This window comes from Variovorax sp. OAS795, assembly GCF_040546685.1.
In the GTDB taxonomy this organism is placed as follows: Bacteria; Pseudomonadota; Gammaproteobacteria; order Burkholderiales; family Burkholderiaceae_C; genus Variovorax.
In genome coordinates this window covers 5028637-5143979 of the sequence record NZ_JBEPOH010000001.1, presented here as the reverse complement: position 1 = coordinate 5143979, position 115343 = coordinate 5028637, and the positions used below count along the sequence as shown (strand labels likewise).

Below are 115343 nucleotides of genomic sequence, written 5' to 3'. Positions count from 1 at the left end.
AGCAGCGGGCATGAGCAACAGCGGCAACGAAAACACGCCAGGGTCCGAGGGCGGCGACGGTGCGCTGCGCGACCCTGTGCTGCGCCGCGCGCTGGACCATGCGCCGGACCGCGAAGCGCTGCCCGATCCGCGCACCCGCGATGCCATCCGGAAGATGGCCCACAACCTCGCGCCTGCTTCCGCACCGGCGCCCGCGGTGGCCGCGCCGTGGTGGCGCCGGCTGTTCGGTAGCGGCGACACGCGGTCCCGCAGGCCGTGGAATGCGGCCTTTGCCACCGTGCTCGTCGCCACCTTCGTGACCGTGCTCTGGCACCGCGAACCGGTGCCCGATGCGCGGCTCGATGGCGAAGCCGGCGTTGCGTCCGCGCCGACGCCGGCCCCGGTTCCTCCTGCGGCGGCGCCTGCTGTGCCCGCGCCCGCCTCGACGCCAGCACCAGCACCAGCGCCAGCACCAGAGCAGCCTGCGACCGAAGCAGCGCGAGAGGCGGCGAGCGGAGGATCGCCCCAGCGAAGAGAGGACGCGGTGCGCCGAACGGCACCGCCACCAGGGCTCGCCGACAAACCGAGCGCACCGGCGCCTGTGATTGCGGTAGCGCCTCCGCCCGCGCCGGCCCCAGCCCCAGCCCCAGCCCCAGCGACTGCGTCTCCGACTCCATCGCAGGGAACGGTGGCCGAGCCATCCGCACCTGTGCCGCAGGCCTTCCCGCGTACCCAGGAGCGGCGCGAAGCCGAAACCGAAAAGCTGCAGCGGAGCCGCGATGCCGCAGGCGCACCGCCCGCCGCAAGCATGGCGCCTGCCGCCCCGCCGGCCCCCCTTCGCGAGTCGGCCGACAGCGGCGCTGCGCCGGCGCTGTCAGCCGCCCCGGGCGGTCAGAGTTCGAACGTGCAGATCTCCGGCAGCGTGCGCCAGGCACCCGCGCTCCGGGCGCCCGCGCCCGCTGCGGCCAAGGCCCGCGGGGAAGACGCTTCGGCTTTTTCCGCGCTGGACCAATGGACCTCGCTGAACGTGGTGCGCGCCGGACAGGGCGTGCGCCAGGCGCGCGGCGATACGGAAGGGCTGGCCGCGCTGGTCAATGCGGTGGCGCGATCGGCCACGGTACCGGGTGCCGATCTGGCTGCGCCGGTCGAGGCGCGGCTGGAGCTCTACAGCGGCGCCACCTTGCTCGCGGTGCTCGAGATCGCGGGCGACCAGGTGCGCTGGACGCCGCAATCCGGCGCAGCGGGCGGTGCCTCGGTCGGCACGCCGCCCGCGGGGACGCTCGCCGCCCTGAAGGCGCTGTTCTTGCGCCGGTAGCTTCCGGATCGGGCCTGGATCAGGCCCGGATCAGGCGTTCTTGAAGTCTGGCGGGCGCTTGGCCAGGAAGGCGTCCATGCCTTCCTTCTGGTCGGCCGTGGCAAACAGCGCATGGAACAGCCGGCGCTCGAACATCACACCGTCGGAGAGGCCGCTCTCGAAGGCGCGGTTGACCGATTCCTTGGCCGCCATCGCGGCGATCTGCGAATAGCCCGCAATCACCAGCGCCGCACCCAGCGCTTCGTCGGCCAGCTTCTCGAAAGGCACCACGCGGCTGACGAGGCCCGCGCGCTCGGCTTCGGCCGCGTCCATCATGCGGGCGGTGAGCGCCATGTCCATGGCCTTGCTCTTGCCCACTGCGCGCGGCAGGCGCTGCGTGCCGCCGGCGCCGGGAATCACGCCGATCTTGATCTCGGGCTGGCCGAACTTGGCGTTGTCGGCCGCGATGATGAAGTCGCACATCATCGCGAGCTCGCAGCCGCCGCCCAGCGCAAAGCCGCTCACCGCCGCGATCACCGGCTTGCGGATCGAGCGGATGGTTTCCCAGTTGCGCGTGATGTAGTCGCCCTTGTAGGTGTCGATGAAGCTGTACTTCGCCATCGCGGCAATGTCGGCACCGGCCGCAAAGGCGCGCTCGCTGCCCGTGAGGATGATGCAGCCGATCGCGTCGTCGGCATCGAAGGCCTTGAGCGCGGTGCCCAGCTCGGTCATGAGCGCGTCGTTCAGCGCGTTGAGCGCCTTGGGCCGGTTGAGGGTGATGATGCCGACCTTGCCTGCTTCGGTCCGCACTTCGATGTTTTCGTAGCTCATGGTGTCTCCGGGAAGAAAAAAACGCGTTTCACTATACCCAGCGCAAGGAGGCCCCGCGGCCGCCATTGCGGTCAGCGCTGAGCCCCCGGCATGAGCCAGTCCGCGACCTTCGCCGCATCGTGCAGGAACAGCCGCCAGGTGGTCGCGCCTTCGGGCCGCACCAGCGGCAGCTTCAGCAGCTTGCGGTCGCGCGCCACCAGCGCGGTGCAGCGCGTGGCGTCGCCGAGGTACAGCGCCAGGTCGTCGAGCTTGGCGATTCGCCAGGCCTGCGCGGGCCGTTGCTGGCCTTTCTTGCCGGCGGCCGGCAGCTCCACGCCGATCCATTCGTCGTGCGCCGAGAAGCCCGCTTTCTCGGCCGCGCCGCCGCGCAGCACCACCTTGACCTGGACGCTGCCGTTGGCCTCGGCCACGCGCAAGCCCAAGGCCTGCGCCGGCTGCGAGGGGTCCTCGAGCGCCGCCACGCCGTGCGCGCGCAGCAGTTCGGAGAGCGGCAGTTCGTCGGTCGAGTGGACCCATTGCGCAAGTTCCGCCGCATAGGAGCGGCCACCCACCGCCTCGAGCGCGACCGCCACGTCGGCTTCGGTGATCGGACCGCCGCCGCTGTGCGTCCACAGCTGGCGCATCACGTCGTCGAGAGTGCCCTGGCCTTCGCGGCGCAGCGTGAGGTCGAAGCACAGCGCCACCAGGGCACCCTTGGTGTAGTAGCTGACGGTGCTGTTGGGCGTCTGCTCGTCCTGGCGGTAGTACTTGACCCAGGCATCGAAGCTCGCGTCGGCCACCGGCTGCACCAGCCGGCCCGGTGTCTGCAGCACCTGGTTGATGGTCTTGTTGAGCAGGCGCAGGTAGCCCGCGTCGTCGATGCGTCCGGCGCGGCGCAGCAGCAGGTCGTCGTAGTAGCTGGTGAAGCCTTCGAAGAACCACAGGAGCTGCGTGTAGTTCTCGCAGCCGTAGTCGTAGCTCGCAAATTCCGCCGGCCGCATGCGCTTGACGTTCCAGGTGTGGAAGTACTCGTGGCTGATGAGGCCCATCAGCGTGGTGTAGCCCTCGGGCTGCTTCTTTGCGCCGCGCTGCGGCAGGTCGCGCCGGTTGCAGATGAGCGCGGTGGAGTGCCGGTGCTCGAGCCCGCCGTAGCCGTCGTCCACCGCGTTCAGCATGAACACGTAGCGGTCGATCGGCAGCTTGGGCCCGCCGCGCTTGCCAGCCTTGTCGCCATGCCAGAAGCGGATCTCGGCTTCGCAGATGGCCTGCGTGTCGGCGATCAGGCGCTCGCCGTCGAAAGAGGCCGTGGCGCCCGCGATGACGAAGCGGTGCGGCACGCCGCAGGCTTCGAACTCGGCGCTCCAGAACGCGCCCATCTCGACCGGGCTGTCGGCCAGCTCGTCGTAGCCCGCGGCCAGGTAGCCGCCGAAGCCGTGCTTGTCGTTCTTCGACGGCACGAGCGCGGTGGCGCACGACCAGCGCGCGCCTTCGGCCGAAGGCGAGGGCGCGACGATCTCGAGCGCGTGCGGCGCGTCCGTCTGTCCCTCGACCCGGAGGCACAGGCTGGTGCCGTTGAAGAAACCGCGCTCGGCATCGAGCCAGGCGGTGCGCACCGAGTTGTCGTAGGCGCAGACCTGGTAGTGCAGCACCAGCGGCTGGCCCGGCACGCAATCGACCTGCCAGCTGCATTTGTCGAGCTGCGTCAGCACCGGCTTGCGGCGCCCTTGCGTGGCGCGCAGGCCCTGCAGGTTCTTGGCGAACTCGCGCACCAGGTAGCTGCCCGGGATCCACACCGGCAGTGTCACGCGCTGCTGCGCGGCGGGCGCCTCGATGGTCAGGGTGACGCCGAAGAGGTGCGCGTGCAGGTCCGCGCATTCGACGCGGTAGCGCACTGCGGCGGCCGGCGCAGGCACTGCGCGCCGCGAGACGGCTGGCGCAGCCATCAGTTGGTGGAAGCGGTGAGTTGCTTCTCGACCTGCTCCGCGGGAATGGCGCCCGGCGCGCGGGTGCCGTTGCTGAAGATCAGCGTGGGCGTGCCGGTGATGTTGTACTTGCGGCCGAACTCCACGTTGCGCTGCAGCGCGGTCACGTCGCAGCTGCTGGCTGCGGTGGCGGGCTTGGTGCTGGCTTCCATCCAGTCGCCCCAGGCCTTGCCCTTGTCCTTGCTGCACCAGATGTCGCGCGACTTCACGGCCGAGTCGGGCCCGAGCACCGGGTACAGGAACAGGTACACAGTGACGTTGTCGACCGTCTTCATGTCTTTTTCGAAGCGCTTGCAGTAGCCGCAGTTCGGGTCTTCGAACACCGCGAGCTTGCGCTTGCCGTTGCCGCGCACGATCTTGATCGCGTCGTTCACGGGCAGCTTGTCGAACGAGACTTCGCTGAGCTTCTCGATGCGCTCCTCGGTCAGGTTCTTGCGCGCCTTCACGTCGATCAGGTTGCCCTGCAGCAGGTAGTTGCCCTGCTCGTCGGTGTAGTAGATCTGGAAGCCGTTCACGCGCACCTCGTAGAGGCCGGGCAGCGGCGACTTGGTGACCTCGTCGATGGCCGGGAACTGCGGAATGCGCGCCGGAAGATTCTTGCGGATCTCGGCCTCGCCGGCCAGGGCCGTGACGGCCGCACCCAGCGTGCAGGCGGCGAGAAGAAGGTTGCGTGCGAGTGTCATGGAAAGTCCGGTCGATGGATTCAAGCCTTCAAGCCCATCGCCTGGCCGGCGATCCAGTGCTTGAGGAGGCGCGTGCGGTCGAAGCCGCGCATGCCCCAGTTGCGCAGCGCGGGCAGCGGACCCATGCTGTGCGAGAAAAGCTGCTGCAGGCCGTCGGTGGCAAGGCTCATCTGCAGCACGTCGGCGCGGCGCGCGCGCTCGTAGCGGCGCAGCAGCCGCGGATCTCCCACGCTGCGCCAGTATTCGCGCTCTTTGATCACGTCGGCCAGCATGGCGGCATCGGCCAGGCCGAGATTGAGGCCCTGGCCCGCGAGCGGGTGCACCGTGTGGGCGGCGTCGCCGGCCAGCGCCCACGTTTGCGATGCCGCTTGCGATGCGCCCCGGGCCCCGGGCATGGTGCCCGTCCAGCGGTCGGCAATGGCGCGCGACAGCGGCCAGGCCGCGCGCTCGCTCGTGAGCTGGAGCGCGCCCAGCACGCCGTGGCTGGCTTCGCTCACCGCGGCGTTGAACTCGTCGGCACCCTGCGCCAGCAGCGCGGGTGCGCGAAGCTGGTCGACCGACCACACCAGCGCGACCGAACGGCTGTGCACGCCGCCCATCGGCAGCAGTGCGAGCACTTCGCCCTTGTCGTTGAACCACTGGTGCGCCGCGCCGTCGTGCGGCTGCGCCGCTTCGAGCCGGGCTGCGATCGCGTGCTGCGCATAGCGCGTGACGGCGTAGCTCACGCCCAGCGCGTCGCGCGTGGCGCTGGCCTTGCCCTCGCACACCACCGTGAGCGGGGCGGCCACGGGCTCCGTCACGAGCTCGACCTGGGGCTGGAAGCGCACCGCATCGGCGAGCTGCCGCTCGAGCGCGGGCACGTCGACGATCCAGGCCAGCGCATCGACCTTTTGCCGCACGGCGCTGAACTGCACCCGGCCGCCTTCGTCGCCATTCACGCGCATTTCGCGCACCGGCGTGGCATGCGCCGCATCGGGCCAGGCGCGCAACGATTCGAGCAGGGTGCGCGAGGCGGCGTTGAGCGCATAGGCCCGGATGTCTTCCTTGGCGGCCGCGGCGGGGGGAACCACCAGCGCCACGCGCACGCGCTCGCGCGCCAGCAGCAGGGCCAGCGTGCGGCCGACGATGCCGGCGCCGCGTATGCAAACTTCAGGGGAAAGGGCCATCGGGCCATTGTAAGAACTATGACCCCGGCCGGGACGATGCGGGACAATCGCTGCCGAATTCCAAGGAACCCCACGTGCCACAGCCAGATTTCGACCTCCAAGCGACCATTGCGCGCCTGTTCGTCTACCCCGTCAAATCGTGCGCGGGGGTGGAGCTTCCGGAGGTGCTGCTGACCGAGACCGGGCTGGAATTCGACCGCGCCTGGATGGTGGTGGACGCCCAGGGCGAGTTCGTCACCCAGCGCGAGCTGCCGCGCATGGCGCTCATCCGGCCGCAGATGAAGCACACGGAAGTGGTGCTGCGCGCGCCGGGCATGCTGGCCCTGCACCTGGCCTTCGACCGGGTCGAGAAGCCGGTGCGCGTGCGCGTCTGGAAAGACGAAGTGGCCGCCTACGACATGGGCGACATCGCGGCCCAGTGGTTCAGCGACTTCCTCTCCGAACCGGGCAAGCCGCAGGCCTTGCGCCTGGTGCGCTTCGACCCCGAACACAAGCGCCTGTCGAGCCTGGAATGGACCGGTGGCATCGAGGCCGAGAACCAGTTCGCCGACGGCTATCCGCTGCTGGTGGCCAGCGAAGGGTCGCTGGCCGAACTCAACGAGCGGCTGGCGGCCGCCGGCCACGATGCAGTCGGCATCGAGCGCTTCCGGCCGAACATCGTGCTGGCCGGCATCGAGTCGCACGACGAGGATCGGGTCGATGGGCTGCACATCTCGACGGGCGAAGGCGAGGCCGAACTCAAACCGGTCAAGCCCTGCACCCGCTGCCCCATTCCCGACATCGACCCCGCCACCGCCGCCAGCAGCCCCGAGGTCGGCGACATGCTGCGCACCTACCGCGCCGACGCGCGCGTCGACGGACGCATCACCTTCGGCATGAACTGCATCGTGCTGCAGGGCGTGGAGCACATGCTCAAGGTCGGGCAGCCCGTGGGCGCGAACTACCGGTTCGAATAAGAACGGTGCGCCTCAGAAGCTCACGCCGGCGATGAGCATGATGTTGGCGTAGGGCGTGCACTCGCCCGTGCGCACGATGGCGCGCGCCGTGGCGCTGCGGCGCTTGAACTCCTCGTGCGACACGGCCTGGGGCGCGATGCCGAGCGACTGTGGGTACCACGCGGGCAGGGCGTTGTCGCCGTCCAGCGCCTCGCTCGCGACCACCACGCCCTCGACCTGCATCTCGGACAGCACCGCCTGCAACACGTCGGTGAGCAGCGGAACGCCGCGCATCACGGCCAGGTCGATCCGGCGCGGACCCTCGGGAATCGGCAGGCCGGCGTCGCCGATCACCAGCATGTCGCCGTGGCCCATCGAGGCGATCACATGGGAGAGTTCGGCGTTGAGCAGTGCGGTACGTTTCACAGCGCGATCCAGTCGGGAGGCAGGGGGCTATGCAGCACGGCATCGCGCCGCGGAATGGAAGGTTGTGCGCCGGGCTGCTGGATGCACAGCGCCGCGGCGCGAATGCCAAGGCGCACCGCTTCGTCGAACGACTGGCCTTCGCCCAGTGCAACCGCCAGCGCGCCCAGGAAAGTGTCACCGGCGGCGGTGGTGTCGACCGCTTTCACCTTCGGCGCAGGATGGTGGTGCGCCCCATCGGCATCGACGGCCACGGCCCCGCGCGCGCCGAGCGTGACGACCACGCGCGCAATGCCCTTGGCGCGCAGGGCCCGGCCGGCCGCCGCGGCCTCGTGCGGGCTGTCGACGGCCTGGCCGCACAGGGCATGCGCTTCGATCTCGTTGACGACCAGCGTGTCGATGCAGGGCCACAGCGGCCCGGCGATCGGCTGCACCGGCGACGGGTTGAGCAGCACCTTGCAGCCTGCGCCGTGCGCCGCCGTGATGGCCAGCGTGACCTGGTCCATGGGCGACTCGAACTGCGCGACCAGGAAGGCCGCGCCTTGCAGCTGATGCTGCAGCGCCGCCTCGTCGATCTCGACCTTCGCGTTGGCGCCGGGAATCATCACGATGCGGTTCTGGCCGCTGTCTTCCACCAGGATCAGCGCCGTGCCGGTGGGCTCGGCATCGTCGGTGCGCAGCGCGGCGGTGTCGATGCCGTCCTGCGCGAGGGCATCGCGCAGCGCCTGGCCGTTCGCATCGTTCCCCACACAGCCGATCATGTGGACCCGGCCGCCTTCGCGCGCGCAGCTCACCGCCTGGTTCGCGCCCTTGCCGCCGGGAATGTGGGCGATCGAGCGGCCCAGCAGGGTTTCGCCCGCGGACGGCGCCTGCGGCACGCGCAGCACGATGTCCATGTTCAGGCTGCCGAGCACCACGATGCGCGGCGGCTGCTGCGCGACGCTGGAAGAAGAGGGCTGCGAACTCACGGGGCGCGGGACTTTCGTTTTTCTGTGGAAGAAGAAGGAGCAGGGGCCAGCGCGGCGGCTTCGCGGAAACTCGCATGCCGCGCCGTGGAAGCGCGCACGCGCAGCTCGGGCTGCAGCACCACCTTGCGCGCGTCGCGCCGCTTGCCGCCGACACGCTCCAGCAGCATGTCGACCGCCAGGGCGCCAATGCGCTCCTTGGGCTGCGCCACGGTGGTGAGCGCCGGGCTGGTGTAGGCCGAGAGTTCGATGTCGTCGAAGCCGACGATCGACATATCGTCCGGCACATGCACGCCGCTTTCATGCGCGGCGCGCAGGGCGCCAATGGCCATGAGGTCGTTGCAGACGAACACGGCCGAGGGGGCCTGCGGGGTCCGCAGGATGGCGTGCATCGCCTCGTAGCCGCCCTGGCTCGTGAAGCCGCCGCGCCACAGCAGCGCATCGGTGTTCCCGATGTCGGGCGTGGCGCCGGCTTCGGCCAGCGCCATGCGCCAGCCCTCGATGCGCTGCTCGCTGGGCATCACGCCCACCGGCCCGCCGATGCAGGCAATGCGCTTGTGGCCGAGCGACAGCAGGTGCCGCACCGCGAGCAGCCCGCCTTGCATGTGGGCCGTTTCGACCAGGTCGCAGGCCGGGTCCGCAATCTCGCGGTCGACCAGCACCGTGGGGATGCGCAGTCCGTGAAGCTGGGTGACCAGCGAGTCGTCGTCTCCCGCGCCCGTCGACACCACGATCAATCCGTCGATGCGGCGCTCGGCCAGCACCTGCAGGTACACGCTCTGGCGGCGGGGCTCGTCGTCGGTGTTGCACAGCACCAGCGTGTAGCCGGCGCCGAAGCAGCGGTCTTCCACGATGCGCACGATCTCGGCGAAGTAGGGATTCGAGCTGTTCGGAATCAGCATGCCGAGCGTCGACGTGGTGTTGCTCTTGAGGCTGCGCGCCATCGCGTTGGGCACGTAGCCCAGTTCGCGGATCGCCTCTTCCACGCGCTCGCGCCCCTTGGCGCTCACGTGGCGCGTGTCGTTCACCACGTGCGAGACCGTGGTGACCGAGACTCCCGCGCGCAGCGCGACGTCCTTGATGGTGGCCATGGCGTGTGTCCCTTGGGTTGCGGCGTCAGGCCAGGCGCCGGTCGGCCCGGCGCTGGCGCAAGGTGTCGATGATCACCGCAACGACGATCACCGCGCCGGTGATGATGCGCTTGCTCGGCTCGCTGGCGCCCACCTGGGCCAGCCCCGCCTCCAGCACCGCGATGATCAGCACGCCGAAGAAGGTGTTGACCACCGAACCGCGCCCGCCCATGAGGCTGGTGCCGCCGATCACCACCGCCGCGATCACCTGCAGCTCGATGCCGACGCCGGCGTTGGGGTCGGCCGCCTCGAGCCGCGCCGACTGCATCAGCCCCGCCAGCCCGGCCAGGAGGCCCGTGGCCGCGAACACGATGATCCGGATCGGCCGCGGGTCGATGCCCGCGAGCCGCATCGCTTCTTCATTGGTGCCGATGCCCACCACGTGCCGGCCGAACACCGTGCGCGTGAGCACCAGCTGGCCCACGGCCACCAGCACCACCGCGAGCACGAAGGCCGCGGAGATACCTCCGACCCACGGCGCCGCAAGGCCCGAGATGGCGTCGCCCACGTACTGCGTGCGCGAATCGGTCACCAGGTAGGCACCGCCGCGCACCGCTTCGAGCATGCCCAGCGAGACGATGAAGCTCGGCAGCCGCCATGCGACCGACACGGCGCCGGTCACGGTGCCGCACACCAGGCCGGTGGCAAGGCCCAGTGCGGCCGCCGCGGGCACCGAGAGCTTCCACTGGAGGATGGCGGCGGCCGTCACCGCCGCGCTGAGCGCGAGCACCGAGCCGACCGAAAGATCGATGCCGGCGATGATCAGCACGAAGGTCATGCCCACGGCCATCACCGCCAGCGCGGGGATCTCGTTGGCAATGGAGATGAAGGTCTCGCGCGTGAAGAAGTATTCGCTCAGCGCGCCGAACAGCGCGACCATGCCCAGGAGCACGACGGTCAGGCCGAGGTAGGTGCCCAGCTGGCCCTTGAGGGCGGACGGCGGGGCAGATGTCGTGGCGGTTGTAGCAGCGGCTGCGTTCATGGTGTCTCGGCGGTGGCCGGCTGGGCCGGATTCGGATCGGAAATGGCGGAGCCCGCCCTCGGGTTGGCGGCACGCCCGGCCGCATCGCTGAATGCGGCGGCGAGCAGCGATTGCTCGCTCCACTGGCCGCGCTCGAACACCGCGACCAGGCGGCCTGCGCTCATCACGCCGATGCGGTCGCACATGGCCATGAGTTCGCGCAGGTCGCTCGACACCATGAGGAGCGCCTTGCCGGCATCGGTCATGCGGTCGAGCTCGGCATAGAGGTCGGCGCGCGCGCCCACGTCGACGCCGCGCGTGGGCTCGTCGAGCAGCAGCACCTTGCATTCGCGGTGCAGCCAGCGCGCGAACACCACTTTCTGCTGGTTGCCGCCGCTCAGCGTGGCAACCGGCTGCTCGATGCTGCGCGAACGGATGCGCAGCACGTCGACCAGCCGCTTCGCGATGCCGCGCTCCCGGGCGCGCTGCAGCCAGCCTGCGCGCGAGATCGCGCCGAGGTCGCTCAAGGTGGCGTTGACGCGGATCGATTGCGTGAGCAGCAGGCCTTGCGACTTGCGGTCCTCGGTCACGAGGCCGATGCCCGCGCGGATGGCCTGCATCGGCGAGCGCCAGCCCTTGCGTGCGCGCTGCACGGGCGCCGAACCGGGCGTGCCGTCATGAAGAAGAATTTCACCTCGGTCGGCACGGTCCGCACCGAACAGCAGCCGCACGAGTTCGGTCCGGCCCGACCCGACGAGGCCCGCCAGGCCCATGACTTCGCCCGCATGCAGGTCGATGTCGACGTCTTTCACGACCTCGGCGCGGCCGATGCCGCGTGCGCTCAGCAGCACCGGTCCGGCCACCCGGCGGCCGCGGCCTTCGTGCTCGTGCACCGCGCGGCCCACCATGCGCTGCACCAGCTCGGATTCGCGCACGCCGGCCATGGCGCGCACGTCCACCAGCCGCCCGTCGCGCAGCACCGCCACGCGGTCGGCGATGCGCTGCAATTCTTCCAGCCGGTGCGACACATAGACGATCGCCACGCCGCGGGCCTTGAGCAGTTCGATCTGCTCGAAAAGGTGAGAAGTTTCGCGCGGCGTGAGCATGGCGGTGGGCTCGTCGAGCACCAGCACGCGCGTGTCGTCCTGCAGGTTGCGCGCGATCTCGACCATCTGCTGCTGGCCGATGCCCAGCCGCGCGACCGGCGTGGCCGGGTCGATGTTCTGCATGCCGATCTTCGCGAGCTGGCGCGCCGCCAGTTCGTGCAGCGTGCCGCGGCGAATCCAGCCGGCCTGGTTGGGCAGCCGGTCGAGCAGGAGGTTCTCGGCCACCGACAGCGTGGTGACCAGTCCGAGTTCCTGCATGACCATGCGCACGCCCAGGCGTTCGGCATCGCGGCGCGATGCGGGCTGGAACGGCGCGCCGCCCAGCACCATCTGGCCACGCGTCGGCTGCACCAGGCCGCAGACGATTTTCGAGAGCGTGCTCTTGCCCGCGCCGTTCTCGCCCGTGAGCGCGAGCACCTCGCCGGCGTTCAGCATCAGCGAGACATCGTCGAGCACCGGCGCCGCATAGTCCTTGCCGAGTGCGTCCAGCGCGAGCACGGGCGCGGCAAGGCTGGCGTTCAGGGCGGCGGCGGGTGCGTTCAACGTCGGCTCTTCTTTTCGTGGCTTACTTGGCCGAAGACTTGGTGACCAGCACCACGTCGGTCTTCACTTCGGCGGGCATGCTCGATTGCGGCTTCTTCTCGGCCAGCGCCTTGAGCGCGGTCTCGATGCCGAACACGGCCTGCTTGGCCGCGAACTGGTCGGCGGTGGCGAGCACCCGGCCGTCATTCAGCATCGGCTTGATGGCGCCGATGTTGTCGTAACCCACCACCAGCACCTTGCCGGTCTTGCCTGCGGCCTTGACCGCAGCCACCGCGCCGAGCGCCATGCTGTCGTTGCCCGCGAGCAGCGCCTTCAGGTCGGGATGCTCGCGCATCATGCCGGCGGCCACCGTGTTGCCCTTGTCGATTTCCCACTGGCCCGACTGCACGCCCACCACCGTCACACCGGCGGCCTTCATCGCGTCCTGGTAGCCGAGGGTGCGCTGCTGCGCATTGAAGGTGGTCGAGACGCCTTCGATGATGCCGACCTTGTCGCCCGACTTCAGGCTCTTGGCCAGCTCGTCGCCCACCAGCTTGGCACCGGCGCGGTTGTCGGGGCCGACGAACGGCACCTGGATGGCTTTTTCCTTCAGTGCCGCGGCGTCGAACTGGTTGTCGATGTTGACCACCAGGATGCCACGGTCGATGGCGGCCTTGATCACCGGCACCAGGGCCTTCGAATCGGCCGGCGCGATGACCAGCGCATTGATCTTCTGAGCCATCATCTGCTCGACCATCTTGATCTGGGCCGCCGTGTCGGTCTCGTCCTTGATGCCGTTGGCCACCAGCGTGTACTCGGCGGCGTGCGCCTTCTGGTGCGCCTTGGCGCCGTCTTCCATGGTGCGGAAGAATTCGTTGGCGAGCGACTTCATGACCAGGGCGACCTTGGGCTTGTCCTGCGCGAGGACGGGGGTGGCGGCCAAGGCGCCCAGCAATGTCAGGGCGGCTGCACTTTGCAGCGTACGGCGGGTGAACTTCATGGGTGTTGTCTCCTGAGGGTTGAGCGGTGCGCCGGTCCAAGGCCGGGGGTGCCGATAATAACGAACGAAAACGTTTGCGCAAACGTTTGCTAATCGGGTTTAACCCTGATCCCCGCCTGCCTTGACCTCGGCACCCCGGGGCGGAACAGCGCTGGCGAACCGCCTCCCTTAAAATCGCCGGTTACCCAAGAGGACCCCCCAATGAGTTTGCAATGCGGCATCGTCGGCCTGCCCAACGTCGGTAAATCCACCCTTTTCAATGCGTTGACCAAGGCCGGCATCGCGGCGGAGAACTATCCGTTCTGCACCATCGAGCCCAATGTGGGCGTGGTGGAAGTGCCCGACCCGCGGCTCGCGCAGCTCAGCGACATCGTGAAGCCCGAGCGCGTGGTGCCGGCCATCGTCGAGTTCGTCGACATCGCCGGCCTGGTGGCTGGCGCCAGCACGGGCGAGGGCCTCGGCAACAAGTTTCTCGCGCACATCCGCGAAACCGACGCCACGGTGAACGTGGTGCGCTGCTTCGACGATGACAACGTGATCCACGTGGCCGGCAAGATCGATCCGATCTCCGACATCGAAGTGATCCAGACCGAACTCTGCCTGGCCGACCTGGCCACGGTCGAGAAGGCGCTGCATCGCCACACCAAGGTGGCTCGTTCGGGCGACAAGGACGCGCAGAAGCTCGTCGGCCTGCTGGAGCGCTGCCAGGCCGCGCTGAACGAGAACACGCCGGTGCGCGCGCTCCAGTTCACGAAGGAAGAACTGCCGCTGGTGAAGTCGTTCACGCTCATCACCGCCAAGCCCGCGATGTTCGTCGGCAACGTGGCGGAAGACGGCTTCGAGAACAACCCGTACCTCGACCGCCTGCATGAATATGCCGCCAGGCAGGGCGCCCCCGTGGTCGCCATCTGCGCCAAGATCGAAGCCGAACTCGCCGAGATGGACGACGAGGACAAGAAGATGTTCCTCGCGGAAATCGGCCAGGACGAGCCGGGCCTGAACCGCCTGATCCGCGCAGCCTACAAGCTGCTGGGCCTGCAGACCTACTTCACCGCCGGCGTGAAGGAAGTGCGCGCCTGGACCATCCACATCGGCGACACCGGCCCGCAGGCGGCCGGCGTGATCCACGGCGATTTCGAGAAGGGCTACATCCGCGCCCAGACCATCGCGTTCGAGGACTACATCGCCTACAAGGGCGAGCAGGGCGCCAAGGACGCGGGCAAGATGCGTTCGGAAGGCAAGGAATACGTCGTCAAGGATGGCGACGTGATGAACTTCCTGTTCAGCTCCTGAAGACCGCCGCATGCTCACCGTCCACCACCTCAACAACTCGCGCTCCCAGCGCGTGCTGTGGCTGCTCGAAGAACTCGGGCTGCCCTACGAAATCGTTCACTACCAGCGCGATCCCAAAACCATGTTGGCGCCCGCTTCGCTGCGGGCCGTTCATCCGCTTGGCAAGTCGCCGGTGGTGACGACCGACGACGGCCTTGTGCTGGCGGAATCGGGCGCGGTGGTCGAGACACTGATCGAGCGCCACGGCAATGGCCGGCTGGCGCCCGCGCCGGGCACGCCCGAGGCGGTGCGCTACCGCTACTGGCTGCATTTCGCGGAAGGCTCGGCGATGTCGCCGCTGCTGCTCAAGCTGGTGTTCGACAAGATCGAGAACAGCAAGATGCCCTTCTTCATCAAGCCGGTCGCCAGGATGATCTCGGGCAAGGCCAAGGCGGCCTTCATCGTTCCGAACATCGAGAACCACCTGAACTTCATGGAGGCCGAACTCGGCAAGAGCGAGTGGTTCGCCGGCAATGAATTCACGGGCGCCGACATCCAGATGAGCTTTCCGGTCGAAGCCTCGCAGGCGCGCGGCGGCCTCGATGCGAAGCGGCCCAGGCTGATGGCGTACCTCGAGCGCATCCACGCGCGCCCGGCCTACCAGCGCGCATTGGAACGCGGCGGTCCCTACGGTCTCCTGAGCTGAAGCCCAAGCGGCTTCATGACGGAAACACGTAGAGAAGCGCGACCGTCATGCTGACGTAGCGCAGGAACTTGCCGATGGCCATGTAGCCGAGGCAAGGCCAGAACGGCAGCTTGAGCCAACCCGCCACCGCGCACAGCGGATCGCCGACGATCGGCAACCAGCTCAGGAGGCAGGCCTTCGGGCCGAGCCGCTCCAGCCACCCCAATACGCGCACATGATGTTTCGAGTGCGAGTATTTGTCGGCCACCTTGTGCGCGCCGTACCCTATCCACCAGTCGACCGCGCCGCCCAGCGTGTTGCCCACCGTGGCCACCGCAATGGCCGACCAGAACATGTCGGGGTTGAGCTTGAGCAAGCCGAAAAGTATCGGCTCCGAGCCCACCGGCAACAGCGTCGCCGAGACGAAAGCCGCAAGGAACAGCGTGGAGAGTCCGTACTGCGGCAGCGCGAGCAGTGCGAAGAGAGCGTCGAGCCAGGCTTGCATAAAGTGAAATGAGTCGGGGCAGTATAGGCAGCGCACTTTCGATCCGCGGTCGGAAAAGACGCCGTGCACAAGAGTGTTTGCGCCGGTACCCCGGGCGCAAATCGTTTCAGTCGCCGAAACCGCGCGTGGCTACAATCGTGCCTCATTTTTCAGCAGCCGAACGCGCGACACCTTCCCTCCCATGACCTTGCAGATCGGCAATCACGCACTGGAAAACCGGCTGTTCGTCGCGCCCATGGCCGGCGTGACGGACCGGCCCTTCCGCATGCTGTGCCGCGCGCTGGGCGCGGGCTATGCGGTGAGCGAAATGGTGACCTCGCGCAAGGAGCTCTGGAACACGCTCAAGACTTCGCGCCGTGCCAACCACGACGGCGAGCCCGGCCCGATCTCGGTGCAGATCGCCGGTACCGATGCCGCCATGATGGCCGAGGCCGCGGTCTACAACATCGAACGCGGCGCGCAGATCATCGACATCAACATGGGTTGTCCGGCCAAGAAGGTCTGCAACAAGTGGGCCGGTTCCGCGCTGATGCGCGACGAGCCGCTGGCGCTCGAGATCGTGCAGGCCGTGGTGAATGCGGCGCAGCCCTTCAACGTGCCGGTCACGCTCAAGATGCGCACCGGCTGGAGCGAAGAGCACCGCAACGCGGTGAAGCTCGCGCGCAACTTCGAATCGGCCGGCGTGCAGATGCTGACCGTGCACGGCCGCACCCGCGAGCAGGGCTACAAGGGCAGTGCCGAGTACGACACCATCGCGGCCGTGAAGGCCGCCGTGCGCGTGCCCGTGGTGGCCAACGGCGACATCCGCTCGCCCGAGAAGGCGCGCGACGTGCTCGCGGCCACCGGCGCCGACGCGGTGATGATCGGCCGCGCGGCGCAGGGGCGGCCCTGGATCTTTCGCGAGATCGCGCATTTCCTGGACACCGGCACGCACCTGGCGCCTCCGCTGGTCGCCGAGGTACGCCGCCTGCTGCTCGACCATCTCGTGGAGCACTACGCGCTCTACGGCGAGTTCAGCGGCGTGCGCACCGCGCGCAAGCACATCGGCTGGTATGTGCGTACGCTGCCCGATGGCGAGGCCTTTCGCGCGCGCATGAACACCATCGAGGACTCGGCGGCGCAACTGCGCGCGGTCGGCGATTATTTCGACGGGCTCGCGGACCGCATGGACCGCATGCCCGCACACCAGGCGGCCGAAGAGCCCTCAGGTGAAGAGGAGGCGGCTTGCGCCGCTGATTGAGAGAGAGAAGAAGAGAAGAAAAAGCATGAGCAAGAAACACATCGAGGACTGTGTGCGCACCAGTCTGGACAGCTACTTTCGCGATTTGCGCGGCACCGAGCCCGACGGCATGTACGAGATGCTGGTGCGGGTGGTCGAGAAGCCCCTGCTCGACGTCGTGATGACGCGCGCCGAGGGCAACCAGTCGAAGGCCGCGCAATGGTTGGGCCTGAATCGCAACACGCTTCGCAAGAAGCTGGTTGAACACAAACTTTTGAAATAACTCCACGGCATATTCCATGGCCCAGACCGCACTCATCTCCGTCTCCGACAAAACCGGCATCCTCGAATTCGCACAGGCACTGCACGGCCTGGGCATCAAGCTGCTGTCGACCGGCGGCACCGCCAGGCTGCTGGCGGATGCCGGCCTGCCCGTCACCGAAGTGGCCGATCACACCGGCTTTCCCGAAATGCTCGACGGCCGCGTGAAGACGCTGCATCCCAAGATCCATGGCGGCCTGCTCGCGCGGCGCGACCTGCCCGCGCACGTCGCGGCCATCAAGGAACACGGCATCGACACCATCGACCTGCTGGTGGTCAATCTCTATCCGTTCGAGGCCACGGTGGCCAAGGCCGGCTGCACGCTCGAAGACGCGATCGAGAACATCGACATCGGCGGCCCCGCCATGGTGCGCAGCGCCGCCAAGAACTGGAAGGACGTCGGCGTGCTGACCGACGCTTCGCAATACCCTGTGGCGCTGGCCGAGCTGCAGGCCGTCGGCAAGCTCAGCGACAAGACCAGGTTCGCCTTCTCGGTGGCTGCGTTCAACCGCATCGCCGACTACGACGGCGCCATCAGCGACTATCTCTCGGCCATCGATTTCGACGCCAGCATCGGCCAGCCTTCGCCCACGCGTGCGCTGTTCCCGGCGCAAAGCAACGGCCGCTTCGTGAAGGTGCAAGACCTGCGCTACGGCGAGAACCCCCACCAGCAGGCCGCGTTCTACCGCGACCTGTATCCGGCGCCGGGCTCGCTCGTGTCCGCGAAGCAGCTGCAGGGCAAGGAGCTGAGCTACAACAACATCGCCGATGCCGACGCCGCATGGGAATGCGTGAAGAGCTTCGACGTGCCGGCCTGCGTGATCGTGAAGCATGCCAACCCCTGCGGCGTGGCCGTGGGCAAGGATGCCGGGGAAGCCTATGCCAAGGCCTTCAAGACCGACCCGACCTCGGCCTTCGGCGGCATCATCGCCTTCAACCGGCCGGTGGACCTTGCCACCGCGCAGGCCGTCAACAAGCAGTTCGTCGAAGTGCTGATGGCACCGGGCTACACGCCCGAGGCGCTGGAAGTGTTCCAGGCCACCAAGGCCAAGCTCAACGTGCGCGTGCTCGAGATTGCGCTGCCCAAGGGCGGCGCCACCGACTGGGACAACGGCCGCAACGCGATCGACGTCAAGCGCGTCGGCTCGGGCCTCCTGATGCAGACCGCCGACAACCACGAGCTGTCGGCCAGCGACCTCAAGGTGGTGAGCAAGAAGCAACCCACGCCCGAGCAGCTGCAAGACCTGCTGTTCGCCTGGAAGGTCGCCAAGTATGTAAAGAGCAACGCCATCGTGTTCTGCGCCGGCGGCATGACCATGGGCGTGGGCGCGGGCCAGATGAGCCGCCTCGATTCGGCGCGCATCGCGAGCATCAAGGCCGAGCATGCGGGCCTGTCGCTCGAGGGCACGGCGGTGGCGAGCGATGCATTCTTCCCGTTCCGCGACGGCCTCGACGTGGTGGTCGATGCCGGCGCGAGCTGCGTCATCCAGCCCGGCGGCTCGATGCGCGATCAGGAAGTGATCGATGCCGCCGACGAGCGCGGCGTGGTCATGGTGCTGTCGGGCGTGCGCCACTTCCGGCACTGAGCCGCGCGCCCGCAGGCGGCCGGATCAACGGGGCGGCAAGGCCTTGAAGATCTGCCGCGCGGCCTCGATGGTCGCGGCAATGTCGTCGTCGCTGTGCGCGGCGCTCACAAAGCCCGCTTCGTAGAGTGCCGGCGCAATGTACACGCCGCGGTCCAGCAGGCCGTGGAACAGCGCGTTGAACTTCGCGTTGTCGGTCGTCATCACCGTGGTGTAGTTCTGCGGCAGTTCGTCCATCAGGAAGAAGCCGAACATGCCGCCTTCGCTGTCGGCGTTGAACGGTTGCCCTTCGGCCGCGGCGGCGGCCTTGAGGCCTTCGACCAGCGTGCGCGTCTTCTTCGACAAGGCCTCATAGAAGCCGGGACGCGCAATTTCCTTCAGCGTTGCGAGGCCGCAGGCGGTGGCGACCGGGTTGCCCGACAGCGTGCCCGCCTGGTAGACCGGCCCGAGCGGCGCGAGCTGCTCCATGATGGCGCGCGGACCGCCGAAGGCCGCGAGCGGCATGCCGCCGCCGATGACCTTGCCCAGCACGGTGAGGTCGGGCGTGATGCCCAGCACGCCCTGCGCGCCGTGCAGGCCGACGCGAAAGCCGCTCATCACTTCGTCGAACACCAGCAGTGCGCCGTGCTGCGTACAGAGCGCGCGGCAGCGGGCCGCGAATTCGGGCGTGGCGCGCACGAAGTTCATGTTGCCGGCAATCGCCTCGATCATCAGGCAGGCGATGTCGTTGCCGTGCAGCGCAAAGGCTTCTTCCAGTTGCGCGATGTTGTTGTACTCGAGCACCAGCGTGTGCTGCGTGACCTCGGGCGGCACGCCGGCCGAGGTCGGGTGGCCAAAGGTGGCGAGGCCGGACCCGGCCTTCACCAGCAGCGCGTCGGCATGGCCGTGGTAGCAGCCCTCGAACTTGATGATGTGCTTGCGCCCGGTGGCGCCGCGCGCCAGGCGCAGTGCGCTCATGGCGGCCTCGGTGCCCGAGCTCACCAGCCGCACCATCTCCATCGACGGCACCAGCGCGAGGATGGCTTCCGCCAGTTCGATCTCGCGTTCGGTCGGCGCGCCGTAGGAGAAGCCCTCCAGCACCGCCTTCTGCACCGCCTCCACCACGGCCGGGTGGCCATGGCCCAGGATCATCGGGCCCCAGGAGCCGATGTAGTCGATGTAGCGCTTGTCGTTGGCGTCCCAGAAATAGGCGCCCTCGGCGCGGCGGATGAAGCGGGGCGTTCCGCCCACGGCCTTGAAGGCGCGCACGGGCGAATTGACGCCGCCGGGAATGACGGCGCGGGCGCGTTCGAAAAGAATCTCGTTGTGGTCAGCGTTTGGCATCAATGTCGGGTGTCGTGAGGGGGCAGGGCAAAGTCGGGCGGGGCGCCGGGGTCTTCATCGTCGTCGTCGTCTTCCGGCTCGGCCCAGAACAGGCGGTCCGGAAGCACATGGCGCCATGCCGGGCCGAAAGCCCGCGTCCAGGCAGCGGTCCATATAGGCCAGGGCCTCGGTGGTGGCGGCCACCAGGTCGGTGCCGCTTGCCAGCAAGGCGGCCAGCGCGGCCGAGAGCGTATCGCCGGCGCCGGCGAAGACGGCCTCCAGGCGCTCGTATTTTTCGTTGGCGAGCACTGACTGCGGAGAGGCCAGCACGTTGTCGATGAACTGGTCGGGCAGCACCATGCCGGTCACCAGCGTGTACGGCACGCCGAACTCGCCCGCGGCCTTGGCAATGTCGCGCGCGCTGGGCGGACGCTCGCCGCTCCAGTCGGGCAGGAGCCATCGCCAGAGCGTGCTGTGGTTTCCAACCAACACTGTGGCCTGGGGCAGCAGCAGCTCGCGGAAGGCGTCGAGATACGGCTCGATCAGGTTCTCGTCCCACCACGAAAGGTTGGGCATGTAGGCCACCAGCGGCACCTCGGGATAGTCGGACGCGGTCTCCGCGATGGTGCTCAGGGCGTCGGGGCTGCCGACGAAGCCCACCTTGATGAGCTGGACCTCCACGTCTTCGAGGATGGCGCGCGCCTGCTCGGCGATGGCTTCCTCGTCGAAGGCGAAGTGGTCGAATATCTCGGCCGTGTCGCGGGCGTAGGCGCCCGTGACCACCGGCAGCATGTGGGCGCCCACCGACGCCATGGCCAGCGCGTCGGCGCCCAGCCCGCCTGCGCCGCTCGGATCGCTGGCATTGAAGACCAGCACGCAGGGCGGATTCAGGTCCCGTTCGGCCAATTCTTCGGCGTCGTCCGGGGGGTCGTTAAGATTGCCCGGTTTGCGGGTGTCGTCTGCGGAATGTAAGTAAATGGTCATACGCCGGGCAAAATCCCCTGGATGGTGGCATAGGCGCGACGTTTACCGCCTGCCGATGTGATACGCATAGATACACTCGTTGCATTTAATGAACAAGGACTTTAAGCTCCGATGAATACGAAAACTTGGATGTGCCTGATTTGTGGGTGGATCTATGACGAAGCGGTGGGTGTACCGGAAGACGGGATCGCGGCAGGCACGGCCTGGGCGGATGTTCCGATGAACTGGACCTGTCCCGAGTGCGGTGCGCGCAAGGAAGACTTCGAAATGGTTGAAATCTGAAGCATGGCATAGGGCTACGCGATCTGCGCCGATGTACGGTGCGGCGGGCATCCAAGTCTCATCTCAGCAGGAGTGTGTGCAATGGGGCCGAATGGATCAGGTTACAAGGTGCTGGTCATCGATGACAGCAATACGATCCGGCGCAGTGCCGAAATATTTCTGAAGCAGGGCGGACACGAAGTTCTCCTTGCCGAAGACGGCTTCGACGCGCTCTCGAAGGTCAACGACCACAAGCCGCATCTGATTTTCTGCGACATCCTCATGCCGCGCCTGGATGGCTACCAGACCTGCGCCATCATCAAGCGCAACGCCCAATTCTCCAATGTTCCGGTGGTGATGCTTTCCTCGAAAGACGGCGTCTTCGACAAGGCCCGCGGCCGCATGGTCGGATCGCAAGACTACCTGACCAAACCTTTCACCAAGGACCAGCTGCTGCAGGCCGTGCAGCAGTTTGGCATCGTTCAACAGGAAGCGCAGTAATGCCCATTCGAAAAATCCTCGTCGTCGACGACTCCAAGACGGAACTGATGTTCCTGTCCGACCTGCTCCACAAGAACGGCTTTGCCGTCAAGACCGCTGAAAACGCCGAAGACGCCATGCGCCGTCTCGAGGAAGAGCAGCCCGACCTGATCCTCATGGACGTCGTGATGCCCGGCCAGAACGGTTTCCAGCTCACGCGCGCCATCGCCCGCGACCCGCAGTACGCCGCCATCCCGATCATCCTGTGCACCAGCAAGAACCAGGAAACCGATCGCGTCTGGGGCATGCGCCAGGGCGCCCGCGACTACATCGTGAAGCCGGTCAACGCGGCCGAGCTGATGTCCAAGATCAGCGCGCTGGCCTGAACGCAAGACAGCCGAGTCCATGGCGAATCGCGACGCTCTCAGAGCCTTCCAGTCCCGGCTTGCAAGCCGCCTGCAAGCTGCGCGCACGACGGGCGTGTCCGCCGCGTGGCTCGCGGTCGAGGCCGGCGAGGGCAAGTACCTCTTTCCACTCGGCCACGCGGGCGAGATCTTCCCCTGGACACCCCCGCAGCCCGTGCCCTACACCGAGCCCTGGTTCCTGGGCGTGGCCAACCTTCGCGGCGGCCTCTATGGCGTGGTGCAGCTGTCGGCATTCGCCTCGGGCACGCCCGAGGGCCTGGCCGCCACGGAAGCGGCCCGCATGCAGTCGCGGCTCGTTGCCCTCAACGAGCTGCTCGAAGTCAACTGCGCCCTGCTGGTCGACCGACTGGCGGGGTTGCGGGGGACCGAAGCCTTCACCGGCGCCGAACCGCCCGCCGCGGACGCCGCCGCCTGGCTCGGGCATGTGTACACCGACGCGGCGGGTGAGCGCTGGCAGGAAATCAACCTGCAGGCCCTCTCGCAGCAACCCCAGTTTTTAAGTATTGGCGCCTAGTGCATCCGCACTGCCAGAAGATAACCACCTGAAGGACCGACCGTGAGCTCGATCGCCGACAAGTTCAAGAAATTACTGCCCCCGACCAGCGGCAACGACAAGGCCCGTGTCGACGGCTCCGGTTCCACCCTGTCGCTCGACGATGTCGACACGGTCCAGGTGCCGGACGAAAAGACCGTCCGGCTGGCCCGAAAACAGGACGACGCGCCCGCGCCCGCCGGCTTTGCCGATGGCGCTCCGCTGGTCGGCGAGGCCGCCAACGAGGCCGATGCCGCATCCGCCGACGCCGTCCAGACCCAGGCTTCCACCGGGCGAGCGGGCTCCAGCCCGGCGCGCCAGCAGCGGATCCTGGCGATCATGCTGGCCTTGGTGGTGCTGCTGCTGTTGCTGGTGGCCGGCTCCGCCATTCTTCGCGCCGAACGCCTCGCGCAGCAGGTGGCCGCCACCGGCCAGTCGCTGATGCAGTCGCAGCGCCTGGCAAAGTCGATCTCGCAGGCCCTCGTCGGCAGCGCGCCCGCGTTCCTCGAAGTGAAGGACAGCGCCGACGACCTGTCGCGCCGCGTGCAGGGTTTGACCAACGGCGACGATGCCTTGCGCCTCGAACGCGTGGGCAACCAGTACGACGACGACATGGCCAAGATCAACCCGCTGGTCGCCCGTGCCGACGCCAGCGCCAAGGCCGTGCTGGCCCAGCGCCAGATCCTGACCCAGGTGGGTGCCGCCTTGCGCGACATCAACCAGCAATCGTCCGCTCTGCTCGAAATGACGGAAACCGTGGCGTCGCTCAAGATGCAGCAGAACGCCACGCTGCCTGAAATCTCGGCCGCCGGCCAGCTCGTGATGCTGACCCAGCGCATCGGCAAGTCGACCAACGAATTCTTCACGGTCGAAGGCGTGAACCCCGACGCCGTGTTCCTGCTTGGCAAGGACCTGAACACCTTCCAGGAAACCACCCGCGGCCTGCTCGACGGCAATGCGCAGCAGCGTTTCCCCGGCTCGAAAGACCCGCAGACGCGCCAGCAGCTCGAGGCCATTCTCAAGACCTACGAGCAGATGCGCACGCAAGCCTCCGCCATTCTGGGCAACCTGCAGGGCCTGGTGGCTGCGCGTGAGGCGCAGGCTTCCATCCTGACCGACAGCGAACCCCTGCGCAAGTCGCTCGGCGAGCTGCAGGACAAGCTGTCCGCACGCACCGGCCTGGGTGCCGGAACGATCGTGATGCTGTTCGTGCTCTCGCTGGCCGCCCTGGCCCTGGCCGGCGCCATCGGTTTCGTGCAGGTGCGCGAAGGCCGCGAACGCGCCCTCGTCGCCGAACGCGAACGTCTCGCGGCCGAACAGGCCAGCGACGAAGCCGGCCGCATCAACAACGCCAACCAGGCCGCCATTCTTCGGCTGATGAACGAACTGCAGACAGTGGCCGAAGGCGACCTGACGCAGGAAGCGACCGTGACCGAGGACATCACCGGCGCCATTGCCGACTCGGTGAACTACACGGTGGAAGAACTGCGCCTGCTGGTGGGCAACGTGCAGAACACGGCAACCCGCGTGGCGCAGACCACGTCGCAGGTGGAAAGCACCTCGACCGAACTGCTCGCCGCCTCGACCGAACAGCTGCGCGAGATTCGCGAAACCGGCCAGTCGGTGCTGACCATGGCCGAGCGAATCAACGGCGTGTCCTCGCAAGCGCAAGAGTCCGCCACGGTGGCGCGCCAGTCGCTGCAAGCCGCGTCCTCGGGCCTGCAGGCCGTGCAGAACGCCATCGGCGGCATGAACTCCATCCGCGACCAGATCCAGGAAACCTCCAAGCGCATCAAGCGCCTGGGCGAATCCTCGCAGGAGATCGGTGAAATCACCGAGCTGATCTCGGACATTACCGAACAGACGAACGTGCTGGCACTGAACGCCGCCATCCAGGCCGCATCGGCCGGTGAAGCCGGTCGCGGCTTCTCGGTGGTGGCGGAAGAAGTGCAGCGGCTGGCTGAACGCTCGGCAGACGCCACGCGCCAGATCTCGGCACTCGTGAAGGCCATTCAGACCGACACCCAGGATGCCGTGGGCGCCATGGAGCGCTCCACGCAGGGTGTGGTCGAAGGGGCCAAGCTGTCCGACAACGCGGGTACCGCGCTGACCGAGATCGACCGCGTGTCGCGCCGCCTTGCAGACCTCATCGAGCAGATTTCGCAGTCCGCCTCCCGCGAAGCCGATTCGGCCAACGTGGTGGCTGCCAACATCCAGCACATTTTCGCGGTGACCGAGCAGACCGGTGAAGGTACCCGCACCACCGCCCAGCAGGTGCGCGAGCTTTCGCAGATGGCGGAAGAACTGCGCCGCTCGGTGGCCCGATTCAAGATTGCCTGACAAAAGTTAAGAACGGCGAGCATCCAACGTGTCGATCCAAACCCCTGCCACGGCCCCCCTTGCCGGCAACGTGCCGGCCACCGAAGACCTCGGGCCGCTGGCCTGGGTGCTGGGGAGAAATCCAGAAATCCCTCGACAGTGTGGGCAAGTCGTTGCGGCGCTTCGTGCGCGACGTGGGCAATGTCTCGGAACTCGAGAGTGGCCCGCTGCAAATGGCCCGCCAGCAACTGCACCAGTCCGTCGGGGCGCTGCAGATGGTGGGCAACACCGCGCCGGCGCTGGTGCTCGGTTCCATCGAGTTCGCGGTGCAGGGCTTCATTGCCGAACCGCAGCGCTGCACCGACAGTGCGGTGCTGAAGATCGAGCGCGCCGGCTTCGCCGTCGTCGACTTCCTCAGCGCCCTGCTGGCCGGCAAGGCCGTCTCGTCGGTGGCGCTGTTTCCGCAGTACCGCGACGTGCTCGAACTGGTCGGCAACGAGCGCGTGCATCCGGCGGATCTCTGGAGCGTTGCCTGGCGCTGGGTCGAACTGCGTCCCGCACTGACCCAGGCCGCGCTGGCCTATGACCCGGCCGTGCGCTCGCGGCTCGACCGCGAAGTGCTTCAGCTGGTCAAGACCGGCGACCCGCAGGCCGCACGCCGCCTGCAGGCGCTGTGCCTGGGGCTCGGGCGCGGTGCGCTGCTGCCCCGCGTCGCAAGTTTCTGGACCCTGGCCGCGGGCTTTTTCGAAGCCCTGTCGCTCGGGCTGATCCCGGCCGACTCCTACGTCAAGCGCGCCGCCTCGCGCGTGCTGCTGCAATACGCCACGCTGGCGCGCGGCGACAACACCGTCTCCGACCGGCTCGGCCAGGACCTGCTGTTCTTCTGCGCGCAGGCCGTTCCCGCCGCCTCCGGCGACGAGGGCGCCACGCTGCGCACCGTGCGCGTTGCGTGGGGCGTGGCCAACGAGCAGCGCATCGACTACACCGTCGAGCAGTTCGGCCGCTTCGATCCGCTGGTGCTCGCACAGGCGCGCAAGCGCATCGAAACCGCCAAGGAAATGTGGTCGGCGCTTTCGGGCGGCGACATCACCCGCACCCGCCAGGTGGCGGACACCTTCGCGCAGCTTGGCGAGTCGCTGCAGAAACTGCATCCGCCCATCCTGCCCATGGTCGAGGCCCTGACGCATGCCGTCGATGCCTCCGTGCGTTCCGGCCAGCCGCCGGACACCGAGCTTGCGATGGAAGTCGCCACCTCGGTGCTCTACCTCGAAGCCGCGCTCGAAGACCTCGACCCGAGCGATCCGCAGCTCACCTCCCGCACCCTCCAGCTGGCAGGCCGCATCGAGCGCGTGCGCGAAGGCGGACATTCGGAGCCGCTCGAGCCCTGGATGGAGGACCTGTACCGCCGCGTCAGCGATCGCCAGACCATGGGCACCGTGGTCGACGAACTGCGCAGCCACCTGAGCGAACTCGAAAAATCGCTCGACCAGTATTTCCGCCGGCCCGCAGAAAAGGGCCTGCTGCGCACCGTGCCGACCCAGCTGCTGCAGATGCGCGGCGTGTTCTCCGTGCTCGGCCTGGAGCAGGCCGCCCATACCGTGCAGCGCATGCGCGACGACGTCGAGCAGATGCTCGTGGGCAACGCATCGCCGATCGAAGAGATGCAGAGCTTCGACGCGCTCGGCAACAACCTCGGCGCGCTGGGTTTCCTCATCGACATGCTGGGCTACCAGCCCACGCTCGCCAAGCGCCTGTTCGTGTTCGACGCAGAAGCCGGCGAACTCAAGCCGCTGATGGGCCGCCAGCCCGCCGACACCGCCGCTGCCGAAGCGGTGGCGCCCGGCGCCGCGGCCGGCAGCGACGCCGTGCTCAGCATCGAGGAAGTCGACGCCCAGATCGCGTCGAAGCTCGCTGCGCTGGCCACGCCCAACCGCAAGTCGAAGGTCTCGCCCATCGAGGAATTCAGCCGCAAGGCCGACAGCTGGACGAACAAGATCACCGGCCCGGCGGCACTGCCCGACACCGAGGTCACCGAGCTCGAAGAAGACGACCTGCAGAACATCTTCCTGGACGAGGCGCGCGAGGTGGTGCAGAACGGCCTGGCCGCCATCGACGAACTCGGCGGCCATCCGGACGACACCGAAGAGCTCACCATCCTGCGCCGTGCCTTCCACACGCTGAAGGGCAGCTCGCGCATGGTCGGCCTGACCGACTTCGGCGATGCTGCCTGGTCCTTCGAGCAGGTGCTCAACACCTGGCTCGCCGACCAGCGCGACGCCACCCCCGACCTGCTCACCGGCACTCGCAAGGCGCTGCAGGAGTTCAGCCAGTGGGTCGAAGCCATTGCTTCGGGCTCGTCGCATGGCTGGCAGTCCTCGCACTTCAGCCGCGTGGCCGATGCCCTGCTGGCGGGCGAACCCGTGCCCACCATGCCGGCGCGCGTGTCCGACGCCGACGCCTTGGCCGTGGCCGCGCGCCACATCGCCGCCGAGCCGCCCGTGGTGGCGCCCCTCGCCATGCCGGAACTCCCGGACCTGCCCGATCTTTCGCTCGGCACCGCGCTGCCTGCACCTGCGCCTGCACCTGCCCCCGCCGCCACCTTCGATTGGCCCGTGGATGCGCCGCAAGCGGACGACAAGGCCGCCAAGCCCGTCAAGCCCGAAGACGACGACTTCACGTCGACCGACTTCCTCGACTTCGAATCCAAGCCACTCCCGCCCGAAGACACCGACTGGGACACCGGCGAGAAGTTCGATTTCCTGGTGCCCGCCAAGGCCGAACCTGTCGCATCGACGCCGGCCGAAGCCGCCGCCGAACCGATGGTCGAGCCTGCGGCCGAGTTGCCCTCGCTGGACGGCCTGCCCGACCTCGGCTGGACGCCCGAGCCGGCGCCGGTGGTGGCCGAAGAGCCCGTGCCGGTCGCCGCGGAAGTGCCGCCGGCCGAACCCATCGAGGAAGTGCCCGCCTTGCTGCTGGAGCCCGAAGCGCCTGCCGAGCCGGTCGCCGAAGAAGCGCCTGCCGTGGCCGAGGCATCGCCGCAGCCCGAGCCCGAGCCGATCGTCGAAGTGGCGGAAATGGTCGAAGCTGCCGAAGTGGTCGAAGCCGCCGACGTCGCCGAAACCACCGAAGCCGCATCCAGCGCCGAAGACCAGGTCAAGGTCATCGGCCCGCTGCGCATCGGCATCGCGCTCTACAACGTCTACCTCAACGAGGCCGACGAATGGTCCCGCCAGCTGGCCACCGAAGTCGGCGAGTGGGCGCTCGAATCCCACGAGCGCCTGCCGGATTCGACCATCGCGCTCGCCCATTCGCTGGCCGGCAGTTCGGCCACCGTCGGCTTCCACAGCCTCTCGGGCATGGCGCGCCTGCTCGAAGCCGCGCTGCAGCATCTGCAGATGCAGGGCAGCGGCTCGCGTGAACAGGGTGTGGTGCTCGTGGCCGCGGCCGACGAGCTGCGCCGCCTGCTGCACCAGTTTGCCGTCGGCTTCCTGCGCGATCCTTCCGAAGGCACGCTGCAGGCGCTGCGCGACATTGCCGCCGCCCCCATGCCGGCCGAAACCGCTGAGCGCGTCGAAACCCGTCCGCTGCAGCACGTGGTGTCTTCCGACGGCATGGCCGACGTGGCGCTCGACGACTCCGATGACGCCATCGACATGGCCGACGCGGTCGACGTCGACCTGTTCCCCATCTTCGAGGAAGAAGCGCAGGAGCTGCTGCCCCAGCTGGGCCAGGCACTGCGCCAGTGGGCGCACCACCCCGACGACAACGCGCCGCGCGCCTCCGTGCTGCGCACGCTGCACACCCTCAAGGGCAGCGCCCGGCTGGCCGGCGCCATGCGCCTTGGCGAGCGCGCGCACCGCATGGAATCCGAGATCGAGGCCCTGGGCACCCAGGGCGGCGCCGACCGGATCGAAATCGAAAAGCTGCTCACGCGCCTCGATTCGCTGCAAGCCACCTTCGACGCCTTGCGCGCTGCCGACGACGCCACCCAGGCCGAAGTGGCGCAGCTGGTGGCCGTGGCCTCCGCCACGTCGCCCGGCGTGCAGCTGGTGCAGGTTCCCGCCGAATCCGGCGTGTCCGCCAACGACGAGGAAGCCGGTGCTGCCGACGACGGCGAAGGCGCCGCGTCCGCGCCCGAAACGGCCGCCGCGCCGTCGCTCCTGCCGCGCCCGACGCACGCTCTGCTCACGCCCCTGCGCGCCGTGTCGGGCCAGGCCGTGCGCATCCGCACCCAGCTGCTCGACCGCCTGGTCGCGCAGACCGGCGAGGTCATCATCACGCGCTCGCGCCTCGAAGCCGAACTCGGCCAGCTGCGAGCTTCGTTGTCCGACCTGACCGGCAACCTCGACCGCCTGCGCCAGCAATTGCGCGACATCGAGGTGCAGGCCGAAAGCCAGATGCAGTCCCGCCTCGCGCAGGCCAAGGATTCGCAGCAGAGCTTCGACCCGCTGGAATTCGACCGCTTCACCCGCGTGCAGGAACTCACCCGCATGATGGCCGAGTCGGTGAACGACGTGGCCACCGTGCAGCGCACGCTGCAAAAGACGGTGCAGGCGACGGAAGACGACCTCAACGTGCAGGCGCGCCAGACGCGCGAACTGCAGCGCGGCCTGCTGCGCACGCGCATGGTGGAGTTCGAGGGCATTTCCGACCGCCTCTACCGCGTGGTGCGCCAGGCGTCCAAAGACACCGGCAAGCAGGTGCGGCTGGACATCGTCGGCGGCTCCATCGAAATGGACCGCGGCGTGCTCGACCGCATGACGCCCGCCTTCGAGCACCTGCTGCGCAACTGCGTGGCGCACGGCATCGAGGAACCGGCGGTGCGCGAGAAGTCCGGCAAGGACGCCAACGGCCTGATCGTGATCGACCTGCACCATGAGGGCAACGACGTCTCGGTGAGCTTCCGCGACGACGGCGCCGGCCTCGACCAGCAGCGCATTGCCGAGCGTGCCCGCACGCTGGGCCTTCTTGCGCCCGGACAGGAACTGACGCCCGAGGAAGCCACCGAGCTGATCTTCAAGCCCGGCTTCTCGACCGCCGGGCAAGTGTCCGAACTGGCCGGCCGCGGCATCGGCATGGACGTGGTGCGCGCGCAGATCGCGGCGCTCGGCGGCCGCATCGAGACGCACAGCAAGGCCGGGCAGGGCACCACCTTCAAGCTGGTGCTGCCGCTCACCACCGCGGTGACGCACGTCGTGATGCTGCGCGCCGGCGACGTGTCGATCGGCGTTCCGTCCAACCTGGTGGAGCTGGTGCAGCGCGTGAGCAGCACCGAGCTCGAAGCCGCCTACCTGCACAACAGCCATCCGTTCGGCAGCGAACAGGTGCCGTTCTACTGGGCCGGCGCGCTGCTGCAGGCCTCGGCCCGCAGCGAGCAATCCACCAGCAAGAACAACACCGTCGTGATCGTGCGAAGCGCGGCACAGCGTGTGGGCCTGCACGTGGACGAAGTGCTGGGCAACCAGGAAGTCGTGGTCAAGAACCTCGGGCCGCAGCTTGCGCGCCTGCCGGGCCTGGCTGGCATCTCGGTGCTGGCTTCGGGCGCGGTGGCGCTCATCTACAACCCGGTGGCGCTGGCCGCCGTGCACGGCGAGCAGGCCCGCCTGCGCCAGGCCGCCGCGCTGGCAGCGCCGGCGCAGGGCTCGGCCGACGGCGAGGGTGCGGCGCCGCACCAGCCGTTGCCGGTGCTGGCACCGCCGGTGCCGCAGGTGCCGCTGGTGCTGGTGGTCGACGACTCCATCACCGTGCGCCGCGTCACGCAGCGCCTGCTGCAGCGCGAAGGCTACCGCGTGTCGCTCGCGGCCGACGGCCTGCAGGCGCTCGAACGGCTCCAGCAGGAGCGCCCGGCCGTGGTGCTGTCCGACATCGAGATGCCGCGCATGGACGGCTTCGACCTGGCGCGCAACATCCGTGCGGACGATTCCATGGCGGGCCTGCCGATCATCATGATCACCTCGCGCATCGCCGAGAAGCATCGCGAGTACGCCCGCACGCTGGGCGTGAACCATTACCTCGGCAAGCCTTACTCGGAAGACGAACTGCTGCGCCTGGTGCGCGCCTACACCAGCGAACCGGCGCTGGCGGCAGCGGCTTGACGCGGCAGCGCGTTCATCCGAACAAAACAAAGGGGCCTTCGGGCCCCTTTGTCATTTCTGCAGCGCCTTGGCCCGCGCCACCCCGTAGCGCTGCAGCGTTTTCTCGCGCGCCTCGGCATGGTCGACCACCGGCCGGGGGTAGTTCTCGCCCAGCTTGATGCCCGCGGCTTCCAGTTCCACCGGCGATGCCATCCAGGGCGCGTGGATCGCGGCGTTCGAGAGCCCCGCGAGCTGCGGCAGGTAGCGCCGGATGAACTTGCCCTCGGGGTCGAAGCGCTCGCTCTGCGTCACCGGGTTGAAGATGCGGAAATAGGGCTGCGCGTCGCAGCCGCTGGAGCTGGCCCATTGCCAGCCGCCGTTGTTCGAGGCCAGCTCGAAATCGTTCAGGTGCAGCGCAAAGTAGCGCTCGCCGCGGCGCCAGTCCAGCCCCAGGTCCTTGCAGAGAAAGCTCGCCACCACCATGCGCAGCCGGTTGTGCATGTAGCCGCTCTGGTTGATCTGCAGCATGGCCGCGTCCACCAGCGGGTAGCCCGTGCGGCCCTGGCACCAGGCCTCGAACAGCTGGTCGGCGTGCTTGCCGTGGTGCCACTGGATCTTGTCGTACTCGGGCCGGAAGCTCTTCGATTCGCCGCCCGAGTGCACGTGCGGGAAGTGCGCGAGGATCTGGAAGTAGAAATCGCGCCAGATCAGCTCGCTGAGCCAGGTCGCCGCGCCCGCATCGCCCTGCAGCGAGAGCTGGTGCGCCACGCCTGCCAGCTGCCGCACCGACACCGTGCCGAAGCGCAGGTGCACGCCCAGGTAGCTCGGCCCCCGCACCGCCGGAAAATTGCGCGCCGCGTCGTAGCGGTCGATGCGCTGGAAAAAGTCTTCGAACAGCGCCGCGGCGCCGCTGCTGCCGGTCGGGATCTCGAGCGCCGAAAGGTTGCTTTTCCCGAAGCCGATCTCCTCCAGCGAAGGCACCGGCGCCCGGTAGGCCCCGGGCGGCGGCGCCAGCGCGTCGGCATGGGTGCGAACCTGGTAGGACTTCAGGAAAAAGGAGTCGACCTTGGCCAGCCAGCTGCGCTTGTAGGGCGTGAACACCGTGTAGGGCTGCCCCGTCTTGGTCAGCACTTCGTCGCGGTCGAAGACGGTCGAATCCTTGAAGGTATGAAAAGTAACGCCCGCATTGGCCAGGGCGCCGAGCACCTGGGCATCGCGCGCCAGCGCGTCCGGCTCGTCGTCGCGGTTGGCAAAGACGGCCTGCACGTCCAGTTCGTGCGCCAGCGCCGGGATCTCGTCGAGCGCGGCGGCGTGGCGCACGATCAGCCCGCCGCTGAGTTCCTGCAGCCCGGCGTCCAGCTCCACCAGCGATTCGCGGATGAATTCCACCCGCCGGTCGATGCGGGGCAGGGGGTCCAGGATGGCCCGGTCGAACACGAACACGCACACCACCTGGCGGCAGGACCGCAGGGCGTGGTAGAGCGCCGCGTTGTCGTCCACGCGCAGGTCGCGGCGAAACCACATGAGCCCCTTGGGATAGGTCTTGTCGACGGCCAGTAAAATCGGCGGCATATGGCTGCCGATTCTGCCCCGATGAACCTCACGCATCATTTCCTGATTGCGATGCCGGGGATGGAAGATAAAACTTTCAACCGCAGCGTCGTCTACCTCTGCGAGCACAGCGAGCGCGGCGCGCTGGGGCTGGTGATCAACAAACCCAGCGACATCAACCTCAAGGAGCTGTTCGAGAAGATCGAACTGCGCCTCGTGCGCCCCGAACTCGGCAACGCCCCGGTCTTCCAGGGCGGCCCGGTGCAGACCGAGCGCGGCTTCGTGCTGCACGAGCCGGTGTTCTCCCATGCCGAAAAGCCCGAGGAATCGGTCTATGCCTCGACCATGACCATTCCCGGCGGGCTCGAAATGACCACCTCCAAGGACGTGCTGGAGGCCCTGGCCACCGGCGCGGGGCCGCGCAAGGTGCTGGTGTCGCTGGGCTATTCGGCCTGGGGCGAGGGCCAGCTGGAGTCCGAGCTGGCCGAAAACAGCTGGCTCACCGTGGGCGCCGACCCGGCCGTGATCTTCGACACGCCGGTCGAGCAGCGCTACGACAAGGCGCTGCTGCTGCTGGGCCTGGAAGCCTGGAAACTCTCGCCGGAAGCGGGGCACGCGTGATGGCCGACGCCATGCCGGACGCTCCCGAACCCTCCGCTTCTTCTTCCGTTTCCGTTCCTGTCGCCGTTCCCGCGCACTTCCAGAGCTTTTTGGCCTTCGATTTCGGCCTGAAGCGCACCGGCGTCGCCAGCGGCAACCGGCTGCTGGCCACCGCCACCCCCCAGGCCACCATCAAGGCCGAGGGCGATGCGCGCTTTGCGCTGGTGGAGGCCCGCATCAAGGAATGGCAGCCCGACGCGCTGGTGGTCGGCGTGCCGTACCACCCCGACGGCGCCCCGCACGAGAACACCCGCCGCGCGCAGAAGTTCGCGCGCCAGCTGCGCGGGCGCTTCAACCTGCAGGTGTTCGAGGTGGACGAGCGCTACAGCACCACCGAGGCCCTGGCCTCCGGCGCACGCGACGCCGATGCCGCCTCCGCCTGCATCATCCTGGAACAATTCTTGAGGAGCATCCCGTGAGTCCAATACCCGATGCCGAAGCGCTCTACAAGGAGCTGCTCGAGGGCGTGAAATCGCTCATGCGCCCCGCGACCCGGCTGGTGGGCATCACCTCCGGCGGTGCCTGGCTGGTCGAGCGCATGCACAAAGACCTGGGCCTGGCCGGCGCGCCCGCCGTCATCTCGTCGGCCATGCACCGCGACGACTTCGCGCGCCGCGGCCTGTCGGCCAGCGCGCAGACCTCGCTCCCATTCGACGTGAACGGCGCCGACGTGCTGCTGCTGGACGACGTGCTCTACACCGGCCGCACCATCCGCGCGGTGCTCAACGAGCTGTTCGACTTCGGCCGCCCGGCCTGCGTGCGGCTGGCCGTGCTGGTCGACCGCGGCGGGCGCGAACTGCCCGTGGCGGCCGATTTTGCGGCCGCAAAACTCACGCTGCCCGACACGCAGTTGCTCGCCCTCGCGCGTGCAGACGACGGCGCCTTCAGCCTCAAGGTCGAGGAGAACCGTTGATGCTCTACAAGCGAAATCCGCAACTCAACAAGAACGGCGAACTGATCCACCTGCTGTCGATCGAGGGCCTGCCCCGGGACATCGTCACGCACATCCTGGACACCGCCGCCAACTTCACCAGCGTGAGCGACCGCGAGGTCAAGAAGGTGCCGCTCCTGCGCGGCAAGAGCGTGTTCAACCTGTTCTTCGAGAACAGCACCCGCACCCGCACCACCTTCGAGATCGCGGCCAAGCGCCTGTCGGCCGACGTCATCAACCTGGACATCGCGCGCTCCTCGGCCACCAAGGGCGAGTCGCTGCTCGACACCATCGCCAACCTGAGCGCGATGGCGGCCGACCTGTTCGTGGTGCGGCACAGCGAATCGGGCGCGCCCTACCTCATCGCGCAGCATGTGGCGCCGCACGTGCATGTGGTGAATGCCGGCGACGGCCGCCATGCGCACCCCACGCAGGGGCTGCTCGACATGTACACCATCCGCCACTACAAGAAAGACTTTGCGAACCTCACGGTGGCCATCGTCGGCGACGTGCTGCATTCGCGCGTGGCGCGCTCCGACATCCATGCGCTCACCACGCTGGGCTGCGCCGAGGTGCGCGTGGTCGGTCCCAAGACCCTGGTGCCCGGCGACATGGCCGGCATGGGCGTGCGCGTGTGCCACACGCTCGAAGAGGGCATCAGGGACTGCGACGTGATCATCATGCTGCGCCTGCAGAACGAGCGCATGAGCGGCGCGCTGCTGCCCTCGTCGCAGGAGTTCTTCAAGACCTACGGCCTCACGCCCGAGAAGCTGCAGCTGGCCAAGCCCGACGCCATCGTCATGCACCCCGGCCCCATCAACCGCGGCGTCGAGATCGACTCCGCCGTGGTCGACGGCAAGCAGAGCGTGATCCTGCCCCAGGTCACCTTCGGCATCGCAGTGCGCATGGCCGTGATGAGCATCGTCGCAGGAAACGAAGCATGAGCAGAACACTGATCACCAACGGCCGCGTCATCGACCCCGCCTCCGGCACCGACAAGAAAGCCGACATTGCCATTGCCGACGGAAAGGTCGCCGGCATCGGCGCCGCGCCGGCCGGCTTCGAGGCCGACCGCACCATCGATGCCGCCGGCTGCGTCGTGGCGCCCGGCCTTGTCGACCTGGCGGCGCGCCTGCGCGAACCCGGCTACGAGCACGAAGGCATGCTCGAAAGCGAAATGGCCGCGGCCATTGCGGGCGGCGTCACCAGTCTCGTGTGCCCGCCCGACACCGACCCCGTGCTCGACGAGCCCGGCCTGGTCGAGATGCTCAAGTTTCGCGCCGAGAAGCTGCAGGGCGCGCGCCTGTTCCCGCTCGGCGCGCTCACGCGCAGCCTGGCCGGCGGCGTGCTCACCGAGATGGCCGAACTCACCGAAGCCGGCTGCATCGGCTTCAGCCAGGCCGACGTGCCGCTGGCCGACACGCAGGTGCTGCAACGCGCGCTGCTCTACGCCAGCACCTTCGGCTACACCGTGTGGCTGCGCCCGCAAGACCGCGACCTGGGCAAGGGCGTGGCCGCCAGCGGGCCGCTGGCCACGCGCCTGGGCCTCTCGGGCGTGCCGGTGTCGGCCGAAACCATCGCCATCTTCACCATCGTCGAGCTCATGAAGAGCACTGGCGCGCGCGTGCACCTGTGCCGCATCTCCAGCGCCGCGGGCGTGGCGCTGGTGCGCGCGGCCAAGGCCCTGGGCCTGCCGCTCACCTGCGACGTCAGCATCAACTCGCTGCACCTTGCCGACACCGACATCGGCTTTTTCGACAGCCGTGCGCGCCTGAATCCGCCGCTGCGCCAGCAGGGCGACCGCGATGCGCTCTCGGCCGCGCTGGCCGACGGCACCATCGACGCGCTGGTGTCCGACCACACCCCCGTGGAGGCCGACGCCAAGACCCTGCCCTTTGCCGAAGCCGAGCCCGGCGCCACCGGGCTCGAACTGCTGCTGCCGCTTGCGCTGAAATGGGGCGAGCGCAGCGGCGCCGGCCTGCCGCGCGCGCTGGAGGTCATCACCTCCGCGCCCGCGCGGCTGCTCACGGCCGCCGATGCGGCCACCGGCATCGGCGCGCTCGCCGTGGGCGGCGTGGCCGACCTGTGCATCTTCGACCCCGCCATCGAGTGGCAGGTGCAGCCCGATGCGCTCAAGAGCCAGGGCAAGCACACGCCGTTCGCGGGCTACCCGCTGCAGGGGCGCGCGCGTCACACCCTCGTCGGCGGCCGTGTAGTCCACGGATGATTGCAAAGAGGGCCCGCATCCCGATGGTCCATTCACTGAAGGCCTGCTGGCGCCTGCTGCATGCGGCGGCACACGCGCTCGGCGGCTGGTGGACCATCCGCTTCGCCTTTCCGCGCATGACCCCGCCAGAGCGCAACCTGCGCGTGCAGCAGTGGTCGCGCCGCCTGATCGAGATCATGGGCGTGAGGCTCGAGGTGCAGGGCACGCCGCCGGGCGAGGGGCCGGTTCTGCTCATCTGCAATCACCTCTCGTGGCTCGACATCAGCGCCATTCATGCCGCGTGCCACGTGCGCTTTGTCTCCAAGTCGGGCGTGAAGCACTGGCCGCTCATCGGCACGCTGTCCACCGGCGCGGGCTCGCTCTACATCGAGCGCGAGCGCCGGCGCGACGCCATGCGCGTGGTGCACCACATGACCGCGGCGCTGCAGGCCGGCGACCGCATCGGCGTGTTCCCCGAAGGCACCACCAGCGACGGCCAGGGCCTGCTGCCCTTCCATGCCAACCTCTTGCAGGCCGCCATCTCATCCGGCGCGCCGGTGCTGCCCGCCGCGCTGCGCTTTGCCGACGCGGCCACCCGCGAGACCAGCCAGGCGCCGCGCTACATCGACGACGACAACCTGCTCACCTCGCTGTGGAACACGCTGCGCGCGCCGCCGCTCCTGGCCATCGTGCGCTTCGGCGAGCCGCAATCCTCGCTCGGCCGCGAGCGCCGCGCCTGGGCCCAGTCGCTGCGCGAAGACGTGCAGCAGCTGCGCCGCCAGACGCACTGAGCCGCCCCGCCCACAGCCCCGGCGCGCCCAAAAAAAAGCGCTCCCGAAGGAGCGCTTAACGACGCACGAATGCGCCGTGAGGAGGAAACCGGGACTGGTTTTTTCTTCTCGTTCTTCAAAGAATGCCGAAGATCTTCAGGCCGATGATCACCACCAGCGGCACTCCGCAGAGCCAGAGAATGATGCTTTTCATGATCCGCGTCTCCGTTGAGTAGATAGGCCCCTACCTTGGACACGCGCGCGGCCGCCGCGTGCGGGAGAAACCAGTCCATGCGCGTGGGCGGGTGCCTACAGTCCGCCCCTAGTTGTCCAGCCGCCAGGCGCCGGCGGGCTGTCACCAGACGATCGCCTGGGTAAACCCGAACCCCGATTTTTTGCACGCTTCCGCTTGCCTGCCAGTTGCCGGGCAATACGCGGGAAAACATGCGTGAACTACTGCCTTCGCCAATCGCGGCCCCGCCCATAACCTCCGCCGCGTGCTGCAACAGCCAGCACCCCCCATGGCCATGAACAGGCGGAACGCTCTCCGAAGCGCATCGCCTTGGCCCCCACTTTTTCTGAAGAGAGTCAAGGCGATGAACACATCCTATCGAAGTGTCTACAACGAGGCGTTGGGTGCCTGGGTTGCAACAAGCGAACTCAGCACGGCCCGGGGCAAGAAGTCTTCGTCGGGCGCCACGCTGGTTGCCGCGCTGGTGGCCACGGCGGCATTGGGGGGTTCACCGTTCGCGTGGGCGGCCAATGAGTGCGGGGTGGACGCGGCGGGGGCGGACACCGTCACTTGCGGCGCCGGCGCGAGCTTTCCTGGCGGTATCAGCTACATCAACTCCGACGGCCTGACGCTGACCCTCGAATCGAACAGCGCCGGACCTGTTGCGGCGCCGGCCATTCAGCTGCAGTCGTCGGGCACCAACGCCAACAACCTGACCGTGAATGGCAACCGGTTCAACGGCGTCACGGCGACCGGCGCCGGGAACCACGGCATCTATGTGAACAGTGCGGGCACCGCAGGCGATGCCGCCGTGATCACGGGCCTTGAAACGCTTCCTCGCACGGTCACCACCAACGGATCGGACGCCGCCGGCATCTACAGCCGCGTCAGCAACCCGGTGGGTACCGGTTCGGCCACGGTCCTGTTGCAGGAGGGCGGAGTTGTCATCAACACCTCCGGACAGAATGCCGTGGGCATCAGGGCCATCAACGAAGGCCTGGGCAATGCCGACATCAATACGACCTTCGCGGATGTCACCACGACAGGCACAGCGGCGCACGGCGCGTATGCCGCCGTGACCAATACCGGCAGCACGGCCAATTCCGCGATCACGGTGAACAGGGGCGGTGGTTTCAACACCGCGGGCGATGGCAGCTACGGCCTCTATGCTCACAACCTGGGGCTCGGCAGCACCGAGGTCTACTTTTCAGGAGCTGGTCTGGCCGATATCAAAACGACCGGCCTGGGCTCCCCGGGCATCGTGGCTTTCGGCGCCAATCCTTCCGGAACCGGCTCGGTGAGCGTCTATACCGATGGCCACGTGACAACGTCCGGAAACAACAGCTACGGCTTGCAGGCCGTGTCCGACGGACTGGGCACGGTCAGTGCCGTGAGCGTCGGAAGCATCAATACCACCGGCAGCAGCGCCGTGGGGCTCTACGGCCTCATCAACAACCCTGCGAGCACCGCCACTGTTTCCGCCGCTGCCGACAACGGAAGCATCACGACGGCCGGGACCAACGCCCCGGGTGTGTTGAGCCTGAACCGGGGCCTCGGCGATGCCGTGGCAACCTCCAACGCAAGCATCACCACCACAGGCAATACCAGCAGCGCGCTCGTCGCACAGGTGGCCAATGCCACCAGCCCCGGCACGGCGACAGCCACCAACATCAGCGTCATCAACACGGCCGGCGCGACAAGCCATGGGGTCTTTGCCCTCAACCGAGGCCTGGGCGCAGCCAATGCGAGCCTGACGGACGGCTCGGTCACGACGACGGGCGCCAGCAGCGATGCCGTCAGGGCCGAGGTTTCCAACGTGGCCAGCCCATCGGCCGCCACCGCCCTCATGTCGGGCGTTGCCATCAGCACCTCCGGTCCGTCGTCATTCGGCGTCTCGGCCATCAACAGCGGCCTGGGCAATGCCGACGTCCAGGTCACCGCTGGAAAGATCGACACCGTGGGCTCGAGCGCCTATGGTGCATATGCCACGATCAACAACGCGAAAAGCGCGGCGGATGCCACCCTCACGATGACGGCCGGCCAGGTCACCACTACGGGCACGGGCAGCAGCGGCCTCGTCGCGCAAAACTACGGCTTGGGCGATGTCCAGGTCACCGTCTCGGGCGTATCCAGCGTGACCACTGCCAGCGCGGTGGGCGTTTCTGCCACGTCGAACAACACCGGCGGATCGGGCACGGTGGACGTTGTGGTGAGCGGCGCCAGCGTGTCGGCCGGCGGGGACTTCAGCCATGGCGTTCTCGGCAGCACCAACGGCCTGGGCGCGGTGAGCATCCTGAACGAAGGCGGGACCATCTCGACCACGGGGCAATACGCCACCGGTGTGCGGGGCGTGATCAGCAACCCGTCGAGCACCGCCGCGGTCACCACCACCAACACCCAGGTCGGCAATGTCGGCACGATCACCACGACCGCCGACAACGCGCTGGGCATGTACAGCCTGAACAATGGCCTGGGCAATGCGGTGGCAACCTCGACCGGCGGCATCACCACGTCGGGTGCCTCCAGCAGCGCGCTGGTGGCGCAGGTCGGCAATGCGGCCAGCAGCGGAACCGCGACGGCCAGCAACATCGACGGAGCGATCTCTACCGGCGGGTCGGCCAGCCATGGCGTTTATGCCCTCAACCAGGGCCTGGGCGAGGCGAGCGCGGCCATGAGCGGCGGAACGATCTCTACCGGCGGACTCGCCAGCCACGGCATTTATGCCCTCAACCAAGGCGTGGGCGTGGCGAGCGCCGCCATGAGCGGCGGCACCGTCACGACGCAGGGCGACTCGGCCATGGGCCTCTTCGCGCGCGTCAGCAATCCCGCCAGCGCCGCGGCCACCACCGCCACCCTGGACGGCGGAGATATCACGACCTTGGGCGCCGGTGCCTACGGCCTCTACAGCCTGAACGAAGGACTGGGCGCAGCCAATGCGGCCTTGTCCGGCACAGGTGTCGTGACCACGAGCGGCGACGGTTCCCACGGCGTCGTCGCGCAGGTCGCCAACACGGCCAGCACGGCGGCCGCGACGGCCAGCATGAGCGGCGGCGCCCTGACGACACTTCGCGCCGACTCCTTCGGCCTCTACAGCCTGAACCAGGGCCTGGGCGCTTCCAACGCCACCCTGGCGGGCGGCGACATCGCTACCAACAACGTCCGAAGCTACGGCGTGCTCTCGCAGATCGACAACGCCGCCAGCACCGCGACCGCCACCGCCACCGTGAGCGGCGGCACTGTCACCACATCGGGCGACGCTTCCACGGGCGTGGCGAGCATCACCGCCGGCACCGGCGTGGCCCTGGTGCAGATGAGCGCCGGCACAGTGGAAGCCGTCGCCGTCAATTCCGACGGCCTGCTGGCTTCGAGCGCCGGAGGCACCTACCAGGTCAGCCTCACCGGCGGCAGCGTCAAGAGCGGCGCTGGCCTGGCCGCCGGCATCCACACCGCAGCGGCTGGCGGCGGCACCATCGATATCGGCGCCGCCGCCACCGTCGACGGCGCCTACTCGGGCATTGCCATCCGCGACGGCGACCCTGCGCGTACCGGCACCGACACCCTCGGCGGCAACGCCACCGTCACCACCGCCGGCACCGTCACCGGCGACGCCATCCTGGGCCTGGGCCACGACAGCTTCAGCCTCACCGGCGGCAGCTACACCGGCAGCATCTTCGGCGACGACAAGCTCGCCAGCGCCAGCGACGGCAACGACCGCTTCACCTGGACCGGCGGCACCCTCGCGGGCGGCTTCTACGGCCAGAACGGCTCCGACACCGCGCTCGTCTCCGCCCCCGGCTACAACGCCAGCCAGATGCTCGACGGCGGCGACGACGTCTCCGCGGCCGACGGCTGGGTCGACACCCTCACCCTCAAGGGCCTCACCGTCACCGCCGGCGGCGACACCCTGCGCAACTGGGAGACCCTCGTCCTGGACGACACCCGCCTCACCCTGGCCGGCAACCCCCTCACCGTGGGCGCCGGCGTGGACGCGAGCGGCAACCCCATGGGCCTCGTGATCCAGCCCACCGCCAGCGTCTTCATGGGCCAGCCGGCCTTCACGATCAATGGCGACGTGCACAACGCCGGCCAGATCGACCTGCGCACCGCCACCCCCGGCAACGTGCTGAGCCTGTACGGCAACTACGCCGGCACCAACGGCATCGTGCGGCTGAACACCTCGCTGGGCGGCGATGCCAGCGCCACCGACAAGCTCGTGGTCAACGGCAACACCAGCGGCACCACCCGCGTGTTCGTCACCAACGTGGGCGGCGCCGGCGCAGCCACCGTCAACGGCATCCAGGTGGTGCAGGTCAGCGGCAGCTCCAGCGACGGCAACTTCACCCTGGCCGCCCCCGTGCAGGCCGGCGCCTACGAGTACGGCCTGCACCGCGGCGGGCGCACCGATGGCGATGCCAACAGCTTCTATCTGAGCAGCACCTACAACACGCCGGTGCCTGCACCGGCCCCGGCTCCTGCACCGGCCCCTGCGCCGGCACCCGCACCGGCCCCCGGCGCGAGCCCTGCGCCAGCACCGGCACCGGCCCCTGCCGCCGCCCCCGTGCCTGCGCCTGCGCCCATTCCCGTGCGCCCGCCCGAGGTGCTGCGCCCCGCGGTCGCCGGCTACGCCATGGGCCCCATGGCCAGCACCGAGCTCGGCCTGAGCCTGCTGGGCAGCCTGCACAAGCGCGTGGGCGAGCAGCAGAGCCTCAAGTGGGACCACTGCGGCTGCGGCGATGCCGCCCCCGGCGACCAGGCCTGGGGCCGCGTGCAGGCCAGCCGCCTGAACGTCGATGGCCAGAACCAGTTCGGCTTTGCGCAGAACCAGAAATTCTTCCAGGTCGGCAAGGACCTGATGGTGCGCTACAGCCCCGAGGCCGGCGACAAGTCGCGCAGCCACACCGGCCTGAGCCTGGGCTACGGCAACGCCGGCGCCGAGTTCAGCGACCGCCGCCGCGAGGCCGCCGGCATGGGCGCCTACACCGGCCGCATGAAGGCCGAGATGCTCACCCTGGGCGCCTACCACACGCGCTACGCCGACAACGGCAGCTACCTGGACCTGGTCGGCCAGCTGCACCTGGCGCGCAACCAGTACACCGACAAGTACGCCGACAAGGCCACCCAGCGCGGCGCCGGCCTGGGCCTGAGCGCGGAGGTCGGTCGCCCCTGGCAGATCGGCGACAGCCAGTGGCTCATCGAGCCGCAGGCCCAGCTGACCTACCAGGCCACGCGCTACCGCGGCTTTGCCGACCGCGTCTCGGCCGTGGACGGCTTCACCAGCCAGAGCCTGCGCGCGCGCCTCGGGGCACGCCTGGCCTGGAACGACAAGGCCGAGCGCGCCGACAAGCTCACGCGCACCAACACCTTCTACGTCACGGCCAACCTGGTCCACGAGTTCCTCGATCCCGAGACCGTGACCGTGGGCGGCACCCAAGTGCGCGAGCAGTGGGGCAAGAAGACCTGGGCCGAGCTGGGCCTGGGCGCGCAGCTGCCCTTGTCCAAGTCCACTTACCTCTACGGCGGACTGCAGTACCAGCGCGCGCTGGGCGGCGGCGGGCGCGACGGCTTCGCGGGACAGGCCGGCGTGCGGGTGTCCTGGTAAGCGGCCGGCTGGAAGAAACACACATCGACATCACCATGAACACAGCAGCATTCAACTCCACGACAGCCACCACGGCCACCGCCCTGGTCCTTCTTCTCCTGGCGGGCTGCTCCAGCCTGCACGACGAGCGCTACAGCTGGTGCCAGGCGCAGGACTGCCGGCCCGCGCCGGTGGTCACGCAGGCGCCCAAGCCCGTGCCGCCACAGCCCGTGCCCCGGCCCGCCCCCCGGCGCGTCACGCTCAGCGCCGATGCGCTGTTCGCCTTCGACCGCTCGGGCCCGGCGGACATCCTGCCCCGGGGCCGCATCGAGCTGGACCGGCTGGCGCAGCAGCTGCGCGCCGAGGGCGTCGAGGTGCAGAGCCTCGTGATCACCGGCCATGCCGACCGGCTGGGCAGCGCCGCCTACAACGAGCAGCTGGCGCTGCGCCGCGCGGCGACCGTGCGCGATTACCTGCAGGGCGCAGGTCTCGCGATGCCGATGCAGGTGCGCTCCATGGGCGAGCGCGAGCCGGTGACCACCGGCTGCAAGGGCACCGCAAGATCGCCCGCGCTGGTGGCCTGCCTGCAGCCGGACCGCAGGGTGGTGGTGGATATCCTGGGGCAGGCGCCAGGCCAGTAGCAGAGAGGGCTTATAGGCCCTAAGCACTCAGCAACACTACTTACGGAGGGGCTGCCCACCCGCACCGGCTTTGGGCGCCCATAATCTGCCTCCGGCCGCGCCAGAGGTCGCTCCAGCGCCAAGGCTCCTTCCACCCATGGAGCCTCGCGCGCACTCCCTTTTTCTGGCTTCTCGGGATGACATCATGAGCGTATTGCAGATGTTTCTACCGGCGTCCGAACCAGCGCGCAGCGAGGCCCTGGAGCTCCTGCGAAAAACCCATCATCTGCCCAGACACCTCGTGAGAGCCGTCGGCCGCAAAGGCCCCGCACCCATCGCCATCGTCGGCCCCGTGCAAGCCCAACAGCAGCAGGCCGCGCCGCAAGATTTGCAGGGGCAGGCTGCGCCGGGGAGTTGAGAACTGCCGGCGCTTCGTCTTCGGGCCCCTCCATCGCATTCAGTCAAGTCTCAGCCGCAGGCTCGGCGCGGCCACCTGGTCGCGCCCCTGATTCGCGGCTCTACACTCGCCTGAACTTGCGAAGGAGCCTGCGTGCCGAATTTCAGTAGCGATTGGTTCAGTGGAAATATTCCGGCCTGGACGGGCTTCTTTCATCGATGGCAGGAGAGCCCCCGGACCGCAATCGAAATCGGTTCGTATGAAGGGCGCTCGTCCGTTTGGCTTCTTGAGAACGCGCTCGCTCACCCAGAAAGCAAGCTGTTCTGCGTCGACGTTTTCGCGGATGCCGAGGCCCCCGACAGCTATTGGTCCCGCTTCAAGCAGAACGTCGTCGACTCGGAGCACGGAAGCAAGGTGGAGGTCCATCGGGGCTACTCGTTCGACTTTCTTTCTCACTTTGTCGTGAGTGGCCGCAAGGTCGATTTCGTCTATGTGGACGGCTCCCATCGCGCGGCCGACGTGCTCGAAGACCTGATCCTCGCGTTTCGCGTGCTCAAGCCCGGCGGTCTCCTGATCTGCGACGACTATCTGGGCGGCGCCGGCAAGGGACACGAGCTGACACTCGGTTCGCCAAAGATCGCCGTCGATGCATTCACCACCATCTACAGAGACCGCCTCGAAATCATTCCGGGCCAGCCGCTCTATCAGCTTGCAATGAAAAAGCACGGCGACCGGAATGACGACGATCCCGCGTCGCGAGGCCTGGGGGATTGAAAGCTTCTCCCGTCACTCGCAATCGACCGCACCATTCTTCAGCGCGGCAGTCGCACCACGAAGGACGTTCCTTCCTCCGCCGAGGACGACACGGTGATCGTGCCGCCGTGGCCTTTCACGATTTCCCGGGCGATGAACAAGCCCAAGCCCAGGCTCGTGGCAGGGCGCTCGTGGGGCTCTGATTCCTTGGACACCACCTGCACGAGCGGGTTGAAGATCACCTGCATCGAGTCGGCCGGAATCGGCGTGCCACGGTTCTTGACAGTCAGGATCGCATCCTGCCCCTGGACATGAACCGCCAGCATCACCGGAAAGGCGGGGTCACCGTGCTGCACGGCGTTGTTCAGAAGATTGCTCAGAACCTGGCGCATGCGCGCTGCGTCCATGTCCAGTGCCACCGCAGGCGCAATGTCGGCCTCCAGTTTGCGCAATGGGTAGGCGGCGCAGACCTGATCGAAGGCGTGTTCGCACAACAGGCTGAAATCGCCATGCTGTGGCGTGACCTCGATCCCGCGCCCGAGCCGGGTGCGGGTGTATTCGAGCAGATCGGTGATCATCTCGCTGATCGACGCGATGCTCTGCTTGGCGATACGTAGCGCGCGTTCATTGGGCTTGCCATCGACAACGTGGCCCAGCAGATGCACGCAGGAGTTGAGCGCGCCCAGCGGGCTGCGAAGATCGTGCCCAAGCACCGCAAGAAAGGTGTCCCGTGAGCTGGCCATGTGTTCCGAGTAGGTGAGCATGGCTTCGGCAAGGCCTTGGTCGATCCCTTCATTGAACCGGACGACTTCTTCGAGCACCGCCGCGTCGACCGTGCCGACATGGGTCATCCACAGGCGCAGCACCGACGCACGCAGGGCGCGGTACTCGGCACCGAGTTGACTCAGGTCAAAGCCGACGCGCTGGCGCAATGTTCCATGAACGGCGGCAAACGTCGCCTTGATGCCCGGCTCGGCAAGGCCCTTGGACTTTGCCTCGCGCTCTTCTTCGGACTGGCTCGATTCCATCTCCCCGGCGATCGCCAGGAGGATCTCATGCGCGTGATCGCGCAGTTCGGCAACCGACATCGTCTCCGCGGGGGGAATCATGGTGCGCGCGAACATCTCCCACTCCACCAAGATCAGTTCGATGTTGTCTTTGATGAATTGGCTGAGGCGCATCGGGCGAGTATGCGCTTTGTAGGAGAGCTCCCACAGGCGGGCCGTCTCGGACACGTGGTGCTTGGGCTTGGACAGAGAGAGAGCGACGGGTTTTGGAGATCGACACCATCCATATGGATGGTGGTAGGATGTCCTATGCCATCCAAAATCGCCATTGCACCGCCACCCGCCAAGGCGCCCGGAGTCCGAGAAGATCACCATCAACATGGGCTTCGTCGACCTGGGCAACATCGACCTGCTCGTGGCGGAGGGCTTCTATTCGAACCGCACGGACTTCATTCGCACGGCCATCCGAACCCATCTGTCGACCCATGCCGACGTGCTGCGCCAGGCCGTGACACGCAAGATGCTGGTGCTGGGCCTGCAGAGTTTTTCGGTCGCAGACCTCGAGGCCGCCCGCGCCGCCGGCGAGAAGCTGCAGATCCGGGTGCTTGGCCTTGCGGTCATCGATCCGGCTGTCAGTCCCGCGCTCGCCAGCGCGACCATCGATTCGCTGACCGTGCTCGGTGCGCTTCACGCCTCGCCCGCCGTCAAGGCGGCGCTGGCAGGGCGCATCCGCTAGGTTTTCAACCAATTTTCCGGACCCCACCATGAATCCACTTTTCGCAGGCCTGATGGACAAGGCCGCCCATCTCACGCGCCACGGGCGCCTGGCCGAAGCCACCGAGGCCATTCAGCGCGCACTGCGCAGCGGTGCAGCGCCGCAGCCCCCGGCGCCCGAAGGACCGAACCCGCCCAAGGCCGACGCGGACATCATCGAGGTCGAAGCCCGGGTGATCGACGTGGAGCGCCCGAAGCAGTCGCCCCGGCCGGCAGAGCGCACCGAACAATGGGCGAGGGGCACCTTTTCGCACCAGGGCCGCACCATCGACTACATGCTTTTCGTCCCCGGGCCAGCCGCGGAGCAGCGCGAGACGCCGCAGCCGCTGGTCGTGATGCTTCACGGGTGCACCCAGAACGCGGCCGACTTCGCGGCCGGCACGCGCATGAACGAGCACGCACGTGCCTGCGGCGCGATGGTGCTCTATCCCGAACAGGCGCAAAGGGCCAATGGGCAGAAGTGCTGGAACTGGTTCAAGTCCCAGCACCAGCAACGCGGCCGCGGCGAACCCGCGCTGTTGGCTGCGCTGACCCAACACATCACGCAGCAGCAGCACGCAGACCCTCGCAGGGTCTACGTGGCGGGCCTGTCCGCAGGCGGCGCAATGGCCGATGTCCTGGGCCATTGCTATCCCGATGTCTTCGCCGCCGTGGGCGTGCATTCAGGTCTTCCACACGGTGCCGCGCAGGACGTGACATCGGCGCTGAGCGCGATGCGAACAGGCCCGGCGCGGGCCTCGGCCAGTACAACCGCAACGCGGCCACCGACCATCGTTTTTCATGGCGACGCGGACACCACCGTTCATGCCAGCAACGGGCTCGCCATCCTCGCGGGGGCGACCCCGGGCGAAGTCAAGGAAGGCCAGTCGCCCTCAGGCCGGCGCTTCACGCGAACGCTCTATCCCGCGTCGAAGGCCTGCGGAGATTCCGAGCATTGGCGTCTCCACGGCACGGGCCATGCGTGGTCGGGTGGAAGTGCGAACGGCAGTTATACGCAGCCCGAAGGCGTGGACGCGAGCCGGGAGATGCTGCGGTTCTTTCTTGGGCATCGGTTGGGCGAGAAGCGCGAGGGCGGGCAGCCTGCATAGCCAGCGCCTGGACAGCAGCAAGTTGCCTTGCCGCCGGCCTTGATTTTTCTTCGAAGACTTCGAGGCAAATTCCTACCTGGCATCGACCGCCCTAGCCAGAGCATTCCGTCTTTTAAGCACCAACATGCTCAGAACAATATTGGGAGTCGCGGTGAGCCCTTTGGTGGCGATTGCCTTGTTCAGCGCGGGCATGCTCACTGCGGTAGCGCATTTGCTTGCCTTGCCGGGGTTGTATCTGTGGGAGCGCTATTTGGAGCGAAGTCCATTTGCAGGTGGCTCGAAGCGACGATCGCCTTGAAGGAGATCGACGGCATGTGAGCTTGCTGGTGCTTCGACAGGAATAGAAAATCGTCCAGAAAGCCGCGTGAATGCTTGGTTTTCGGATTACTGATTCGTAAAGTACCGACCAAAATACCGACAAAATTCCATCCGTCATGGCCTGTCGTGTTTTAGGGACACGAGCGTTACCGCCCGGAGTTCCTCGAGAAGCTTGACCGAAGGGCCGGGCAGCATGCCTGCCCGCCTCCGGAAAGCGGTCAAGATTCTTTTGTCGCTTGCGCCGGGGATGTCGAGGGCATCGATCAGTCCGGCCTTTCGCTCCGCGTCGTACATCGGCGCCGGCATCCATCCAAGAAAACCCGAGTGGCCGATCAAGCTCTTGAGCGCCATCACCGAACGGGTCTCGACGACCACGTTGGGCAGCGCAAGGTTCTGCCGCGCAAACACGCTCTTCATGTGCTCGAAGGGTCCGGTTCCCTTTGGAAGGATCGCCCAGCGCTCGGAAAGCGTGTCTGACAGCTTCAGCTTCGGTTTCTTGCGCAGAGGGTGGTGACGGCCCGCGACGACGTAGCTGGTGTCTTCCCATCGGCAGTCCTTGACGGCAACGATCTCGCCCGTGTCCTCGGTGTCGACCCCGAGCGCGAGGTCGATCTCGTGCGAGACGAGCGCGTCCGCCAGCCGATCCCACACGCCTTCGATGATCTGAACCTGAAGGTTCGGCCATTTCTTGCAAGTCCGGCCGATGGCCAAGGGAAGCACAAGGCAAGCGATGCTCCCGACTGCACCGACGCGGATGGTGCCCTTCGCCAGCCCGAGCATGGCCTTGATGTTCTCGCTTGCGTGCTCCGATTCACGCTGCAGCAGCAGTGCATGCGGCTGCAGCGCGCGGCCCACATCGGTGAGCTGCATTCCCTTCGAATGGCGCTCGAACAGCGGTGCGCCGGCTTGCTCCTCCAATCTGCGAATCGTGCGGCTCAGCGCAGGTTGAGTGATGTTCAGCGCATCGGCCGCTCGCCCAAGGCTGCCCGACGAAACGATGGCGTTGAAAGCGACGAGCTGTTGCAGATCGAAAGTCATGCACGACGGTAATGACTTTTTCTCGAAAAGGCAATTTTCAAGATGGGTGTGCGGTTTCACACTCCCGCCATCGAGACAGCATTGCGAGTTCGCGGTGCACAGCAGGAGAGCACGAAATGACCGCACCCGTACCGCACGCCGTCGTCGCAACGGCCACGCAGCCCGCAACAAACACCACCACCGTCCGCGAGGCCGTGTTCGACTTGATGCGCCGCTTCGGAATGACCTCCGTGTTCGCGAATCCGGGGTCGACCGAGCTTCCGATGTTCCGCGACTTCCCGAGCGACTTCCGCTACATCCTCGGTCTGCAGGAAGCCTGCGTGGTCGGCATGGCGGACGGCTATGCGCAGGCGACTCGAAACGCTGCGTTCGTGAATCTTCACTCGGCGGCCGGCGTGGGCAACGCCATGGGCAACATCTTCACCGCCTACAAGAACCGCACGCCCATGGTGATCACGGCCGGGCAGCAGGCGCGTTCGATCCTTCCCTTCGACCCGTTCCTGTCTTCGGCCCAGGCGACCGAACTGCCGAAGCCCTACGTCAAATGGAGCATCGAGCCCGCCCGTGCAGAAGACGTGCCGCTTGCGATCGCCCGGGCCTACTACCTGGCCATGATGCCGCCTTGCGGCCCGGTCCTGGTGTCGGTGCCCGTCGACGACTGGGACCAACGCGCAGAGTTGGTTCCGACCCGGGTCGTGAGCACCCGAACGCGTGCGGAGCCCGAACTGATCGCCCGGATCTCGGCTGCGCTGGAAGCAAGCGAGCGCCCGGCATTCGTGGTGGGCGCTGCAGCCGACCGGGACGGCGCGTGGAACGAAGTCGTCGCACTGGCAGAGGCTCACAACGCACGCGTGTGGGTCGCTCCGATGTCCGGGCGCTGCAGCTTTCCGGAAGACCATCGCTTGTTCGCCGGCTTCCTTCCGGCAATGCGCGAGCGGATCGTCGAATTGCTCGACGGCCACGATCTCATCGTGGCCATCGGCGCGCCGGCCTTCGCTTATCACGTCGAAGGTGCGGGACCCCATGTGCCTGCCGGCGCAGCCCTCTGCCAGTTGACCGAGGATCCCGATACGGCCGCCTGGGCGCCTGTCGGCATCTCGGCAGTCGGCAGCATCCGGTTGGGCGTGCTCGACCTGCTGGCCCTGCCGCCGAAGAAGACCCGTCCGCTTCCACTCGCGAGAAAGGCCGCGCCGCGCGCAGAGCCGACGCCGTTGATGTCGGTAGCCTATGTGCTCCAGACGCTCGCCGAAGCAAGAAGGCCGGAAGACATCGTGGTCGAAGAGGCACCGAGCGCAAGGCCTGTGATGCAGGCCCATCTGCCCTTCACGCGCAGCGAAACCTTCTACACGATGGACAGCGGCGGCCTCGGCTACGGCATGCCCGCGTCTGTGGGCGTTGCCTTGGGCAAACCGGGAGGCCGGGTCATCTGCCTGATCGGTGACGGATCCAGCATGTACTCCATCCAAGCGCTTTGGAGCGCGGCGCAGAACAAGCTGCCGATCACCTTCGTGATCCTGAACAACCGCCGCTACGCCGCACTCCAGGACTTCGCACCGGTATTTGGCTTTTCGCCCACCGATGTCGTGCAGGGCACCGAACTCCCCGACCTGGACTTCCAGTCGCTGGCCAAAGGGATGGGATGCGCGGCATTGCGCGTGACCGATCCGGCCGATCTGCGCAAGGCACTCGACGAAGGCTTGTCCAGTGACACGCCATGCGTCGTGGAGGTCCGGGTCGCCTGACCCCAGCCAATCACTCCCGTTCCAACGGCCGACGCATTCTTTCAAACCACCCTACGGAGACAAGCCGATGAAGATTTCGATGTTGATCAATGGCGAGCCCACGAACGCTCGCAACGGCGCAACCTTTGAGCGGCGCAACCCCCTGGACGGCAGCGTGGCAACGACCGCGCCCGCGGCCACGACGGAAGACGCCGTTGCCGCCGTGGATGCCGCGGCCGAGGCCTTCAAGACCTGGTCGACCACCGGGCCCGGCGAACGCCGCGCGCTGCTCATGAAGGCTTCGCACGCGCTGGAAGCCAAGGCAGAGGCCTTCGCCGCAGTCGTCGCGGCCGAGACGGGCGCATCGGCAATCTGGGCAGGCTTCAACGTCCACCTGGCGGCAGGCATGCTGCTGGAGGCCGCGTCGCTCACGACCCAGATCAGCGGCGAAGTCATCCCTTCGGACGTACCGGGCAATCTGGCGATGGCCGTGCGGCAGCCGGCCGGCGTCGTTCTGGGCATTGCGCCCTGGAACGCGCCCGTGATCCTGGCGGTGCGTGCCATCGCAACGCCCCTGGCTTGCGGCAATACCGTCGTTCTCAAGGGCAGCGAAATCTGTCCAGCCACGCATGGGTTGATCGTCGAGGCGCTGCAAGAGGCCGGCTTCCCCAAGGGCGTGGTGAACTTCGTGACCAACGCGCCTGCGGACGCTGCTGCGGTCGTCGAAGCGATGGTGGCGCATCCTGCCGTCCGACGCGTCAATTTCACGGGCTCGACCCACGTCGGCAAGCTCATCGCCGCCACCTGTGCCAAGTACCTCAAGCCCGTTGTGCTCGAACTCGGCGGCAAGGCCCCCCTGGTCATCCTGGACGATGCCGACGTCGATGCCGCCGTCAACGCAGCGGTGTTCGGTGCATTCGCCAATTCCGGACAGATCTGCATGTCGACCGAGCGCGTCGTGGTCGACGAAAGCATCGCCGATGAATTCGTCGCCAAGCTCGGTGCAAGGGCTGCGAGTCTTCCGCTGGGCGACCCGCGGCTGGGACCCGTGGTGCTTGGTTCGGTGGTGGACATGGGCACGGTCAACCGCTGCAACGCGCTGATCGACGATGCGCTTTCCAAGGGCGCCACGCTCGTCACCGGCGGCAAGGCGAAAGACACGCTGATGCCCGCGACGCTGCTCGATCACGTCACGTCGGAAATGCGCATCTTCCGGGAGGAAGCTTTTGGCCCCGTGAAAGGCATCGTTCGCGTCAGAGGTGTCGAAGCGGCCATTGCTTGCGCCAACGACAACGAGTACGGCCTTGCGGCCGCGGTGTTCGGCCGGGATGTGGCGCGAGCCATTCAGGTGGCAGGGCGCATCGAGTCGGGCATCTGCCATGTGAATGGACCCACGGTCCACGACGAAGCACAGATGCCGTTCGGTGGCGTCAAGGGCAGCGGTATCGGCCGCTTCGGCGGAAAGGCCGGCGTGGACGCCTTCACCGAACTGCGTTGGCTGACCGTGCAGACCACGCCGCGCCAATACCCCTTCTAGGCAACGCACGAGCGCACAAGCGTCCTTGTCGGACGCCATGTCACCTCGGCGATGCGCCGAGGTGAACGAGCCGCTGCATCCCGATTTTTAAAACTGGAGACAAGAAATGAAGTTTTGCTCGATGAGCCGCCGGCTTCTGGCCTGCACCCTGATCGGCCTGGGCGCCGCGCCTTTCGTCGCGCTTGCACAGGATCAAAAGCCGATCGAATGGGTCGTTGGCTATGCCGCTGGCGGCGGCTCCGACACCGTGGCACGAACGATTGCCGAGGAGATGGGCAAGTCGTTGAAGCGCACGATCATCGTGAACAACAAGCCTGGCGCCGCGACCAACATCGCCGCTGACTACGTTGCGAAATCCAGAGACTACGGGAACATCATGTTCACCGCCGACTTCGCCACGCTCGCGGCCAATCCGGCGCTGTTCGCCAAGCTGCCCTACGACGCGGAGAGAGACTTCGTGCCGGTCGGCATGCTTGCGCGATTTCCGCTCTTGCTTGTCGTTCATCCGAGCAACCCGGCCAACAACCTGAAAGAGTTCATCGCGTGGGCCAAAGCCAACCCGAACGGTGCGAACTTCGCATCGGCGGGTGCCGGCAGTCCCCAGCACCTGGCCGCGGAGCTGTTCAAGGAACGCACCGGTCTCGCGCTGCAGCATGTGGCCTATCGCGGCGGCGCACCGGCGGTCATCGACCTCGTGGGCGGCCAGGTTCCCTTCGCGCTCATGGACAGCGCCACGGTCCAGCAGTACGTGATGTCGGGCAAGCTCAAGGCGCTTGGCGTGGCCAGCAAGGAACGCCTGAAGAACTTCCCGGACATCCCGACGCTCTCCGAGCAGGGGCTGGCCGGTTTCGATGCGTCTGCCTGGCAGGGCCTGGTCGTTCCCAAGGGAACCCCGCCCGAGACCATCGCCGCCCTGAGCAAGACGCTGCAGGCCGCGCTCGCCTCCACGCCGGTGAAGGCGCGGCTGGAAACGTTGTCGCTCGAAGCATTGCCGGGTACGCCGGAGCAGATGACTTCTTACGTGCGTGCGGAGCGCGACCGATGGGGCGCGGTGATCCGCAAGAACCAGATCCGCCTCGACTGAAGGCCCAGGTCATGAAAACGCAAGTCGCAATCATCGGAGCAGGCCCTGCGGGGCTGATGCTCTCCCACATCCTCCACCTCCAGGGCATCGAGTCGATCGTCCTGGAGACGCGCAGCCGCGAGGCCATCGAGGCCACGATCCGCGCCGGTGTGCTGGAACAGGGCACCGTCGATCTCATGAAAGAGATCGGTGTGGGCGCCCGCATGGAACGCGAGGGCTTTCGGCATGAAGGAACGATCCTGCGTTTCGACGGCATCGACCGCCGCATCGATTTTCCGGAACTGACCGGCGGCAAGGCCGTGATGGTCTACGCCCAGCACGAGGTCATCAAGGATCTGGTGGAAGCGCGCCTGGCTTCGGGCGGCGACATCCGGTTCGAAGTGTCGGACGTGAGCCTGCATGGGCTGGAGTCCAAGTCGCCGAGCGTTCGCTTTCGGCAGCCCGGTGGCGAACTGCAAACCATCGAGGCCGATTTCGTTGCCGGCTGCGACGGCACGCAAGGTGTCAGCCGGCCCTCGATTCCGCAAGGCGTGTTGAAGGGCTTCGAGCGACTCTATCCATTCGGCTGGCTTGGCATCCTCTGCAAGGCGCCGCCCTCATCCGACGAGTTGATCTACGCACTGAGCGACCGCGGCTTTGCGCTCGTCAGCACCCGTTCGCCCGAAGTGCAGCGCATGTACCTTCAATGCGAGCCTACGGACAAGATCGAGAACTGGTCGGACGACCGCATCTGGAGCGAGTTCCGCGCGCGCCTGGCAACTCGCGACGGCTGGGCTCCCATCGAAGGCGAGATCTTCAGCAAGACCGTTGTCGGGATGCGCAGCTTCGTGACCGAGCCGATGCAGTACGGCCGTCTTTTCCTGGCGGGGGATGCCGCGCATGTGGTCCCTCCAACGGGCGCAAAAGGGTTGAACCTGGCGATAGCCGACGTGCGGGTTCTTGCGCGTGCTTTCGCGGCGTTCTACAAGTCAGGCCGGGAAGACCTTCTCGAACGCTACGGCGACACCGCGCTGCGACGCATCTGGAAGGCGCAGCGCTTCTCCTGGTGGATGACCTCGATGCTGCATCGCTTCCCGGGTGCCGATGACTTCCAGCACAAGGTGCAGATCGCGGAACTCGACTACGTCACGGGCTCGCGCGCCGCTTCGGCTGCCCTGGCAGAGAACTACGTTGGGCTGCCATTCGACGAACTCGTCGACTGATTCGTACATCACCGCCCATCAAGAGGCGGCAGCCAATCGTTGGCACTGCACACCCTGAGCGCCGGGCAATGCCGGGCGCTCCATCTGGAGACAAGACATGAACCATCATTTTTCGTTGGCGCTCGACGAGCCGTCCAACTTGCGGGGGCGCCCATGAACACCGCTACTGCTCCCTTCAAAGGCAATGCAGACATCGGCAGGCTACTGGACGACGGCGCCTACACAACCATGCAGAAGGTCGTGGTTTTCCTGGCAGCCCTTTCGATCGTGATGGATGGGTTCGATGGACAACTCATCGGTTTCGCGATTCCATCGATGATCAAGGAGTGGGGCATCACGCGCGGAGCCTTCGTTCCGGCTGTGGCGGCGGGCCTGGTCGGCATGGGCATCGGAAGCGCTTGCGCGGGCCTGTTCGCCGACCGTTTCGGCCGGCGGATGGCTGTCATCGCAAGCGTTTTCCTGTTCGGCACCGCTACCTGCGCGATTGGTTTTGCGCCCGACGTGTTGACCGTCGCGGTGCTTCGATTCATCGCCGGCCTGGGCATCGGCGGCGCACTGCCGAGCTCGACCACGGTCACCGCCGAGTTCACGCCTGCCCGCCGCAGGACGCTTGCCGTGACAGCGACGATTGTCTGCGTACCCCTCGGCGGCATGCTGGCAGGCCTCTTCGCCGCGGAAGTGCTGCCGGCCTTCGGATGGCGCGGATTGTTCTTCATCGGCGGCACTTTCCCGATGGCCCTGGCGGTGCTCCTGCTCTTCACGTTGCCGGAGTCGCCGCGGTTCCTCGCCCGCCATCCGGCGCGCTGGGGCGAGCTGAGCAGACTGCTTGGACGCATGGGCCGCCCCATGGCTCAGGACGTTACCTACACCGATGTCGCTGAACAAGTCGTCGAAAGGCGCGCTGGCTTCTCCGCACTCTTTTCAAACGGCCTGGCCCGCGACACGCTGGCGACCTGGGCTGCGTTCTTCATGTGCCTGACTGCCGTGTACACCGCCTTCAGTTGGCTGCCGACGATGCTGGCGTCGGAGGGGCTTTCGATGGCGGTCGCCGGCTCGGGACTGACGGCATACAACCTCGGAGGCGTGATCGGGGCGCTGGCCTGTGCGGTGGCAATAACCCGCTTTGGATCTCGCTGGCCGCTGGTCCTGTGCTGCGCCGGTGCCGCTGCAAGCGCGTTCGCCTTGCAGACCCTGAACGTGGGAAAGGATACAAACCTGCTCATCTTCGGATTCGGCGTGCACGGCATGTTCGTGAACGCCGTGCAGTCCACCATGTACGCGCTGTGCGCATTCATGTACCCCACCAGCGTGAGAGCGACGGGAACTGCATCCGCATTGGCGTTCGGGCGCCTGGGAGCCATCCTGAGCGCCTTCGCGGGAGCTGCGGTGATCACGGCAGGCGGAGCCATGGCGTATCTGGCGTTGCTGGGTTCGGCGATGTTCTTCGCCATGGTCGCGCTGCTCGTCGTTCGCCGGCACATTCCCGGGCGCGATGTGCTCCTGCCCCGCCATTCGCGGACGACCGGTGGCCAAACATTTCACGGATGAAGCCATCATGAAAATTTCGATAGTTGGCGCAGGCGCCATGGGGTCCCTGTTCGGTGGCTTGCTCGCCGAATCAGGCAACGAAGTCACGCTGATAGACGTGAACGACGCGCACATCGGAGCGATCCGCGCCAAGGGGCTTCGCCTGGCCACCGACGGTGGAGATCGGCAGGTCACGGTGCTCAAGGCGCTGCGGCCGGAAGATGCCGCTGATCTTCCTGACCTGCTCCTGGTGTTCACCAAGACGCTGCACACCAGTGCGGCCCTGTCCGGTGTGCGGCATCTGATCGGACCCAACGTGCATGTGCTGTCGCTGCAAAACGGCTTGGGCAATGTCGAGAAGATCGCCGGGTTCGCGTCACCGGAGCGCATCCTGATCGGGGTCACCACATGGCCGGCGGACATGGTCGGCCCCGGCCACGTGCACTCGCACGGCAAGGGCGTCGTGCGGCTCATGGCGGCCGACGGAATCGAGCGCCCCTTTGTTTCCCAAGTGTCAGAGGTGCTCACGGAGGCCGGGCTCGATTGCACCTCGGACCGCACCGTGTGGGCGGCGATCTGGGAGAAGGTGGCGTTCAACGCAGCGCTGAACAGCATCTGCGCCGTCTCCGGGTGCACGGTCGATGAACTCGGCAAGGTAGCCGACGGCAGTCGCCTTGCAAACGACGTCGTCACGGAAGTGCTGTCCGTCGCATTGCGGATGGGCATAGACGTGGACCCTGCCAAATGCCGGGCCAATGTGGCGAGCGCCATTGCGCAACACATCGGGCACAAACCATCCATGCTGCAGGACATCCTGGCAGGGCGCCGCACCGAGGTCGAGAGCATCAATGGCGCGGTCGTGGCGGCGGCCGGTCGCCTGAGCATCGAACTGCCTGTCACGGAGACATTGCTGTCGCTCGTGCGCCTCGCGGAAGTGCGCGCCATCGCCTGACACCGCGATCGATATAAAACGCTCACTGGACCCTCGTGTAAATCTCATGTTGTTGAACATCGAAGACTATCGGCGCAGAGCCCGCTCGGTGCTGCCGCGATTCGTCTATGACTACATCGAAGGATCTGCCGACGATGGACATTGCATGCGTCGAAACGCAGGCGATCTGGCGGCTATCGAACTCACGCCGCGCGTGCTGCGCGACACCACGCAGGTCGATACGTCGATCGAGGTCTTCGGCCGGAAATGGGCATTGCCTTTCGGCATTGCGCCTACCGGGCTCAACGGCCTGGTTCGGCCGGAGGGCGATCGCCTGCTGGCGAGCGCGGCCGCCGGTGCGGGGATTCCTTTTTCACTGTCGACCGCCTCCAACATGCGACTGGAGGATGTACGCGCGGCCGCCCCGGGCGGCACGCAGTGGATGCAGCTGTACGTCATGCACCGCGAGATGGCGAGCCAGATCGTCGAGCGTGCCCAAAAGGATGATTACCAGGCGTTGGTGCTGACCGTGGACGTTCCCGTCAGCGGCAACCGCGAACTCGACATGCGCAACGGATTCCGCATGCCGTTTCGGCCAACACCCCGCCTGGCCTGGGATCTGGTGAGTCACCCCAGGTGGTCGCTTCGGATGGCCCCGCACGGCGCGCCGGACTTCGCCAATCTGACGCCGTCCGGAAGCGGCGCGGGTTCGACCAGCATGCAAGCCGCGTTGCTGGCTCGCGCCATGGACCGGTCGCTCGTCTGGGAATCCCTGGCGTGGCTTCGTGGATTGTGGAAGGGGCCACTCCTTCTCAAGGGCGTGCTCCATGCGGACGATGCACGCATGGCCGTCGACCATGGCATCGATGGCCTGATCGTGTCGAACCATGGCGGCCGCCAGAACGATGCGTCGCCTTCGGCGATCTCGGCGCTGCCGCGTGTCGTGCGTGCCGTCGACGGACGCATCCCCGTGTTCATGGACGGCGGAATTCGTCGGGGCGGCGACGTCGCAAAGGTCCTGGCCCTAGGTGCAACGGCTGTGTTCGTGGGCCGGCCCACGCTTTACGGCTTGGCGGTGGGCGGGCAACAGGGCGCGACAGCCGTCCTGAAAATCCTGGCCGACGAACTTGTCCGCAGCATGACCCTGCTCGGCGCGACAACCGTGCGCGATCTGCCCGGCTCGCCGAACGGCCGGTAACGCCTCAGGCAGTCAAGGCGGTGCCGCTTGCGCGGTACGCGCGGGGCGACAGGTCGAACCGTTGCCGGAATGCCCGGCTGAAGTGGCTCAGGTCGTTGAACCCGTGCGCCATCGCGATCGCGGAGATGCCGAGGCCGGCGCGCGCCGGATCTTGCAGATCGGTCGCTGCGCGTTCCAGGCGCCGGCGCCAGATGTAGCGCGTCAACGATGTGTTCTCGGCTTCGAACAATTTGTTGATATACCGCGGCGACAAATTCAATGCAGTGCTCACCATGGACGTGCCGAGTTCGCACACGTCGAGATTGCGCTCCACGAAGTCCCTCACGCGCATCAATGCGGTGGCCCGGTATTCCGAGAGCGGCAGCGGTGAGGCCAGGATGACCTCGTCCAGGGCGGCAGACAGCAATTCGGTGAAGTTCCTGACCACTTTTTCCGATGTGGCCGGCTCGAGAAGAGAGGCCTGCTTGCTGAAACTGACCAGGTACCCAAAGAGGATCGGGCACATCTGGCTCGATTCCGCCAGGTTTCTCGCGGTGATGCGATGGATGCTCGCGGCCCGGTGCGCGATGGCCGAATGCGCGAGCTTGATCGTGATGAGCTTGAACGCGTCGTCGAATCTGAGCGAATAAGGGCGCTGTGCATCGCAGACGGCACCATCGCCAGCTCTCAACACGACGCTTCTTCCGTCCTGCTCCGCCAAGGCGGTGCCCGAGAGCACGAAGTTGAAGATCAGCGACTCTTCGCCGCAACGCGATATGGCCGAAGGCTGACGCGAGACGCGATGCGCGGAAGCTTCGATCTGGACAACGCTCAAACCTTCAAGGATCGATCCCCTTACGGACGCCTCGAAGGCCGTTCCGTCCATGGGCCTGCATTCCAGGTCGACCAATGCACGGCACACGACCTCCTGCCAGTAGACGAATTTGTCGTGCTGATCGAAGTCGGCAGTGGAAGCGAGGATCGAGGTGGCAGTTGAGGTCGACATGGCGGCCCGCCTGGGGCTGACGTTGCACTTGCTCGGTGCCCGGGCAGCGCAGGCCCGGTGCATTCATCCGGATCTCCGGAGTCTGATCGAAATCACGCAAGGTTGATGCCAAGAAAACCCTAGGTCACTCCACGGTGGCGCGCGTCTGTAGCCCCTGGGAAGGGCCGTTCCAGTCAACTTTTCTGGCCTAGCCAACAAAGTCGCGCGTGCCGGAAAAAAGGAAAGTTGGGCAGGCCTTCGCGGAGGGCTGTAACCGCAACGGAGCGCACTTTGAAGACATCGACTCACATGCAGAACGCCAGCTACACCGGCCTCCTTGGCAACCGTCGCCAGTTGCTTCGCGGCGCGGCGGCGCTGGGTGCGGTAGCGGCTCTTGGCCAGGCCAGTTCGGCTTGGGCGGCCGATAAGGACACGATCAAGATCGGCTACATCAGCCCGAAGACGGGTCCTTTCTCGCCGTTTGCCGAGGCCGACGACTTCATCCTCGATCAGGTGCGCAAGTCGCTTGCGGACGGGCTGACCGTCGGCGGCAAGAAATACAAGGTCGAGATCCTGGCGCGCGACGACCAGAGCAGCCCGGACCGGCAGTCCAACCTGGCGGCCGAGCTCATCAACAAGGAGAACATCGACCTCATGCTGGCGCAGGTGTCGATCGGTCCCAACGCATCGCAGCAATGCGAACTCAATGGCGTCCCCTGCATCTCGACGGTAGGTCCGTGGCAAGCGTGGCTGTTCCCGCTCAAGGGCGATCCGGCCAAGGGTTTCAAGAGCGTCTTCCACTTCTTCTGGGGCCTTGAGGACATCGCCGACGTGTACCTCGACATCTGGTCCAACGTGCCGTCGAACAAGGTCGTCGGATCGGTCTTCAGCAACGACGTGCCAGGCAACGCCATGGGCGATATGAAGCTTGGCATGCCCGGCGCCTTTGCCAAGGCAGGCTACAAGATCGTGGACATCGGGCGGTTCCCCGCCGGCGCCGACGACTTTTCCTCCTACATCCAGGCCTTCAAGAAAGACAACGTCGAGATCGTTACCGGCCTGTTCAATCCGCCCGAGTGGGCTTCGTTCGTCAAGCAGTCCGCGCAAATGAACTTCAAGCCGAAGGTCGCGACTGTGGCCAAGGCTCTGCTTTTCCCCGGTGGGGTCGCTGCACTCGGCCCGCGTGCCGACGGCATGTCCACCGAGATCTGGTGGACGCCCGCCTATCCGTTCAAGTCGAGCCTCACCGGCCAGACGGCCAAGCAGTTTGCCGATGCCTATACCACCGCCACGAAGCGCGAGTGGACGCAGCCATTGGGCGTCGTTCACGCGCTGTTCGAAGCTGGAATCCAGGCGCTCAAGGCCAGTGGCGACCCCAAGGACCCGGTCAAGGTGGCCAACGCTGTGCGCGTGATGAAACACGACACCATCATTGGCAGGCTCGACTTCGCATCGAGCGGTATCAAGAACGTCTCCAAGATTCGTGTCGTCGGGGGGCAATGGCGAGTGAACGCCGCAGGCAAGCCGGAGCTCTTCATCACGAACAACAAGACAGCACCGGAGATTCCCGTGCAGCGCAAGTTCGAACTCCTGAAGCTGGCCTGAGGAACTGCCATGCTGCTCGAATTGCGCGACGCAACCAAGCGCTACGGCGACATGGTTGTCATCCCGAAACTCTCGCTTTCCGTAGCGGACGGCGAATTCATCGGCGTGATCGGTCCCAACGGCGCAGGCAAGAGCACCATGTTCGGGCTCATTTCCGGAAGCACGCGCTGTGACAGCGGCAGCGTGCTTCTCGACGGCATGGACGTCACCACGATGGATGCAGCGCAGCGATGCCGTGCCGGCATCGGGCGCACCTTCCAGATTCCGCAGCCGTTCGAAGGCATGACCGCCTATGAAAACGCGTTGGTCGCCGCGACCTTCGGCAGCAGCGGGAACGGGAGTGCCGCACAGTCATTGGCGGTCGACGCGATCGAACGCTGCGGCCTCGCTCCCGTCGCGAACAAGCTGGCAGGCACGCTCACGCTGCTTCAGCGAAAACGTCTCGAGCTTGCGCGTGCGATCGCCACGCAGCCACGCCTGCTGCTGCTCGACGAGGTGGCCGGAGGGCTGACCGACGGCGAGATGCAGCAGCTGCTGCAGCTGATCGTCACGATTCATCAAAGCGGCGTCACCGTTCTCTGGATCGAGCATCTGGTGCATGCCCTGGTTTCGGCGGCGGATCGTCTTGTGGTGCTTGCAAGCGGTGCCGTCATTTGTGATGGCGACCCCAGGTCGGTCATGGACGACCAGACTGTGCGGGACACATACCTCGGCTCCGACATTGGCGAGGAGGTCGACCGTGCTGCGCACTGAACGACTCGATGCGTACTACGGCCTGTTCCAGGCGTTGTTCGGTCTCACATTCGAGGTCAAGCCGGGGGAAACCGTGGCCTTGATCGGATCGAACGGTGCGGGCAAATCGACGCTGCTTCGTTCGATCGTCGGTTCGGTCCGCGCACGCCCCGACGGGGTTCTGCTCGACGGCCGGCCTGTGGGCGGCGACCCGGAGCGCAAGCAGCTCGATCGCGGCATCGCACTGGTGCCGGAAGGCCGACGGTTGTTTCCCAGCCTGACGGTTCGTGAAAACCTTCAGCTGGCCATGCGCAATGGACGCAAGGGGCCATGGACCATCGAGCGCCTGATGAAGGAATTTCCGGTGATGGAAGCATTTCAGCATCGCCCGGCGACCGCCTTGTCGGGCGGTCAGCAGCAACTCGTGGCGCTCTCGCGCGCGCTGGTCTGCAACCCCAGCTATCTGCTGTGCGACGAGATCTCGCTGGGCCTGTCTCCGGTTGCCGTCAACGAGGTTTACGAACTCCTGGGGCGGGCCCGCAGCGATGGCCTGGCCGTCGTGCTGGTGGAGCAGAACGTCAAGCGCGCGCTTTCCGAATCCGATCGCTTCTATTGCATCCAGAAGGGGCGCGTGGGTGCTGGAAGGAACGTCCGAGCATGCGGACCATGCGCAAGTTGCCCAAGCCTACTTTGGAATCTGACATGCAAGCATTTATCGAGACCATCGCAGGCGGGCTGATGCTCGGTGCGCTCTATGCCCTTTTCGGACTGGGACTCAGCCTGAGCCTCGGCGTCATGAAGATGATCAACATCGCGCACGGCGATCTGATCGTGCTGGGGGCTTATTTGTGCAGCACCGTGATGCAAGCCCTGGGCGTCGGTCCGTTTCTCTCGTTGCTCGCGGTGGTTCCCATGATGTTCGTCATCGGCTATGTGCTGCAACGGGTCTTGCTCAATCGCGTGGTCGGCAGGGGAGCGCTTTCGCCGCTGCTGCTGACGTTCGGCCTCTCGATCGTCGTGCAGAACGTCCTGCAGGAGGTCTACACGGCCGATACGCGCAGTCTTCAGGCCGGCGAGTTTGCCTTGCGGGGCTTCGATCTGGGCGGCGTGTCGATAGGGCTGCTGCCGCTCGCCTCGACATTGATCAGCGTGGCCATCTTTGCGGGCACCAGCTGGTTGATCGGTCACTCCCATCTGGGACGGCAGGCGCGTGCCGTCGCGGACGACCCCGGCACCGCGCGTCTGGTTGGCGTCAATGACCGCAACTTCTTCGCGCTGGTCACCGGCTTTGTACTCGCCGTGATCGCGCTGGCGTCGGTGATGTACGGCATCAGGACGCCGTTTTCCCCGACGGCGGGGCCCGAGCGCCTGCTGTACTCGTTCGAGGCCGTTGTGCTCGGCGGCCTTGGCAACGTCTGGGGCACGTTCGTCGGGGGATTGGTCATCGGCGTGGCACAGCTTCTTGGTGCCAAGGTGTCGTCGGGGCTTGGCCCCTTCTTCGGACACCTGGTCTTCTTGATCGCGCTGCTGGCACGGCCGCAAGGGCTTTTTGGAAAGGGTTCCCGATGAACTCGGTCGCATTGATGGACGGAGCACGGCGCCGCAAAGCGGGGAGGGCGGCAGTTGGCTTCGCCGTGCTCGTCGTGCTGGGTGCCTTGGCTTTGGCGCCGTGGTTCACGAGCTTCGCAACGCAACGTCTCCTTGTGGAGATCTTCACCGTCTTCGCGATGGCCCTGGCCTGGAATCTCCTCGCAGGCTACGGCGGGCTGGTCGTCGTGGGGCACCAGATGTTCGTCGGCGTGGGAGCTTACGCTCTTTTCGCCCTTTCCAACAGGTTGGGAATCAACCCCTGGGTGATGCTGCCGCTGGCAGCGGCGTCGACTGCGCTTTTTGCGTTGCTGAGCGCACTGCCGATGTTTCGGCTCAGCGGCGCCCACTTTGCGGTAGGCACGTGGGTTCTTGCGGAGATGCTGCGAATCCTGACGCTCAATAGCGAATGGCTGGGAGCCGGGGGCGGCATGCCGCTCGAAGCACTCGCAAGCTTCGATCGTTGGACTCGCAACGCGGGTGTCTATTGGTCGGCGCTGATCACGGGCGTTGGCGCACTCGTGATCGCGCGCCTGATGCTCAGGGGCAAGCTGGGCCTGGCGCTGATGAGCGTGCGGGATTCGGAGGCTGCTGCGGCCGCATCCGGCGTTTCGATCCAGCGGGCCAAGCTTGCGCTCTGGGTCATCGCGGGATCCATCACCGGCCTGGCGGGAGCCGTGGCCTACATGAACACGCTGCAGGTGACGCCCGATGCGACCTTCTCGTTGAACTGGTCCGCTGCGGCCATCTTCATTGCAGTCCTGGGCGGTATCGGAACACTGGAAGGACCGATCCTGGGAACGATCCTCTACTTCCTCTTGCGTGAATCCTTCGCCACCTACGGCTCGTGGTATTTCATCGGGCTCGGCTCGTTGGCCATCGCCACCATGGTGTTCGCACCCGGCGGCGCCTGGAGCCTCGTCACCCGGCGATGGGCCATCGATCCTTTCGGCGTGCGTCGCGACATGCCTCGCCGCTGACCTCATCTCCCCCTTAGTTCAGTTCACTTCCGGTCAAGGAAATCCAGATGTCCGAAACAGCATTCAAGGTCGCCGTCGTCCAGGCTTCCCCGGTCTTTCTCGACGCGAGGGCGTCCACGGAAAAAGCCATCGGCTTGATTGCCGAAGCAGGCGCAAACGGCGCCAAGCTCGTGGCCTTTCCCGAGGTCTTCATTCCGGGCTACCCGTGGTGGCTGTGGCTCGGCACGCCGGCATGGGGGATGCAGTTCGTCTCGAGATACCACGCAAACTCCCTGCGAGCCGACGGGCCGGAGTTGGCGGCAATCGCCGCTGCAGCGAAGAAATCCGACATCAATGTCGTGATCGGTTTTTCCGAAATCGAGGGTGGATCCCTGTACATCAGCCAGGCGCTCATCAGCGACAAGGGCGAGATGGTGTTCAAGCGCCGAAAGCTCAAACCCACGCACGTCGAGCGCACGTTGTTCGGCGAGGGCGATGGATCGGACTTCCAGGTTGCCGACAGCAGCGTCGGCCGGCTGGGTGCGTTGTGTTGCGCGGAGCACATTCAACCGCTTTCCAAGTACGCGATGTACTCGATGCACGAGCAAGTGCACGTCGCATCCTGGCCGTCGTTCACGCTGTACCGCGGCAAAGCGTTCGCGCTTGGGCACGAGGTCAACCTTGCCGCCAGCCAGATCTACGCGCTCGAAGGGGGCTGCTATGTGCTTCATTCCAGCGCCGTCACCGGACAAGACATGTTCGACGTGCTGTGCGATACGCCCGAGCGAGCGGAGCTGCTCAATGCCGACGGAGGAAAGCCCGGTGGCGGCTACTCGATGATCTTCGGACCGGACGGACAGCCCTTGGTGGCACATATGCCTCAGGACCAGGAGGGTCTGCTCTACGCTGACATCGATCTTGCCAACATCGCGGTGGCCAAAGCTGCCTATGACCCATCAGGTCACTACGCCCGCGGCGACGTCGTACGCCTCATGGTCAACAAGAATCCGCGGCGGACCTGCGTCAATTTTGGGGAAGGCGCTACCGACGAGGCCCACTGGACGGAAGCAAAGGCCGATTGATTCCGCCGGCCTCGGAACCCGAGGCGCCCGTGATTCGAAGCGTGGTCCCCTGAACGGATCCGATGGTGCCTTCGACAGGAATCGAACCTGTATCTGAGTCTTAGGAGGACCCCGTTCTATCCATTGAACTACGAAGACGGAGGGCGGCCCGGACTTTACCAGTTCGGGACGGGGCCGGAGCAGCTGCCGAGCACTCAAGAGCCCGGTTTCTTGCCTAGCGCAGCCCGATGCGCGAGGCGTGCCAGCGCAGCACGTCGGCGCGCAGGGGGTCCGATGCCTCGATGCGGTCGGCGCGCACCTGCAGGGCGCGCATCTGCTCGACTTCTTCGATGACCTTGCCGGGGCGCAGCAGGGCCGAAGCGAGCACGCTGGCCTCTTCGGCCAATGCCTTGAACGCGCCGGCCAGGCCACCACCGGATGCACTCGCGCCGGACGATCGGTCAAGGGTAGGCATGAAGGAACTCCTGGATTCGTGAATCGGTTGAATTCCCTCCATTTTAGGGTTTACCCGAATCCCGCTTGGTGCGGCCGAAAAACGAGGCCCGAATGCATGCGTTCTTGCGCGCTGCGCCTCTGGTCGGCGCCGGCATCGGTCACCATGGCGCACACGCTCGTGCAGCATTCGGCGCGGGCTAACCCCAACACAAAATCTCCAAAAAGTTGACCATGGTCAAGCAAGCGAAGTTCTCTCAGCGCGCACCATCTGCCCTGTTCGCATCTCGGCTCAGATTCCATTAAAAAAAGAGCGTACATACACAGGAGACAACATGATGAAGAACTTCTTTTCGCGCACCCGCGCTTGTCGGGCAAAAGTCTTCACCGCGGCCATGTTGGCACTCGCGGTGGCCACACCAGCCTTCGCCTGGGAACCCACCAAGCCGGTGGAGTTCGTGATCCCTGCGGGCACCGGTGGCGGCGCCGACCAGATGGGCCGGCTGCTGCAGGGCATCGTCATCAAGTACAAGCTCATGAAGGAGCCGCTGATCGTCGTCAACAAGTCGGGCGGCGCGGGCGCCGAGGGCTTCCTGGCCATCAAGGAGGCCAAGGGTGATCCGCACAAGATCGTCATTTCGCTGTCCAACCTGTTCACCACGCCGATGGCCACGGGTGTGCCCTTCAACTGGAAGGACATGACGCCGGTCGCAATGCTGGCGCTCGACCAGTTCGTGCTGTGGACCAATGCCGAGCAGCCCTACAAGAATGCCGGCGAGTACATCGCGGCGGCCAAGGCGGCGGGCCCGAACAAGTTCAAGATGGCGGGCACCGGCTCCAAGCAGGAAGACCAGATCATCACGGTGGCGCTGGAGAAGGCCACCGGCACCAAGTTCATCTACGTGCCGTTCAAGGGCGGCGGCGAGGTGGCGGTGCAGCTGGTGGGCGGCCACGTGCAGTCCACGGTCAACAACCCGATCGAGGCGGTGGCCCAGTGGCGCGCGGGCAAGCTGCGCGCGCTGTGCGTGTTCGACGACGAGCGCATGCCGTTCAAGGCCAAGGTGACGGACACGCAGTCGTGGAACGACATCCCCACCTGCAAGGAAGCCGGCGTTCCCACCAAGTACACCATGCTGCGCGGCATCTTCATGCCCCCGGGCGTGACGCCCGACCAGCGCGCGTTCTATGTCGACCTGCTGACCAAGATCGCGGCCACGCCGGACTGGAAGGAATACATGGAGAAGGGTGCCTTCAACCCGACGTTCATGACTGGCGAACCCTTCACCAAGTGGCTGACCGAGGCGGAAGCCACGCACCGCACGCTGATGAGCGAAGCCGGCTTCCTGGCCAGCAACAAGTAAGCAGCATCGAGCGCCCTGCAGCGGCTCCCGCCTGAAGTGACTGCCGCCGGCCAGGCGGCGGGCGGGGCGCTGCACCCTCGTTTTTTCCCGGCACATACAAACGAACGATGGGGACTCCATGGAGCACGACGAGATTTCCGATGGCGCACCGCGCAGGGGCGTAGCCACCAACGTGGTGGAAGCAGTGGTTGCGGCGGTCCTGGTGGTGATAGGGCTGGTGGTGATCTACGAGAGCCAGCGGCTGGGCTCGGGCTGGACCAGCGACGGGCCGGGCGCGGGGTATTTCCCGTTCTACATCGGCGTGATCATCACGATCTCCGGCGCCGGCATCCTGTACCAGGCGCTGCTCGGCAAGGACAAGAAGACCGAGGTCTTCGTCGACACGGTGCAGCTCAAGCGCGTGCTGTCGGTGCTGGTGCCTGCCACTGTGTACGTGGCGTTCATTTCACTGCTCGGCCTGTACGTGGCTTCGGCGATCTACATCGCGCTGTTCATGGTGTTCCTGGGCAAGTACTCGTGGGTGAAGAGCGTCATTGCGGCCCTGGCCGTCAACACGGTGTTCTTCTTCATGTTCGAGGTGTGGTTCAAGGTGCCGCTGTTCAAGGGCGCCCTCGATCCTCTCCGTTTTCTCGGCTACTGAATCTCACGGAGCAAATGCGAAATGGATGAAATCAGTGCCCTGATGCAGGGCTTCTCGGTGATCCTCACGCCCATGAACATCGGCCTGATGTTCCTCGGCATCATCCTGGGGGTGCTGATCGGCGTGCTCCCCGGGCTGGGTGGGGCCAACGGGGTGGCGATCTTGCTGCCGCTCACGTTCACGATGTCGCCCACCTCGGCGATCATCATGCTGTCGTGCATCTACTGGGGTGCGTTGTTCGGTGGGGCCATCACCTCCATCCTGTTCAACATTCCCGGCGAGCCATGGTCGGTGGCCACCACCTTCGACGGCTACCCCATGGCGCAGCAGGGCAATGCGGGTGCGGCGCTGACCACGGCGTTCACCTCGTCGTTCGTCGGCGCGCTGCTGGCGGTGATCATGATCACCTTCCTGGCGCCCATGGTGGCCAAGTTCGCGCTCAAGTTCGGGTCGCCCGAATTCTTTGCGGTGTACCTGCTGACCTTCTGCAGCTTCGTGGGCATGGGCAAGGGGTCGCCGTTCAAGATTTTGGCGTCGATGGCGCTGGGCTTCGCACTGGCGAGCGTGGGCATGGACACGGTCACGGGCCAGCTGCGCCTCACGTTCGGCCAGTCCGAGCTGATGCGCGGCTTCGACTTCCTGATTGCGGTGATCGGCCTGTTCGGCATCGGCGAAATCCTGCTGTCGATGGAAGAGGGCCTCAAGTTCTCCGGCAAGACCGCGAAGATCGATCCCAAGGTGGTGCTGCAGACCTGGAAGCAGCTGCCCCAATACTGGGTGACCTCGCTGCGCAGCTCGCTGATCGGCATCTGGATGGGCATCACGCCGGGCGGTGCCACGCCGGCCTCGTTCATGGCCTACGGCCTGGCCAAGAAGATGTCCAAGCGCGGCTCCAAGTTCGGCACTGGACAGATGGAAGGCGTTGTGGCGCCCGAGACCGCGGCGCACGCCGCCGGCACCAGCGCGCTGCTGCCGATGCTGGCGCTCGGCATTCCGGGTTCGCCTACGGCCGCGGTGCTGCTGGGTGGCCTGCTGATCTGGGGCCTGCAGCCCGGACCGCTGCTGTTCGTGGAGCAGAAGGACTTCGTCTGGGGCCTCATCGCCAGCATGTACCTGGGCAACATCGTCGGCCTGATCGTGGTGCTGAGCACGGTGCCGCTGTTCGCCTCGATCCTGCGCATTCCGTTCTCGATCATCGCGCCGGTGATCATCGTGATCTGCGCCATCGGTGCCTACACCGTGCACAACGCGATGCTCGACATCTGGTTCATGCTCGGCTTCGGCGTGGTGGGGTATCTGTTCAAGAAGCTCGACTTTCCGCTGGCGCCGCTGGTGCTGGCGCTGGTGCTGGGCGACAAGGCGGAAGACTCGTTCCGCCAGGCCATGCTGGTCTCCCAGGGCGACGTGATGATCATGTTCTCGAACCCGCTGGTCGGCGGCATCACCACGCTGGCGCTCCTGCTGCTGTTCTGGCCGCTGATCTCCAAGGCGCTGGCTTTCATCAAGCCGAAGAAGCCGGACGAATTTGCCGTCGAACGGCCGGTGGACTGAGCGGAGAACAACGACCATGCCAGTGATTGCACTCACCCAGGAAATGGGTTCCCTCGCCAAGGACGTGTCGCATCGGCTTGCCGAAACGCTCGGCCTCGAGATCATGCGCCACGAGACGATCGAGCGCGTTGCCGACCGCATGCAGGTGCCGACCAGCTTCATCGGCCGGCTGCGCGACGGCAAGGCCGGCTTCGTCGAACGGGTCACCGCCGACCGCCGCAGCCTCGCGCTCTACACGGCCGAAGAACTCTTTGCACTGGCCGACCGCGGCAATGTGGTGCTGCGCGGCTGGGGCGCCACGTGCCTGCTGCGGCCGGTGCCGCACGTGGTGTGCGTGCGCATCACGCGCTCGATGAAGAATCGCGTCGAGTGGCTGATGGCGCACCTGGAAACCGACGATGCCGAGTTTGCCGAGGCCGAGATCCGGCGCAGCGACGACGCGCATGCGGCGCGCATGCATGCGCAGTTCGGCGTGACGTGGGGCGACCCGGTGCTGTACGACCTGGTGCTCAACACCGACCGCCTGTCGGTGGACAGCTGCGTGGCGCAGATCCGCACGCTGGTGGAGCGCCCGGAGTTTGCCGAGACCCCGGCCTCGCAGGGGCTCCTGGCCAACATGGCGCTCGCATCGCGGGTGAAGTCGGCGCTGAAGGACAACGAGGCGACCGGCGACATTCGCGTCACCGTCGAGGCCGACCAGGGCAAGGTCACGCTGAGCGGCATCGTGCTCAATGCACAGGAGCGCGCGCTCACGGAGGACGTTGCCGCCAAGGTCGACGGCGTGGCCAGCGTGGAGAACGCACTGCGCCTGATGACCGTTCCACGCCGCTTCGCGTCGTCGAAGCAGACCTGAGTCGCGTACTGCGCCGGCCTAGATTTTTCCGCGCTTGCGGAGGCGGCTCAGGGTTTCCGCGGAGAGGTTGAGGTACGACGCCAGCTCCTTGCTCGGGATGCGGTCTTCCAGCTCCGGGTGCTTGCGCATGAACCGGTGCACGCGGCCCGGTGCATCGAGCAGGTGCAGCGTGATGGTGTGCGCCATGATCTCGCTCATGCCGCGCATCACGCAGTATTCGAACAGCTCCTTGGTGTCGGGGTGGCGGTCCAGGAACGCGATCCACTCCTTCAGCGGCAGGCTGGCCACGCGCGCCTTGGTCACGCACACGATGCCGTAGGGCGTGGGCGTGCCCAGGCGGAGCGCCGCATAGCTGGTTTCCATGTCGTGCGCATCGGCAAAGCGCAGGATCATTTCCTTGCCCTCGGGGTTGCTCACCACCCGCTTGAGGATGCCGTCCAGGATGAAGTACTGCTCCATCTCGCGCACGCCCTGATGCAGCAGGAAGTCGCCCTTGTTGCCGTCCACGATGACGAGATGGGTTTCCAGTTCGGCGCGCTCGCTCTCGCTCAGGTCCTTGAGAAGGATGTTCTGCCGGAGCTGCGCGCGAATGATGTTTTTCTCCGGGTGGTTTTCCAACAACGTCATGGGTCCCGTCTTGCTCGAATTCGCAACAACAACATCTGGTTCGTCTGGCCGGTGCCGTTTTCCGGAAAGTTGACCGAGGTCAACGCCCGAAAGCATGCCCCCGAATCATAGTCCCGGCTCGGGCCTCGGCCATTCACCCAAGCAAGAAGGAGAGACATGTCTTCAGTAAGAACGGACAAAGAGGCATCCACCACCCTGGACGACGCCCTCAAGCCCAAGAACCGGGCAGCAGACGGCGACGCGGTCGTGGTCGCCCTCAAACAACCCACGGAGGAGGCAGCGGCGGCGCACGACGCGACGATCGACGGCTTTCACCTGGTCATCGATGCGCTGAAGCTGAACGACATCGACACGATTTTCGGCCTGCCGGGGATCCCGATCACCGACCTCACGCGCATGGCCCAGGCCGAAGGCCTGCGGGTCATCTCGTTCCGTCATGAGCAGCACGCGGGCAACGCCGCCGCGGCAGCCGGATTCCTGACGCAGAAGCCCGGCATCTGCCTGACCGTGTCGGCACCCGGTTTCCTGAACGGCCTCACCGCGCTGGCCAATGCCACCACCAACTGCTTCCCGATGATTCTCATCAGCGGCTCGAGCGAGCGCGAGATCGTCGACCTGCAGCAGGGCGACTACGAGGAGATGGACCAGCTTGCCATCGCCAAGCCGCTGTGCAAGGCCGCCTTCCGCGTGCTGCACGCCGAAGACATCGGCGTGGGCATTGCGCGCGCCATCCGCTCGGCGCTGTCGGGCCGCCCGGGCGGCGTGTACCTGGACCTGCCGGCCAAGCTGTTCGCGCAGACGATGGAAGCCGAAGCCGGCCGCCGCTCGCTCATCAAGGTGATCGATCCGGCGCCGCGCCAGATCCCGGCCCCCGACGCCGTGAAGCGTGCGCTGGATCTGCTCAAGGGCGCGAAGAAGCCGCTCATTCTTCTGGGCAAGGGCGCCGCCTACGCACAGGCCGACGCCGACATCCGCGCGCTGGTCGAGAAGACCGGCATCCCCTACCTGCCGATGTCGATGGCCAAGGGCCTGCTGCCCGACACGCACGCGCAATCGGCCGCGGCCGCGCGCTCCTATGTGCTGCAGGAGGCCGACGTGGTGATGCTGGTCGGCGCTCGCCTCAACTGGCTGCTGTCGCACGGCAAGGGCAAGACCTGGGGCCAGGACAAGGGCGCCAAGCAGTTCATCCAGATCGACATTTCGCCGACCGAGATCGACAGCAACGTGGCCATTGCGGCGCCGGTGATCGGCGACATCGGCTCCTGCGTCGCGGCGCTGCTCGCGGGCGTGGATGCCAAGTGGGCCAAGCCGCCGGCCGAATGGACCGGCGCCATTGCCGAGCGCAAGGACAAGAACCTGTCGAAGATGGCTGTGACGCTGGCCGCGCGTCCGTCGCCGATGAACTTCCACAGCGCGCTGAGCGTGATCCGCGACCAGGTGAAGGCACGGCCCGACGCCATCGTGGTGAACGAAGGCGCCAACACGCTGGACTTCGCGCGCAGCATCGTCGACATGTACGAGCCGCGCAAGCGCCTGGACGTCGGCACCTGGGGAATCATGGGCATCGGCATGGGCTTTGCCGTGGCCGCCGCGGTGGTCACCGACAAGCCGGTGATCGCCATCGAGGGCGACAGCGCCTTCGGCTTCAGCGGCATGGAGGTGGAGACCATCTGCCGCTACAACCTGCCGATCTGCATCGTGGTGTTCAACAACAACGGCGTCTACCGCGGCACCGACGTGAACGCCAGCGGCACGCCCGACGTGGCACCGACCGTGTTCGTCAAGAACGCCCGCTACGACAAGCTGATGGAGGCATTCGGCGGCGTGGGCGTCAACGCCACCACGGCGGACGAACTGCAGAAGGCGCTGGCAGAAGCCGTCGCCTCGCGCCGTCCGACCCTGATCAACGCCGTCATCGACGAGACGGCCGGAACGGAAAGCGGCCGGATCACCAGCCTCAATCCGAGCACGGCCAAGAAAAAGCAGCAGTAATCCAAGGCAACCCAGGAGTTATCGATATGAGCAACAAACCCCTCAACGGCATCAAGATCATCGACTTCACGCACGTGCAAGCCGGTCCCGCGTGCACCCAGATGCTGGCCTGGTTCGGCGCCGACGTGATCAAGGTCGAGCGCCCCGGCGCCGGCGACGTCACCCGCAGCCAGCTGCGCGACATCCCGAACGTCGACGCGCTGTACTTCACCATGCTGAACAGCAACAAGCGCTCGATCACGCTGGACACGAAGAAGCCCGACGGCAAGGCCGTGCTGGAAAAGATGATCCGCGAATCCGACGTGCTGGTGGAAAACTTCGGTCCCGGCGCGCTGGACCGCATGGGCTTCACCTGGGAACGCATCCAGGAGCTGAACCCCAAGATGATCGTCGCCTCGGTCAAGGGCTTCAGCGACGGCCACCACTACGAAGACCTGAAGGTGTACGAGAACGTGGCGCAGTGCGCCGGCGGCGCCGCCTCCACCACCGGCTGGTGGAAGGGCGAGAACTCGGCCCCGACGATCTCGGCCGCGGCGCTGGGCGATTCGAACACCGGCATGCACCTGGCCATCGGCATCCTGACGGCCATCATCGGCCGCCAGCAGACCGGCAAGGGCCAGAAGGTGGCCTGCTCGATGCAGGACGCCGTGCTCAACCTGTGCCGCGTGAAGATGCGCGACCAGCAGCGCCTGGACAGCGTCGGCTACCTGGAGGAGTACCCGCAGTACCCGCACGAAATGGACGCCTTCAAGGACGGCGTGGTGCCGCGCGGCGGCAATGCCGGCGGCGGCGGCCAGCCGGGCTGGATCTTGAAGTGCAAGGGCTGGCAGACGGACCCCAACGCCTACATCTACTTCACGGTGCAGGGCCACGCCTGGGACCCGATCTGCGATGCGCTCGGCAAGCCCGAGTGGAAGACCGATCCGGACTACATGACCCCCAAGGCTCGCCAGCCGCACATCGACCAGATCTTCGCCACCATCGAGGACTTCATCAAGGACAAGACCAAGTTCGAGGCGGTCGACATCTTCCGCAAGCACGACATCCCGTGCGCCCCGGTGCTGTCGATGAAGGAACTGCTGCACGACGAGTCGCTTCGCAAGAGCGGCTCCATCGTCGAAGTGCCGCACAAGGAGCGCGGCAGCTACTGGACCATCGGCAGCCCGATCAAGTTCTCGGACCTGAAGCCCGAGGTCACCGCCTCGCCGCTCCTGGGCGAGCACACCGAACAGGTGCTGGCCGAGCTGGGCTACACCCAGGCACAGATCGACAACCTGAAAGAATCGAAGGCCGTCTAGCGGACCCGACCGGACCCGTCCGCCTGTGAGCAGGCGGGCGGGCCGGGACATGACATGAAGCGCCAGAGGTAAACATGCAAGCGAACGTAGATTTCAAGCAGCTCGTCGAAGGCGCCGGCGACGCGATCATGGTGTGCGATGCCAAGGGCGCGATCACGCTCTGGAACCGCGCGGCCGAGCGCATCTTCGGCTTCACCGAAGCCGAGGCCCTGGGCCAGTCGCTCGACATGATCATTCCCCAGCGGCAGCGCCAGCGGCACTGGGACGGCTACAACAAGACCATGGAAACCGGCATCACCAAGTACGGTGCCGATCTGCTGCGCGTACCCGCGCTGCACAAGGACGGGCACACGCTGTCGATCGCCTTCACGGTGTCGATGCTGTTCTCGGAAAATCGTGAAGTCACGGGCATCGTTGCCATCGTGCGAGACGAAACCGCCCGGTTTGCCGAGGAGCGTAAATTGCGCGCTCGTCTGCAAGAAGCAGAGACCACGATCAAAGGAGACAGCTGATGAGCAAGGCACTTGAGGGCGTTCGCATTCTCGATTTCACCCATGTCCAGTCCGGCCCCACCTGCACGCAGCTGCTGGCGTGGTTCGGCGCCGACGTGATCAAGGTGGAGCGCGCCGGCGAAGGCGACGCAACGCGCGGCCAGCTGCGCGACATTCCCGGCGTGGACAGCCTCTACTTCACGATGCTGAACCACAACAAGCGCTCGATCACGCTCGACACCAAGAAGCCCAAGGGCAAGAAGGTGCTCGACACGCTGATCAAGACCTGCGACGTGCTGGTGGAGAACTTCGCACCCGGCGCGCTCGACCGCATGGGCATCACCTGGGCCCACATCCAGGAACTCAATCCGCGCATGATCGTGGCGTCGGTCAAGGGCTTTGGTCCCGGCAAGTACGAGCATTGCAAGGTCTACGAGAACGTGGCCCAGTGCGCCGGCGGCGCGGCCTCGACCACGGGCTTCGAGGACGGCCCGCCGGTGGTCACGGGCGCGCAGATCGGCGACAGCGGCACCGGCCTGCACCTGGCGCTGGGCATCGTGGCGGCGCTCTACCAGCGCAACAGCACGGGCCGCGGCCAGCAGGTGCTCGCGCCCATGCAGGACGCGGTGCTGAACCTCTGCCGCGTGAAGATGCGCGACCAGCAGCGGCTGGAACGCACCGGCACCATGCACGAGTACCCGCAGTACCCCGACGGCAAGTTCGGCGATGCGGTGCCTCGCGCGGGCAACGCCTCGGGCGGCGGCCAGCCGGGCTCCATCCTCAAGTGCAAGGGCTGGGAGACCGACCCCAACGCCTACATCTACTTCATCACGCAAGGCGCGGTGTGGCCGGCCGTGTGCAAGGTCATCGGCGAGGAAGGCTGGATCACCGACGAGGCCTACGCCACGCCGGCGGCTCGGCTGCTGCACCTGAAGCCGATCTTCGCGCGCATCGAGCAATGGACCATGACCAAGGACAAGTTCGAGGCCATGGACATCCTCAACCAGTACGACATTCCGTGCGGGCCGATTCTTTCGATGAAGGAGATCGCCGCCGATCCGTCGCTGCGCGAGACCGGCACCATCGTCGAGGTGGACCACCCGGCGCGGGGCAAGTACCTCACGGTGGGCAACCCCATCAAGATGTCCGACAGCCCGACCGAGGTCACGCGCTCGCCGCTGCTCGGCGAGCACACCGAAGAAGTGCTGATGCAGCTGGGCTACACGGCGGGCGACGTGGAAGCGCTGCGCGCCGAGGGTGTGATCTGAGCCAGGGCGCGGCTATTTATTGAATGGCAATAAGGCGCGGGCGGCCGGTGCGCCCGCGACGGGAATTCATTGCCAGCAATGTATAACTTATAGCAAATGCATTCAATAAAATAGTTTAACTATTATTTATCGATCAACGAATCTACATTTTGATCATGCCGAACAACAAATCATTTGTCGCCCGGCGTTCAATTTCTAGGAGAAATTTCATGATCGATGAATTGCCAATTCAATACTGGAGCAGCGAAACCGAGCGCAACGCCTACAACGCGGCGTTCTATGAACTGGGTTTCCGCTGGCATTGGGACCGCGAGATCTACTGCCAGCTGCTGCGCCAGAGCCAGGATGGCATCGAGCGCGTCTGCCGTTACCTGAACGACCACCAGCCGCACCTGCTGCGCGCCTACGACGCCAAATTCCTCGCCGAGGTGATCGAGCAGAAGAAGGAAGCGCATCAAAAGCGCGAGCTGGACGCCAGCGCCACCAAAAAGCGCTATTTCAACTGGGCCGAAACCCGCGGCGCCGAACTGGGCGCCTGAATTGCCATGAATATCCACGAATACCAGGGCAAGGAAGTCTTGCGCAAATACGGCGTGCCCACGCCGCGTGGATATGCATGTTTTTCGCCCGACGAAGCGGCCGATGCGGCCACCCGCCTGGGCGGCCGGGCATGGGTGCTGAAGGCGCAGATCCATGCCGGCGGCCGCGGCAAGGGCGGCGGTGTCCGGCTCGCCTGGTCGGCGGCCGAAGTGCGGCGCCATGCGGACGAGTTGCTGGGCATGACGCTCAAGACGCACCAGACGGGCCCTGAAGGCCGGTTGGTGAAGCGCCTGCTGGTCGAGGAGAGCGTGGAGATCGAGAAAGAGTTCTACCTCGGCATGACGATCGACCGCGATTCGCGCCGCGTGGCCTTGATGGCCTCGAGCGAAGGTGGCATGGACATCGAGGACGTGGCGGCGCGCACGCCGGAAAAGATCCGCAAGCTGTTCATCGACCCGGCCACGGGCGTGAAGGCGGCGGAGGCGGACGGCATTGCGCGCGACATCGGTTTCTCGGGCAAGTCGCTGCTGCAGGTGCGCACGCTGGTGCAGAACCTCTACCAGGCTTTCGATGCGTGCGATGCGTCGCTGGCCGAGATCAACCCGCTGGCGCTGACGCGCGACGGCCGCGTGATGGCGCTGGATGCGAAGTTCAATTTCGATTCGAACGCGCTGTTCCGCCAGCCCGAGATTGCCGCGATGCGCGACCTCGACGAGGAAGACCCGGTAGAGGTCGAGGCCTCGAAGTTCGACCTTTCGTACATCCCGCTGGACGGCAACATCGGCTGCCTGGTGAACGGTGCGGGGCTCGCGATGGCGACGATGGACGCGATCAAGTTGTATGGCGGATCGCCGGCCAATTTTCTCGACGTGGGCGGCGGCGCCACGGCCGAGAAGGTGACGGAAGCCTTCAAGCTGATGCTGCGCAACCCGAACCTGCGCGCCATCCTGGTCAACATCTTCGGCGGCATCATGAAGTGCGACGTGATCGCGCGGGGCATCGTCGCGGCGGCGCGTGTAGTGCAGTTGTCGGTGCCGCTCGTGGTGCGCATGAAGGGCACCAACGAGAGCCTCGGGAAGACCATCCTCGGGCAGTCGGGCCTGGCGATCATCCCGGCCAACGACATGGGCGATGCGGCCCGGACGGTCGTGGCTGCTGCGCGGCGGGGGAGCTAGTTTGAAAACCGCCTCCTTGATTCATCGCGTTGGGTTTCGGGCACTGTGTTCAGGGCGCGCTCCCGCCGACGGCGTGCTCTGCTCCGCGAATGTCCCCCGGCGCGGCCTAGGGCCGCAGGCCTCCTCCTTTATTTCGCTGCGCAGAGCACACCATCGACGTGACCGCTCAGCGCAGCGGTCGATCGGCCAGCACAACGACAGCGCCCTGTGTGCGCAGGGCGCCGGGTGCTCCCCGCAGCGAAATAAAGGAGGAGGGCGAAGCCCGGGGGACATTCGCGGAGGGGAGTACCCGGTGGCCTGTGCACGCGCCCTGAACAAGGGCCCTGAACAACATCGCCAAGAACAACAGCGCCAAGAACAAAAAACGGAGAGCTGAAGATGTCCATCCTCATCAACAAGCACACCCGCGTCATCACACAAGGCATCACGGGAAAGACAGGCCAGTTCCACACCGCCATGTGCCGCGACTACGGCAACGGACAGAAGTGCTTCGTCGCCGGTGTGAACCCCAACAAGGCGGGCAAATCCTTCGACGGCGTTCCCGTGTTCGGCACCGTCGAGGAAGCCAAGGCCGAAACCGGCGCCACCGTCTCCGTCATCTACGTGCCGCCCCCCTTCGCCGCCGCGGCCATCGACGAAGCCGTCGATGCAGGCATCGGGCTGGTCGTGTGCATCACCGAAGGCATTCCCGTGCGCGACATGATCCGCACCCGCCATCGCATGGAGGGCAGCAAGACCCTGCTGCTCGGCCCCAATTGTCCGGGCCTCATCACGCCCGACGAAATCAAGATCGGCATCATGCCCGGCCACATCCACCAGAAGGGCCGCATCGGCGTGGTCTCGCGCTCGGGCACGCTCACCTACGAGGCCGCGAGCCAGCTGGCCGCCTTTGGCATCGGGCAGTCGACCGTGGTGGGCATCGGCGGCGATCCGGTCGGCGGGCTGCGGCACATCGACGTGCTGAAGATGTTCAACGACGACCCGCGCACCGACGCCGTGATCATGGTCGGCGAGATCGGCGGCAACGACGAGGAGACCTGCGCGCGCTGGATCAAGGACCACATGCACAAGCCCGTGGTCGGCTTCATTGCCGGCGCCAGCGCACCGCCCGGCAGGCGCATGGGCCATGCGGGCGCCATCGTCTCGGGCGGCAAGGGAACCGCGAAGGAAAAGCTGGCGGTCATGAGGGAGTGCGGCATCCACGTGACCGACAACCCGGCCGAAATGGGGAAGCTGCTCGCGTCGCTCGTGATCCCCGACTACCTGCCGTTCGACTGAGCCCTTCGCAAACACATTCCAACAGAACCAAAGGCCAGACATGCAACAGCAACCACAGCAATGGGTCCGTTTCGAACACGGCGGCGAAACCGGCTTCGGCACACTCGTGGGCGATGCCGTGCACGAGCACCGCGGCAACATGTTCGATCGCCCCGAACCCACCGGCCGCGTGTTCGTGCTGGCCGGCGTGCGGCTGCTCACGCCCACCGAGCCGACCAAGGTCATCGCGCTGTGGAACAACTTCCACGCGCTGGGCGAGAAGCTCAAGCTGCCGGTGCCTGCGGAGCCGCTGTACCTGCTGAAGGCGCCCAACTCCTACCTCGCGCCCGGCGCCGACATCCGCAAGCCCCTGTGCGACGGCAAGGTGGTGTTCGAGGGCGAGCTCGGCATCGTCATCGGCAAGACCTGCACCGCCGTGCCCGAGGCCGAGGCGCTCGGCCATGTGTTCGGCTACACCTGCGCCAACGACGTGACGGTGGCCGACATCCTGAACCGCGACGCGTCGTTCACCCAGTGGGTGCGGGCCAAGGGCTTCGACACCTTCTGCCCGATGGGCCCGGTGGTGGCCACCGGCCTCGACCCCGCGACGCTCACCGTGACCACCCGCCTCAACGGCGAAGTCCGGCAGGACTACCCGATCAGCGACATGCGCTTTTCGGTCCAGCAACTCGTGAGCCTGATCTCCCTCGACATGACGCTGAACCCCGGCGACGTGATCCTGTGCGGCACTTCCATCGGCGTCGGCTCGATGAAGCCCGGCAGCCTTGTCGAAGTGGAGATCGGCGGCATCGGCAGGCTCGGCAACCGCTTCGGCTGAGCCCTGCCCGCTCGCAAAGAATCATCAACTTGGGGATCGACATGAAGATAGCAGTCATCGGAGCGGGCGCCATCGGCGGCCTGGTGGGCGCCAAGCTCGCCCTGGCCGGCGAGGACGTGACGTTCATCGTGCGTGGAAAAAACCTCGACGCCATCGCCACCAACGGCTTCAAGCTCATCGGCGCCGACGGCGTGGAGCAGGTGGCGCTCAATGTGAAAGCCACCGACCGCTACGACCAGGCAGGGCCGCAGGACATCGTCATCCTCGCGATGAAGGCGCACCAGGTCGAGGCCGTGGCGAGCGACGTACCCAAGCTGTTCGGTCCCGAGACGGTGGTGGTGACGATGCAGAACGGCATCCCGTTCTGGTACTTCCACAACCATGGCGGCGCGCTGGCGGGCACGCCGGTGCGCAGCGTCGACCCGACGGGCCTGGTGGCCGCAAAGGTCCCGGCGGAGCGCGTCATCGGCTGCGTGGTGTACCCGGCGTCGGAGCTGATCGCGCCGGGCGTGGTGAAGCACATCGAGGGCGACCGCTTCCCGGTCGGCGAGCTCGACGGCTCGTCGAGCGAGCGCGTGAACCGCGTGTCGGCCTGCTTCGGCGCGGCCGGCTTCAAGGCACCGGTGCTCGACAACATCCGCGCCGAGATCTGGCTCAAGCTCTGGGGCAACCTGACCTTCAACCCGATCAGCAGCCTCTCGCATTCGACCTTGGTCGACATCTGCCAGTACCCGCCTTCGCGCGAGCTGGCCGCCGCGATGATGCGCGAGGCGCAGGCCGTGGCGCACAAGCTGGGCATCGAGTTCCGCGTGACGCTGGACAAGCGCATTGCCGGCGCGGAGAAGGTCGGCAAGCACAAGACCTCGATGCTGCAGGACGTGGAGGCGGGCCGTGCGCCGGAGATCGATGCGCTGGTGGGTGCCGTGGTCGAGCTGGCCCGGCTCACCGAGACCCCGACGCCGCACATCGACACCGTGTATTCCCTCGTCAAGCTGCTGGCGCGTACGATGGAAGAACAGCGCGGCCGGGTTTGCCTTCACGAGATGGCGAGCTAGCTCTTTTCAGGCTGCGCCCTTTGCGCCGTGCGCGCTGTGATCGATCGATGAAATGGAACGGATGATGCGACGTACACGCAGCGCGAAGATCGTGGCCACCCTCGGCCCAGCCACCACCGACGAGCCCGCCATCCGGGCCTTGTTCGAACGCGGGGTCGACATGTTCCGGCTGAACTTCAGCCACGGCACGCAGCACGACCATGCGCGCCGGCTCGACACGATCCGCCGGCTGGAGCAGGAGTTCGGCCGGCCGATCGGCGTGCTGCTCGACCTGCAGGGGCCGAAGCTGCGGCTCGGCACCTTCGAAGGCGGACGCGCGCAGCTCGATGCGGGGTCGCGCTTTCGCCTGGACATGGACAAGGCGAGCGGCAGCGCGCGCCGCGCGCCGCTGCTGCATCCGGAGATCTTTGCGGCATTGCAGGTCGGCACCGAGCTGCTGCTGGACGACGGCAAGCTGCGGCTGCGCGTGGACAGCCATGGCGCCGACTTTGCCGAAACCACGGTGCTGGTCGGCGGCCCGATCTCCGACCGCAAGGGCGTCAACGTGCCGAGCGTGCTGCTGCCGATCTCGCCACTCACGCCCAAGGACCTGGACGACCTGGCCTGCGGCCTGGCCATGGGCGTGGACTGGGTGGCGCTTTCCTTCGTGCAGCGCCCCGAGGACATCGAGGAGGCGCGCGCCATCATCGGCACGCGCGCCTGGATCATGGCCAAGCTCGAGAAGCCCGCGGCCATCGATCACCTGGACGCGATCGTCGACCTGTGCGATGGCGTCATGGTGGCGCGCGGCGACCTCGGCGTGGAACTGCCGCCCGAACGCGTGCCCGAGCTGCAGCGCCTCATCGTGCGTGCCTGCCGCAAGCGCGGCAAGCCGGTGGTGGTGGCCACGCAGATGCTCGAATCGATGATTGCCGCGCCGGTGCCCACGCGCGCCGAAGTGTCCGACGTGGCCACCGCGGTCTACGACGGCGTGGACGCGGTCATGCTGTCGGCCGAATCGGCCTCGGGCAAATACCCGTTCGAAGCGGTGGCCATGATGGACCGCATCATCTCGCGCGTGGAAGCCGATGCGTCGTACCGCATCGGCATCGACGCCACGCACGAGGCCTCGCTGTCGACCACCGCCGATGCGGTCTGCGCCTCGATGCGCCAGGTGGCCGCGCTGCTCGCGCCCGCCGCCACTGTCACCTACACCTCGTCGGGCTTCACCAGCCTGCGCGCCGCGCGCGAGCGGCCGGCCGTGCCCATATTGAGCCTCACGCCCGACATCGCCACCGCGCGCCGCATGGCGATGGTCTGGGGCGTGCATGCGGTGCTGGTCGACGATGTGCACGACGTGGCCGAGATGATCGAATGCGCCTGCCGCGTCGCCTGCACCGAGGGCTTCGCCAGCGCGGGCAGCGACGTGGTGGTGGTGGCCGGCCTGCCGTTCGGGCTCTCGGGAACGACCAACCTGCTGCACGTCGCGCGCATACCGTAGGCGGCGCTCGCGCGCGCGCGGCGTGGTGCGCAGTACGATGCCGGCTCGATTGCAGCAACCTTTTCCCGAATGAAGCACGCGACCCTGCGCCAGTTGAAAGTCTTCGAAGCGGTGGCGCGCTTGCTGAGCTTCTCGCGCGCGGCGGAAGAGCTCCATCTCACGCAGCCGGCCGTGTCCACGCAGGTGCGCAAGCTCGAGGAGCACGCGGGCAATGCGCTGTTCGAGCAGTTCGGCAAGAAGATCTACCTGACCCCCGCGGGCACCGAGCTGCTGCAGATCAGCCGCGCGATCATCCAGCAGTTCGAGGCGGCCGAGAACGCGATGCTGCAGTTCAACGGCGTCTCGGGCGGCAAGCTCAACGTGGGCGTGATCAGCGCGGGCGATTATTTCTTTCCGCGCCTCTTGGTGGAGTTTGCGAGCCGGCACCGCGGCGTGACGCTCAACTTCACGGTGCACAACCGCGAGGGGCTCATGACGCACATCGCGGAGAACCTCACCGACCTCGCGATCATGGTGCGCCCGCCGACCGGCCTGGACACCATCAACCAGCCGTTCGCGCCGCACCCCTATGTGATCGTCGCGGCGCCCAACCATCCGCTGGTGGGCGCGCCCAGGATTCCGTTAAAGCGGCTGATGCGCGAGCCCTTCGTGGTGCGCGAGAAGGCCTCCGACACCTGGCATTCGATGGAAGAGGGCTTTGGCGGCGACTTGAGCGGCATCAACATCGCGATGGAGATCCGCAGCACCGAGACCATCAAGCAGGCCGTGATCGCGGGCATGGGCGTGAGCTTCGTGTCGGCGCACACCATCAGCCAGGAGACCCGCGCCGGCAGCCTGCGGGTGCTCGACGTGGAGGGCTTCCCGCTGATGCTCAACTGGTACGTGGTGCACCGGCGCAACAAGCGGCTGCCGCCGGTGGCACAGGCCTTCAAGGACTTTCTGCTCGCCGACGGGCCGGCGCTCATTTCGCAGATCGTGCCCTTCGACTCCGGGGCCTGAAAAAAACAAAGGGAAGGTGCATGGCACACCTTCCCTTGCGAGGGGCGAACCCCGGAAGCAATCAGCGAGCGCGTGCGCCGGCGGAGCGCTTCAGCGCGGCGCGCGCGGCCTTCGCGAAGATCACGATCGGCATGGCGGCGATGAGGCTGCGCAGGGTCTCGTTGGCGGCGAGCGAGGCGGTGTTCTTGAGGGCGTTGGAATTCACTGCTGTGTTGTTCATGGAGCGCTCCGAAAAGTTGAAGAGACTGAGAGGGATTATAGGGTTTACCCCTAAGTCCGGCAAACCCTCTTTTTGCTGCTTCCCCATTGGAGAAATCACATGCCCTCAGCGGCGAAGGTTCTCTGGAACTTGACTGCGGTCAAGAGCTTTTGGGGCGCTCCGTCCGACAGTCGTTCTCGCGCGGATACCGGCCGATGGACAGGCCGGGCCGCCGACCGACTTCGTCGGACCTAAACACAACATGAAGACAAAGGAACACCCATGACTCGGCCTACGCCAACGATCGCCGGTGCCAACCCGGCGCTGTATCCCCCTGCAGGAACCCACGGCGCCACAGCGACTCGATCGGAGGCCTACCGATGGGGCCAGCTGCTGATCGGCATCGTGTGCATGGCGATGATCGCCAACCTGCAGTACGGATGGACCCTCTTCGTCAATCCCATTGCAGAGAAACATGGCTGGAGCCGTGCGGCGATCCAGGTCGCCTTCACGATCTTCGTGCTCACCGAAACGTGGCTCGTGCCCATCGAAGGCTACCTGGTCGATCGCTTCGGCCCGCGGCCGGTGGTGCTGGTGGGCGGCATCCTCTGCGGCCTGGGCTGGGTGATCAACTCCTTCGCCAACACGCTGCCGCTGCTCTACATTGCGGCGGCCATCGGCGGCATCGGCGCGGGCGCGGTGTACGGCACCTGCGTGGGCAATGCGCTGAAGTGGTTCCCCGACCGGCGCGGCCTTGCGGCGGGCATGACGGCCGCAGGCTTCGGTGCGGGCTCGGCGATCACGATCATCCCCATCTCCGCGATGATCAGGTCGAGCGGCTACGAGTCGGCCTTTCTCTACTTCGGCATCGGGCAGGGGCTGATCGTGTTCCTGCTGGCCTGGGCGCTGACCCGCGCACCCGACCATGCCAAGAGCTCGAACAGCCGCAACGTGCAGCAGTCGCAGCGCGACTACGCGCCTTCCGAGGTGCTGCGCTCGCCGGTCTTCTGGGTGATGTACGCGATGTTCGTGATGGTGGCCGCGGGCGGGCTGATGGCCACGGCACAGCTGGCGCCGATCGCGCAGGACTTCAAGATCATGGACGTGCCGGTCAACATCATGGGCCTGGTGCTGCCGGCGCTGACTTTCGCGCTCGCGATCGACCGCGTGCTCAACGGGCTCACGCGGCCTTTCTTCGGCTGGGTGTCCGACAAGATCGGCCGCGAGCAGACGATGTTCATCGCCTTCGCGCTCGAATCGGTGGGCATCCTGATGCTCTACCACTACGGCCACAACCCGATCCTGTTCGTCGTGCTCACCGGCATCGTGTTCTTTGCCTGGGGCGAGATCTACAGCCTCTTTCCCTCGACCTGCGCCGACACCTTCGGCTCGAGGTACGCGGCATCGAACGCCGGCATGCTCTACACCGCGAAGGGCACGGCCTCGCTGCTGGTGCCGCTGTCGAGCGTGCTGGCCGCGTCCACCGGCAGCTGGCAGGCCGTGTTCATTGCCGCAAGCGCGGTCAATGCCGCCGCCGCGCTCCTCGCATGGTTCGTCCTGCGGCCGATGCGCCGCAAGCACATCGAAGCGAGCCGGCTTTCGTCGTAGGCCGCGGACATCGGCCCGGCGCCGTTCAGCGCAGGCCGATGCGCGAGGCGCGGGCGCGCAGCACCTCGGCCTGCGCCGGATCGGTGGTTTCGATGTTGTCCGCCGCAACCTGCAGTGAACGCATCTGCTCGACCTCTCCGATGATCTTGCCGGGGCTCAGCAGGGCCTCGGCGAGCATCAGGGTTTCGTCGAGAAGGGCCTTGAGCGCGTCGGCAAGGCTGTCCGTGGCGCTGCTGTGGAAGGGTTCGCGAAGGGCGGTCATCGGTCAACTCCTGGTTGCTTTGGATGCCTCGATCTTCAGCTTGCGTTCGCATCAAGTAAAACGATATTAATTGCCGGATGGCTGCAAAAATAATGCACTGAAAACGCTGCCGGCATGGACATCAATCTCGCCCGAACCTTCCTCGCGATCGTGGACACGCGCAGCTTCCAGCGCGCGGCCGAGCGGCTGCACGTCACGCAAACCTCGGTGAGCGCGCGCGTGCGAACGCTGGAGGAACTGCTGGGCCGCCCGCTCTTCGTGCGCAACAAGGCGGGCGCGGTGCTGACTGCCGCGGGGGAGCAGTTCCTGCCGCACGCCACCATGCTGGTCCAGGTGTGGGAGCGCGCACGGCAACAGGTCGCGGTGCCGAGCGGCAGCCGCGCCGTGCTGGCCATCGGATGCGAGATCAGCCTGTGGGATCCGCTGCTGCTGCAATGGCTGCTGTGGATGCGCACCGCCGCGCCGCAGCTGGCCATTCGCACCGAGGTGGGCTTTCCGCACGACCTGCTCGACAAGGTGGCCGCGGGCGTGCTCGACATCGCTATTGCCTACGCGCCGCAGCAGCGGCCTGGCCTGCGCGTGGAATTGCTCATCGAGGAGAAGCTGGTCATGGTCACCACCGCGGAACACCCGCGCGTGCCGCGGCCGGCGGACTATGTGTACGTCGATTGGGGTCCGGAGTTCGCGGCGCAGCATGGCCTGGCCTTTCCGGAGCTTTCGAATGCCGCGGTGAGCGCGGGGCTGGGCCCGCTCGGGCGCGAGTACCTGCTGGCGGCGGGCGGCACCGGCTACTTCCGCCACGACGTGGTGCAAAGCCATCTCGAATCGGGCCGGCTGCGGCGCGTGCCCGGCACGCCGGAGTTCCTGTATCCGGCCTATGCGGTGTATGCGGTGGGCGCCGACGCCGCCATCGTGGACCCCGCGCTCCAGGGGCTGCGGCAGGTCGTCAAGGCCAAGCCTCCAGCCTAGCCGGATGGCAAGCTCAGTTGGTGCAAGTCAGGTGGCGAGCATGTGCCTTGCGCGCTCCACGCGCTCGCGGTGCGACTGGAGCAGCAACTCGTAGTACAGGCACAGCGGCATGGCGATGAACACCATGCCCGCGACGTAGATGATCAGGCTCATGAGCGGAAAGTCGTCGCCTCCCCAGTAGGGAATGGACGCGGCCAGTGCGCCGGTGGCGATGACCGCGATCACGCACTGCAGCGTGTTGCGCAAGAACGTGGTTCGCGAGTAGCCCGGAGGGTCGTACTTCTGACCGTCCACCGGGGAACACTCGCCCTTGTCTCCATCATCGTCCATCGTCGTTCCTTGTGAGAGGGCGTCGATGATTCTTATCCTGTGGATTTGCGCGGTCAAGGCGGCAGACCCGGACCTCAGTCGTACTTCAGGGTGTAGATCAGGTCGAGCCCGCTGGTCTGTCCGGCCTGTCCACGCAGCGTGAGTCGCTTCGTCAGGTCGTAGAAGATGAAGATGGTGCCGAAGGTGCCGCCCACGCTGCGCTCGTAGGTCAGGTAGAAGTCCTTCGACAGCCGCTTGCCGAGCGTGACGGCCGACTCGCGCAGGTCGCCGCCGTTGCCGGGCCCCTTGAAGCCCAGTTCGTCGAGGCCGAAGCGGCTTGCGAGGCCGCCGCTGCTGCCGCCCTTGCCGAGTTGGCCGATCACCGCGAGCGCCGCCTGCTGCAGCAGCGCCGATTCGCCGCCGCTGGTGGCCGAGGCGCGTCCCAGCACCACCCAAGAAAGCGTCTCGGCGTCGGACAGCGCGGGTTCGGAGTAGAGCTTGACGCGCGGCGACTGCGCGGTGCCCGTGATCTGCACGCCGGCCCGCTGCGAGATGTTCGGGCGGATCGCGAGGATGTCGAGCGATGGATTGTCGAACGGCCCGTTGAAGCGCGCGACGCCGGTCTCCACGTCGAGCTGCTGCCCGTAGGCGCGGTACTGGCCCTTCACGGTCTTGACTTCACCGGTGATGCGCGGCGGCGCATTGAGCTTGGTGCTGCGGATCTCCAGGTCGCCTTCGAGCCGCGTGGTGATGCCGCGCCCCTGCACCGCGAAGTCGTCGCCCAGGTCGAAGTTGACCGCAATGTCGGGCGGCTTGGCGGTCTCGGGCCGCGCGGCCCGCGCCTCGTTGCTCGCGGCGTCGCGCCGGGCCTGCTCGGCCGCCTCGCGGTCCTTGGCGGCCGATCGCACGACCACATCGGTGCCCAGGCTCGGCGCGGTTTCGTCGGGCAGGATGATCACCGCGCGGTCGGTCCTGAGCTTGCCGCGCACGCTGAACTGGCCGCCGTCGAGCCGGGCCTGCAGGTTGCCCGAGAGCGTGACCTGGCGATCGGTGCGCACCAGCACGCGCAGCGCGCGCAAGTCGGCTTGCAGCGCCATGCGGATGCCGGTGCCCGATGCGCCGGCCGCGCCCCAGCCGATGTCGCCGCGCGCCGAGAGCGAGCCGCCATCGACGCCGGCCTGGCTGGCCGCGGTGCTGCGGTTGCCGCTCTGGCCCCCGATGCGCACGTTGCTGCCGCTGCCGCCCTTGAGCGTGAATTCGGCGACCTCGATGCGCGTGCCCGTGAGCGTGGCGCGCAGGCGCCCGTCGCGCAGGTCCAGCCCTTCGACCGGCGCGCGCAGCGCGAGCTTGTCGGCACCCAGCGTGCCGTTCCAGCGCGGCGTGGCGCGGTTGCCCGAGAGCACGGCATCGGCGTCCAGCGTGCCCGCCACGCGCCAGCCCGGCGGCGCGAGCATCGACCACACGCCCAGGTTCGGCAGCGTGGCCTTGATGTTGCCGGCCAGCGGCGCATCGGCGGCCCACTGCCAGCCCTCGCCGCGCCGCTGCATGCGCGTGTTGAGCTCGGCATTGATCTTGCCCGCGCGTTCGCTGTCCCAGGCCAGCGTGGCGCGCACCGCATCGCCTTGCGCATCGAGCCGCAGTTCGGCCTGCCGCAAACCCGCGGGCGTGCTGGGCGCGGCTGCGCCTGGCGCGGCGCCCGAGTTCATCGTGCGCTCGCTGGCCGTGCCGGTGCCGCGGCTCGTGATGCGCGTGACCAGCGCGGCCTCGCCGGCCTGCACGCGGATGTCGCCGCTCTGGCGCGCGAGCCGCGCATGGGCGCGCAGCGTGTCGCCGGCATCGATGTCCCAGTCGCCGTCGAACATCAGGTCGCCGCTCACGCCCAGTTCGGCGAAGGTGGCGCTGGCGCCAAACGCCTCGGTCCATGCCATGGGAAGGCCTTGCAGCTTGCCCTTGGACTGCACGCGGAACGCCTGGTTGGGTGCCACGCCGCTGCGCGAGAAGCGCAGCGGCTGCCATTCGATGCGAACGGTGCCGGGCGAGGGTCCGCGCAGTGTGGCTGTGGCGGCGGAGGCTTCGACATCGAGGCGGCTCGCGGTGCCGCTGCCCGTGGCCTTGAGGGTGGCGTTGACTTCGCGGCCGAGTTCCAGGGTCCATGGCGCGGCGGTGGTGCCGAAGCGCGCGCTGTCCCAGGCTTGGAGGCGCAGGCTCGCCAGTGCGGCGCGCCACTCGCTGGGGCCCGCGAGGCCGCCGCTCGCGCGCGCATCGATCGTGAGCTTTTGCGGGCCGGTGCCGGCTTCGCCCTGCAGCGCGAGCGTGGCCTGGGCCAAGCTGCCGGCAAGGTCCGCACGCAGGTCCTTGAACTGCACCGTGGTGGCCGCGGCGTTGCCGTTCCCAATTCCGTTGCCGGTCGCGTCGCCCGCGGGCAGGCGCAGCGCGAGTTGCGGAACGGCCAGCAAGGCCTTCAGGCTGGGTTCCGCGATGCCGCGCTGGGCCGGCGCGGCAGGGTTCTTGAGCCGCCTCTGGATGGTCTGCCAGCCGCCTTGCCAGCTGGCATCGAGCCGCGCGGAACCCTTGGCCGCCTTGCCCGCGAACACCTTCGACAGCTGGGGCAGGCCTTCGATCCAGCGCTGCACTGCGGCAGCATCGTCGATGCGGGCCTTGATGTCGCCGCCGCCTTGCGCCGGTGCGATGCGGCCTTCGAGTTGCGCGGCGCCACCGGGCAGCGACAGGTCGAGCTTGCCGCTCGCGGCCTGCTCGGCCACGCGCACCTGCAGCTTGCCCTCGATGCGCGCGCCTTCGGCCTCCAGGCGCAGCGTGCGCAGGTCCAGCACCTGGCTTTTCCACTGGCCCTGGGCCAGCACGCGGTCCAGGCCGAAGCCGGGCATGGCCCTGCTGCCGGCACCGCCTTCGGCGCGCAGCGCCAGGTCGAAGCCGATGCTGTCGTCGCGCTGCTGCGCCGTGGCCGTGCCGCTGATCGGCGCGCCCGAGAGGTCGGTGTGCAGCTGGCCCGGCCGCACGCCGCGCACGTTGGCGCGAACCTGCCACGGCGCAGGCGCCGGGCTCCAGCTGCCCTGCGCCTCGATGCGGCCGCCGCCCGCGCGCAGCGTGGCTTCGGGAATGGTCCAGTTGGTGCCGTCGAAACTCACGCGCGCCTCGACCTGTTCGAGCGGCAATGCGCCCTTGTCCCACGGCCCGGGCACCGCGTTGCGGATGCTGGCCGAGGCCTGCCATGCGGCGGGGCCGGTGGCCGCGTCGGGCTGCAGTTCGACCGTGCCGGTGAGGCGTGTCCGCGGAGCGCCGGGCCAGAGCGCGGATGCGTCGACGTTGCCGAGATCGGCCTTGGCGTCGATCACCGGCTGCGGTGTCCAGGGCGCGATGTTCGCCTGCAGTTTCGCGGCCATCGGCGCCTCGGCGTCGGGCTCGACCGGCTTCAGTTCGGCCGCGACCTGGAGCCGCGCACCGCTGCCCGCGAGATTGCCCTTGATCGCGGCCTCGGCCAGCACGTCGATGCTGCGGCCTTCGGCCAGCGGCGCCTTCACGCGGCCGTTCAGCGTGGCGTCGAGCGCCATCGGCGCAGGCCCCTGCAGGTTCACGCGCGCGCTGTAGTGGCCTTCGGCAATGTCGACGCCCTTGACTTCGAGCTGGTGCTGCGCGGCGCCGTAGCGGTAGCTGCCCGTGAGCTGGCGGGCCTGCAGCGCGGGCGGACCGGTCCAACGCAGTTCGTCGATGCGGAAGGGAAACGCCACTTCGATGGGCAGCGCGAGCTGTTCGAGAGGCTCGGTGGGCGTATCGCTCGGCGGCCCGCGGCGCTCGACGAGGAGCTGCGCCGCATGCACCTCGCCGAGCTGCAGCTTGCGCTGGAACAGCGGCGCCAGCTGCCAGCCGATGTCGGCGTCGTGCACCTCGACGGCCAGTTTCTCGCTTTGCCAGCGCAGCCAGCCGATGCGTCCGCCCGTGCGCAGCGAACCCGTGACGCCGCGGCTTTCGAGCGACTGGCCGGCGGGCAGGTAGAGCGCGGCGCGCGCCAGCGCAAAGGCGAGCGACTGGTTGGAGCCGAGCCACCACCACGCGCCCGCGCCGATCACGAGCACCAGGGCCAACAGCCCCCCGACAGTCCAGCCCAGCGCGCGCAGCGCACGTCGCGTGCGGGAGCGCCGTGCGCGCGGCGCGGCGTCTGGCGGCTGGGGCTTGGGGTCGGTCTGCATCGAGGGCGCGCGCGTCAGAAGGTGAAGCCCAGGCGGAAGTGAAGCCGGAACTTCTTCGTGTCCACGCCGTAGGCCAGGTCGGCCTGCACGGGCCCGACCGGGCTGCGCCAGCGCGCACCGACGCCCAGGCCGACCTTCGGCTTGAGCTCGCCGGGCTTGTCGGCCACGGCGCCGGCGTCGACGAAGACGACGCTCTCCCATTCGGTGAGCTTGCCGTTGTGGACGAAGGGCCGCTGCCACTCGGCGCTCACCACGCCGAGGTAGCGGCCCGCGGTGATCTGGCCGTCGCTGCGCACGGTGCCGATCTGGCGGTAGCTGTAGCCGCGCACCGTGGTGTCGCCGCCGGTCAGGAACATCAGCGTGGAGGGGATCTGCGCGCTGGCCTTGGCGGACACCGCACCGCCTTCGGCGCGCAGCTGGATCCGGCTGCGGCGCGCCAGCGTGGCGGCGTCCTGGTCCTCTGCGAAGCCCACCGGCAGCACGCCGAGCCAGCGTGCATAGGTGCGCGTGAAAGGCAGCCGCTCGCCGGTCAGCGTGTAGCCCGCGGCCAGTTCGAGCGCCACGCCGAAGCCGCGCGTGGGCGCGGCGTTGTCGTCGAAATAGCGGCCGGTCCAGCCCCAGTTGGCGGTCACGGCCGAGGCCGACGGCGGCGCGTTGGTGCCGCGGTTCTGCGCGTAGTCGTATTGCAGGAAGTAGCTGCGGTCGATGTGCCCGCTCGACTTGCTGCGGCCGCTGCGCACGCGGCCGCTGTCGACCACATAGCTGCCGGAGGTCTCGCTCTTGAGCCCGGCCCCCGCGAACCAGCGCCATCCCCGATCGTCGGGAATCGCATTCCACTCGGTGGAGAGCGACTTGATGTCGGTGTCGACAGACAGGCGCGACACCGCCCGCCAGCCCAGCAGCGGCAGCTGGTTGTGGATGTGGTCGACCGAAAGCCGCGCCCCGCTGTCGGTCGTGAAGCCGGCGCCCAGCACCACCTTCTGCATCGGGGCTTCGCGCAGCTGGGCGATCACGGGCGCGGCCAGGGGCGTGCCGCTGTCGGTGTCGAGCGTGAGAAACACCGAGTCGTAGTAGCCGCTGCTGGCCAGCCGCTGCTGCGCATCGAGCAGCTTCTGCTGGTCGTAGTCGGTGCCGGTGGGAAGCTGTGCGATGCGGCGCGCGCCGTCGGCGCTGTAGCGCTCGGTGCCGCGAAGCACCAGCGGGCCGAAGCGGTAGGCCGGGCCTGACTGGTAGGTGACGCTGAGCCGGGCCTCCTGCCGGTCGGCATCGATCTCGGCGCGGCTCACCTCGATGCTGCCGGTGGGAAAGCGCTTGGCCGTGAGGCTGCGCAACGCGACGGCCTTGGCGTTGTCCCAGCCCTGCTGCGTGAAGGGCAGGCCGGGCCGCAGCGCCCAGGCGGTACGGATCGCGTCACGCTGCGCCTCCGCGGTGGGGTCGTCGGCAATCGCGCCGCCGTAGCTGAGCTGCACGTTGCTCACGCGCGTGGGCTCGCCGGGCTCCACGGTGATGACGATCTCGCGCGGGGCCTTGGTGCTGCCCGGTGTTTCGTTGAGCTCGAGTGTCAGCGTGGGCGTGAAGTAGCCCAGAGTGCCGAGCAGTTCGCGCGCATTGGCTTCGGCCGCCACCATGAGCCGCGAGATCTCGGTGGCACCGAGGTCGTCGAGCGTGCGGTAACGCTGGATCTCCAGGTGCAGCGCGAGGTAGTCGCGCACGGTGTCGGGCCCGCGCACGTCCACGGTGAAGGCATCGCGCGGGGGCCCTCGGGCGGCGTCCTTGCGGGTTTCGTCAGCGACCGTGTCGCCGCTGCGCACCAGGGCTGGGGAAGCGGTGTCCGCCGCGGCTTCTTTTTTCGGCAGCAAGCTGCATCCTTGCAAGAGCAGGACGCCGATAAAAAGCAATGCCGGCCACCACGCCGGCAGAAGGACTGGGACCACCCTGAACATGGGCGGATTTTGACAGCAAGGCGCGCCGGCTCCCGAAGCATCCGGAAACAGCGGCGGCGCGCGCACGCCGCCTTACTTCGAAAGCATGCGCATCGCGTCTTCGAGGCCGCGCAGCGTGAGCGGGTACATGCGGTTGGACATGAGCTGCTGCATCACGCCGATGCTCTGGCGGTATTGCCACACGCCCTGCGGCTCGGGGTTGATCCACGCGAACTTGGGAAAGGCGTGCGTGAGCCGCTGGATCCACTCGGCGCCGGCTTCCTCGTTGTTGTATTCGACGCTGCCGCCGGGCTGCAGGATCTCGTAGGGGCTCATGGTCGCGTCGCCGACGAAGATGAGCTTGTAGTCCTTGTTGTACTTGCGCAGGATGTCCCAGGTCGCGAACTTCTCGGAGAAGCGGCGCCTGTTGTTCTTCCACATGAAGTCGTACACGCAGTTGTGGAAGTAGTAGAACTCCAGGTGCTTGAACTCGGTCTTCACGGCCGAGAACAGTTCTTCCACGCGCTGGATGTGCTCGTCCATGGTGCCGCCCACGTCCATCAGCAGCAGCACCTTGACGTTGTTGTGGCGCTCGGGCCGCATCTTGATGTCGAGGTAGCCGGCATTGGCGGCGGTCGAGTGGATGGTGTCGTCCAGGTCCAGCTCTTCTTCGTGGCCTTCGCGCGCGAACTTGCGCAGCCGGCGCAGCGCCACCTTGATGTTGCGCGTGCCCAGTTCCTGGCTGTCGTCGTAGTCCTTGTAGGCGCGCTGGTCCCACACCTTCACGGCGCTCTTGTTCTTGCCCGCGCCGCCAATGCGGATGCCCTGCGGGTTGTAGCCCCCGTGTCCGAAGGGCGAGGTGCCGCCGGTGCCGATCCACTTGTTGCCGCCCTCGTGGCGCTCCTTCTGCTCCTCGAAGCGCTTCTTGAGCGTGTCCATGAGCTCGTCCCAGCCCATCTTCTCGATCTTGGCTTTTTCTTCGGCCGTGAACTCGCGCTCCAGCGTCTTGCGCAGCCAGTCGAGCGGCACTTCCTTGGTGAAGTCGGCCAGCATCTCCACGCCCTTGAAGTAGGCGGCAAAGGCGCGGTCGAACTTGTCGTAGTGCTTCTCGTCCTTGACCAGCGCGGTGCGCGACAGGTAGTAGAAGTCATCCAGGCCGAAGGCACCGTCGGAGTTGGGGCCGACCACGTCGGCCTGCAGCGCCTCGAGCAGCGTGAGGTATTCCTTGACCGAGACCGGCAGCTTGGCCGAGCGCAGCGTGTAGAAGAAGTCGATCAGCATGGTCGGGCTTTCCTTGAACTTTGCTTCAGCTTCGCGGCTTGTCGAGCAGGTAGAGCAGCTGGGCCTTCACCTCGGGCCACTCGCCCGCGCGCAGGCTGTACATGACGGTGTCGCGGATGGTGCCGTCGCGGCGCATGGCATGGCCGCGGATCACGCCGTCTTTTCTTGCGCCGAGCCGCTCGATGGCCTGCTGCGAAGCGAAGTTGAAATTGTCGGTGCGCCAGCCCACCACGTTGCAGCCGAGGGTATCGAAGGCGTGCGTCAGCATGAGCAGCTTGCAGGTGGTGTTGACGTGCGTGCGCTGGCAGCGCTTGGCATACCAGGTGTAGCCGATCTCCACGCGCTTCACGGCGGGCAGGATGTCGTGGAAGCTGGTACTGCCGAGCACCGTGCCGCTCTCGGCCTCGGTCACCGCGAAGGCCATGCGGTGGCCCGCCTCGCGGCCCTGCAGCGCGGTCTCGATGTAGGCGCGGGTCTCGTGCGGCTCGGGCACCGAGGTGACGCGCAGCTTCCAGAGTTGGCCGTCGGCCGCGGCGGCGCGCAGGCCCTCTTCATGGGCCAGCGACAGCGGCACCAGGGCCAGGTCGCGGCCCTTCAGCGTGACAGGTTCGACGAACGCCATCTTCAACACCCCTCGCTATTGTTTTTCAGCCCCTGGGCTTGCCGTACTTGCGGTCGTACCAGGCCCGCGCGATCTGCACGCCGCCGCCGCCGCCCACGCCGATCAGCAGGATGCCGAAGATCTCGCGGTTGCCGTAGCCGTTGGGGCCGAAGGCATCGAGTCCGAGCAGCAGCCCGACCCAGCGCCCGAGCAGCGCACCGGCCACGAACAGCACGGCCTGCGCCACGCCCAACTTGAGCAGCTGCCCGACCGGATGCGGCGCCTGCGGCTGATTCACAAGGAAATCTCCGTGCTTCGCACTGCGGTGCGAGTCCCCTTCGGAGCGGCCGGGCGGGGGCTCATCGGTTGTTGCGCTGCATGAAGACGAGCTTCTCGAACAGCGTCACGTCCTGCTCGTTCTTGAGCAGCGCGCCCACCAGCGGCGGCACGGCCACCTTGTCGTCCTTGCTCTGAAGAGCCTCGATCGGGATGTCCTCGGCCACCAGCAGCTTGAGCCAGTCGAGCAGCTCGGAGGTGGACGGCTTCTTCTTGAGGCCCGGCAGGTTGCGCACGTCGTAGAAGGTCTTCATCGCGGACGTGAGCAGCTCCTGCTTCAGGCCCGGGAAGTGCACCGCCACGATGTGCTTCATCGTCTCGGCGTCGGGGAACTTGATGTAGTGGAAAAAGCAGCGGCGCAGGAAGGCGTCGGGCAGCTCCTTCTCATTGTTGGAGGTGATGAACACCACCGGCCGGTGCTTGGCGCGGATGAGCTCGCGCGTCTCGTAGCAGTAGAACTCCATGCGGTCGATCTCGCGCAGCAGGTCGTTCGGAAACTCGATGTCGGCCTTGTCGATCTCGTCGATCAGCAGCGCCACCGGCTGGTCGGCCGTGAAGGCCTGCCACAGCACGCCCTTGACGATGTAGTTCTGGATGTCCTTGACGCGCTCGCCGCCGTCGACGTCCTTGAGCTGCGAGTCGCGCAGGCGGCTCACGGCATCGTATTCATACAGGCCCTGCTGCGCCTTGGTGGTCGACTTGATGTGCCACTGCAGGAGCGGCAGGCCGAGCGATTCGGCCACTTCCTCGGCCAGCATGGTCTTGCCCGTGCCGGGTTCGCCCTTGACGAGCAGCGGGCGTTTGAGCGTGATGGCGGCATTGACTGCCAGCATCAGGTCCTGAGTGGCGACGTAGTTGTCTGAGCCCTTGAATTTCATGAGTGGAACGCAAGCAGGTGGAGGAGGCCGGGTGGAGAAAAGAACACACTCGATTCGCTTTGCGCAGCCTTTGGGCGGCCGGCGAAGGTTCCCGGAGGACCCTTGCATATAATCGAATGTTGATTCGAAAAACTGTATCTCCACGAGATTGTGCGCGCAAAATGAACAAGTTGTTGACCACGATGTTTGCCTTCGCTGTCGCTTGCGTGACGGTCTCGGCGCAAGCCCAGCAAGTCACGGGCAATGCCCAGGAGGGCGCCAAGAAGGTTGCGATGTGCGTGGGCTGCCACGGCATCATCGGCTACCAGGCCAGCTTTCCGGAGATCCACAAGGTGCCGATGATCGCCGGCCAGAGCGCCAGCTACATCACCTCGGCCCTCAATGCCTACAAGGCCGGCGACCGCAAGCACCCGACCATGCGCGCCATTGCCGACACCCTGAAGGACCAGGACATCGCCGATGTGGCCGCCTACTACAGCCAGCTCGGCCTGAAGGAAGGCGATGCGCCACCGGCCGCACTGGCCAAGCCGATGCCCGAGAACGTGCAGGCCCTGGTGTCGCGCGACAAGGACAACAGCTGCACCAAGTGCCACGGCGCCAACTTCAACACCCCGAACGACGGCACGGTGCCCAAGCTGGCCGGCCAGCATGCCGACTACCTCTTCGTGGCGCTCAAGTCGTACCGCGTCAAGAACAACCCGCACCTGGGCCGTTCGAATGCGGTCATGGCCCAGCAGGTCGAGCCCAAGAAGTTCACCAATGCCGAACTCAAGACGCTCGCGAGCTACATCAGCTCGCTGCCGGGCGAACTCAAGACGGTGCCTGAATCGCGCATCCATCACGGCGCGCAGTAAACAACCGGGCGAACGCGCAGCGTTCTCCAATGAAAAAGCCCGCGCGAAGCGGGCTTTTTTTCGTCCGGACGGTGCCGCTCAGACGTCGAAGAACACCGTTTCGTCCGCACCCTGCATGCGGATGTCGAAGCGGTAGGTCACGGCACCGCCTTGCGCCACGCGCTCGGCGATCAGCGTGTGGCGGCGCTCGGCCGGCGCCCTGGCCAGCACGGCGTCCTTGCCGTTGGCCTCGGCCTCGTCGCTGAAATACACGCGCGTGAAGGCATGCAGCAGCAAACCGCGCATCAGGACGATCACGTTGATGTGCGGCGCCTCGCCCGGTGCCTCGGCGCCCGGCTTCACCGTGTGGAAGACGAAGCGGTTCTGCGCATCGGTGCCGGTGCCCGCGCGGCCGAAGGCGCGAAAGCCGATCTCGCGGGCCTCGGCCGGCGTCTGCGGATAGCGTCCGTTGCCGTCGGGCTGGCTGATCTCGACCAGCGCATCGCCGATCGGGTTGCCGTCGCCGTCGATCACTCGGCCTTCGAGCCGGATGCGCTCGCCCGTGGCGTTGTCCAGCGCCACCACGGCGTCGAAAGGCTGGTCGAAGTCGTAGCCGTACTGGCTGGCGGTGAGGCCGTAGGCAAAGTAGGGGCCCACGGTCTGGGAGGGGGTCTGGCCGAAGTCGGCTTCCTGTGCGGTCATCAATGGCATGGCGAATCCTTTCAGCGGTTCTCGAACGGGGTTTCGTCGGCCCCGCGCAGCACGATGTCGAACTGGTAGCCCAGCGCGTAGCCCTCCTCGGTGATGTCGAGGCTGAAATCGGCGATCAGCCGGTTGCGGTAGCGCTCGGGCGTCCCGGTGATCATGGGGTCGTACTGCATCAGCGGATCGCCGGGAAAGTACATCTGCGTGACCAGCCGGCTCGCAAAGCTCTGGCCGAACAGCGACATGTGGATGTGCTGCGGACGCCAGGCATTGGGGTGGTTGCCCCAGGGATAGGCGCCGGGCTTGATGGTGAGGAAGCGGTAGCGGCCCTCGCTGTCGGTCAGGCAGCGGCCGGCACCCAGGAAATTGGGATCGAGCGGCGCGTCGTGCTGGTCCACCTTGTGCACGTAGCGGCCCGCGGCGTTGGCCTGCCAGAGCTCCACCAGGGTGTTGGCCACCGGGCGGCGGCGCTCGTCCAGCACCTGGCCGGTCAGGATCATGCGTTCGCCCAGCGGCTCGCCGTTCTTGCGCGCGTTGCGCGTCAGGTCGTGGTCGAGCGCGCCGATGCTGTCATGGCCGTAGACCGGCTGCTGCAGTTCGCCCAGCGAGGCCTTCAGCGGCACCAGGGGCTTCTGGGGACCGCGCTTCACGGTCGACTTGTAGCCGGGATAGACGTAGGAAGGGTGGGCTGCCCAGTCGCGCGGCGTGAGGGTGGCGGGGGAGGCCGGGGGCTTGGTCAACATGTCGTTGTCTCCTGTCAGGGGGCGGATCGAATCCGGAACCCGCACTTTAGAAGTCCCGTCCGATGATGTAAATTGAAGATTGCTCCGTTCTGAATAACCACAGGTAATTGAAAACTCCCGCCGATCTTCGCCAGGATTTCGTGCGCAACGTGCAGCTGCGGCACCTGCGCTGCCTGGTCGCGGTGGCGCAGGAGCGGCACCTGGCGCGCGCCGCCGAGCGGCTCTCGCTGAGCCAGCCGGCGGTTTCCAAGACGCTGTCGGAGCTCGAGGCCATCGTGGGCACGCGTTTGGTGGAGCGCAGCAAGGCCGGGCGGCGCGGTGTGCAGGGGCTCGCACCGGCCGGGGAGCAATTGCTGGCCCATGCGCTTCGCGTGCTCGAAGCCCTGGACGCCAGCGCGCAGGCGGTGTCTCCGGCGGCGGGCGGGCGCATCGAGCGGCTGCGCATCGGCGGCCTGCCGAGCGTGGCGCCGGCGCTGCTGCCGGTGGCGCTGGCGCGCTTTCGCGAACACTGGCCGGCGGTGCAGGTGGTGGTCAAGAGCGCGGCCAATCCGGTGCTGCTGGACGAACTGCGCGCCGGGGAGCTCGACATGGTGGTCGGCCGCATGAGCGATCCGCGGCTCATGGGCGGCCTCAGCTTCGAGCTGCTCTATACGGAGCCGCTGGTGTTTGCCGTGCGCGTGGGCCATCCGCTGGCGGCGCGGTCCACCCGGACCGTGTCGGTGCAGGCGGTGCTGGACTATCCGCTGGTGGTGTATGGCGAAGGCACGATCCCGCGCCACAACACCGAGAGCTTCTTGTCGGCCCGCGGCCTGGTGTTGCCCGCCAACGCGCTGCAGACACTCGACGTGGCGCTGGCGCGCGGCCTGGTCGCGGTGTCCGACGCGGTCTGGATCACGCCGCTTGGCGCCGCGCGCGGCGAACTGGCCGACGAGCGGCTCGCCCGGCTGCGCATCGAAACCGCCGGCACCGACGAGCCCGTGGGCCTGCTGCTGCGCAGCGATGCCGAGCCCTCGGCCCTGCGCGGCGCCATGGCCGCGCTGCTGCGCGAAGGCGCGAAGCAGCAGGGCGCGCCGCCGCCCCACAGGAGCAAACCGCAGGCCTGAGGTCCGGCTGGGGACAGGCCTAGTCTTTTGTTGCCCTTCGCTGCACGCAGCCGACGTAGGCGTCGCCGTCCGGCGGCCGGCCGGCGCGCTGGCTCTCCCACATCATCTGGCCCAGGCATTCCATCGCGTCGTGGTGCGCATCGAGCAGCGAGCCGCGCCGGGCGGCCAGCAGCTCCACGGCCTGGCGGATGCCGCGCGGCTGGTCGATCGAGCATTGCTCGCTGATCGACAGGTGCATCGAGAGGTGCAGGAACGGGTTCTCCCGGCCATTGGCGCCGTCATACACGCGTGCCACCGCCGCCTCGGCATCGGCCAGGTCGCCGTGGTATTCGGGATGCGCATCGATCCATCCCGCGGCAATCGTCTCGAGTGCCTCCATCGGCAGGCCTTGGCGGTGCTTCGCATACACGTCGCAGAAGAAGCGGCGGACGTCTTCCTGGGAGGGGTTGAACATATCTATATGAAGAGGAAGAAAGAAGAAGAAAAGCCCGCTGCGGGGACCGCGGAATGCGCGCAATGTTCCGGTAGCGGAACGTTACATCGTTACGTAACGAACGGTTGAAACACCCTTGGGTGGGCCGTTTTCAGCAGCCGCCGCCGGAGATGTTTTTCGAAAAATAGTCAATTAAATCAACAGGTTGCGTCAGGGGAGGGCACATGGGCGCGGCGCGGTAACGATTCGGCACGGTAGTTGCCCCTGTACATGCATCTTTTGTCACAGAGGCTGTCATGAACGCACCACAAGCACCGACCCCATCGACCGAAGGACTTGCCGCCAGTGGCGTCGCTCCTGTGGTCATCGCTCAAGCCACCAGCACACCGCTGGGCGCACCCACCGCATTCGGCTCGCCGGCACCCGCGGCCGCCGCGGCATCCAACGGCCTGGGCACATTGTCCAATGCTACGCCGGGTGTCGCGGTGATGCGCGACGGTGTCCGCATTCCGGTGGACGGCAACCAGACATTGATGGCCGGCGACCGCGTGATCGTTCCCGAGGGCGGACAGGCCAACGTCCTGTTTCCCGGCTCCGCTTCCAACAAGGCGCCGCTGGCCGGCGTCTTCACCGGCGGCACCGATGCCACCATTGGCTCGACCAAGCTGCCTGGCGGCCTGGAGCAAGTCAACGTGGACGTGGCCTCGGGCGACCTGCAAGTGACGCCGCCGGACAGCGATGCCGACGCGGCCGCCCTGGCGGTCACCAAGAAGGTCGCTGCCGGCAGCGGCATCGGCCTGGGCGAATTCGCCCTCGGCGCACTCGGCGCCGTGGCGCTTGGCGCCGCACTGGGCGGTGGTGGTGGCGGCGACGGTGGAGCGACGCCGTTCTTCCTGGGCAGCGGCGATGACGGGGATGCGGATGCCGACGCTGATGCCGATGCCGATGCCGATGCGGATGCGGATGCGGATGCCGATGCTGACGCCGATGCCGATGCCGATGCCGATGCCGATGCCGATGCAGATGCAGATGCCGATGCCGATGCCGATGCCGATGCCGATGCAGATGCAGATGCAGATGCCGATGCCGATGCAGATGCTGATGCCGATGCCGATGCCGATGCGGATGCGGATGCTGATGCTGATGCCGATGCCGATGCCGATGCCGATGCCGATGCCGATGCAGACGCCGATGCGGATGCCGATGCCGACGCAGACGCAGACGCAGACGCAGACGCCGATGCCGATGCCGATGCAGACGCAGATGCAGATGCAGACGCCGACGCCGACGCCGACGCCGATGGCGATCATTTGCTCGATCCGGGTGACACCGCCGTCGGCGGCGTGCTCGGTCCTGTCGGCGGCACCTTGGGCCTCGGCGAATCGCTCACCCCGGTGGGCGGTGTGGTCGACAACCTGACGGACGTGGTCGACGACGTGCTGGCGCCGGTGCTCGGCTCCGAATTCACGCGTGACGACCCGAACCAGTTCGATCCGGCGGACGACTTCGTCGAGACCGTGGCCGAGAGCGTGGGTGGCGTGGCCAGCCCGATCGTCGATGGCCTGCTCGGCGAAGGTGCGACCGGCGCGCTGGTCGACCAGCTGATCAAGCAGGTCGACTACGTGACCGACGCACTCCAGAACGGCCTGGACAACCTGGTGGGCGACGAAGGCATCGTGAGCGGGCTCACCGGCAGCCTCGGACTCGACGGTGCGCTCGATGGCCTCGTGGGTGACGACGGCGTCGTCTCGGACGTGGTCGAAGGCGTGCTCGGCGCCGACAGCCTCCTGGGTGGCGTGGTCGGCGAAACCGGCCTCGTCGGCGGCTTGCTCGCCGAAGGCGGTGCGCTCGGCGGCCTGGTGGGACAAGGCAGCGCCGTCGGCGGCCTGCTCGACACCGTGCTGGGCGACGAAAGCATCGTCGGCGGCCTGCTGGGTGAAGAGGGTGCCATCGGCGGCCTGCTCGGTGGCCCGCTGGGCGAAGAAGGACTGGTCGGCGGCCTGATCGGCAGCGGCGGCGCACTCGGCGGCGTGCTGGGTGACACGGGCGTGGTCGGCAGCCTGCTCGGCGAAGAAGGCGCCTTGTCCAGCCTGCTGGGCAGCGAGGGACTTTCCGGCGGCGTGCTGGGCCAGGACGGCCTGGTCGACAACCTCCTGGGCGCCGACGGTGCTGCCAGCGGTTTGCTCGCCAATGGACCGCTGGGTGGTGTGCTGGGCGGCGAAGACGGCCTGCTCGGCGGCGTGGTCGGCGGTGCACTGGGCGGCGACGGCGCGCTGGGTGGCGTGCTCGGCGACGAAGGCGTGGTGGGCGGCCTCCTCGGCGAAGGCGGCTTGCTTGGCAACGATGGCGCGCTCGGCGGCGTCATCGGCGGCGACGGCCTGGCGGGTGGCCTCTTGGGCAATGAAGGCGTGGTCGGCGGGCTCCTGGGCGACGAAGGTCTGCTCGGTGGCGTGCTCGGCCAAGAGGGTTTGCTGGGCGGAGTGCTGGGCGACAACGGCCTGGTCGGTGGCCTGCTTGGTGGCGACGGTCCGGTGGGCGGCTTGCTCGGCGGCGTGCTCGACGGCATCGGCGGTGGCGGTGGCGGCACGGGCGATGCGCTTCTCGATCCGGCCGACAGCGTCGTCGCCGGCATCGCGGGCAGCCTCGACAGCGGCCTGCTCGCGGGACTCGGGCTGGGCGACGTGCTGACGCCGGTCGCGGGCGTCACGGACGGCCTGACCGATGCGGTCGACGGCCTGCTCGCCCCGGTGCTGGGCAGCACCTTCACGCCGAACGACCCGAACGTGCTCGATCCGGCCGATGGCCTGGTCGACAACGTCACGGACACCGCCACGAACCTGGTCAGCCCGATTGCCGACCAACTGCTCGGCGCCGGAACGACCTCGGGCCTGCTGAATGCGGTCGACACCCAGGTGGACTACGTCACGGATGGCGTCGCCAACCTGCTGGAAGGCGGCGCGCTGGGCGGTGACCTGCTGGGCGGTGTGCTCGGCGGCGACCTCCTTGGCGGTGACCTGCTCGGCGGTGTGACCGGCGGCGATCTCCTGGGTGGCGATCTGCTCGGCGGTGTGATCGGTGGCGACTTGCTGGGCGGCGTCCTCGGCGGCGACCTGTTGGGTGGCGATCTTCTTGGCGGCGACTTGCTCGGCGGCGTGCTCGGTGAAGACGGCATCGTCGGCGGCCTGGTCGGCGGCGACCTGCTGGGCGGTGACCTGCTCGGCGGTGTGACCGGCGGCGATCTGCTGGGTGGCGACTTGCTCGGCGGTGACCTGCTGGGTGGTGACCTTCTTGGCGGCGACTTGCTCGGTGAAGGCGGCATCGCTGGCGGTGTGCTCGGTGGCGACCTCCTGGGTGGCGATCTGCTCGGCGGCGACTTGCTCGGTGGCGTGGTGGGTGAAGGCGGCGTCGCTGGTGGCCTGCTCGGCGGCGACCTGCTCGGCGGCGATGGCGGCCTGGCCGGCAGCCTGCTCGGCAGCGATGGCTTGCTCGGCGGCGCGCTGGGCGGCAGCAGCCCGGTGGCCAACATCCTGGATCCGGTGCTCGACGCGGCAGGCAGTGTGGGCGAGGTGCTGGAACCGGTGGTCTCCGCCGTGTCCGAAGTGGCAGAGCCCGTGACCGACATCCTGGCCGGTGCAACCCCGACCGTCGCGCCGGTCATCGAGACGGTGCACGGCGTGCTGGACACCGTGGCCGAGGCCGCCCCGGCCGTGACCGACGTGGTGACCCCGATCACGAGCCTGGTCGACCAGGCCGCCGGCACCGGCAACGTTCTCACGCCCGTGACGAACATCCTGCACGGCCTGCTGGGTTGAGGAACAAGTAGAGCAGAGGAGAAGAAGAACGACAGCACCAGGGACAGGCCGGTTTCGGCCTGTCCCGCGAAAGGACCTGGTTATGAACAGCAGCTATCGGATATTGACGGTCGTCACGCTTGCGGCAAGCCTTGCCGCGTGCGGCACGGCGGCCACGAGCGGACGCGAAGACGCGACCTACTACTACTCGAACAAGGCCACCCCGGTCGCGAAGGTACAGCCGCCGCCGCCCGCGGCGCCGGTGGTGAACGGCCCGGGCGCGAAGATCGTGTACTTCAATTTCGACAAGTACCACATCCGGACGCAGGACCGCAAGATCGTGGAAGCGCACGCGGACTTCCTGCGGAACCGCCCCGCGAGCAAGGTGATGATCGAAGGCCATACCGACTCGCGCGGCGGCCGTGAATACAACCTCGCGCTCGGACAGCGCCGCGCCGAATCCGTTCAGCGCGCGCTCACGCAGCTCGGCGTGCCGGGCGAGCGCATCGAGGCCGTGAGCTGGGGCATCGAGAAGCCGGCCTCGCCGGAAACCACCGAGGAGGGCTATCAGCTCAATCGCAGAGCCGAATTCAGCTACCGCTGAGATCCGGAGAAACGCGATGCCATCGACGGGGGTTACCGGTCCGCGACGCCGAAGCGAGAGCAGATGACGGCGGCGGTCCGGTGCCCGCAATCGATCGGGGCCGAATGATGTCCTTCTCCGACCAACTCCGAGCTTGCCGCGAGCGCCTGGCGTCGGTGTGCGCGGCGCTGCCGGCGCCCTATCCGGCCTTCACGCTTTTCTTTTCCCTGAGCGACGGGTCGCAGCGGGCGCACGTGGTCCATGCGAGCGCAGCCGAGTTCGACACCGCGTGGCGCGAAGGCGCCGAGGCCGCCGAGCAGTGGGTGCGCGACCACGGCATTGCCGCGCCATGGCTGCGGATCGATTGGGTCGAGGGCGCGAGCCCGATGGACTGGGCGCAGTTCAAGGCCCAGCTCGCCGCGGTCAAGCGCAACTACTTCCGTCTCGGCCTTGCCTTCGACAAGAACTTCGAGATGGCATTCACCGAGCAGGAGCTCAACGCCAACGCCATGCTGTGCGGCGACTCGTCCATCGCGCATGCGGTGGTCAATGCACGCAATTTCGAGAGCTACGGGCAGGCACGCTTCGCGCGTGCGCCCGCGCTCGACTTGCCGGCGGACCAGCCGGTCTATCTTCTCGCGACCGCGGGGGTCTTCTGCCAGTCCGACTGCGTCGTGCACAAGCTCGTGGGCACGGGGCTCGATGCCGGGCGGCGCCAGGCGCCGGCGCTCACGCCGCCATCGGCGCTGGAGCTCGTGCGCAGCGGTTCCGCCTACCTGGCGCGCCAGGTGGAGGGCGAGGGATTGTTCGCGCAGGGCTACTTCCCGTGCTTCGACCGCCGCGTTCCCATCTGCGATGCCATGCGCCACGCGGGCGCGCTCCACACCATGGTCGAGGCGTGGGAGCTCACGCGGGACGAAACGCTGCGTGCGGCCATCGAGCGCGCGCTCGGCCATCTCGCGCGTTCGCTCCTTCGCCACTACAGGCTCGCCGACGGCACCGAGGTCGCCTTTCTCGTCGACACCGGGGAAGAGATCAAGCTCGGCGGCAATGCCGCTTGCGTGCTGGCGTTGACGAAGTATTGCGAAGCCACCGACGCGCGCGAATGGCTGCCGTTGCTCGAAAAGCTGGCGCTCGGTATCGCGTCGCTCCAGGACGGCGCCACCGGCCGCTTCAACCATGTGCTCCATGCCGCGGACCTGCAGGTGAAGCAGGCCTTGCGCGTCATCTCCTACGACGGCCAGGCCGCCTATGGCCTCATGCGCCTGTATGACCTGACGCGCGATGCGCGATGGCTGGCCGTGGTCGAGAAGGCGTTCGACCATTTCATTGCAAGCCAGCACTGGCAGGCGCACGATCACTGGCTGAGCTGCTGCGTGAACGAGCTCACGCGCTGGAGCCCGCAGGAAAAGTACTTTCGCTTCGGCCTGCAGAACGTGGCCGGCTACCTGGACTTCGTGCTCGACCGCAAGACCACCTTGCCCACCCTGCTGGCGCTCATGCTGGCCGCGCAGCAGATGCTGCAGCGGCTGGAGGGCATGCCCGCGATGCGGCACCTGCTCGACGAGCTCGACACCGAGAAGTTCTACCGCGCGCTGGAGTACCGCGCCCACTACCTGCAGAACGGCTTCTTCTGGCCCGAGATGGCGATGTACTTCCGGCGGCCTTCCACCATTGCGGGCGCCTTCTTCGTCCGGCACCACGCCTTCCGCGTGCGCATCGACGACGTGGCGCAGTATGTGTCCAGCTTCGTGGCCTATCACCGCTACCTGCTGGAGCGCCCGGCGCTGCCGGTTGCGGGCAGCGGCAGGGACGATGGCGCGCCATGGACCGCGGCGGTGATGGCACGCGTGACCGGCGGTGAATGGGTGGTGAGGCCCCACGAGGGCTGGCGTGCCAGCGGCGTCGCGCAGCGCTCTTTCCTTCGCAAGGGCAGGGTGGTCTTCGAGCACCAGGCGCGGCCCTCGCGGACGCCGCTGGCGGCCGTGGCGCTCAAGGGTGTGTTGCAGCCGGCTGCCGCCGTGCTGTGTGCCGACGCTGCACCGCACCTGGACAAGCGCGTGCCCGTGCTCCAGGTTGCGGACGTGCAGCAGGCGGTGCTGGCGCTCGGCGCGCATGCGCGCATGGAGTTCGGCGGGCGCGTCTGCGGCGTGCTGGGCAGTGGCGCGGGCAGCAGCACCGTGGCCGCGATGCTGGCCGAAGCGCTGTCGGTGTGGGGCGAAGTCGGCCGGCCCGAAGGCAACGTCAGCCTGCCTTCAGGGTTGGCCTGGAACCTGACCTGCATGCCCCGGCACGCGGCCTACTGGGTGCTGGAAATGGGCTCGCCGGCGCTCCAGTCATCGACGCGCTTGGCGCGGCCGATGGTGGTGGTGGTGACCGGGCTTTCGGCCGCCTCTCAAAAGCACCGTGGCCCGTCCGAAGCCGCCGCGCGCCTGGACAGCCGCGTCTTCGAAGGCATGGCGCCCGGCGACAGCGCCGTGCTGAACCGCGACCTCCCGGAGTTCGCGACCTTCGCCGAGGCGGCCATGGCCTGCCAGCTCCAGATCGTGACCTACGGGGAGCACCGGGACGCCGACGTGCGGCTGCTCGCGTTCGACCACGGCGAGGTCCAGGCCTCGGTGTTCGGCGAGCCGTTCCAGCTTCGCGTCAATGCGCCGGGGCGCCACATGGGCGCCAGCGCGCTGGCTGCGCTGGCCACTTTGCAGGCCATGCGCCTGAAGCTGTCTGCGGCGGTGGAGCCCTTCGCCCGCTTCGAACCGCCGGGCGGGCGTGGCGCGCTGCACACCATCCACATCGGCGGCGGCAGCTTCAGGCTGATCGACGAGACCTACGACGCCAACCCGAGCTCGATGCGGGCCGCGCTCGAACTGTTGTCGCAGGCCCCTTGCGAGCCGGCCCGGCGCGTGGCGATTCTGGGCGACATGCAGGAGCTGGGCCCCGCCGCCCAGCGCCACCACCTCGACCTCGAAGCGGAACTGCTCGCATCGCAGGCCGATCGCGTGCTCCTGTGCGGTCCGCTCATGCGCGCGCTGCACGCGCGCATCCGCACCAAGGTCCGCTCGCACTGGTTCGTCGATGTATCCGACCTCTCGACCGCGCTCGGCGGCCTGCTGCAACCGGGCGACTGGGTGCTGGCCAAGAGTTCCGCCGGTGTCGGCCTGTCCCGGCTGGCCCGCGTCCTGAAAGCATTGCCATGAAATCGAACGTACGTCCCTTGCCGTTCCTCGCCGCCAAGGCCGCGCCGCCGGCCCGCTGGTGGCTCGGCTGGTTCCAGCTGCTTTGCGCATGGCTGGTCTGCATGCTGGTGTGCGCCAACCTGGCCATGGCCATGGCCAAGGGCTGGCCGCAGGAGGAGCGCAGGCCGCTGGCGAAAACCCCTGGCGATTGCGCGTCGGCCGGCGCGAGCCCGCGGCCCGGCATGCGCGCCGGAGAAGCAGTCGCCGCCAAGCCGCGGCGCATGGCCCGATGCGCCGGCGCCTAAGCGTGACATTTTGCCTTGTAACAGTTGGGTAACAGTTGATAATGACGCAGGCGTCATTGCCGAACGGATCGGCCTTTACCCATGATCAAGTTTCTCTTGCCCAGCCAGCTGGTGGCCGAATTGCCCGAGGAGCCAGGGGCAAGTCCCTACGCGGGCGCGCTGCACACGGCATTCCGCGCCGCGTATCCGCTGGTCAAGAGCGCGGCATGGCGCTCGCTCCCCATCAGCCTGTTCGGCCTGCTGCCTTCGATCTTCCTGCTGCAGGTGTATGACCGCGTGCTGTCGCGCAGCGGCGTCTCGACGCTGGCCGCCCTGGTGAGCGGCATCCTGTTCTTCCTGTGCATCGAGTTCTGGCTGCGCACGCGGCGCTCGCGCCTGCTGCGCAATGCGGGCGCGATCATCGACCACGGCGTTTCGGGCGCGCTGCTGAATTCGATGCTGAACCGCCCGCTGCGCGCGCTCGAAGCGCGGCCGGCTTCCATCTGGCACCAGTTCTTCCGCGACGTGGCATCGGTGCGCGGCACCGTCACGGGCGGCCTGGCGCAATCGATCTTCGACTTGCCGATGGCGCTCTTCGCGCTGGTGGTGATCGGCATCGTGGCATTGCCCGTGCTGCCGGTGGTGGCGCTGTTCCTCGCGATCATGGCGTTCCTGGCCTGGTGGTGGGCCGATGAAGTGCGCAGCGGCCGGGTCGAGGAAGTGCAGCGCGGCCGCGGGCTCGACCGCATGACCTCGGAGATCTGCAACGCGCGCGAAACGCTCAAGACGCAGGCCAACGACGGTCCGACCATCGAGATGTGGCGCCAGACCTACAACGCCTGGCTGGGCGAGAGCTTCAGCAAGAACGGCCAGATCGAAACCGCGCGAGACGGCACCACGGTGCTGCTGACGGTGTTCTCGGTCATCGTGGTGACGGTGGGCGCGGTCTCGGTCATGGAGCAGTGGATGACGGTCGGCGGCCTGGTGGCGTCGAACATGCTCGCGCTCAAGGCCTTGCAGCCGGTGGCCGGGCTGGTGTCGAGCTGGCGCTCGCTGGCCGCGGCGAAGGAAGCGGCCAAGCGGCTCGAGAAGGTGCTCTCCGAGCCGGTGGAGAAGCCGCCCACCGGCATGACGCTGCCGCAGCCGCTCGGCCGCGTCACGCTGAAGGATGTGAGCTTCAGTTTCTCGGAAGCTGCGCAGAAGCAGGTGCTCGAGAACGTCGACCTGGACATCGGGCCCGGTGGCCTTCACGTGATCGTCGGGCGCAACGGGGCCGGCAAGTCGACGCTGGTCAAGCTGCTGTCGGGGCTGTACACACCCACGCACGGCGTCATCAGCATCGGCGAATACGACCTGTCGCAGTTCGGCCGCGAAGAGCTTTCGCGCTGGATCAGCTATCTCTCGCAGGAGGTGTACTGGTTCGGCGGTCCGCTGATCGACACCATGCGCCGCACCGCCCCGGGGCAGACCGACGAGCAGGTGGTGGCCGCCTGCCGGCTCTCGGGCGCGCACGACTTCATCTCGAAGCTTCCGGACGGCTACCGCACGGTGGTCGGCGAAGGCGGCACCGGCTTCTCGGTGGGCGAGCGGCGCAAGCTCGCGCTGGCCATGAGCTTCCTGCGCAAGCCCTCGGTGCTGGTGCTCGACGAGCCGAGCAACGACCTCGACTTCCAGAGCGAACGCACGCTGCTCGCCACGCTGCTCGCGGTGGCGAAGGTGCGCACCGTGGTGGTGGTCACGCACTCGCTGCGCATCGTCTCGGCGGCCACCGTGGTCTATCACGTCACGGGGCAGGGCAACGTCGAACAGGGCACGGCCGCCGTGATGGTGCCGAAGCTTTTCGGCGTCAAGAAGCCGCTCGTGGCGGTGGGCGATGCCACCTCGGGCGACGACGGCGCCGAGGCGCTGCCGCAGGGCGCAGCCGCCAACCGTTCCATGGCCTGAGCCAAACGATCCAGAGCAATGGGGACCCGCGATTTGAAATCAGACCTGCCGCAGATACTCCAGGACGAAGACCAGCAGCGCGCCGCGCGTGCATCGCCGCAAGGCCGGCGCCGCCAGTGGGCGATCGGCGGGGCTGTGGCTGTGCTGGCCGTGGTCGGCCTGGGTTTTCCGATGGAGACCGTGGTGGTGGCGCCGGGCCGGGTGATTCCGTCGGACCGCGTGAAGTCGATCCAGCATCTGGAAGGCGGCATTGTCAGCAACGTGCTGGTGAAGGAGGGCGACCGCGTGAAGCAGGGCCAGTCGCTGGTCGAGATCGACCTGGGCGGCAGCGGCCTCAACCTGGAGGAGCTCTCCGCGCGCCATGCCGCCACGGTGGCCACGCGCGTCCGGCTCATGGCCGAGAGCCGGGGCCAGCCGCTCAGGCGCGAAAGTTTTGCCGCCGAGATCGACGCCAGCGTGCTCGATGGCGAAGTCGGCGCGTACCAGGCCCGGGCGCTCGAACAGCGCGGCGTGATGGCCGGCGCGGTGTCGGGGCTGGAGCAGGCGCGCAGCAAGCAGCTGGAGCAGCAGGCCAAGGTGAAGGGCCTCAACGACCGGCTGGCACTGATGCAGAAGGAACTCGAGATTTCGGAGCAGCTGCTGAACGAGAAGCTGGTCGGCCAGGTCGAGGTGCTCGAGAAGCGCAGGCAGGTGGAAGGCGTGCGCAGCGAGCTCGCCGTGGCGCGGCAGGGCGCAATTTCCGCCAGTGCCGCCATCACCGAGGCGGACGCCAAGATGGCCGAGGCCGAGGGCCGCTTCCGGCGCCGCGCGTCGGACGAGCTCGCGACCGTGGAGCGCCAGTTCGCGAGCCTGAGCGAAGACCTCGCGCGCGCGCGCACCCAGCGCTCGCGCACCATCGTGAAGGCGCCAGCCGACGGCATCGTCAAGGGGCTGCGCAGCGGGAGCCCGGGGTGGGTCATCAAGCCGGGCGAGGCCATCATGGAAGTGGTGCCCGACAAGGACGAGGTCATGATCGAGGCGCGCCTGAATCCCAACGACCGCGGCTTCGTGGAGGTCGGCCAGGCGGCGCGTGTCAAGGTCACGGCCTACGACTACCTGCGCTACGGCGCGGTCGAAGGCAAGGTCACGCTGGTGGCCGCCGACGCCGACCGCGATCCGGCCATCGCCAATGCGGCGCCGTACTACCGCATCCTCATCAGCACCGGGCAGGCGTACGTGGGGCAGCCGGAGAACCGCATCACCGCCGGCATGGAATCCGAGGTCGACCTGAAGGTGGGGACCGATCCGTTCATCTGGTACATCCTTCGTCCCGTGCTCAAGCTGCGGCGCGAAGCGTTTCGCGAACCATGAGCGCGCGCATGCCGCCCGGCGGACACCGGAGGGGCCGCAGCGTGCTTTGCGCGGCACTGTGCGCAAGCTTCGCGCTGCCCCCGGGAGCCGCTGCCCAGGAGCCGCAGGAAGTGCCGGCGCCGCTGGTGGCGGCACGGCGACTTTCCGCGCCGTCGATCGGCGCCGCGAGCTATGCGCAGCGCGTCAAGCAGGCGCTCGTCGCCCTGTCGCAGGAGTACCCCGAGGTGCAGACCGCGCAGGCTGCCGCCAACACCAGCAGCTTCGGCGTGGATGCCGCGAAGAAGGCGCGCTACCCGCGCTTCAAGATGGGCACCGCATCGGGCACCTACAACGGCGGCGGTGCCAATTCGAAGTCAGAGAACTACACCGTGCTGACGGCCGAAGCGCGCCTGAGCCTGATCGACGGCGGCGCGATGGATGCCGCGGTGCGTGCCGCGGAGGCGGGCAACTCGGCCGACGACGAGGCCGTGGTGACCACCTCGCAGAAGGTGGTGCTCGATGCGCTGACCGCCTACCTGCAGGTGCAGCGCTTCGACCTGAAGAAACAGATCGCGCGCAAGGCCACCGAGGTGGTGGCCGAGCTTTCGCGGGCCGAAGCGCGCCGCGTGGCGCTTGGCGCGGCCGGCGAGAACGACCTGAACATGGCGGCCTCGCGCCGCGCGAGCGTGGCCGCCCGCGAGTCCGACTTCCAGGCCCAGCGCGACGAGGCGCTGGCCAAGTTCAACACCTACTTCAAGTTCACGCCCAACACCGATTCGCTGCCCGTGCTCGCGGCACCCGCGTACTGGCGCATCGCGTCGCAGCAGGAAGCCTTGCGCCGCGCCGAGGAACGCAGCACCGAGATCGCCGAGGCGAAGGGCCGCGTCGCGCGTGCCCAGGCGCTGGTCGACCAGCAGGAGGCGAGCATCTGGCCGACGGTCGAGGCCGTGGTCGTCAAGAGCAAGGACCCGCGCGGCGTGTCGCCGCAGGAGCCGACGCGCGCGGCCTTCGAGCTCAACTGGAACTTCGGCAACGGCTTCGACCGCCAGCTGCGGCTGAAGTCCGCACTGGCCGAAGTCGCCAACCAGGAAGCCAAGCTCGAGGGCGTGAAGCTCAACCTGCTGGAGCTCACGTCGGCGTCATGGGCGCGCACGGTGTCCGGCCGCGAACGCGAGCGGCAGCTGATGGAAGCCGTCAGTACCTCGGGCCAGGCGTTCCGCGGGCGGCGCCGCCTGATGGAGTTCGGCCGCGAGACCCTGCCCAAGGTGCTCGATGCGCAGCTGGACTACTACAACCTGCTGTTCGACTATGTCGATGCCGTGTTCGACCTGCGCATCAGCGAGCTGCGCCTTGCGCGCACCACGGGAGAGCTGCGGATCGACGCCGACGCGAGCAGTGCGTGGATCGACCGCATCTTCGGCCCGCCGAGCCGCCCCGCGTTGAGCGAGGACGGCCTGCTCACCGCGCTGTGCATCTCGAGCAACGCAAGCTGCGCCAGCGAGCCCGTGGCCGACCGCGGCGCCGCGGCGGCCACATCGAACCCGCCGCTGCGCCGGGCCGACCGCTTGCCCAACCGCTAGCTGCGCGGGGGCGCCTCAGGCGTCCTCGGGAATGCCGGGCTCGCCGTCCAGGATCTGGTACTTGCGCATCTTCTCCCACAGCACCTTGCGGCTGATGCCCAGGTGTTGCGCGGTGTCCTGGCGCTTCCAGTCGTTGATCTCCAGCGCCGCGATGATGCGGTTGCGCTCGCTGCTGTTCCAACCCTTGCGATCGCCGTTGCCGTCGAGCGCGAGGCCGCCGGCGCCGCCGTTGTGGCCATTTCTCTCGGCCGATCCGGCCACGGGCGTCGGCGTGCCGCGCGTGAGTGCGATGGCGCGCTGGATCAGGTTCTGGTCCCACGCGTGCAGCTGCCGCGCAATCACGCCCACGCGCTCGGCCAGGTTGCGCAGCTGCCGCACGTTGCCCGGAAAGTAGGTTTCCGCCACCGCGTCGCTGAGCCAGTGCGGCGTTTCGCCCAGGGCCTCGAGCTCGTCGCCCAGCACGTTGGACAGCAGCGCCTTGAAGATCGCGATCTTGTCGATCTCACCGCGCTCCTCCAGGCTGGGCACATGCAGCTCGATCACCGCGAGCCGGTAGAACAGGTCGGCGCGGAACTCGCCGCTGGCCACCATCTCGCGCAGGTTGCGGTTGGTGGCCGCCACCAGCCGGAAGTCGACACGAACCGGTGCCGTGGCGCCCAGCCGCGTGACCGCGTTGTCTTCGAGCACGCGCAGCAGCTTGACCTGCTGGTACTTCGGCAGGTCGCCGATCTCGTCGAGAAACAGCGTGCCGCCCGTTGCCTGCTCGAAGTAGCCGCGGTGCGCATGCACGGCGCCGGTGAACGAGCCCTTGGTGTGGCCGAAGAAGAGCGACTCGAACAGCCCGTCGGGAATCGCGCCGCAGTTCACCGCCACGAAGGCGCCCTTGCTGTAGTGCTGGTGGCCGAGGTGCAGCTGCTGCGCGATGCGCTCCTTGCCCACGCCGGTTTCGCCGCGCACCAGCACGCTGTGGTTGCAGTCGGCAAAGGCCGTCACTTCGGCCAGCAGCGACTGCATGGCTTCCGAGTGCGCCACCAGCACATCGGGTGCCTGCGGTGCCACGTCGCGCGCGCGCAGCTGCCGCACCAGCTTGGCCACCATCGTGCGCAGCTCCGCGCAGGTGAAGTCATAGGGCAGCACGTGCAGGTACTCGGGCGGGTACGTGCGCGAGTCGCGGTCCCGCGAAGCCGCGGCCACCCAGATCACCGGCATGCCCTGCAGCAACTCGGTGGCATGCGCCAGGCCGCCGCTGTCGATGACCGTGACGCTGATGATCGCGACCGAAGGCCGAAGGGCCGTGCCGCGGTCCTGCGGCGGAGGCGGCATGCCGTCGGCGCGCACCACCTCCACGTCGAAACTCGCCATGCACCGCGCAATGCGGTCGAGGATGTCGGCCTTGCCTTCCCAGACAAAGAGGTCGAGTTCGTCGAAGTTGGGGGCGCTCATGGGAACAATGGCTCGAGGGAGGTCGGTGCGTTTTTGCGGTGGCTCACGTCAGTACACCAATTCCGCGCCCGCTTTGCACGTCATGCGGGCGCCGACTTCGGCGTTGGCAAGTTCGATACCGAGGTTTTTCAAGAGCAGCTCCACCAGCGAATTGACGACAGACGAGACGAGAGAAGTGACCAGCGGCTTGAGCAGGTTGAAGACGGTGGTGGCCGCCGCATCGGTGGTTGCCACGATGGCACCGAGCAATCCTGCCGAGGCGCCGGGCGCATACAAGTTGAGCTGCAGGCCGTTGACGAGGCCGGTCACGAGGCCGGCCACGTCGTTCGTGGCGGACGTCTCGAGGTAGGTCTGTGCCGGCGCGCCGATATCGTCGATTTCCTTCAGCAGCCCGGGTGCGCTGGAGTGGAAGAGCAACGAGTCCGTGCCGCCGTCTTGCGGGCTGGAGTTGACCGAGAGGCCGACGCCGCCGCCGCCGAAAGCCGTGCGCTGCGCGGTCGCCTTCTGGTTTGTCCATGTTCCGTTCGGTTGCAGATACTCTTGCGTGCTCAGGGTGCAAACCCCGAAAAGCACCACGGTGCAGGTCTTTCTGGTTTGCACCGTACCGATGTCGACCAGCGCAATGGGCTCCACGGCCGGAGCCAGCGCTGTGGACGAGAAAGCCTTGGCCTTTGCGTCGGCCGGCGAAGTGCCCATTTTTCCGATGCGCAGCGTGGCGATATTGGACTTGGAGTTGGCCCACAGCTTGCTGTCCGAGCTGTTGGTGCAGTCATAGTCCGTGACATACGCCGAGGCAGGCGCAATGTCGATGCTGATGTCGATCTGCAAGGGCAAGGGAAGTGCTTTCACGTCCGAGATCTCGGCCTTGGCGGGGGTGTGGCAGTTCAGCGCGATGACCGGGCAACTGCCTGGCGGTGTCAGGTCGATGACCGAACTCAGGATCGAGACCAGCGCGGAGCTCAGCGAAAGCAGCGCATTGGACAGGCCGCTGATCAACGTGGTCAGCACCTGGCCGGCTGCGCCGAGATTGGCGGAAACAAGCGCCCGAACCTGGGCCGTCCGGACATAGATCTTGTTCGGGCCCAGCGGATCGAGCTTGGCCAATTCAGGATTCCCGACGGCGGAAAACTGCGGCGGCTCGATCACCTTGATGCTCGCGGTGACCCCGGCCAGGGCGACATCGACCGCCACGCCGTTCTTGCCATTGGCCGCTTGCACCACGCCTTGCAGCAGCTGGAAAACCTGGATGCTGGTGTCCAGTCCGGCGGCATCCGTGCCGGACTGCATGCCCAGCAGCGTCCCGAGCTTCAGCAGCGGCTGGGCCGCGGCTGCATTGGCTGCGATCTTGATCAGCCCGAGCGCGTCGATGGCCGTCTGGGCCGTGCCTCCATCGCGTTGAAGCGCATTGATCATGGCCTGCACCAAGGTGCCCACAGAGGCGTCGGCGGCCAGGACCTCGTCGTACTTTCCGGCGCCGATCCCGAGTTCGAGCGCCAGTTCGTCCATGAAGGTCAGCAACTTGAGGTCGGTCGAGACCAGGCCGTTCCAGCCGACCGCGTCGAGGGTGAGGCTGCCCCCCAGGAGCCCGCCGAACACCGCATTGAGCGATGGCGATCGCGTGCTGTCCACGCTCACGAGCGTGCTGCGGATGCTCAAGGCGGCCAGCGGGTGCTTGCGCGCTGCGAGCGCGACGACCGCGATGGGCCTTGGCTCGTTGCCCGGAAGGCCTGCAAGCAGCAGCGCGGGGGTCCGGTTGATGCTGACGCGCACTGCATTGAGCTTCTGGCCACTTTCCGGCGCGCCGAAGTGCGGTGCGGTGGGCCTGGACACGGGATCCCAGTGGCCGCACGCGACACTGTCCGCAGCGACGGCGGCCAGCGTGGGAGGGAGGTTCTTTGCGGCGTTCGCCGTCGCTGCCGTCGTGGCGCCCGTGCAGCTTTCCCCGTCCAGTGCCTGTGCGCCCGCGAGCGCGGCAAGGTCGGCGGTCTTCTGGAGTTCG

General features: G+C 67.1%; 96 protein-coding genes, 1 tRNA gene and 2 pseudogenes (2 of these 99 only partly in view). 65 read left to right on the top strand and 34 right to left on the bottom strand.

Annotated features, from left to right (window positions below):
• Both ABID97_RS24815 and ABID97_RS24810 read left to right on the top strand, forming a co-directional pair.
• On the top strand, positions 1-14 hold the 3' portion of the coding sequence (locus ABID97_RS24815) for a sigma-70 family RNA polymerase sigma factor (protein ID WP_354401479.1). 655 nt of this gene lie to the left of the window's left edge; the window shows 14 of its 669 coding nt (coding positions 656-669); its start codon lies off the left edge, out of view; the stop codon is at positions 12-14.
• A complete protein-coding gene (locus ABID97_RS24810) occupies positions 11-1294 on the top strand; it encodes a hypothetical protein (protein WP_354401477.1) in 1284 nt (427 codons plus the stop codon). Before ABID97_RS24815 ends, ABID97_RS24810 begins: the two co-directional genes overlap by 4 nt.
• A 30-nt stretch (positions 1295-1324) precedes the next feature.
• Here ABID97_RS24810 and ABID97_RS24805 read toward each other — a convergent pair whose 3' ends face one another.
• The 4 genes from ABID97_RS24805 to ABID97_RS24790 form a co-directional block, all read right to left on the bottom strand.
• Positions 1325-2104 (bottom strand): enoyl-CoA hydratase, encoded by a 780-nt coding sequence (locus tag ABID97_RS24805; protein WP_354401476.1) that lies wholly within the window; start codon positions 2102-2104, stop codon positions 1325-1327.
• A gap of 71 nt (positions 2105-2175) precedes the next feature.
• On the bottom strand, positions 2176-4026 hold the full coding sequence (locus ABID97_RS24800; RefSeq protein WP_354401475.1) for a M61 family metallopeptidase: 1851 nt from the start codon (positions 4024-4026) through the stop codon (positions 2176-2178).
• Positions 4026-4748 carry a DsbC family protein gene (locus ABID97_RS24795; RefSeq protein WP_354401473.1) on the bottom strand — a complete coding sequence of 241 codons (723 nt, stop codon included), beginning with the start codon at positions 4746-4748 and terminating at the stop codon, positions 4026-4028. Before ABID97_RS24795 ends, ABID97_RS24800 begins: the two co-directional genes overlap by 1 nt.
• A 20-nt stretch (positions 4749-4768) precedes the next feature.
• Positions 4769-5914, bottom strand: a complete 1146-nt coding sequence (locus ABID97_RS24790) for an FAD-dependent monooxygenase (RefSeq protein WP_354401472.1) — start codon at positions 5912-5914, stop codon at positions 4769-4771.
• A 74-nt stretch (positions 5915-5988) separates the two neighbouring features.
• Between ABID97_RS24790 and ABID97_RS24785 the strand changes: the two genes are divergently transcribed.
• Positions 5989-6870, top strand: a complete 882-nt coding sequence (locus tag ABID97_RS24785) for an MOSC domain-containing protein (RefSeq protein ID WP_354401470.1) — start codon at positions 5989-5991, stop codon at positions 6868-6870.
• Between the two features lie 12 nt (positions 6871-6882).
• Here the strand turns inward: ABID97_RS24785 and rbsD are convergent, their stop codons facing one another.
• Genes rbsD through ABID97_RS24755 form a run of 6 tightly spaced genes read right to left on the bottom strand, consistent with a single transcriptional unit; the run spans position 6883 to position 12956 of the window.
• Entirely contained in the window at positions 6883-7275 is a 393-nt protein-coding gene (gene rbsD, locus ABID97_RS24780; protein WP_354401468.1) for a D-ribose pyranase, read from the bottom strand.
• Positions 7272-8240, bottom strand: coding sequence for a ribokinase (gene rbsK / locus ABID97_RS24775; RefSeq protein WP_354401466.1), 969 nt, complete (start codon positions 8238-8240; stop codon positions 7272-7274). Before rbsK ends, rbsD begins: the two co-directional genes overlap by 4 nt.
• Positions 8237-9328, bottom strand: coding sequence for a LacI family DNA-binding transcriptional regulator (locus tag ABID97_RS24770; protein ID WP_354401464.1), 1092 nt, complete (start codon positions 9326-9328; stop codon positions 8237-8239). The genes rbsK and ABID97_RS24770 overlap by 4 nt, the downstream gene beginning before the upstream one ends.
• A 25-nt stretch (positions 9329-9353) precedes the next feature.
• Positions 9354-10349, bottom strand: coding sequence for an ABC transporter permease (locus ABID97_RS24765; protein ID WP_354401462.1), 996 nt, complete (start codon positions 10347-10349; stop codon positions 9354-9356).
• A complete protein-coding gene (locus ABID97_RS24760) occupies positions 10346-11977 on the bottom strand; it encodes a sugar ABC transporter ATP-binding protein (RefSeq protein ID WP_354401460.1) in 1632 nt (543 codons plus the stop codon). The genes ABID97_RS24765 and ABID97_RS24760 overlap by 4 nt, the downstream gene beginning before the upstream one ends.
• 22 nt (positions 11978-11999) lie before the next feature.
• Entirely contained in the window at positions 12000-12956 is a 957-nt protein-coding gene (locus ABID97_RS24755) for a sugar ABC transporter substrate-binding protein (RefSeq protein WP_354401459.1), read from the bottom strand.
• Between the two features lie 201 nt (positions 12957-13157).
• Between ABID97_RS24755 and ychF the strand changes: the two genes are divergently transcribed.
• Together ychF and ABID97_RS24745 are read left to right on the top strand one after the other, a co-directional pair.
• Positions 13158-14249, top strand: a complete 1092-nt coding sequence (gene ychF / locus ABID97_RS24750; protein ID WP_354401458.1) for a redox-regulated ATPase YchF — start codon at positions 13158-13160, stop codon at positions 14247-14249.
• Between the two features lie 10 nt (positions 14250-14259).
• Positions 14260-14934, top strand: coding sequence for a glutathione S-transferase (locus ABID97_RS24745; protein WP_354401456.1), 675 nt, complete (start codon positions 14260-14262; stop codon positions 14932-14934).
• Between the two features lie 13 nt (positions 14935-14947).
• Here the strand turns inward: ABID97_RS24745 and ABID97_RS24740 are convergent, their stop codons facing one another.
• Positions 14948-15418, bottom strand: a complete 471-nt coding sequence (locus ABID97_RS24740; RefSeq protein ID WP_354401454.1) for a YqaA family protein — start codon at positions 15416-15418, stop codon at positions 14948-14950.
• A gap of 181 nt (positions 15419-15599) precedes the next feature.
• Here ABID97_RS24740 and dusB point away from each other — a divergent pair, with 181 nt between their 5' ends.
• From dusB to purH, 3 genes are read left to right on the top strand one after another with little or no spacing between them, the layout of a single operon-like run.
• Positions 15600-16658 (top strand): tRNA dihydrouridine synthase DusB, encoded by a 1059-nt coding sequence (gene dusB, locus ABID97_RS24735; RefSeq protein ID WP_354401452.1) that lies wholly within the window; start codon positions 15600-15602, stop codon positions 16656-16658.
• A gap of 25 nt (positions 16659-16683) precedes the next feature.
• A complete protein-coding gene (locus ABID97_RS24730) occupies positions 16684-16920 on the top strand; it encodes a Fis family transcriptional regulator (RefSeq protein ID WP_007838304.1) in 237 nt (78 codons plus the stop codon).
• Positions 16921-16936: 16 nt separating this feature from the next.
• Positions 16937-18544 (top strand): bifunctional phosphoribosylaminoimidazolecarboxamide formyltransferase/IMP cyclohydrolase, encoded by a 1608-nt coding sequence (gene purH, locus ABID97_RS24725; RefSeq protein ID WP_354401450.1) that lies wholly within the window; start codon positions 16937-16939, stop codon positions 18542-18544.
• A 24-nt stretch (positions 18545-18568) separates the two neighbouring features.
• On the opposite strand, the gene hemL is transcribed toward purH, so the two are convergent.
• Both hemL and thiD read right to left on the bottom strand, forming a co-directional pair.
• Positions 18569-19864, bottom strand: coding sequence for a glutamate-1-semialdehyde 2,1-aminomutase (hemL, locus tag ABID97_RS24720; RefSeq protein WP_354401448.1), 1296 nt, complete (start codon positions 19862-19864; stop codon positions 18569-18571).
• Positions 19864-20827, bottom strand: a pseudogene (gene thiD / locus ABID97_RS24715) (bifunctional hydroxymethylpyrimidine kinase/phosphomethylpyrimidine kinase). Before thiD ends, hemL begins: the two are co-directional and overlap by 1 nt.
• A gap of 111 nt (positions 20828-20938) precedes the next feature.
• Between thiD and ABID97_RS24710 the strand changes: the two are divergent.
• From ABID97_RS24710 to ABID97_RS24685, 6 genes and pseudogenes are all read left to right on the top strand, one after another.
• Positions 20939-21109, top strand: a complete 171-nt coding sequence (locus tag ABID97_RS24710; RefSeq protein ID WP_007838397.1) for a rubredoxin — start codon at positions 20939-20941, stop codon at positions 21107-21109.
• An 81-nt stretch (positions 21110-21190) separates the two neighbouring features.
• On the top strand, positions 21191-21589 hold the full coding sequence (locus ABID97_RS24705; protein ID WP_028259709.1) for a response regulator: 399 nt from the start codon (positions 21191-21193) through the stop codon (positions 21587-21589).
• On the top strand, positions 21589-21954 hold the full coding sequence (locus tag ABID97_RS24700) for a response regulator (RefSeq protein ID WP_354401445.1): 366 nt from the start codon (positions 21589-21591) through the stop codon (positions 21952-21954). Before ABID97_RS24705 ends, ABID97_RS24700 begins: the two co-directional genes overlap by 1 nt.
• Positions 21955-21973: 19 nt before the next feature.
• On the top strand, positions 21974-22507 hold the full coding sequence (locus ABID97_RS24695) for a chemotaxis protein CheW (protein ID WP_354401443.1): 534 nt from the start codon (positions 21974-21976) through the stop codon (positions 22505-22507).
• A gap of 42 nt (positions 22508-22549) precedes the next feature.
• The gene (locus ABID97_RS24690) at positions 22550-24865 is read left to right on the top strand and encodes a methyl-accepting chemotaxis protein (protein ID WP_354401441.1); all 2316 of its coding nucleotides are present in this window, start codon (positions 22550-22552) and stop codon (positions 24863-24865) included.
• 28 nt (positions 24866-24893) lie between these two features.
• A pseudogene (locus ABID97_RS24685) lies at positions 24894-30939 on the top strand (hybrid sensor histidine kinase/response regulator).
• Positions 30940-30990: 51 nt separating this feature from the next.
• Here ABID97_RS24685 and ABID97_RS24680 read toward each other — a convergent pair.
• On the bottom strand, positions 30991-32490 hold the full coding sequence (locus tag ABID97_RS24680) for a cryptochrome/photolyase family protein (protein WP_354401439.1): 1500 nt from the start codon (positions 32488-32490) through the stop codon (positions 30991-30993).
• Here ABID97_RS24680 and ABID97_RS24675 point away from each other — a divergent pair, their 5' ends adjacent.
• The 10 genes from ABID97_RS24675 (at position 32491) to ABID97_RS24630 (ending at position 44637) form a co-directional block, all read left to right on the top strand.
• Complete coding sequence (locus ABID97_RS24675) at positions 32491-33090, top strand: YqgE/AlgH family protein (protein ID WP_354401437.1); 600 nt, start codon at positions 32491-32493, stop codon at positions 33088-33090. It abuts the gene before it with no gap.
• Positions 33091-33101: 11 nt separating this feature from the next.
• Positions 33102-33548 carry a Holliday junction resolvase RuvX gene (gene ruvX, locus ABID97_RS24670; RefSeq protein ID WP_354401435.1) on the top strand — a complete coding sequence of 149 codons (447 nt, stop codon included), beginning with the start codon at positions 33102-33104 and terminating at the stop codon, positions 33546-33548.
• Entirely contained in the window at positions 33545-34042 is a 498-nt protein-coding gene (gene pyrR, locus ABID97_RS24665) for a bifunctional pyr operon transcriptional regulator/uracil phosphoribosyltransferase PyrR (RefSeq protein ID WP_354401433.1), read from the top strand. The genes ruvX and pyrR overlap by 4 nt, the downstream gene beginning before the upstream one ends.
• Entirely contained in the window at positions 34042-35004 is a 963-nt protein-coding gene (locus ABID97_RS24660) for an aspartate carbamoyltransferase catalytic subunit (RefSeq protein WP_354401432.1), read from the top strand. The genes pyrR and ABID97_RS24660 overlap by 1 nt, the downstream gene beginning before the upstream one ends.
• Positions 35001-36287 carry a dihydroorotase gene (locus ABID97_RS24655; RefSeq protein WP_354401430.1) on the top strand — a complete coding sequence of 429 codons (1287 nt, stop codon included), beginning with the start codon at positions 35001-35003 and terminating at the stop codon, positions 36285-36287. Before ABID97_RS24660 ends, ABID97_RS24655 begins: the two co-directional genes overlap by 4 nt.
• Before the next feature lie 23 nt (positions 36288-36310).
• On the top strand, positions 36311-37057 hold the full coding sequence (locus ABID97_RS24650; protein WP_354401428.1) for a lysophospholipid acyltransferase family protein: 747 nt from the start codon (positions 36311-36313) through the stop codon (positions 37055-37057).
• 575 nt (positions 37058-37632) lie between these two features.
• Positions 37633-42867: an autotransporter outer membrane beta-barrel domain-containing protein gene (locus tag ABID97_RS24645; RefSeq protein ID WP_354401426.1), complete on the top strand. Its 5235-nt coding sequence runs from the start codon at positions 37633-37635 to the stop codon at positions 42865-42867.
• Between the two features lie 35 nt (positions 42868-42902).
• Positions 42903-43487 carry an OmpA family protein gene (locus ABID97_RS24640; protein WP_354401425.1) on the top strand — a complete coding sequence of 195 codons (585 nt, stop codon included), beginning with the start codon at positions 42903-42905 and terminating at the stop codon, positions 43485-43487.
• Positions 43488-43671: 184 nt separating this feature from the next.
• Positions 43672-43884, top strand: coding sequence for a hypothetical protein (locus ABID97_RS24635; protein WP_354401424.1), 213 nt, complete (start codon positions 43672-43674; stop codon positions 43882-43884).
• A gap of 132 nt (positions 43885-44016) precedes the next feature.
• Positions 44017-44637 (top strand): class I SAM-dependent methyltransferase, encoded by a 621-nt coding sequence (locus tag ABID97_RS24630; protein WP_354401423.1) that lies wholly within the window; start codon positions 44017-44019, stop codon positions 44635-44637.
• A gap of 38 nt (positions 44638-44675) precedes the next feature.
• Here the strand turns inward: ABID97_RS24630 and ABID97_RS24625 are convergent, their stop codons facing one another.
• Complete coding sequence (locus ABID97_RS24625) at positions 44676-45797, bottom strand: ATP-binding protein (protein ID WP_354401422.1); 1122 nt, start codon at positions 45795-45797, stop codon at positions 44676-44678.
• A 205-nt stretch (positions 45798-46002) separates the two neighbouring features.
• On the opposite strand from ABID97_RS24625, the gene ABID97_RS24620 reads away from it, so the two are divergent.
• Positions 46003-46359 carry a ribbon-helix-helix domain-containing protein gene (locus tag ABID97_RS24620; RefSeq protein WP_354401851.1) on the top strand — a complete coding sequence of 119 codons (357 nt, stop codon included), beginning with the start codon at positions 46003-46005 and terminating at the stop codon, positions 46357-46359.
• Between the two features lie 28 nt (positions 46360-46387).
• Positions 46388-47485, top strand: coding sequence for an extracellular catalytic domain type 1 short-chain-length polyhydroxyalkanoate depolymerase (locus tag ABID97_RS24615; RefSeq protein WP_354401421.1), 1098 nt, complete (start codon positions 46388-46390; stop codon positions 47483-47485).
• A gap of 432 nt (positions 47486-47917) precedes the next feature.
• Here the strand turns inward: ABID97_RS24615 and ABID97_RS24610 are convergent, their stop codons facing one another.
• Entirely contained in the window at positions 47918-48841 is a 924-nt protein-coding gene (locus ABID97_RS24610; protein ID WP_354401420.1) for a LysR family transcriptional regulator, read from the bottom strand.
• 116 nt (positions 48842-48957) lie between these two features.
• Between ABID97_RS24610 and mdlC the strand changes: the two genes are divergently transcribed.
• The 7 genes from mdlC (at position 48958) to ABID97_RS24575 (ending at position 58041) form a co-directional block, all read left to right on the top strand.
• Entirely contained in the window at positions 48958-50583 is a 1626-nt protein-coding gene (gene mdlC, locus ABID97_RS24605) for a benzoylformate decarboxylase (protein ID WP_354401418.1), read from the top strand.
• 67 nt (positions 50584-50650) lie between these two features.
• Complete coding sequence (locus ABID97_RS24600) at positions 50651-52099, top strand: aldehyde dehydrogenase (protein WP_307599164.1); 1449 nt, start codon at positions 50651-50653, stop codon at positions 52097-52099.
• 121 nt (positions 52100-52220) lie between these two features.
• Positions 52221-53183 carry a Bug family tripartite tricarboxylate transporter substrate binding protein gene (locus ABID97_RS24595; RefSeq protein WP_354401417.1) on the top strand — a complete coding sequence of 321 codons (963 nt, stop codon included), beginning with the start codon at positions 52221-52223 and terminating at the stop codon, positions 53181-53183.
• A gap of 11 nt (positions 53184-53194) precedes the next feature.
• Entirely contained in the window at positions 53195-54385 is a 1191-nt protein-coding gene (gene pobA, locus ABID97_RS24590; protein WP_354401416.1) for a 4-hydroxybenzoate 3-monooxygenase, read from the top strand.
• Between the two features lie 153 nt (positions 54386-54538).
• Positions 54539-55933, top strand: a complete 1395-nt coding sequence (locus tag ABID97_RS24585) for an MFS transporter (RefSeq protein WP_354401414.1) — start codon at positions 54539-54541, stop codon at positions 55931-55933.
• Positions 55934-55940: 7 nt separating this feature from the next.
• Positions 55941-56864: a ketopantoate reductase family protein gene (locus ABID97_RS24580; protein ID WP_307598831.1), complete on the top strand. Its 924-nt coding sequence runs from the start codon at positions 55941-55943 to the stop codon at positions 56862-56864.
• Between the two features lie 46 nt (positions 56865-56910).
• Positions 56911-58041, top strand: a complete 1131-nt coding sequence (locus ABID97_RS24575) for an alpha-hydroxy acid oxidase (protein WP_354401412.1) — start codon at positions 56911-56913, stop codon at positions 58039-58041.
• Between the two features lie 4 nt (positions 58042-58045).
• Here the strand turns inward: ABID97_RS24575 and ABID97_RS24570 are convergent, their stop codons facing one another.
• Entirely contained in the window at positions 58046-59026 is a 981-nt protein-coding gene (locus tag ABID97_RS24570; protein ID WP_354338923.1) for an AraC-like ligand-binding domain-containing protein, read from the bottom strand.
• Positions 59027-59251: 225 nt separating this feature from the next.
• On the opposite strand from ABID97_RS24570, the gene ABID97_RS24565 reads away from it, so the two are divergent.
• The 6 genes from ABID97_RS24565 to ABID97_RS24540 are packed head-to-tail and all read left to right on the top strand — an operon-like array spanning position 59252 to position 64970.
• Positions 59252-60610, top strand: coding sequence for an ABC transporter substrate-binding protein (locus ABID97_RS24565; RefSeq protein ID WP_354401410.1), 1359 nt, complete (start codon positions 59252-59254; stop codon positions 60608-60610).
• Positions 60611-60619: 9 nt separating this feature from the next.
• The gene (locus ABID97_RS24560; RefSeq protein WP_354338919.1) at positions 60620-61363 is read left to right on the top strand and encodes an ABC transporter ATP-binding protein; all 744 of its coding nucleotides are present in this window, start codon (positions 60620-60622) and stop codon (positions 61361-61363) included.
• Positions 61350-62081: an ABC transporter ATP-binding protein gene (locus ABID97_RS24555; protein WP_354401408.1), complete on the top strand. Its 732-nt coding sequence runs from the start codon at positions 61350-61352 to the stop codon at positions 62079-62081. The genes ABID97_RS24560 and ABID97_RS24555 overlap by 14 nt, the downstream gene beginning before the upstream one ends.
• Positions 62045-62911 carry a branched-chain amino acid ABC transporter permease gene (locus ABID97_RS24550; RefSeq protein ID WP_354401406.1) on the top strand — a complete coding sequence of 289 codons (867 nt, stop codon included), beginning with the start codon at positions 62045-62047 and terminating at the stop codon, positions 62909-62911. The genes ABID97_RS24555 and ABID97_RS24550 overlap by 37 nt, the downstream gene beginning before the upstream one ends.
• Positions 62908-63909: a branched-chain amino acid ABC transporter permease gene (locus ABID97_RS24545; protein WP_354401405.1), complete on the top strand. Its 1002-nt coding sequence runs from the start codon at positions 62908-62910 to the stop codon at positions 63907-63909. Before ABID97_RS24550 ends, ABID97_RS24545 begins: the two co-directional genes overlap by 4 nt.
• Positions 63910-63956: 47 nt before the next feature.
• Entirely contained in the window at positions 63957-64970 is a 1014-nt protein-coding gene (locus tag ABID97_RS24540; protein WP_354401403.1) for a nitrilase, read from the top strand.
• Between the two features lie 63 nt (positions 64971-65033).
• Here the strand turns inward: ABID97_RS24540 and ABID97_RS24535 are convergent.
• Together ABID97_RS24535 and ABID97_RS24530 are read right to left on the bottom strand one after the other, a co-directional pair.
• Positions 65034-65108 (bottom strand) — tRNA-Arg (locus ABID97_RS24535).
• 76 nt (positions 65109-65184) lie between these two features.
• Positions 65185-65424 carry a hypothetical protein gene (locus ABID97_RS24530; RefSeq protein ID WP_354401402.1) on the bottom strand — a complete coding sequence of 80 codons (240 nt, stop codon included), beginning with the start codon at positions 65422-65424 and terminating at the stop codon, positions 65185-65187.
• A 313-nt stretch (positions 65425-65737) separates the two neighbouring features.
• Here ABID97_RS24530 and ABID97_RS24525 point away from each other — a divergent pair, with 313 nt between their 5' ends.
• The 4 genes from ABID97_RS24525 to ABID97_RS24510 all read left to right on the top strand — a co-directional run bounded on the left by ABID97_RS24525 (position 65738) and on the right by ABID97_RS24510 (position 69807).
• Positions 65738-66763 carry a Bug family tripartite tricarboxylate transporter substrate binding protein gene (locus ABID97_RS24525; RefSeq protein WP_354401401.1) on the top strand — a complete coding sequence of 342 codons (1026 nt, stop codon included), beginning with the start codon at positions 65738-65740 and terminating at the stop codon, positions 66761-66763.
• A gap of 118 nt (positions 66764-66881) precedes the next feature.
• On the top strand, positions 66882-67403 hold the full coding sequence (locus tag ABID97_RS24520) for a tripartite tricarboxylate transporter TctB family protein (protein WP_354401400.1): 522 nt from the start codon (positions 66882-66884) through the stop codon (positions 67401-67403).
• Positions 67404-67424: 21 nt separating this feature from the next.
• Positions 67425-68954 (top strand): tripartite tricarboxylate transporter permease, encoded by a 1530-nt coding sequence (locus ABID97_RS24515; protein ID WP_354401399.1) that lies wholly within the window; start codon positions 67425-67427, stop codon positions 68952-68954.
• Between the two features lie 16 nt (positions 68955-68970).
• Positions 68971-69807, top strand: a complete 837-nt coding sequence (locus ABID97_RS24510) for a cytidylate kinase family protein (RefSeq protein WP_354401398.1) — start codon at positions 68971-68973, stop codon at positions 69805-69807.
• Between the two features lie 18 nt (positions 69808-69825).
• On the opposite strand, the gene ABID97_RS24505 is transcribed toward ABID97_RS24510, so the two are convergent.
• A complete protein-coding gene (locus ABID97_RS24505; RefSeq protein WP_354401397.1) occupies positions 69826-70434 on the bottom strand; it encodes a Crp/Fnr family transcriptional regulator in 609 nt (202 codons plus the stop codon).
• 156 nt (positions 70435-70590) lie between these two features.
• Between ABID97_RS24505 and oxc the strand changes: the two genes are divergently transcribed.
• The 11 genes from oxc (at position 70591) to ABID97_RS24450 (ending at position 82827) form a co-directional block, all read left to right on the top strand.
• Positions 70591-72426 (top strand): oxalyl-CoA decarboxylase, encoded by a 1836-nt coding sequence (gene oxc, locus ABID97_RS24500; RefSeq protein WP_354401396.1) that lies wholly within the window; start codon positions 70591-70593, stop codon positions 72424-72426.
• 26 nt (positions 72427-72452) lie between these two features.
• Complete coding sequence (gene frc, locus ABID97_RS24495) at positions 72453-73724, top strand: formyl-CoA transferase (RefSeq protein WP_354401395.1); 1272 nt, start codon at positions 72453-72455, stop codon at positions 73722-73724.
• A gap of 74 nt (positions 73725-73798) precedes the next feature.
• Positions 73799-74236: a PAS domain-containing protein gene (locus tag ABID97_RS24490; protein WP_028259227.1), complete on the top strand. Its 438-nt coding sequence runs from the start codon at positions 73799-73801 to the stop codon at positions 74234-74236.
• The gene (gene frc / locus ABID97_RS24485) at positions 74236-75483 is read left to right on the top strand and encodes a formyl-CoA transferase (RefSeq protein ID WP_354401394.1); all 1248 of its coding nucleotides are present in this window, start codon (positions 74236-74238) and stop codon (positions 75481-75483) included. The genes ABID97_RS24490 and frc (ABID97_RS24485) overlap by 1 nt, the downstream gene beginning before the upstream one ends.
• Positions 75484-75692: 209 nt before the next feature.
• The gene (locus tag ABID97_RS24480) at positions 75693-76022 is read left to right on the top strand and encodes an HAD family hydrolase (protein ID WP_354401393.1); all 330 of its coding nucleotides are present in this window, start codon (positions 75693-75695) and stop codon (positions 76020-76022) included.
• A gap of 6 nt (positions 76023-76028) precedes the next feature.
• A complete protein-coding gene (sucC, locus tag ABID97_RS24475) occupies positions 76029-77198 on the top strand; it encodes an ADP-forming succinate--CoA ligase subunit beta (RefSeq protein ID WP_354401392.1) in 1170 nt (389 codons plus the stop codon).
• A 378-nt stretch (positions 77199-77576) separates the two neighbouring features.
• A complete protein-coding gene (gene sucD / locus ABID97_RS24470; RefSeq protein ID WP_354401390.1) occupies positions 77577-78476 on the top strand; it encodes a succinate--CoA ligase subunit alpha in 900 nt (299 codons plus the stop codon).
• A gap of 40 nt (positions 78477-78516) precedes the next feature.
• Positions 78517-79293: a fumarylacetoacetate hydrolase family protein gene (locus ABID97_RS24465; RefSeq protein WP_354401388.1), complete on the top strand. Its 777-nt coding sequence runs from the start codon at positions 78517-78519 to the stop codon at positions 79291-79293.
• 41 nt (positions 79294-79334) lie between these two features.
• The gene (locus ABID97_RS24460; protein WP_354401387.1) at positions 79335-80348 is read left to right on the top strand and encodes a 2-dehydropantoate 2-reductase; all 1014 of its coding nucleotides are present in this window, start codon (positions 79335-79337) and stop codon (positions 80346-80348) included.
• Positions 80349-80412: 64 nt separating this feature from the next.
• Positions 80413-81828 (top strand): pyruvate kinase, encoded by a 1416-nt coding sequence (gene pyk, locus ABID97_RS24455; RefSeq protein WP_354401386.1) that lies wholly within the window; start codon positions 80413-80415, stop codon positions 81826-81828.
• A gap of 69 nt (positions 81829-81897) precedes the next feature.
• Positions 81898-82827 carry a LysR family transcriptional regulator gene (locus ABID97_RS24450; RefSeq protein ID WP_354401384.1) on the top strand — a complete coding sequence of 310 codons (930 nt, stop codon included), beginning with the start codon at positions 81898-81900 and terminating at the stop codon, positions 82825-82827.
• Between the two features lie 61 nt (positions 82828-82888).
• On the opposite strand, the gene ABID97_RS24445 is transcribed toward ABID97_RS24450, so the two are convergent.
• The gene (locus ABID97_RS24445; protein ID WP_354401383.1) at positions 82889-83047 is read right to left on the bottom strand and encodes a hypothetical protein; all 159 of its coding nucleotides are present in this window, start codon (positions 83045-83047) and stop codon (positions 82889-82891) included.
• Between the two features lie 261 nt (positions 83048-83308).
• Here ABID97_RS24445 and oxlT point away from each other — a divergent pair, with 261 nt between their 5' ends.
• Complete coding sequence (oxlT, locus tag ABID97_RS24440; RefSeq protein ID WP_354401382.1) at positions 83309-84634, top strand: oxalate/formate MFS antiporter; 1326 nt, start codon at positions 83309-83311, stop codon at positions 84632-84634.
• 25 nt (positions 84635-84659) lie between these two features.
• Here the strand turns inward: oxlT and ABID97_RS24435 are convergent, their stop codons facing one another.
• A complete protein-coding gene (locus tag ABID97_RS24435) occupies positions 84660-84896 on the bottom strand; it encodes a hypothetical protein (protein ID WP_354401380.1) in 237 nt (78 codons plus the stop codon).
• Positions 84897-85010: 114 nt separating this feature from the next.
• Here ABID97_RS24435 and ABID97_RS24430 point away from each other — a divergent pair, with 114 nt between their 5' ends.
• Entirely contained in the window at positions 85011-85865 is an 855-nt protein-coding gene (locus ABID97_RS24430) for a LysR family transcriptional regulator (RefSeq protein WP_354401379.1), read from the top strand.
• Between the two features lie 27 nt (positions 85866-85892).
• Here the strand turns inward: ABID97_RS24430 and ABID97_RS24425 are convergent, their stop codons facing one another.
• From ABID97_RS24425 to ABID97_RS24395, 7 genes are all read right to left on the bottom strand, one after another.
• Positions 85893-86195, bottom strand: coding sequence for a hypothetical protein (locus ABID97_RS24425; RefSeq protein ID WP_354401378.1), 303 nt, complete (start codon positions 86193-86195; stop codon positions 85893-85895).
• A gap of 74 nt (positions 86196-86269) precedes the next feature.
• The gene (locus ABID97_RS24420; RefSeq protein WP_354401376.1) at positions 86270-90379 is read right to left on the bottom strand and encodes a translocation/assembly module TamB domain-containing protein; all 4110 of its coding nucleotides are present in this window, start codon (positions 90377-90379) and stop codon (positions 86270-86272) included.
• A 14-nt stretch (positions 90380-90393) separates the two neighbouring features.
• Positions 90394-92322, bottom strand: a complete 1929-nt coding sequence (locus ABID97_RS24415) for an autotransporter assembly complex protein TamA (protein WP_354401374.1) — start codon at positions 92320-92322, stop codon at positions 90394-90396.
• 72 nt (positions 92323-92394) lie between these two features.
• The gene (locus tag ABID97_RS24410) at positions 92395-93582 is read right to left on the bottom strand and encodes a vWA domain-containing protein (RefSeq protein WP_354401373.1); all 1188 of its coding nucleotides are present in this window, start codon (positions 93580-93582) and stop codon (positions 92395-92397) included.
• Positions 93583-93607: 25 nt separating this feature from the next.
• Positions 93608-94204 carry a GNAT family N-acetyltransferase gene (locus tag ABID97_RS24405; protein ID WP_354401372.1) on the bottom strand — a complete coding sequence of 199 codons (597 nt, stop codon included), beginning with the start codon at positions 94202-94204 and terminating at the stop codon, positions 93608-93610.
• A gap of 25 nt (positions 94205-94229) precedes the next feature.
• On the bottom strand, positions 94230-94481 hold the full coding sequence (locus ABID97_RS24400; protein ID WP_354401371.1) for a hypothetical protein: 252 nt from the start codon (positions 94479-94481) through the stop codon (positions 94230-94232).
• A 61-nt stretch (positions 94482-94542) separates the two neighbouring features.
• Complete coding sequence (locus tag ABID97_RS24395) at positions 94543-95397, bottom strand: AAA family ATPase (protein WP_028259245.1); 855 nt, start codon at positions 95395-95397, stop codon at positions 94543-94545.
• A 161-nt stretch (positions 95398-95558) separates the two neighbouring features.
• Here ABID97_RS24395 and ABID97_RS24390 point away from each other — a divergent pair, with 161 nt between their 5' ends.
• Positions 95559-96251: a c-type cytochrome gene (locus ABID97_RS24390; protein WP_354401370.1), complete on the top strand. Its 693-nt coding sequence runs from the start codon at positions 95559-95561 to the stop codon at positions 96249-96251.
• A gap of 78 nt (positions 96252-96329) precedes the next feature.
• Here the strand turns inward: ABID97_RS24390 and pcaG are convergent, their stop codons facing one another.
• Positions 96330-96941 carry a protocatechuate 3,4-dioxygenase subunit alpha gene (pcaG, locus tag ABID97_RS24385; RefSeq protein ID WP_354401369.1) on the bottom strand — a complete coding sequence of 204 codons (612 nt, stop codon included), beginning with the start codon at positions 96939-96941 and terminating at the stop codon, positions 96330-96332.
• Positions 96942-96952: 11 nt separating this feature from the next.
• Positions 96953-97678, bottom strand: a complete 726-nt coding sequence (pcaH, locus tag ABID97_RS24380) for a protocatechuate 3,4-dioxygenase subunit beta (protein WP_354401368.1) — start codon at positions 97676-97678, stop codon at positions 96953-96955.
• A gap of 107 nt (positions 97679-97785) precedes the next feature.
• On the opposite strand from pcaH, the gene ABID97_RS24375 reads away from it, so the two are divergent.
• Positions 97786-98781 carry a LysR substrate-binding domain-containing protein gene (locus ABID97_RS24375; protein WP_354401367.1) on the top strand — a complete coding sequence of 332 codons (996 nt, stop codon included), beginning with the start codon at positions 97786-97788 and terminating at the stop codon, positions 98779-98781.
• Between the two features lie 19 nt (positions 98782-98800).
• Here the strand turns inward: ABID97_RS24375 and ABID97_RS24370 are convergent, their stop codons facing one another.
• Complete coding sequence (locus ABID97_RS24370; protein WP_354401366.1) at positions 98801-99235, bottom strand: DUF1841 family protein; 435 nt, start codon at positions 99233-99235, stop codon at positions 98801-98803.
• A 275-nt stretch (positions 99236-99510) separates the two neighbouring features.
• Between ABID97_RS24370 and ABID97_RS24365 the strand changes: the two genes are divergently transcribed.
• The 7 genes from ABID97_RS24365 to ABID97_RS24335 all read left to right on the top strand — a co-directional run bounded on the left by ABID97_RS24365 (position 99511) and on the right by ABID97_RS24335 (position 111901).
• Complete coding sequence (locus tag ABID97_RS24365; protein ID WP_354401365.1) at positions 99511-103026, top strand: hypothetical protein; 3516 nt, start codon at positions 99511-99513, stop codon at positions 103024-103026.
• Positions 103027-103108: 82 nt separating this feature from the next.
• On the top strand, positions 103109-103609 hold the full coding sequence (gene pal, locus ABID97_RS24360) for a peptidoglycan-associated lipoprotein Pal (protein WP_354401364.1): 501 nt from the start codon (positions 103109-103111) through the stop codon (positions 103607-103609).
• Between the two features lie 104 nt (positions 103610-103713).
• Positions 103714-106785 carry a glutamate ligase domain-containing protein gene (locus tag ABID97_RS24355; protein WP_354401363.1) on the top strand — a complete coding sequence of 1024 codons (3072 nt, stop codon included), beginning with the start codon at positions 103714-103716 and terminating at the stop codon, positions 106783-106785.
• On the top strand, positions 106782-107069 hold the full coding sequence (locus ABID97_RS24350) for a hypothetical protein (RefSeq protein ID WP_354401362.1): 288 nt from the start codon (positions 106782-106784) through the stop codon (positions 107067-107069). Before ABID97_RS24355 ends, ABID97_RS24350 begins: the two co-directional genes overlap by 4 nt.
• A gap of 81 nt (positions 107070-107150) precedes the next feature.
• Positions 107151-108992 carry a peptidase domain-containing ABC transporter gene (locus ABID97_RS24345; RefSeq protein ID WP_354401361.1) on the top strand — a complete coding sequence of 614 codons (1842 nt, stop codon included), beginning with the start codon at positions 107151-107153 and terminating at the stop codon, positions 108990-108992.
• 33 nt (positions 108993-109025) lie between these two features.
• Entirely contained in the window at positions 109026-110342 is a 1317-nt protein-coding gene (locus tag ABID97_RS24340) for an HlyD family type I secretion periplasmic adaptor subunit (RefSeq protein ID WP_354401360.1), read from the top strand.
• Positions 110339-111901: a TolC family protein gene (locus ABID97_RS24335; protein WP_354401358.1), complete on the top strand. Its 1563-nt coding sequence runs from the start codon at positions 110339-110341 to the stop codon at positions 111899-111901. Before ABID97_RS24340 ends, ABID97_RS24335 begins: the two co-directional genes overlap by 4 nt.
• A 15-nt stretch (positions 111902-111916) precedes the next feature.
• Here the strand turns inward: ABID97_RS24335 and ABID97_RS24330 are convergent, their stop codons facing one another.
• Together ABID97_RS24330 and ABID97_RS24325 are read right to left on the bottom strand one after the other, a co-directional pair.
• The gene (locus ABID97_RS24330) at positions 111917-113344 is read right to left on the bottom strand and encodes a sigma 54-interacting transcriptional regulator (protein ID WP_354401357.1); all 1428 of its coding nucleotides are present in this window, start codon (positions 113342-113344) and stop codon (positions 111917-111919) included.
• A gap of 48 nt (positions 113345-113392) precedes the next feature.
• On the bottom strand, positions 113393-115343 hold the 3' portion of the coding sequence (locus ABID97_RS24325) for a pilus assembly protein TadG-related protein (protein ID WP_354401356.1). The gene runs 125 nt beyond the window's last position; only the last 1951 of its 2076 coding nucleotides appear in the window; the start codon falls outside the window, past its right edge — the gene reads right to left on this strand; the stop codon is at positions 113393-113395.

Coding starts and splice junctions, on each gene's coding strand:
- ABID97_RS24810 (WP_354401477.1), top strand. CDS start 11: ATGAGCAACAGCGGCAACGAAAACACGCCAGGGTCCGAGGGCGGCGAC.
- ABID97_RS24805 (WP_354401476.1), bottom strand. CDS start 2,104: ATGAGCTACGAAAACATCGAAGTGCGGACCGAAGCAGGCAAGGTCGGC.
- ABID97_RS24800 (WP_354401475.1), bottom strand. CDS start 4,026: ATGGCTGCGCCAGCCGTCTCGCGGCGCGCAGTGCCTGCGCCGGCCGCC.
- ABID97_RS24795 (WP_354401473.1), bottom strand. CDS start 4,748: ATGACACTCGCACGCAACCTTCTTCTCGCCGCCTGCACGCTGGGTGCG.
- ABID97_RS24790 (WP_354401472.1), bottom strand. CDS start 5,914: ATGGCCCTTTCCCCTGAAGTTTGCATACGCGGCGCCGGCATCGTCGGC.
- ABID97_RS24770 (WP_354401464.1), bottom strand. CDS start 9,328: ATGGCCACCATCAAGGACGTCGCGCTGCGCGCGGGAGTCTCGGTCACC.
- ABID97_RS24765 (WP_354401462.1), bottom strand. CDS start 10,349: ATGAACGCAGCCGCTGCTACAACCGCCACGACATCTGCCCCGCCGTCC.
- ABID97_RS24755 (WP_354401459.1), bottom strand. CDS start 12,956: ATGAAGTTCACCCGCCGTACGCTGCAAAGTGCAGCCGCCCTGACATTG.
- ychF (WP_354401458.1), top strand. CDS start 13,158: ATGAGTTTGCAATGCGGCATCGTCGGCCTGCCCAACGTCGGTAAATCC.
- ABID97_RS24745 (WP_354401456.1), top strand. CDS start 14,260: ATGCTCACCGTCCACCACCTCAACAACTCGCGCTCCCAGCGCGTGCTG.
- ABID97_RS24740 (WP_354401454.1), bottom strand. CDS start 15,418: ATGCAAGCCTGGCTCGACGCTCTCTTCGCACTGCTCGCGCTGCCGCAG.
- dusB (WP_354401452.1), top strand. CDS start 15,600: ATGACCTTGCAGATCGGCAATCACGCACTGGAAAACCGGCTGTTCGTC.
- ABID97_RS24730 (WP_007838304.1), top strand. CDS start 16,684: ATGAGCAAGAAACACATCGAGGACTGTGTGCGCACCAGTCTGGACAGC.
- purH (WP_354401450.1), top strand. CDS start 16,937: ATGGCCCAGACCGCACTCATCTCCGTCTCCGACAAAACCGGCATCCTC.
- hemL (WP_354401448.1), bottom strand. CDS start 19,864: ATGCCAAACGCTGACCACAACGAGATTCTTTTCGAACGCGCCCGCGCC.
- ABID97_RS24710 (WP_007838397.1), top strand. CDS start 20,939: ATGAATACGAAAACTTGGATGTGCCTGATTTGTGGGTGGATCTATGAC.
- ABID97_RS24705 (WP_028259709.1), top strand. CDS start 21,191: ATGGGGCCGAATGGATCAGGTTACAAGGTGCTGGTCATCGATGACAGC.
- ABID97_RS24700 (WP_354401445.1), top strand. CDS start 21,589: ATGCCCATTCGAAAAATCCTCGTCGTCGACGACTCCAAGACGGAACTG.
- ABID97_RS24695 (WP_354401443.1), top strand. CDS start 21,974: ATGGCGAATCGCGACGCTCTCAGAGCCTTCCAGTCCCGGCTTGCAAGC.
- ABID97_RS24680 (WP_354401439.1), bottom strand. CDS start 32,490: ATGCCGCCGATTTTACTGGCCGTCGACAAGACCTATCCCAAGGGGCTC.
- ABID97_RS24675 (WP_354401437.1), top strand. CDS start 32,491: ATGGCTGCCGATTCTGCCCCGATGAACCTCACGCATCATTTCCTGATT.
- ruvX (WP_354401435.1), top strand. CDS start 33,102: ATGCCGGACGCTCCCGAACCCTCCGCTTCTTCTTCCGTTTCCGTTCCT.
- ABID97_RS24660 (WP_354401432.1), top strand. CDS start 34,042: ATGCTCTACAAGCGAAATCCGCAACTCAACAAGAACGGCGAACTGATC.
- ABID97_RS24655 (WP_354401430.1), top strand. CDS start 35,001: ATGAGCAGAACACTGATCACCAACGGCCGCGTCATCGACCCCGCCTCC.
- ABID97_RS24650 (WP_354401428.1), top strand. CDS start 36,311: ATGGTCCATTCACTGAAGGCCTGCTGGCGCCTGCTGCATGCGGCGGCA.
- ABID97_RS24645 (WP_354401426.1), top strand. CDS start 37,633: ATGAACACATCCTATCGAAGTGTCTACAACGAGGCGTTGGGTGCCTGG.
- ABID97_RS24640 (WP_354401425.1), top strand. CDS start 42,903: ATGAACACAGCAGCATTCAACTCCACGACAGCCACCACGGCCACCGCC.
- ABID97_RS24635 (WP_354401424.1), top strand. CDS start 43,672: ATGAGCGTATTGCAGATGTTTCTACCGGCGTCCGAACCAGCGCGCAGC.
- ABID97_RS24625 (WP_354401422.1), bottom strand. CDS start 45,797: ATGCGCCTCAGCCAATTCATCAAAGACAACATCGAACTGATCTTGGTG.
- ABID97_RS24620 (WP_354401851.1), top strand. CDS start 46,003: ATGGGCTTCGTCGACCTGGGCAACATCGACCTGCTCGTGGCGGAGGGC.
- ABID97_RS24615 (WP_354401421.1), top strand. CDS start 46,388: ATGAATCCACTTTTCGCAGGCCTGATGGACAAGGCCGCCCATCTCACG.
- ABID97_RS24610 (WP_354401420.1), bottom strand. CDS start 48,841: ATGACTTTCGATCTGCAACAGCTCGTCGCTTTCAACGCCATCGTTTCG.
- mdlC (WP_354401418.1), top strand. CDS start 48,958: ATGACCGCACCCGTACCGCACGCCGTCGTCGCAACGGCCACGCAGCCC.
- ABID97_RS24600 (WP_307599164.1), top strand. CDS start 50,651: ATGAAGATTTCGATGTTGATCAATGGCGAGCCCACGAACGCTCGCAAC.
- ABID97_RS24595 (WP_354401417.1), top strand. CDS start 52,221: ATGAGCCGCCGGCTTCTGGCCTGCACCCTGATCGGCCTGGGCGCCGCG.
- pobA (WP_354401416.1), top strand. CDS start 53,195: ATGAAAACGCAAGTCGCAATCATCGGAGCAGGCCCTGCGGGGCTGATG.
- ABID97_RS24585 (WP_354401414.1), top strand. CDS start 54,539: ATGAACACCGCTACTGCTCCCTTCAAAGGCAATGCAGACATCGGCAGG.
- ABID97_RS24580 (WP_307598831.1), top strand. CDS start 55,941: ATGAAAATTTCGATAGTTGGCGCAGGCGCCATGGGGTCCCTGTTCGGT.
- ABID97_RS24575 (WP_354401412.1), top strand. CDS start 56,911: ATGTTGTTGAACATCGAAGACTATCGGCGCAGAGCCCGCTCGGTGCTG.
- ABID97_RS24570 (WP_354338923.1), bottom strand. CDS start 59,026: ATGTCGACCTCAACTGCCACCTCGATCCTCGCTTCCACTGCCGACTTC.
- ABID97_RS24560 (WP_354338919.1), top strand. CDS start 60,620: ATGCTGCTCGAATTGCGCGACGCAACCAAGCGCTACGGCGACATGGTT.
- ABID97_RS24550 (WP_354401406.1), top strand. CDS start 62,045: ATGCAAGCATTTATCGAGACCATCGCAGGCGGGCTGATGCTCGGTGCG.
- ABID97_RS24545 (WP_354401405.1), top strand. CDS start 62,908: ATGAACTCGGTCGCATTGATGGACGGAGCACGGCGCCGCAAAGCGGGG.
- ABID97_RS24540 (WP_354401403.1), top strand. CDS start 63,957: ATGTCCGAAACAGCATTCAAGGTCGCCGTCGTCCAGGCTTCCCCGGTC.
- ABID97_RS24530 (WP_354401402.1), bottom strand. CDS start 65,424: ATGCCTACCCTTGACCGATCGTCCGGCGCGAGTGCATCCGGTGGTGGC.
- ABID97_RS24525 (WP_354401401.1), top strand. CDS start 65,738: ATGATGAAGAACTTCTTTTCGCGCACCCGCGCTTGTCGGGCAAAAGTC.
- ABID97_RS24520 (WP_354401400.1), top strand. CDS start 66,882: ATGGAGCACGACGAGATTTCCGATGGCGCACCGCGCAGGGGCGTAGCC.
- ABID97_RS24515 (WP_354401399.1), top strand. CDS start 67,425: ATGGATGAAATCAGTGCCCTGATGCAGGGCTTCTCGGTGATCCTCACG.
- ABID97_RS24510 (WP_354401398.1), top strand. CDS start 68,971: ATGCCAGTGATTGCACTCACCCAGGAAATGGGTTCCCTCGCCAAGGAC.
- ABID97_RS24505 (WP_354401397.1), bottom strand. CDS start 70,434: ATGACGTTGTTGGAAAACCACCCGGAGAAAAACATCATTCGCGCGCAG.
- oxc (WP_354401396.1), top strand. CDS start 70,591: ATGTCTTCAGTAAGAACGGACAAAGAGGCATCCACCACCCTGGACGAC.
- frc (WP_354401395.1), top strand. CDS start 72,453: ATGAGCAACAAACCCCTCAACGGCATCAAGATCATCGACTTCACGCAC.
- ABID97_RS24490 (WP_028259227.1), top strand. CDS start 73,799: ATGCAAGCGAACGTAGATTTCAAGCAGCTCGTCGAAGGCGCCGGCGAC.
- frc (WP_354401394.1), top strand. CDS start 74,236: ATGAGCAAGGCACTTGAGGGCGTTCGCATTCTCGATTTCACCCATGTC.
- ABID97_RS24480 (WP_354401393.1), top strand. CDS start 75,693: ATGATCGATGAATTGCCAATTCAATACTGGAGCAGCGAAACCGAGCGC.
- sucC (WP_354401392.1), top strand. CDS start 76,029: ATGAATATCCACGAATACCAGGGCAAGGAAGTCTTGCGCAAATACGGC.
- sucD (WP_354401390.1), top strand. CDS start 77,577: ATGTCCATCCTCATCAACAAGCACACCCGCGTCATCACACAAGGCATC.
- ABID97_RS24465 (WP_354401388.1), top strand. CDS start 78,517: ATGCAACAGCAACCACAGCAATGGGTCCGTTTCGAACACGGCGGCGAA.
- ABID97_RS24460 (WP_354401387.1), top strand. CDS start 79,335: ATGAAGATAGCAGTCATCGGAGCGGGCGCCATCGGCGGCCTGGTGGGC.
- pyk (WP_354401386.1), top strand. CDS start 80,413: ATGCGACGTACACGCAGCGCGAAGATCGTGGCCACCCTCGGCCCAGCC.
- ABID97_RS24450 (WP_354401384.1), top strand. CDS start 81,898: ATGAAGCACGCGACCCTGCGCCAGTTGAAAGTCTTCGAAGCGGTGGCG.
- ABID97_RS24445 (WP_354401383.1), bottom strand. CDS start 83,047: ATGAACAACACAGCAGTGAATTCCAACGCCCTCAAGAACACCGCCTCG.
- oxlT (WP_354401382.1), top strand. CDS start 83,309: ATGACTCGGCCTACGCCAACGATCGCCGGTGCCAACCCGGCGCTGTAT.
- ABID97_RS24435 (WP_354401380.1), bottom strand. CDS start 84,896: ATGACCGCCCTTCGCGAACCCTTCCACAGCAGCGCCACGGACAGCCTT.
- ABID97_RS24430 (WP_354401379.1), top strand. CDS start 85,011: ATGGACATCAATCTCGCCCGAACCTTCCTCGCGATCGTGGACACGCGC.
- ABID97_RS24425 (WP_354401378.1), bottom strand. CDS start 86,195: ATGGACGATGATGGAGACAAGGGCGAGTGTTCCCCGGTGGACGGTCAG.
- ABID97_RS24420 (WP_354401376.1), bottom strand. CDS start 90,379: ATGCAGACCGACCCCAAGCCCCAGCCGCCAGACGCCGCGCCGCGCGCA.
- ABID97_RS24415 (WP_354401374.1), bottom strand. CDS start 92,322: ATGTTCAGGGTGGTCCCAGTCCTTCTGCCGGCGTGGTGGCCGGCATTG.
- ABID97_RS24410 (WP_354401373.1), bottom strand. CDS start 93,582: ATGCTGATCGACTTCTTCTACACGCTGCGCTCGGCCAAGCTGCCGGTC.
- ABID97_RS24405 (WP_354401372.1), bottom strand. CDS start 94,204: ATGGCGTTCGTCGAACCTGTCACGCTGAAGGGCCGCGACCTGGCCCTG.
- ABID97_RS24395 (WP_028259245.1), bottom strand. CDS start 95,397: ATGAAATTCAAGGGCTCAGACAACTACGTCGCCACTCAGGACCTGATG.
- ABID97_RS24390 (WP_354401370.1), top strand. CDS start 95,559: ATGAACAAGTTGTTGACCACGATGTTTGCCTTCGCTGTCGCTTGCGTG.
- pcaG (WP_354401369.1), bottom strand. CDS start 96,941: ATGCCATTGATGACCGCACAGGAAGCCGACTTCGGCCAGACCCCCTCC.
- pcaH (WP_354401368.1), bottom strand. CDS start 97,678: ATGTTGACCAAGCCCCCGGCCTCCCCCGCCACCCTCACGCCGCGCGAC.
- ABID97_RS24370 (WP_354401366.1), bottom strand. CDS start 99,235: ATGTTCAACCCCTCCCAGGAAGACGTCCGCCGCTTCTTCTGCGACGTG.
- ABID97_RS24365 (WP_354401365.1), top strand. CDS start 99,511: ATGAACGCACCACAAGCACCGACCCCATCGACCGAAGGACTTGCCGCC.
- pal (WP_354401364.1), top strand. CDS start 103,109: ATGAACAGCAGCTATCGGATATTGACGGTCGTCACGCTTGCGGCAAGC.
- ABID97_RS24355 (WP_354401363.1), top strand. CDS start 103,714: ATGATGTCCTTCTCCGACCAACTCCGAGCTTGCCGCGAGCGCCTGGCG.
- ABID97_RS24350 (WP_354401362.1), top strand. CDS start 106,782: ATGAAATCGAACGTACGTCCCTTGCCGTTCCTCGCCGCCAAGGCCGCG.
- ABID97_RS24345 (WP_354401361.1), top strand. CDS start 107,151: ATGATCAAGTTTCTCTTGCCCAGCCAGCTGGTGGCCGAATTGCCCGAG.
- ABID97_RS24335 (WP_354401358.1), top strand. CDS start 110,339: ATGAGCGCGCGCATGCCGCCCGGCGGACACCGGAGGGGCCGCAGCGTG.
- ABID97_RS24330 (WP_354401357.1), bottom strand. CDS start 113,344: ATGAGCGCCCCCAACTTCGACGAACTCGACCTCTTTGTCTGGGAAGGC.